Here is a 111,503-nt window from a genome sequence, read left to right on the forward strand (position 1 = left end):
TTGTTGCCCATATGGCCAGCAGCCGCAATGACGCGGTGATTGTCCAGACCATCATTGGCATGGCCCGCAACCTGCACCTGAATGTGATTGCCGAAGGCGTGGAAACCGAGGAGCAGCGCGTGCTGCTGGAGCAGTTTGGCTGCCCCGCCTACCAGGGTTACCTGGCGGGACGCCCCATGCCGTTGAATGATTTTGTAGAACTGGCCCGCAGAAAGGCCAGTGTCCCAGCCTGAGAACCCCCCGAGGAGACTAAACCATGAACCAGTTCAAAATATCGACCCGTTTGGCCATCCTGATCGGAGCCATGTCACTGCTTTTGGTTGTCATTGGCGGAATTGGCCTGCTGGGCATCAGCAAATCCAATGAAGCGATGCAGTCCGTCTACGAAGACCGTTTGGTGGTCGTCGCCAAAATCAGTGAAATCCAGCGCCTGCTGTTGCGAAACCGATTGAATATTGCAATTTCGATCATCACGCCCACACCAGAAACGATTACGCCGAGCATGGTCGAGATGGACGCCAATATCGCGACCATCACCAAGATATGGGACTCTTATATGGCAACCGGCCTGGATCCCGAAGAAGAAAAGCTGGCCAAGGATTTCCTGGAAAACCGGAAAAAATTTGTACAGCAGGGGCTTATTCCTGCCGGCGTTGCCTTGCGCGCAAACAACATCCCGGAGGCCAATCGGGTGGTCGTTGAGTCGATCAGGCCTTTGTATGTTCCGGTGAATAACGGAATTGAAGCCCTGATGAAGTACCAGCTCGACCACGGCAAGCTGGATTACGACGCATCCATGGCACGTTACGCCCTGATCCGCAATATTTCCATCGGATCGATCGTTGCGGGACTCATTTTTGCCATCTGGTTTGGTACTTCGCTGGTGCGGGGTATCACGCGCTCCATGAACCAGGCGGTGGATGCCTCCAATGCCGTCGCCGCCGGCGACCTGAGCCAGCCGATTCAGCTGGGGGGCAAGGACGAGGTGGGGCTGCTGCTCAACGCGCTGGCCGCCATGCAGACCAGCCTGATTAATGTGGTGTCCCATGTCCGTTCAGGGTCAGAAGGGGTTGCCACAGCCAGCTCGCAGATCGCGTCCGGCAACAACGATCTGGCCGCCCGCACCGAGAATCAGGCCAGCGCGCTGGAGGAAACGGCGGCTTCCATGGAGGAACTGAGTGCCACGGTCAAGCAAAACGCCGACAGCGCCCGCCAGGCCAACCAGCTGGCCATGAGTGCCAGCACCGTTGCGGTCAAAGGCGGTGAGGTGGTGGCCCAGGTGGTCGAGACCATGAAGGGCATCAACGATTCGTCCAAGAAGATTGCCGACATCATCAGCGTGATCGACGGCATTGCCTTCCAGACCAACATCCTGGCCCTGAACGCCGCGGTGGAGGCTGCGCGTGCCGGTGAGCAAGGCCGCGGCTTTGCCGTGGTGGCCAGTGAAGTGCGTTCCCTGGCAGGGCGTTCGGCCGAGGCGGCCAAGGAAATCAAGAACCTGATCGGGGCCAGCGTGGACCGCGTGGAGCACGGCACGGCGCTGGTGGACCAGGCGGGTACCACCATGTCGGAAGTGGTGAGTTCCATCCGGCGGGTGACCGATCTCATGGGCGAAATCAGCGCGGCCAGCAACGAGCAATCGGCTGGCGTATCCCAGGTGGGCGAAGCCATTGTGCAAATGGACCAGGTCACCCAGCAGAATGCCGCCTTGGTGGAAGAGATGGCGTCGGCCGCTTCCAGCCTCAATTCCCAGGCCCAGGACCTGGTGGCCACGGTGGCCGTGTTCAAGCTGCGTCCGGGCGATGCGCCCGTGAGCCCGCCGGCCGCAAGTGCCGCACCGGCGCGCACGCCCGCAGTCCAGCACGTGCCCGCCAAGCTGCCCCGGGTGCCGTCAGCCGCGAAGGCTCCCCAACCGCCCAAGCAACCCCGGGCGGTTGTGGCACAGGTTGCACATGGCAAGAGCGATGACGAGGAGTGGACCAGCTTTTGAGCGCGGGCAGTTCCTGACACCCTACCGCAGCCCAGCCGAGACAACAAAGCAGTTTGATCCGTTCGCCGTATTCCGTCCGAAGCGCCATGCCTAACCGTACACCCCATCACCACCCGTACCAAAGCGCCATTGGCTGGACTCTGCTGGTTCTTGCACTGCCCTTGCTGTGGTGGGTTTCACACCCTGCACGGCATGCGGCCGTCGATCCGGTCCTGTTCGTGTTTCTGCACAGCGTGTCGGAATTGTTCGCGGTGGTAGTGTCCTTGCTTGTTTTCGTTACCGGCTACCGCGCGATCCTGTCGGTTCGCAAGGCGGCGGTGGTGTTGCTGGGCATTGCGTTTCTGGGGGTGGGGCTGCTCGATTTCCTGCACGCCTTGAGTTATGTTGGCATGCCCGACGCCATCACGGGCAACTCGTCGCAGAAGTCCATTTTTTTCTGGCTCGCAGCGCGGCTGCTCGCTGCCGTCGCGTTGCTGATCTATGCCGGGCTGCCGGCCATTCCTGACGTCAGCAACCTGCGCAAGCGATTGGCGCTGGTGCTGATGCTGGGCCTGGTAGGGGTCGTGGCGTACGTGGGTCTGGTCTGGCCGGACCAGGTACCGGCCCTGTTTGTCGAGGGACAGGGGTTGACGCCCCTGAAGATTGCCATCGAATGGCTGATCATTGCGCTTAACGTGTTGGCACTGGCGGTCTATTGGCTCCGTCGCCGGGCGTTGGAGCGCGAATGCGTCATGGCACTGAGTTTCTGTGTGGCCCTGTCGGCCACATCGGAGCTGTTTTTCACCATGCTGGGGGTGGTCGACAAGGATGGCGCCAATGTGATTGGCCATTTCTACAAGATTGCGGCCTACCTGTATTTGTTTCACGCGACTTTCAACGAGGCGTTGCGCCGTCCGTTTGAGCGGCTCAACATCCAGCATCTGCGCGAAAAGCAGGTGCTGGATGCGGCTCCCGATGGGGTCTTGTGGGTGAACCAGGAGGGGCGAATCCTGATGGTGAATCCGGCCATGGAAGCCCTCTGTGGCTATCCGGCGCAGGAGTTGGTCGGGCAAAACGTGGACATTTTTTTGCCTTCCCATCTGCGCACCCAGCACGCCCAACACATCCGGAGCTACTTCAGTGCGCCCCAGACCCGTGCCATGGGGAACATGGACCTCAAGCTGCTGCGCCAGGATGGGCGCGCGGTGTCGGTGGATATTTCCCTCGGGCATTGGGAGGAGGACAACGAGCAGCATGCCATTGCGTATGTCCGCGATCTGACCGAACGCAAGGGGTTTGAAGAGTCGCTTCGCCACCGCGCCATGCATGACCAGCTCACCGGGCTGCCCAACCGCTGGCTGTTCCACGTCCAGTTGAACCAGGCGCTGGCCCAGGCCAAGCGCAACAAGCGCCCGGTAGCGGTGCTGTTTCTGGACCTGGACGATTTCAAGACCGTGAACGATGGTTTTGGTCACCTGGTGGGTGACGAACTGCTGGCCCAGGTGGGGCGGCGTTTGCGCGGAGCATTGCGCGAGCACGACATGCTGGCGCGTCTGGGCGGGGACGAATTTGCCGTCCTGCTCTCCGACATGGAGAACGCCGATGAAGCCATCGGTGTGGCCGAAAATCTGTTGGTGGCAATGGACACCCCCTACCGCCTGCTGGACCAGGAGGTGTACGCCGGTGGCAGCATCGGGCTGGCGTTTTATCCGGATGACACACAGGACGGAGAAAACCTGCTGCGTTACGCCGATATGGCGATGTACCAGGCCAAGCGCACCGGACGGGGCAGCTATGCCTGCTACTCGACGCAGCTTGACCAGAAGGCCCATGAAAACATGCAGCTGCATGTGCGCCTGAAGGAGTCCATCCACCGGGGGCAGTTGAAGCTCTTCTACCAACCCCAGGTGGACGTGGTCAGTGGCGACATCGTGGGGGTTGAGGCCCTGCTGCGCTGGCACGATGCGGTTTTGGGTGATGTGCCGCCGTCACGGTTCATCCCGATGGCGGAAGCCACCGGCTTGATCCTGCCGCTGTCGGATTGGGTGTTGGAGACCGCGTGTCAGCAGATTGCGGCATGGGAGCGCAACGGCACACCCCTGCGTGTCGCCGTCAATTTCTCGGCCCACCAGTTTCGCCAGGGTAATGTGGCGAACAAGGTGCGCGAAGCCTTGGTTCGCGCGGGCGCCCACGCGCAATGGCTGGAGGTGGAAATCACCGAATCAATTGCCATGGAGCAACCGGTGCTGGCACGCGAACAGCTTGATGCCCTGGTTGCGTTGGGGTGTTCAGTGGCGCTGGATGATTTCGGAACCGGTTATTCCTCGCTGGCCTACCTCAAGGCCTTGCCGGTATCCGTGCTCAAGATCGACCGGGGGTTCATCAAGGATATTCCCCATGGCCACAACGACGTGAAAATTTCCCGATCGATCATCGCCTTGGCGCACAGCCTGGATATGACGCTGGTGGCGGAAGGGGTTGAAACCCCCGAGCAGCTGGCGTTCTTGCGCGCCCATGGCTGCGAGGTCTACCAGGGCTGGTTTTTTGCCAAGGCCATGGGCGCGTCCGACGTGGACGAACTCCTGCAGGTTCCCCGATCTACGCTGTCTGTGTGACGTAGTGCAGCACCAGCTTGTCGTGCTGGGTGAGGTCTTTAAACGCCAGTCCTACGTAGAAAGACGGGTCGGTGCCGCCCTGGTTGTTGTGGCAGATGCGTCCGGCCAGGGTTAGCTGCACGGGCGCATTGTCCACTGTCACCGACATGCGCAGTGTGATCGTTTCGCCGATGGCGGCCAGCCCGGTAGGCGCCTTGATCATGCCCCCGGCGGTGCTCAGGTCCACCAGCGTGACGTCCAGGGGCTCGGTGGCCGGAGACGCCGCAGCGTTGCCGTTGACGTGTACGGTGGTGGGCCAGGATATCTTGGTGCGCATGGACCGGCGTACCAGTCGGGCATCCACCTGGGCTGGGTAGGCCAGTAGGGCATAGGCAAACGGTTTCTCGAACGTCTGCAACACCTTGCTCAGGAACGAAAATTCGTGCTGGCCGGTGAAGCCGCGCACGACGCAGACTTCGCCTTCGCCCAGTCCGGTTTGGGCTCCATCAGGTCCAGTTGGGCCAACCATCACGCCCTTGCCTTCGATGGCGCCAAAGAATTGGGCTTCCTTCTTGCTGGCACCCTCCACGAGGCGGCGGGTTTGCAGCGCCATGCCGGTGCGCAGTTTCAGGGCTTTCAGGGGGAGTTTCTCAACGACGGAATGGCTGTTTTCTTCGGGTTGCATGTTGTATTTTTATGGGGCTACGGAGGCCAATTTATCAGAACTGTAGGGCACGTTTGGTTGTTGAACGTTGCGCTGGATCAGGGGTGGGTTTGTCCTAATAAAAAACATTGTTTTCTAATAAAACAACGTTGTAATATAGGGCGACCGGCCCCGCAGCGGCGGGACCAAGGGGTATCTGTGGAATGAAAAACGTCTGACCATGCGAATGTTTGCGAAATTGTGTTGCGTGCTGCTGTGCAGCTTGGCGGTGAGCGCATGCCAGAAAGCGCCTTCACCCCCGGGGAGTGCGGACCTGCGTGTCGCCGAGCTGGCGGTGCCGGATGAGCCGCAGCTGGCGCAGAAGTACGCGCGGGCGTGCCAGACCTGCCACTCCAGCCGTGCCAGCACTGCACCGCTCACCGGGTTTGTACCGGATTGGCAGGTGCGCTTGCAGCAGGGCTTGCCTACCTTGGTGACCCATGCCCGGGAGGGATACAAGGCAATGCCACCACGCGGGTATTGCAATGATTGTTCCGACCAGGATTTGGAGGCTCTCATTGTTTTCATGTCGTCAACCCAACGCGCCAAGGAGTAGCTATGCGTGATCTATCTCGTCGCAAGGTCTTGCAAGCGGGCACCGTCGCGGTGGTGGCGCCGGTACTGGCCCCGCGGGCACACGCCGCCGTGTCGGTTGCAGCAGAGCCGTCCGGCACCCTCGGGGCCCGTACGGCCGGTGCGCCCACGGTGGCGTGGCAAAACTGGTCGGGCAGCAGCCAGGCGCAGGCGCAGGCGCTGCAGACACCAGCGGACACGGCGGGTGTGCAACAGCTGCTGCGTGCTACGCCCGGACCGGTGCGCTGTGTGGGCGCCGGGCATTCGTTTACTCCGCTGGTGCCCACGGAGGGCACCATTGTTTCGCTGGACCGCCTGGCGGGCCTGACGGGGCACGACAAGACCGCGATGACGGCGACCTTCTGGGCCGGCACCCGGCTGGCGCAACTCTCACGCGAGCTGGACAAGCTGGACCTGGGGCTGCGCAACCTGCCGGATATCGATGCCCAGTCTTTTGCGGGAGCTATCAGCACTGCGACCCACGGCACGGGCGCCGAGTTGCCCGCGTTGCACGCCGACGTGCAGGTGCTGCAGCTGGTAACGGCCAAGGGTGACGTGGTGGAGTGCAGCAAAACCCGCCAGCCCGATCTGTTTTCGGCGGCCAAAGTCTCCCTGGGGTGCCTGGGCGTCATCACCCAGGCCACCAGCACGGTGCTGCCCGCTTACCGCCTGCAGCGCCGGGTGTGGTTGAAGCCGGTGGAGGAATTGCTGGAAGCCGCCCCGGCACTGGCGCAGCAGCATCGCCATTTCGAGTTTTACTACCTGCCCTTTACCGGCTATGCGGCGGCCATCACCCACGACCTGTACACGGGAACCGAAGTGCTGCGCCCAGACGCCGCAGACGAGGACATGCTGCGCGATCTGCGCCGTCTGCGCGATTGGGTGGGGCGTTTTCCGGACTTGCGCCGCTGGGTCGCCCAAAAGCTCATCGATCCGGCGCAGACCGAACTGGCGCAGGACCGCTCGTGGAAGCTGCTGTCCACCCAACGGCCCACCAAGTTCAACGAGTCCGAGTGCCATGTCCCCCGTGAGTTGGGCATTGCCTGTGTGCGCGAAGTCATCCGGACACTGGAACGCCGCAACGATGTGTTCTTCCCCATGGAGTTCCGCTTCATCAAGGGCGACGACGCCTGGCTCAGCCCGTTTTACCAGCGCGACAGTTGTTCCATTGCCGTGCATGCCGCGGCCGGCGAGCCTTACGACTACCTGGTCCGTGACATTGCCCCGGTGTTTCGCAAGTTCAACGGGCGGCCGCACTGGGGCAAGTTGCATGGCCATACGGCGGCGGATTTGCCCGGTCTGTATCCGCGCTGGAAGGATTTCTTGGCCGTGCGGGCCCAACTGGATCCGACGGGGCGCTTTTTGAACCCCCACCTGCGCAGCCTGTTTGGCCTGCCAGCGACCCACTGAATATTTTCACCCGGACAGGAGGAGACTGGCATGGCACACATCACACGCAGAGCGCTTCTGGGCAGCGCCGGTTTGGGGCTGCTGGCCTGGGGCGCCCGCCCAGGCCCCACGGGGGCGCCGCATGACACCTACTTCAGCAACCTGTCCCAGGCGCTCAAGCGTGCGGGCATTGGAACGCCCACGCTGGTGATCGATCGCCAACGCCTGCATGCCAACGTGAACCAGATCCTGCGCAACATAGCAGGGCGCATGCAGTTGCGCGTGGTGGCCAAGTCGCTGCCCAGCATGGCCTTGCTTCATGACGTTCTGACGCTGACAAAGACCGATCGCCTGATGGTGTTCAGTCTGCCCCAGTTGCTGCAGCTGGCACCCGATAGGGCCGACACCCTGCTGGGCAAGCCCATGCCGGTGGCCGCGGCGGCGCAGTTCTACCGGCAGGTGCCGGGGAATCCGGCGGACCAGAAGGTGCAGTGGTTGGTGGACACGCCGCAGCGCCTGGCGCAGTACCGGGATCTGGCCCGGCAGCAGCAACTTTCCCTGGCGGTCAATTTCGAGATCGATGTCGGGTTGCACCGGGGGGGCATTGACAGCGCCCAGAGCCTGCAGGACATGCTCGCCATCCTGCAGTCCGAGCCTCGCTTGCGCTGGTCCGGCCTGATGGGGTACGACGCCCACGTTGCCAAGATCCCCGATGTGGCAGGCCTGCGCCAGAAGGCCATGGACCATGCACGACAGACTTACGCCGCCTATGCACAACAGGTGCAGGCGGCGCTTGGCAACGCGGTGGGGTCGGCCACCTTCAATGCCGGCGGGTCCCCGACCTACCGGCTGTACGACGGTTCGGGCGTCGAGAACGAATTGTCGGTGGGCTCGGCCATGGTCAAGGGGCTGGATTTTGACACCCCGCTGTTGGCTGATCTGCAGGCGGCCACCTTTATTGCCACGCCGGTCTTGAAGGTGCCCGGCCAGTTCCGCATGCCGTATGGTGTGGAGGTCCTGGGCGACGCGGCCCGCATATGGGACCGCAACCAGGAGCAAGCCTACTTCATCTACGGCGGAAACTGGCTGGCAGAGCCGGTGTCTCCCGCAGGCCTTGCCGGCAGCGGCTTGTATGGCACCTCTTCCAACCAGCAGGTACTGGTGGGGTCGGGCTTGCAGCAGTTGCAGGTGGACGACATGGTGTTTTTCCGTCCGCGTCAAAGTGAAGCGGTATTGCAGCAGTTTGGTGACATTGCGGTGTACGAAGATGGCAAAATAAGCCAATTCTGGAAACCCATGGCCGCGACGGCCTGATCTTCCGGATCACCACCACCCAGCATGTCCCGAACCCAGAGCAATATTCAACAACGCAAGGCGCGCGAGGCCGAAGCACGGCGTGAACATATTTTTGCGGTGGTGAAGGCGCTCATCAAGAAGGGCGGGGCGCGCGAGGTCACCATCCGCAAGGTGGCGCAGGAGGCGGGCTTCTCCACAACGGTGGTGTATTCCCTGTTTCACGACAAGGCTACGCTGATAACACGCGCCATGGACGCCGATTTGCTGGAACTGGTGGGCTCCATGAAAAAAGGCGCCGCCGGCGGCACCGGGCCGTTGCAGCGTCTGCGGCTGGCGGGATACGCCTACATGCGGTTCGGGATGGAGCGCCCGGACGAGTACGCCCTGGTATTCATGGAGCCGCGTCCCCATGCGCCCGTGGAAGCGGCCGAGGTTGAGCATGGCAATGTCGACCAGGATCCCTATGCTTTCGCCTTCAGTTTGTTGCAGGCCGTGGCGGTGGACGAGCTGGGGTATGCGCTGCAGGACGGGGCTCTGTCCGAGGCGGACGCCGCCACCGTGCACCTGATGACGCAGGTCTTCTGGCAGGGCCTGCACGGCATGGTGTCCCTGGGCATCGTGATGGGGGAGGACGATGTCTGGGCGCCATTCATTGCGCCGCAGACCAATGCCGAGGCCTTGCTGGACGTCCTGATCGCCGGCATCACCCAGCGGTTCCGCCGTCCAGGCGCCTGAGCAGACCTATTGCGGGAGCGCGCGGACCCATTTCACAATGGAGTCCACCATGGGGGCAACCGCCTGGGGGTCCTTGATGTCACCGGCCAGCACATGCTGCCCCTTGCTGTGGCTGTAGCGGACCACTTCGATGGCCTTGGCGGGTGAGCCCATGCGCGCGAAGGCTGCCTGGGTTTCTGCCGGGTCAACGGTCTCGTCTTGCGCGCTGTACAGCATCAGCACCGGGGTCTGGAAGCGCGACAGATCGCTCTCGCGCACGGATTTGACCAGGGCCATCATCGGAAACAGGGCCCGGGTCGGGTAGCGGGGCGTCCAGGCGTTGGCTTCGCGGGCATCCTCGGGTGTCCAGCCCCGGGTTTCCCCTTCAAGCGCCAATGCAATGCGTTGACCCCAGGGGCCGTTGATGATTTCCGAACGCTTGTCCTTGGGGCCAAAGTTGGGCGAGATGAAGGCATGCGCCGCTACCGTGTGGCCTTCGGGACTCAGCGCCAGCCAGGTGGCCAGGGTGGAACCCGTGGAACAGCTGATCAACAGCACCCGCTCGCCCAGCGTGTGACCAATTTGCACGGCTTCCACGGCATCGGCCATCCAGTCCTGCGCGCTGGCGTCACCCATGGCCGGTCCCGGCAGGCCATGGCCCGTCAGGCGGGTGTGGAATGCGTTGGCGCCCAGGGCCTTGGCAACCTGGTCGGCCACCGGGGCCGTCTCCAGCCGGCTTGCCGAGAAGCCGTGGAGATAGACCACGGCCCAGGGCGTGCGCTGATGGGCCGGTGTGGCCCACACAATGCCTTTGGCCGTGCCGGGCTTGATGTCGGCGTGGGTTGCCTCGCTGGCTTGCAGCCACCCGTCCAACGCGGTGATGTCGTGGGGCGGCAGAGGGCGCTGGGTGGGAACCTGGGGCCCTAGGGCATTGCGGGGGCCGGCCAGATAGATCGCTGCCACCAGTGCAACGATGGTCGCCAGAACCACCGCCACGCGCCGCCATGGCCGACGCGTCGGAGAGGAAGGATTTGTGCCGGAAAGAGGGTGTTCCATAAGGTCTTGGTCGGTTGAAATCTGGCTAAGATGGTACACGGGAGGTACGCCGCGCAGCGGCCCCATTCAAGGAGTTGGACATGGAACAGCGTAAGGCAGCGTGGATCGTGGTGGCCTGTGTGGGTTGGGGGCTGTCGGCCTGTGCCCGGATCAACGATGCCGGCATGGCCGTTTTTTCCAGCACGGTGCACGCGATCGCCATCGTCAACGGCCAGCTGTTGCAAGGGGATATGCAGCTGTATCCGGACCGTACCGGGGTCCTGACCCTGCGCTCCGGTGCCGACGTGAACAGCACCGCGGCCGAGCCGTCACCGGGTCTGGCTCCGGCTCCCCTGCCTGCCAAAGGTGTGGTGGCGAGTTGCATGGGGCGCATGCGCTACACCGCCACCACCACCGGCACCGTCGACCTGCGCTGCAACGACGGCGTCACGACCGATCTGCTGGTCACCCTGCTGGGCGAGACCCGTGGCTATGGCCAGGGTGCCACCGGCTCGGGCGACGCCAGCCTGGTGTTCGGCATGGCGCCGACCGAGGCACGGGCCCACCTGCTGTTGCCGCCCAATCGGCAACTGGTGGAGCGCGCCGAGACGCCCTACCTGGAACTGAAGTGATTCCCGGGCGCGCAGGCCACAGTGGCTGAGCCGGTGGATTGCGTTGTCGTCGGCGCCGGCGTGGTCGGTCTGGCGGTGGCGCGCGCGCTGGCGCTGGCCGGGCGCGAGGTGCTGGTACTGGAGGCCTGCGAGGCCATCGGCACGCAGACCAGTGCGCGCAACAGCGAAGTCATCCACGCCGGCATCTACTACGCCGCCGGCTCCCTCAAGGCCCGGCTGTGCGTGCGCGGCAAGGCCTTGCTGTACGACTACTGCGCGCAGCGGGGCGTGGCCCACCGGCGCTGCGGCAAATTCATTGTGGCGACCACGCCGGGCCAGGTGGCGCAGCTGCAGTCCATCCGCGAGCGGGCCGCGGCCAACGGGGTGACGGACCTGGTGCTGCTGGACGCCGCCCAGGCGCGGGCCCTGGAGCCCGCCCTGCAGTGCCTGACCGCGCTGCATTCGCCGTCCACCGGCATTGTCGACAGCCATGCGCTGATGCTGGCCCTGCAGGGTGACCTGGAGCGCGCCGGTGGCGTTGTGGCATTGAATGCGCCGTTGGACACCGCAGAATGTGCGCAGGATGCTATTGATTTAAGAGCGGCTGACGGCACCTGCCTGAGCGCCCGAACCGTGGTCAACGCGGCGGGGGTGGGGGCACCGGCGCTGGCGGCCCGCTTTGCCGGGCTGGATGCGCGCCATGTGCCGCAGGCGTATTTCGCCAAGGGCAACTACTTCACCCTGGCCGGGCGCGCGCCGTTTGCCCGGCTGATCTACCCCGTGCCCGAGGCGGCCGGGCTGGGCGTGCACCTGACGCTGGACCTGGGGGGCCAGGCCCGTTTTGGCCCGGATGTGCAGTGGGTGGACCGGCCGGACGACCTGCACGTGCAGCCTGAACGCGGGGACGCGTTCTATGCCGAGATCCGCAAATACTGGCCGGCCCTGCCCGACGGGGCGCTGCAGCCGGCCTACGCCGGCATGCGGCCCAAGATCAGCGGCCCTGACGAGCCGGCACGCGACTTCTGCATCCAGGGCCCGCAGGACCATGGCGTGCGGGGGCTGGTCAACCTGTTCGGCATCGAATCGCCGGGGCTCACCAGCGCGCTGGCCATCGGCGAGTGGGTGGTGAGTTTGCTATCAAAACAATAGCTGTCTGCGCGGTGCGTACGCCGATCAGCGGCCCTTTTTTGCCATATTCTTGATCGCCAGCGCTGCGTCTTTTACCAGTTGTGGCCCCTGGTAAATCAGGCCGGTGTAGATCTGCACCACGTCGGCGCCGGCCCGGATCTTGGAGACCGCGTCCTGCGCGCTCAGGATGCCGCCCACACCGATGATGGGAAACCGGGGGCCCAGGGCCGCGCGCAGTTGCGTGATCACCCTGTTGCTGGCCTCCAGTACCGGTGCACCGGACAGGCCGCCGGTCTCTTCGGCGTGCGCCATGCCTTTGACCGCCTCGCGGCTCAGGGTGGTGTTGGTGGCCACCACGCCGTCCATGCCGTGGCGCACCAGCGTGGCGGCAATCACCGCCACCTGGGCTTCATCCAGATCGGGGGCGATCTTCACGAAGATGGGAATGCGCTTGCCGTGCTGCTGTTGCAGGGCCTCGCGCCGCGTGGCGATGGCGCCCAGCAGCGCGTCCAGCGCCTCGTCGCTTTGCAGGGCGCGCAGGTTCTTGGTGTTGGGGCTGGAGATGTTGACCGTGACGTAGTCGGCGTGCGGGTAGACGCCGTCCAGGCACAGCAGGTAGTCATCGGTGGCGTTTTCGATGGGCGTGGCAGCGTTCTTGCCGATGTTCAGGCCCAGCAGCAGGGACGGGTTCTTCTGGCGGCGCAGGGCGGATTGCTGCACATTGGCCACAAAGGCGTCCAGCCCGTCGTTGTTGAAGCCCAGCCGGTTGATCAGCGCGCGGGCCTGGGGCAGGCGGAACATGCGCGGCTTGGGGTTGCCGGGCTGCGCCTTGGGCGTGACCGTGCCCACCTCCACAAAGCCAAAGCCCATGGCGCCCAGGCCGTCAATGCAGCGGGCGTTCTTGTCCAGCCCGGCGGCCATGCCCACCCGGTTGGGAAAATGCAGGCCGGCCAGTTCAATCGGGTCGTCCACCCGGTCGGCGCAATAGGCCAGCTTGAGCGGGTTGCCCTGGGTGGCTGCCAGGCCGGCCATGGTGAGGTCATGGGCCACTTCGGGGTCCAGACTGAACAAAAAGCGACGGGCCAGGCCATAGGGAACGAGAGACATTGGATAATTCCTGCAGTAATTCTTCAACTACCCGGATTGTCCCCGATGACCACCCCCTCCAGCACCCCAGCCCTTACCCAAGACGAACTCAAGACCCTGGTCGGCCAGGCGGCCCTGCAGTATGTGGTGCCGGGAGACATCGTGGGCGTGGGCACCGGCTCCACCGTCAACAAGTTCATCGACGCGCTGGCCACCATGAAGGTCCAGATCAAGGGCGCCGTCTCCAGTTCGGTCGCCAGCACCGAGCGCCTGCAGGCCCTGGGCATTCCGGTGTTCGACTCGAATGCGGTGCCCCGCCTGTCGGTCTACATCGACGGCGCCGACGAGATCGACGGCCACGGCAACATGGTCAAGGGCGGCGGTGCCGCGCTGACCCGCGAGAAGATCGTGGCGGCGCAGTCCGACAAGTTCGTCTGCATTGCCGACGAATCCAAGCTGGTGCAGACGCTGGGCAAGTTTCCCCTGCCGGTGGAAGTGATCCCCATGGCCACGCAGCGCGTCATCGCCCAGTTTGCGGCCAAGGGCGGCAGCGCCACAATTCGCCAGAAAGACGGCCAGCCCCTGGTGACCGACAACGGGCAGTACATCGTGGACGTCACCGGCCTGCAAATCACCGATCCGCTGGCGTTTGAAGCCGAGGTGAGCCAGTGGCCCGGCGTGGTGACGGTGGGCGTCTTTGCCTTTCAGCGCGCCCAGGTGTGCCTGCTGGGCACGGCCAGCGGTGTGAAGACGCTGACCTTCTGAATTTCCGCATCGGCGCACAAGGGCAGGGCATGGCCGTTCATCTCACCGAAGTCCTGACGCTGTCCAACGCGCAGACGGCCATCGAGGCGGCGGCCACGGTGGCGTTTGCACTCTCGGGTCTCATGGCTGCGGCCCGCAAGCGGCTGGATGCGGTGGGCGTGTGCGTGGTGGCGTGGCTGGCGGCCTTTGGGGGCGGCACGCTGCGCGACATTCTGCTGGACCGGCGCCCTTTCTTCTGGGTGCAGCATGCGGCGTGGTTGTGGGTGCTGCTGGCTCTGTGCCTGGCGGCCATGGCGTTCCTGCGCGCCCGGCATTTCGAACCCACGGAGCGCGCCATGCTGTGGCCCGATGCGCTGGGCCTGGGCCTGTTCACGGCCGGCGGCACGCAGATTGCGCTGGACGCCTCCCTGCCGGCCATCGCGGCCGTGCTCATGGGCATGGTGACGGCCGTGTTTGGCGGCGTGATGCGCGACATTGTCTGCAATGAGATTCCGCGTGCCTTTCGCGACCACCAGCCGTATGCCGTGTGTGCGTTTGCCGGTGGCTGGGTCATGGTGGTGGCGCAGGCTGGGGGCATGCCGCAGTGGGGCAGCCTGGTGCTGGCCGCTGCGGTGGCTACCGTGCTGCGGCTGCTGGCCGTGCAGTGGAACTGGCGGCTGCCGGAGTGGCAGTCCGGTGCGTCGGACCGCCATTAGCGCCTGGGGTCTTAGAACGTAATGCCGGCCGGGTTGCTCGGGTTGGGACCGGGCGCGGGCGCGGTTTCTGCCGGTGCCTGGGGTTTGGGTTCGGCTTTTTGGGCCACGGGTTTCTGCACGTTGACCAGCGGCGTGGGGGCCGCATTCTTGTACGTGGCCGGCAGGAGCGAGGTCTTGGGGTAGCCGGCGGCATCCAGGTACTGCGTCCACTCCCCGTCGGAGAAGCCCTTGATGCGCTGGCCGCCGATGCTCACGTAGGGCAGGGTGTTGTCGCCAACCAGGCGCTGCAGGTAGTCGCTGTCTTCGGGGGTGACCACGGTGCGCTCGCTGAACGGCACGCCACGCCCGGACAGCAGGGCGCGGCCGCTGTCGCAGGGCGCGCATTTGGGCGCGGTGTACAGGGTGACCGGGTACTTGGCCACGATCTGGCGCAGTTCGAAGGGCAGAGCCGCGTTGGCGGCGGCACCGCTGGCGCCCACGCCGGTGCCGGCAATCTTGCCCTGCTCGGCGCTCACGGGGGGCTTGTCGGAAAACGTGACCTTGCCGTCGGCGCCGACGATGCGGTAAATCATCTGGGCCTGTGCCCCGGCGGCGCAGGCCAGCGCGGCACTGGCCAGCAGCAAGGCGAAGGTGTGGTTTTTCATGGTCGTGTTTTCCATCGCGTGTCTCATGTGTTGCGGGTCAGTCCCATCGGTTACGCGGCCATGCTCTGGTGGCGCAGGAGCGCGTCCAGCGACGGTTCGCGGCCCCGAAAGGCCTTGAACGACTCCATGGCCGGGCGGCTGCCGCCGGCTTCCAGAATGGCCTGGCGGTATTTTCTACCGGTTTCCACGCTGGGGGTTCCATCGGGGGCGGCGGTTTCCTCAAAAGCCGCGTAGGCGTCGGCGCTGAGCACTTCGGCCCATTTGTAGCTGTAGTAGCCGGCCGCATACCCGCCGGCAAAAATATGGCTGAAGGTGTGGGCGGTGCGGCTCCACTCGGGAGGCTGCAGCACGGCCACTTCCTGGCGCACCTGCTGCAGCAGGGGCATGAAGTCCTGCTGCGGGTCGTGCGCCGTGTGCAGCAGCATGTCAAAGAGCGAGAACTCGATCTGGCGCAGCGTCTGCATGCCGCTCTGGAAATTCTTGGCCGCCAGCATCTTGTCGAACAGGGCGCGGGGTAGGGGTTCACCGGTTTCGGCATGGGCCGTCATGTGCTCCAGCACGCTCCACTCCCAGCAGAAGTTCTCCATGAACTGGCTGGGCAACTCCACGGCATCCCACTCCACGCCGCTGATGCCCGACACGTCGTGCTCGTTGACCTGCGTGAGCATGTGGTGCAGGCCGTGGCCGAACTCGTGGAACAGGGTGGTGACGTCGTCGTGCGAGAGCAGGGCGGGTTTCTTGACGCCGTTGACTTCCACGCCATCGGCGAAGTTGCACACCAGGTGGGCCACCGGGGTCTGCAGTTCGGCGGTGTCGGGGCGCAGCCAGCGTGCGCGCACGTCGTCCATCCAGGCGCCGCCGCGCTTGCCGGCGCGGGCGGTGGGGTCCAGGTAGAACTGGCCCACCAACTGCGTGCCCGCCGGGCCGGTGCGCTCGATGCGGTAGAAGGCCACGCCGGGGTTCCAGACTGGCGCCGTGTCGGGGCGGATGGCCACGTCAAACAGGGTCTCGGCAATCTTGAACAGGCCGGCCAGCACCTTGGGGGTCGTGAAGTACTGCTTGACCTCCTGCTCGCTGAAGGCGTAGCGCGCTTCCTTGAGTTTCTCGCTGACATACGGCCAGTCCCAGGGCTGCGGGTCGGCCAGGTTGAGCTGTTCGCGCGCGAAGGTGCGCAGGTCGGCCAGGTCTTTCTCGGCGAAGGGGCGGGCCTTGTGCGCCAGGTCGCGCAGGAAGGTGATGACCGCCTCGGGCGAGGAGGCCATCTTGGGCACCAGCGACAGCGCGCCGAAGTGGGGGTAGCCCAGCAGCCGCGCCTCTTCCTGGCGCAGCGCCAGGATGTCGCGGATGCCCTGCGAGTTGTCGAACTTCTGCGCCGCGGCATCGGCCTGGTCCGAAGCCCGGGTCACGTAGGCGCGGTAGAGCGTGGCGCGCAGCGCGCTGCTGTGCGCGAACTGCATCACCGGCAGGTAGCAGGGCATCTTGAGGCTGAGCTTGTAGCCGTCCTTGCCTTCGGCCTGGGCGGCGGCGCGGGTGGCCTGCAGCACATCGTCGGGCACGCCGGCCATCTCGGCGGCGGTGGCGTAGTAGCTGAAGGCGTCGGTCGCGTCCAGCGTGTTTTCGCTGAACTTCTGGCTCAGGTTGGCCTGCTGCTCCTGGATGGCGGCAAAGCGCTCGCGCTGGGCGCCCTGCAGTTCGGCGCCCCCCAGCACAAAGTTGCGCATGGCATTCTTGTGGGCCTGACGCTGCTCGGCGTTCAGGGTGGCGGGGTCAATGGCCTTGTACTTGGCGTACAGGCGCTCGTCGGCGCCCAGGCGGGTCCAGAACTCGGTGACCTTGGGCAGGGCCGCGTTGTAGGCGGCCCGCAGTTCGGGGGTGTCGGCCACGCTGTTGAGGTGGCTGACGGCGCCCCAGGCCCGGCCCAGCTTTTCGGTGGCGACGTCCAGCTCGCGCGCAATGGCATTCCATTGCGCCGGGAAGCCGGGCGCGGTGACCGTCTCCAGCGCTGCATCGGCCTGCGCCAGCAGGGCGTCCACGGCGGGCGCCACATGCTCCGGGCGAATCTGGTCAAACAGGGGCAGGGGGGCGGCGCTCAGCAGGGGGTTCATGGATGGTGCGGTAGAAAAAACGTGCGGGTGTGCTGGGCAGTAGGTGGGTGCAAGACTCAGCGTTTCAAGACGGCCGCCTCGCGCTCGGCGGCTTCCAGGGTGTTGACCAGCAGCATGGTGATGGTCATGGGGCCCACGCCGCCGGGCACCGGGGTGATGTAGCCGGCCACGGCCTTCACGCCGTCAAAGTCCACGTCGCCGCACAGCTTGCCCGCGTCATCCCGGTTCATGCCCACGTCGATAACCACGGCGCCGGGCTTGACCATGTCGGCGGTGAGCACGTTGCGCTTGCCCACGGCGGCCACCACGATGTCGGCCTGGCGCGTCATGGCACCCAGGTCGGCGGTGCCGCTGTGGGTGATGGTGACGGTGGCATTGGCCTGCAGCAGCATCATGGCCATGGGCTTGCCCACGATGTTGGAGCGGCCGATGACCACGGCGTGCTTGCCGCGCAGGTCTTTCATGCCGATGGATTCGAGCATCTTCATGCAGCCGTAGGGGGTGCAGGCCTTGAAGCCGGGCTCATTCACCATCAGCGCGCCGGCGCTGGCCACGTGGAAGCCGTCCACGTCCTTGGTCGGCGAGATGGCCTCGATGACCTTGTGGTCGTCGATGTGCTTGGGCAGCGGCAGCTGCACCAGGATGCCGTGGATGGCGGGGTCGTTGTTCAGCGCGTCCACGCGCGCCAGCAGTTCGGCCTCGGTCATGGAGGCGTCGTACTTCTCGAGCACCGAGTGCAGGCCGGCGTCCTGGCAGGCCTTGACCTTGTTACGCACGTAGACCTGGCTGGCCGGGTTGTCGCCCACCAGCACGACGGCCAGACCCGGCGTGATGCCGCCAGCCTTGAGGGCTGCGGTGCGCCGGGCGACGTCTTCGCGCAGTTGTTTGGAGAGGGCGTTGCCGTCGATGATCTGGGCGCTTGCGGGAGTGGTCATGGTCGAATTTTCCAATTAAAAACGCCCGCAGTCCTTGCGGGGCGGGCGTAGGGAGCTATGAAATGTGTAGCGTCAGGTTTTCGGGGCGTTTTGTCCCAGGGCAATTTTCAGCAGGTCAGCCACGGTGTTGGCGCTGAGTTTTTCCATGATGTTGGCACGGTGCGCCTCCACCGTCTTGATGCTGATGCCCAGATCGTCGGCGATCTGCTTGTTCAGGCGCCCGGCCACGATGCGCTCCAGCACCTGGCTTTCGCGCAGCGTGAGCTTGGACAGCAGCGCGTCGCGGCTGGCGGCGAGCTGGAAGTCGGCGAAGGAGTCCTTGGCGTGGTCGAGCATGCGCTCTACCAGGCTCACCAGCTGCTCTTCCTTGAAGGGCTTCTGGATGAAGTCCATGGCGCCTTTTTTCATGGTGTCCACGGCCATGGGCACGTCGCCGTGGCCGGTGATGAACACGATGGGCAGCGGCGACTTGGCTTCGATCAGCCGGCTTTGCAACTCCAGCCCGGTCATGCCGCCCATGCGGATGTCGACGATCAGGCAGGCCACCTCGCGGGCGTCGTAGCGGCTCAGGAAGGATTCGGCGGAGTCGAAGCAGCGCACCCGGTAGCCTTTGCCTTCGAGCAGCCATTGCAGCGAATCGCGCACGGCTTCATCGTCGTCCACAACGTAAACAGTACCTTTTTTGGGAATCAAGCTCATTCAGGCATCCAGGGTGTTATTGGCTGTTGTGCAGAGAGGGGGTGGAATCGGCGCCGGCTTCTGCGATGGGTATCCAGAACGAAAACCGGCATCCCGATATCTCCTCACCATTGTAGAGGTTCTCCGCTGTCATTCTTCCCATGTGGGACTCCACGATGGAGCGGCACAGCGAGAGGCCGATGCCCATGCCTTCGGCTTTGGTCGAGTAGAAGGCTTCGTACAGGCGGCTCATGACCTCGGGCGCCAGCCCCTTGCCGGTGTCCTGCACCGAGAACTCGACGACGCGCTTGTCCTCCAGGGTACGCGGGACCACCCGCAACTCGACAATGCGTTCGGCCGTAGGACGCAGGGCCATGTCGATGGACTCGGCGGCGTTGCGCAGCAGGTTGACCAGCACCTGTTCGATCAGGATCGGGTCCACCATCAGCAGGGGCAGCCGCTCTGCCACGTAGGGGTTCAGGCGCACGTTGAAGCGGCGCAGCTCGATTTCGGCCAGTTCCACCGCCTCGGTCACCATGAGGGTGATCTCCGACAGCGTGCGGTTGGGCTCGCTGCGCTTGACGAAGGAGCGGATGCGCTGGATGACCTGCCCGGCGCGCTGAGCCTGGCGGGCGGTCTTCTCCAGCGCGCCCAGCAGCTCGTCCTCGGTAATCTGGTGCTCCTTGATGCGCGACACCATGCCGTTGCAGTAGTTGTTGATGGCGGTTAGCGGCTGGTTGAGTTCGTGGGCCACGCTGGAGGCCATTTCTCCCATGGTGATCAGGCGGCTGGCGTTCTGTGCCCGCTCGGCCTGCGTGGCCGATTGCTCTTCGGCCAGGCGGCGGCTGGTGATGTCGGTGGCAATCACCATCTGCGCCAGGCGGCCGTCGACCCAGCTCAGGTAGCGGGTGCGCACCTCCAGCCATTTGTCCAGTTCGGCGACGAAAATCTCGGCGCTTTCGGATTCGCTGTCGTGCAGGGTGGTGGTGGGCAGGCCGGCGAAGGAGTCCACGCTGTCGAGCGATTCGTCGTTGGTGCGGCTGGGTGGCACGCCCGCTTCGGCCACCAGTTGCAGGTGGCCCCCGGTCTGCACGCCGAACCACTGCCGGTAGAGCTTGTTGGCGAACAGCAGCTCGTCGCTGCCCAGCGGGGCCACGGATATGGACGCGTCCAGCGCCTCCAGCACCGTGGTGAAGCGCTGGTGTGCGGCCGACAGCTGCTCGCGCACGCGGTTGGGCTCGGTGATGTCGGTCATCGACGTCATCCAGCCGGTCTGCTCGCCGTTGGCGTCGATCAGCGGCGACACGTAGAGCCGGGCGTCGAAGAGTTCGCCGTTGCGCCGCTTGATGCGCACCTGGTTGCCTCCAATGGGCGTTCGGCCGGTCAGCTCTTCCTCCAGCCGCGAGGCCAGGAACTCCCGCTCGCTGTCGGGCCAGTACGGAAACGGAGCCGTGCGGCCCACCAGGTCGGACTCGGTCCAACCCGTCATCTGGCAGAACGCCGCGTTGACGTAGGTGATGCGCCCTTGCATGTCCATGGCCCGCATGCCGGTGAGCATGGAGTTTTCCATGGCGCGGCGGAAATTGGTCTCCGACAGCAGCGCCTGCTGGGCCTGCACACGCCGGCGGGTGTGGCGCCAGTTGGCAATCAGCATCCAGGCGGTCAGGACGCTCAGGGCGCTGACCAGCCAGAACAGTCCGCTGCCGATCACGCCCAGCGAGGCGCGGTAGGCCTGCGCCCGGATGACCAGCCCGCTGCCCACCGGCGACACCGGCATGGCGTACTCGTTGGGCGGGCTGGCCCAGGGCAGGAAACGGCTGCTGATCTTGCGCACCGGCATGGCGGTTCCGGCCAGCACGCCGCCGCCGGCGTCCAGCAGGGTGATGGCGTAGCGGGCCGACACTTCGGCCGGCACGCCGTAGCGGTACAGGCCGTCGACGGAGTACTCCACCAGCAGCACCCCGGAGAAGCGTCCCCGGTCGTTCAGGGGCAGGTGCATTTGCAGCAGCGGCGCTGTGTCCGACGAACGCACGCGCTGTACGTACACCGGCTGGCCCGATTCGCGCGCCTGGAAGAAGCCGCTCAGGCTGTCGGTGCGCTGCACGCTGTCGTCGCTGCTCTGGTGCAACTGGCTCGCCGCCAGGGTTGCGGTGCCCAGGCTGGCGCGGGCGCGCCGGCGTTCGTCGATCCAGGCAATGCCCTGCAACTCGGGGTACTGGTTGAGCATGGCTTCGCTGCGTGTGCGGAACTCGGCCAGATCAATCTCGCGGTTGGAGATTTCGCGCGCCGTGCGCATCAGCTGCTCCTGGCGCTCCAGCAGGCGCAGGCGCAGGCGCTGTTGCGTGTATTCCACGTCCCGCTGCACCGCCTGCTGTTCGCGGTCGATTTCTTCCACGCGCAGGTAACCCAGCGCGGCGGCCACCGCGGCAAAAAACAACAGCACGGCTGCCAAGGGGGCCAGCATGGCCACCCTGTCCTGGCGGTGCGGGGTCAGGCGCCGCCACCACTGGCGGGCGCGCCCCATGGTGGGAAGGCCCAGTTGTCCGGGCAGGGAAGTCAGGTTCGGCAAAGGCATGGGGCCCAAGTGTAGGGGACGGTGTTTCCGGGGCTGGCAAAGGTGTTTGATGATTTCATAATATGAATCAGAAAAGCATTATTTGAAATTTCAAATAAATTATGCGAGACTAGAGCCACGGCACTAAATTACGTAAAACGCAACCAGGAGACACCGATGTCCGCAGTTCCCGAGAACGCACCGATGAACCCTTCCTTGGACTCTGACAGCCAGGAAACCCGTGAATGGATGGACGCCCTGTCCGCCGTCATCCAGGCCGAAGGCCCCCAGCGCGCCCACTACCTGCTGGAGCAGCTGCTGGAACATGCCCGCCAGAGCAGCATCGACATGCCGTTCTCGGCCAACACGGGCTATGTGAACACCATCGAGCCGGAGCAGGAAGCCCATTGCCCCGGCAACATCCAGATTGAAAAGCGCCTGCGCGCCTACATGCGCTGGAACGCCATGGCCATGGTTGTGCGCGCCAACCGCCTCAACCCCGCTGACGGCGGCGACCTGGGCGGCCACATCGGTTCCTTTGCCTCGGTGGCCAGCATGTTCGGTGCCGGCTTCAACCATTTCTGGCACGCCGAGAGCGAAGGCCACGGTGGTGACCTGCTCTACATCCAGGGCCACAGCGCCCCCGGCATCTATGCCCGCGCCTTCCTCGAAGGCCGCTTGAGCGAGGCGCAGCTCGACAGCTTCCGCCAGGAGGTGGACGGCAAGGGGCTCTCCAGCTACCCGCACCCCAAGCTGATGCCCGAGTTCTGGCAGTTCCCCACGGTGTCCATGGGCCTGGGCCCGCTGATGGCCATTTACCAGGCCCGTTTCCTGAAGTACCTGCACGCCCGCGGCATTGCCAACACCGAGAACCGCAAGGTCTGGGTGTTCTGCGGCGACGGCGAGATGGACGAGCCCGAATCCCTGGGCGCCATCGGCCTGGCCGCGCGCGAGAACCTCGACAACCTGATCTTCGTCGTCAACTGCAACCTGCAGCGCCTGGACGGCCCGGTGCGCGGCAACGGCAAGATCGTGCAGGAGCTCGAAGGCGAGTTCCGCGGCAGCGGCTGGAACGTCATCAAGCTGCTGTGGGGCAGTGGCTGGGACGCCCTGCTGGCGCGCGACAAGACCGGCAAGCTGCGTCAGCTCATGATGGAAACGCTGGACGGTGACTACCAGGCCTTCAAGGCCAACGATGGCGCTTTTGTGCGCAAGAACTTCTTCGGCCGCTACCCGGAGACACTGCAGCTGGTCGAGCACATGAGCGACGAGGAGGTGTTCGAACTGCGCCGCGGCGGCCACGAGCCCGCCAAGGTCTACGCCGCCTTCCACGCCGCCAACGCGCACAAGGGGCAGCCCACTGTGCTGCTGGTCAAGACCATCAAGGGCTACGGCATGGGCAAGGCCGGCGAGGGCAAGAACACCGTGCACCAGACCAAGAAGCTGTCGGATGAGGACATCAAGTACATCCGCGACCGCTTCAACATTCCCATTCCCGACAGCGAGCTGCCCAAGCTGCCGTACTACAAACCGGCCGACGACACGCCCGAGATGCGCTACCTGCACGAGCGCCGCCAGGCCCTGGGCGGCTACCTGCCGCACCGCCGCGCCAAGGCCGACGAGCACTTCACCGTGCCCGCGCTGGTGACCTTCAAGAGCATTCTGGAGCCCACGGCCGAAGGCCGCGAGATCAGCACCACGCAGGCCTACGTGCGCTTTGTCACGCAGCTGCTGCGCGACCAGGCCCTGGGCCCGCGCGTGGTGCCCATCCTGGTGGATGAGGCGCGCACCTTCGGCATGGAAGGGCTGTTCCGCCAGATCGGCATCTACAACCCCAAGGGCCAGCTCTACACCCCGGTCGACCGCGACCAGGTGATGTACTACAAGGAAGACAAGGCCGGCCAGATCCTGCAGGAAGGCATCAACGAAGCCGGCGGCATGGCCAGCTGGATGGCCGCTGCCACCAGCTACAGCACCAACAACCGCATCATGGTGCCGTTCTACGTGTACTACTCCATGTTCGGCTTCCAGCGCATCGGTGATCTGGCCTGGGCGGCCGGCGACATGCGTGCGCGCGGCTTCCTGCTGGGCGGCACCTCGGGGCGCACCACGCTCAACGGCGAGGGCCTGCAGCACGAAGACGGCCACAGCCACATCCTGGCCGGCACCATTCCCAACTGCGTGAGCTACGACCCGACCTTCGCGCACGAAGTCGCGGTCATCATGCAGCATGGTCTGAAGCGCATGGTGGAGAAGCAGGAAGACGTGTACTACTACATCACCCTGCTCAACGAGAACTACCCTATGCCCGGCCTTCAGCCCGGCACCGAGGCGCAGATCATCCAGGGTATGTACCTGTGCAAGGAAGGCCCCAAGCTGACGCCGCGCGTGCAGTTGCTGGGCTCGGGTTCCATCCTGCGCGAGTCGCTGGCGGCTCAGGAGCTGCTGGAGAAAGACTGGGGCGTGGCCGCCAACGTCTGGAGCTGCCCCAGCTTCAACGAACTGGCGCGCGAAGGCCAGGACTGCGAGCGCCACAACCTGCTGCACCCGGAACAGGCGCCGCGCCTGCCGTTCGTGACGCAGCAGCTGGACAAGCACACCGGCCCCGTGGTGGCTTCCACCGACTACATGAAGGCCTACGCCGAGCAGATCCGCCCCTTCCTTCCCAAGGGCCGCACCTACAAGGTGCTGGGCACTGACGGCTTTGGCCGCAGCGATTTCCGCTACAAGCTGCGCGAGCACTTCGAGATCAACCGCCATTTCATCGTGGTGGCGGCCCTCAAGGCCTTGAGCGAAGAGGGCACGGTGCCCGCCAGCAAGGTGGCCGAGGCCATTGCCAAGTACGGCATCAATGCCGACAAGGTCAACCCGCGCACCGCCTGAGACGGCTAGGAGAACACTATGGCATTGGTAGATATTCTGGTTCCGGATATTGGCGACTTTGACGAGGTCAGCGTCATCGAGCTGATGGTCAAACCCGGCGACACGGTGAAGGCCGAGCAGTCGCTCATTACCGTGGAGTCCGACAAGGCCTCCATGGAGATTCCCTCCAGCCACGCTGGCGTGGTCAAGGAGGTCAAGGTCCAGCTGGGCGACAAGGTCAAGCAGGGGTCGCTCGTGCTGACGCTGGAAAGCGCCAGCGCGGCAAGCCCAGCTCCGGTGGCAGCGGCCACTCCCGCTGTGGCGGCTGTTGCACCGGTTTCAGCGACAAATGTGGCTGCAACGCCCGCAATTCCTGCGCAGACAGCTCCTGTTTTGGTAGCGCCTGCCGCGCCGACACCCGCAGCCACGGCCGCGTTGCCGGCCCATGAACCCACGGCTTTGGCGCTCAACCTGCCGCATGCCTCGCCATCGGTGCGCAAGTTCGCCCGCGAGCTGGGTGTGCCGCTGAATGAAGTGAAGGGCAGCGGCCCCAAGGGGCGTGTGACCCTGATTGACGTGCAGGGCTTCACCCGTTCCGTCATGAGCGGTGCGGTGCAGACGCAGGCTGGCGCGGCGCAGGCCAAGGCCAGCGGCGGCGACGGTGCCGGCCTGGGCCTCATTGCCTGGCCCAAGGTGGACTTCGCCAAGTTCGGTCCCACCGAGCGCAAGGACATTGCGCGCATCAAGAAGATCAGCGCGGCCAACCTGCACCGCAACTGGGTGATGATTCCCCACGTCACCAACCACGACGACGCCGACATCACTGACCTGGAAGCCTTCCGCGTGGCCACGAACAAAGAGAACGAGAAGTCGGGCATCAAGGTCACCATGCTGGCCTTCCTGATCAAGGCCTGCGTGGCCGCGCTCAAGAAGTTCCCCGAGTTCAACAGTTCGCTCGACGGTGACCAGCTGGTGCTCAAGCAGTACTTCCACATCGGCTTTGCCGCCGACACGCCCAACGGCCTGATGGTGCCGGTTATCAAGGACGCCGACAAGAAAGGCATCTTCCAGATCAGCCAGGAAATGGCCGAACTGGCCAAGAAGGCCCGCGAAGGCAAGCTCAGCCCCGCCGAGATGACGGGCGCCAGCTTCACCATCTCCAGCCTGGGCGGCATTGGCGGGCGTTACTTCACGCCCATCATCAACGCGCCCGAAGTCGCCATTTTGGGCGTCTGCAAGAGCCAGATGGAACCGGTGTGGGACGGCAAGGCCTTCGTGCCGCGCCTGATGCTGCCGCTTTCCCTGAGCTGGGACCACCGCGTCATCGACGGCGCGGCGGCAGCCCGCTTCAACGTGTACCTGGGTCAGATCCTGGCGGACTTCCGTCGGGTGCTGCTGTGACGCGAAGGAACTGACACCATGGCAATCGTAGAAATCAAGGTTCCCGACATTGGCGACTTCGCCGAGGTCTCCGTCATCGAGCTGATGGTCGCCGTGGGTGACACCATCCGCGCCGAGCAAAGCCTGATCACCGTGGAGAGCGACAAGGCTTCCATGGAAATTCCCTCCAGCCACGCCGGTGTGGTCAAGGAACTCAAGGTCAAGCTGGGCGACAAGGTCAAGGAAGGATCGGTGGTACTGATGCTGGAGGTGGCCGGCGCCGCCGCCCCGGCGCCAGCCGCAAATTCAGCACAAAATGTGCCAGCGGCCCCCGTAAAACCTGCGCAGACAGCTCCTGAATCCATAGCAAGCAACGCGACCGTTGCGCCCGCCGGCGCCAGCTACGCCGGTGCGGTGGACCTGGACTGCGACCTGCTGGTGCTGGGCGCCGGCCCTGGCGGTTACAGCGCGGCCTTCCGCGCCGCCGACCTGGGGCTGAAGGTGGTGCTGGTGGAACGCTACGCGGCCCTGGGCGGCGTGTGCCTGAATGTGGGTTGCATTCCCAGCAAGGCACTGCTGCACGTGGCGGCGGTCATGGACGAAGTGGGCCACATGGCCGGCCTGGGTGTGGACTTCGGCAAGCCCGTGGTCAATATCGACAAGCTGCGCGGCCACAAGGAAAAAGTGGTGGGCAAGCTCACCGGCGGCCTGGCGGCCATGGCCAAGATGCGCAAGGTCACCGTGGTGCGCGGCTACGGCGCCTTCGTGGGTGCGAACCACGTGGAGGTGGAAGAAACCACCGGCACCTCGCAAGACAAGACCGGCGCCAAGAAAGTCATCGCCTTCAAAAAGGCCATCATCGCGGCGGGCAGCCAGGCCGTGCGCCTGCCCTTCATGCCCAATGACCCGCGCGTGGTCGACTCCACCGGCGCGCTGGCCCTGAAGGATGTGCCCAAGCGCATGCTCATCCTGGGCGGCGGCATTATCGGCCTGGAAATGGGTACGGTCTACAGCACGCTGGGCGCGCGCCTGGACGTGGTGGAGATGATGGACGGCCTGATGCAGGGCGCCGACCGCGACTTGGTCAAGGTGTGGCAGAAGATGAACGCCAAGCGTTTTGACAACATCATGCTCAAGACCAAGACGGTGGGCGCCAAGGCCACGCCCGAAGGCATTGAGGTGACCTTTGCGCCAGCCGAGGAGGGCGGCATTGCCCCCGCACCGCAGGTGTACGACCTGGTGCTGCAGGCCGTGGGCCGCACGCCCAATGGCAAGAAGATTGCCGCCGAGAAGGCCGGCGTGGCGGTGACGGAGCGCGGCTTCATCAACGTCGACATCCAGATGCGCACCAATGTGCCGCACATCTTCGCCATTGGCGACATCGTGGGCCAGCCCATGCTGGCGCACAAAGCGGTGCACGAAGCACATGTGGCGGCCGAGGTGATTGCCGGCGAACTGCAGGGCAACGCGGAGCTGGCCAGCACGGCCTTCAACGCCCGCGTCATCCCCAGCGTGGCCTACACCGACCCCGAAGTGGCCTGGGTGGGCCTGACCGAAGACCAGGCCAGGGCGCAGGGCATCCAGGTGAAGAAGGGCTTGTTCCCCTGGACGGCTTCCGGCCGCGCCATTGCCAACGGCCGCGACGAAGGCTTCACCAAGCTGCTGTTCGATGACAGCCCCGAGGCGCACGGTCACGGCCGCATCCTGGGCGGTGGCATCGTTGGCACCCATGCGGGCGACATGATCGGCGAGATTGCGCTGGCCATCGAGATGGGCGCGGACGCCGTGGACATTGGCAAGACCATCCACCCCCACCCCACGCTGGGCGAGAGCCTGGGCATGGCGGCGGAAGTGGCGCATGGCAGCTGCACGGACGTGCCGCCGGCACGCAAGTAACGGAAGTAAATAAGCCACTCGCCCGACGCTGCTACTGAATCAGTAGCTGGCCGCGCAGATTCCGTGAGGGCTGCGCGGCTTTTTTGCATCTGATTGAGCAGTGGCGGCATTGCGGTGTCGGTTCTTGTGTTGGCGTGATCGACAAAATATATGATACGTATATAATTTGTATACGTTTCGTATGGAGTCACCCAATGGGTATTGTCAAAATTTCAGACCAGATGCACGAGAACCTGCGCGTGGCAGGCAGTGCGCTCAGCCGGTCGATCAACGCGCAGGCCGAGCACTGGATGCGCGTTGGCATGCTCATTGAAATGCACCCGGAGCTCAACCACCGGGAAATCTGCCAACTGCTCATTCAGGCGGAACTCACCGGGGGGCTGGACATCGCCGGGGCGGTGGCAGGGCAGCTGGGCAAGGCTGGCGCGGCTGTGGCCGAGAAACACTGATGGGGCACGACGTTCCCATCAAGTCCGCCGAAGAGCTGGTTCTGTCGCGACGGGCCGCCCAGCTCGCCGCCGGGGTGTTGGCCATGATCGAGCCCCACGTGGTGCCCGGCGTGAGCACCGAGGCGCTGGACGCACTGTGCCACGACTACATCGTGAACGTGCAGGGCGCCATTCCTGCGAACGTGGGTTACCAGGGCTATCCCAAGACCATCCTCACCTCCGTCAACCAGGTGGTGTGCCACGGCATTCCCTCGGCGGACAAGATTCTGAAAAAGGGCGACATCGTCAACATCGATGTGGCCGTCATCAAGGACGGCTGGTTTGGCGACACCAGCCGCATGTTCTGCGTGGGGGAACCCAGCGTGCTGGCCCGCCGTCTGGTGGATGTGACCTACGAGGCCCTGTGCGCCGGCATCCGGCAGGTCAAGCCCGGCGCCACGCTGGGTGATGTGGGCCATGCCATTCAGTCGGTGGCCCACCGTGAGCGTTTCAGCGTGGTGCGCGAATACTGCGGCCACGGCATCGGCCAGATCTACCACGATGAACCGAACGTGCTGCACTATGGCCAGCGCGGCCGCGGCCTCACGCTGGAGCCGGGTATGGTCTTCACGATTGAACCCATGCTCAACGCCGGCAGCCGCGAAACCAAGCAGCTTGCCGACGGCTGGACTGTCGTCACCAAAGACCGATCCCTCTCGGCCCAATGGGAGCACATGGTGGCGGTCACACAGGATGGGTATGAGGTGCTGACCGCGTGGCCCGGTGGCACGGGGGCTTATCCGCCCATTTGAGACTTTGTTCGCGCAGCGGAAGTGCTATCAAAAGAGAAGCTGAAGGAAGAAACGGAAGACCCACTGGAACAGTAGATTAGCCCATCTGGGACTGTTGTGTGGTGGGATACTTGGACGCATGCGGTTGCGTTTCCTATCTCTAGATCAGCACTCCACGGCACTGTCGGCGGTCCCCCTCCTGGCGCAGATGCGCAAGGGGCGGACATTTCCGCTGCCGGCCATGTTGTTTGCCATGCTGCTGGTGGTGGTCTCGGGTGCGTCGGCGCAAACGGCGGCCATTGCGTTCACGCCCGATGAAGCGGCTTACATCCGGCAGTCGACGGGCATCAAGATGTGCGTGGACCCGGATTGGGTCCCGTTTGAGCGCATCACGCTCGATGGACGGCACGAGGGTATTGCCGCCGACCTGGTGCAGCTGGTGGCGCAACGGGTGGGCTTGCGCATCGATCTCTACCCGGTAAAAAACTGGGACGAAAGTCTGGCTGCCTCCAAGGCCGGGCGCTGTCAGATCATGAGTTTTCTGAACCAGACCCCCAAACGCGAGGAGTGGCTGCGCTTTACCGAACCCATTTTTTACGATCCCAACATCCTGGTGACGCGCGAAGAGCATCCCTATGTGGGTGACCTGCGGGGGCTGTCCAACGAAAGCGTGGCGCTGCCGCGCGGCACCATGGTGGAGGAACGCATCCGGCGCGAATTTCCCAACCTGAACGTGATCCTGACCGGTAGCGAGGATGAGTCGGTAGCGCTGGTGTCGGCGCGCAAGGCGGATTTGACGATCCGCTCGCTGATCGTGGCCGCCTATGCAATCAAGAAAGAAGGCTTGTTCAACCTGAAGATTGCGGGCCAGGTGCCCCAGTTCACCAACCAGCTGCGCATCGGCGTGCTGAAGGACGAGACGCTGCTGCGCGCCATTCTGGACAAGGGCGTGCGTACCATCACGCCGCAGGAGCGCGAAGCCATATCCAACCGCCATGTGGCGGTCAACGTGCAGCAGGGCATTGACTACCGCTTGCTCTGGCAAGTGGTGGCTGCGGCCGCAGTGCTGTTGCTGATGGCCTTCTACTGGAACCGCAAGCTCAGCCGCTTGAACCGGGAGCTGGCCCGCTTGTCGGTCACCGACCAGCTCACCGGGCTGTACAACCGGCTCAAGATCGATCAGACCCTGGATGCCGAAATCCAGCGTGCGCAGCGCACGGGCCAGCCCTTGAGCGTGATCATGCTGGATGTGGACCACTTCAAGCAGGTCAACGACGTGTTCGGCCACCAGGTTGGCGATCAGGTACTGGTTGCGCTGGCGGACCTGTTGCGCCTGAGAACCCGCGAAACCGACATGGCCGGGCGCTGGGGGGGTGAGGAATGCATCGTGATTTGCCCCAACACCACGCTGGAAGGGGCGCTGTCCCTGGCCGAGAGTGTGCGCGCCACTATCGACACCCATCCATTCGCGCACCTGCAGCACGTCAGCGCCACCATGGGCGTGTCGTGCTATGTGGCGGGCGACACGGGCAAGGATCTGGTTGCGCGTGCTGACGCTGCGCTCTACGCGGCCAAGAAGGCAGGCCGCAACCGGGTGCAGGCGCACAGCCCGGGCATGGCAGCGCAGGGCAGCGACACGGATGTGCCGTCTGCGCGCAACTAGGTACATTACGTGCACACAAACTGCACTTGAAGTGACCATGCTTGACGCTTTTTTTGATTTATCCGCTTTTCTGCAATTGCTGGTGCTCGGCGTGCTGTCGGCGCTGATGCTGGCCACCAGCTTTGTGTGGCTGGGCTGGCTGAACCGGCGCTTTGCCAGCGTGCCCAAGCTGCTGCCCGTGGGCCCCGCCTTCACACCGGTGGCTACCGTGTTTGCGTTGTTCCTGAGCTTTCTGGCGGTCGACATCTGGACGCAGCAGAGAATGGCGATTGATGCGGCATCCAAGGAGGTCACGGCAGTCATGCGGCTCAGTGAGTTGATGGCACCCGCAGCCTTGGATGTTCCGCGTGCCGCGCCATTGCTGGCGGCCTACCGCAATGCCGTGTCCACGGAAGAGTGGGGCGTGCATTTCAACCACCAGGCCAGTCCTGGCGCGGCGCTGGCGCTGCGTGAGCTGCGGCTGCAGGCCGTGCGCCTGAGCCGCGATGGCGTGCCCGCAGCGATGGTGGCGCAGTGGTTCAAGGCGGTGGATGACCTGGAGGACGCCCGGCTTCGGCGCCTGTTCATTGGCAGTGACCACACCGACGACAACCAGTGGTGGGTGGTGGTGGGGCTGGCGTTCTTTGCACACCTCATGATTGCCGCAGTGCATCTGGATCGCCCACCCGCCGGGCGCATGGTGCTGGTGGTGTTTTCCATCGCAACCACGCTGGCCTTGTGGCAGTTGGCGATGCACACCAACCCCTACAACGGTGGTTTCACCCGCGTCACCATGCCTGCCGGACTGGCCACGCAACCGGTGGCAAGTCCGTAACGGGCGAGGCAATTCTTTTCCTACGGCAAATGTTGCCTGAGTGTTCCGCCCGGTCGGGTATCACTTGTACGGGGCATGGATATATAGATTTGCCTAAATATATACTTGAAATGGCTTTTAGAATCCTGCCCGCGTCCCCCTAGCAGAGATTCTGAGGTGGGATGTTGCATTACATCAATAAGAAAGGCAGCCCACCCCATGGATAGTGCAGTATTGAGTTTGTTGGGGGCTTTTCTGCTCTCGATCATGGGACTGTTTGTCTTCATCTGGTCGATGCGCAAGGGCCTGCTGGTCGAAAACCCCCGGGCCGCGTCGGTCATTTTTGCGCCCGGTGAGCTGGGCAAGGTCGATGACCCGGTGCTGCACGACAACGCCAAGGCGCGTCTGCAGGGCGCTGCAGCAGGGCCGGGCGAACACGAGCATGTGGACGACCCCGATGAGCTGCGCAACCGCATCGAGGCCGACCACTCCAGTGCGTTTCCGGTGTTCATGTTCATTGCCTTTGCCTGCTTCTGGCTTTTGCTGGGTTCGGTGGCGGGGCTCACGGCGTCTCTCAAGCTGCACATGCCCGACTTGCTGGTGGGTGAGGCCTGGCAGACCTTCGGGCGCATCCGCACCATCCACCTCACGGCGGTGCTGTACGGCTGGATCACCAATGCTGCTTTGGGTGTCATCATCTGGCTGCTGCCGCGTCTGCTGCGCACGCACCTGGTGGGGGCCATGTGGGTGATGCTGGGCGGCGCGCTCATCAACACCGGCATTGCCAGTGCCATTGGCGCCATTGGCTCGGGTTGGACCGACGGCATGGAATACCTGGAAATTCCGTGGCAAATCGGTCTGTTCATCGTGGCCGGTTTCGTCTGCATCATCGGCCCGGTGCTCTACACGCTGGTGAACCGCAAGGTTGAGTCGCTGTACGTGAGTGTCTGGTACATGGTGGCGGCGCTGCTGTGGATTGCACTGCTGTTCATCGTGGCCAAGATGCCGGGTGTTCACACCGGCGTGCAGCAGGCCACCACCAACTGGTGGTACGGTCACAACGTGTTGGGCCTGTGGTTCACACCCATCAGCGTGGGGGCCATCTACTACTTTCTGCCCAAGATCATCGGGCGGCCTGTGCGCTCGTACAACCTCTCCATCCTCGGCTTCTGGACATTGGCCTTCTTCTATGGCCAGGTGGGTGGCCACCATCTCATCGGCGGGCCGATTCCCGGCTGGCTGACCACGCTGTCCATCGTGGAAAGCATGATGATGATCATTCCCGTGGCGGCTTTCACCATCAACATGGCCGGCACCATGTGGGGGCGCATGCACCTGGCGCGCTATTCACCCACGCTGCGTTTCATGATGTTTGGCGGTTTCATGTACATGCTGTCGTCGGTGCAGGGTTCGCTGGAGGCGCTGCGCAGCATCAACCAGGTAACGCACTTCACGCATTTCACGGTGGCGCACGCCCACCTGGGCGCCTATGCCTTTGTCACCATGGTGCTGTTTGGCGCCATTTATTTCATGATGCCGCGCGTGCTGCACTGGGAGTGGCCGTACCCGCGTCTCATCACCTTGCAGTTCTGGCTGGCGGTGATCGGCATCGGTATCTACTTCACCGGCCTGTCCATCGGTGGCTGGCTGCAGGGGCTTGCGATGCTGGATGTCACGCGGCCCTTCATGGATTCGGTGGCCGTGACGATTCCCTACCTGCAGTGGCGCAGTGTGGGTGGCTCGCTGATGGTGGCCAGCCATCTCATCTTTGTGGGGCATTTCCTGGCGATGGCGCTGCGCTTTGGCCCCACGCGCACGGGCGCAGCCCTGTTCACACGACCCGCCAAGGCAATGGAGTTCGCACATGGAGAATGAAGTCAAGCTTGCCGCCGGTGCCATGGTCGCACTGGCTGTGGCCACGGCTGCGCTGGTGGTCATGCCCTATATGCAGGTGCGTGACGTCACGCCGCCCGTGGGCCTCAAGCCCTACAGCAGCGCCGAACTGCGCGGGCGGCAGGTGTATATCGCCAACGGGTGTGTGTATTGCCATTCCCAGCAGCCACGCGACCGCAACTTCGGCCCTGACGCTGAGCGGGGTTGGGGTCGGGCTTCGGTGCCAGGCGACTATTTCTACGATAAGCCGCACCTGCTGGGCAGCATGCGCACGGGGCCCGACCTGTTCAATATCGGAGCACGCCAGCCCAGCAAGGATTGGCACCTGGGCCACATCTACCAGCCGCGCGCCTATGTGCCGGGTTCGATCATGCCGTCCTATCCCTATCTGTTCGAGACCAAGGCCGTCGCCGAGCCCGGCGATGAGGTCGTGAAGCTTCCGCCCGGTCAGGGACCGGCAGGGCAGGTGGTGGTGGCACGGCCCGAGGCGCTGGACCTGGTGAAGTACCTGCAAGGCCTGAACCACACCTATCCGGTGCTGCCGCCCGCCGTGCAGGCCACCCCGACAACCCAGGCTCCCGCAACGCCTGCTTCCTGAACCCCGCGAGGCTCTCATGACTTCAGAAACCGACACCTCCCACCAGGCGCAGGAGCGCGAAAACGCCGAGCCCGAGGAACGCATCCGCCCTGTGCCACTGGCCGCTGCCGCCATCACGCTGGCCATGGTGCTGTTTGGGGTGGTCTATATCTTCATATCCGAGCCTTTTGGCAATGTCGGTCTGGGTGACCGCCGCACCGTGGCTGACCTGTCGGGGCCGGTGCCTGCCGCTGCGGGAACTGCCGTCGATGGCAAGGCCGTGTTTGCCGCACAGTGCGCCGCCTGCCACCAGGCCACCGGCAAAGGACTGCCGGGCGTGTTCCCGCCGCTCGATGGCTCAGAGTGGGTGCAGGGGGATGCGCGCACTGTGGCCAACATTCTGCTGCACGGCATCAACGGCAAGATCAGCGTGGCGGGCGCCGAGTACAACGGTGCCATGCCGTCGTTCCAGCAGCTGGGCGATGCTGAACTGGCTGCGGTGGCCAGCCATGTGCGCAGCACCTGGTCCAACAAGGCGCCCGCCTTGTCGGCCACGCTGTTTGAGCAAGAGCGCAAGGCCAGCACGCGCACCACGCCCTTTGAAGGCGGTGCAGCGCTCCAGGCGCTGGCGGCAAAGCCCGACTGACATTGGTTCAGGAGCCGCCTGCCATGCTGCGCACCGCTTTGCTGGCGTTGGTGCTGGTGCTGGCCGGGTATGCCAGCGCCGCATGGTTGACACACGATTTTCAGGTCTGGACCGCAGAAGGTGCGCGCCGGATGGAGGTCGCGCAGCAACCGGTGTCCGTGCCGCTGGTCACGGTTGAAGGCCCGGGCATCGCCGCGCAGAGCCTGCCCACGCTGTTGGCGCGGGGCGGCGGCATCACCCTGGTCGACTTCGTCTACACCCGTTGTCAGACCGTGTGCCTGTCACTGGGCAACAGCTTTCAGCAGCTGCAAGCGGTTCTGCAGGCGGATCGTGCTGCGGGGGGCGGCTCAGGGGTGCGGCTGCTGTCCATCAGCTTCGACGGCGCACACGATCTGCCGGCAGTATTGCAGGCCTATGCGCGCACCTTGCAGGTTGATCCGACGCTATGGACCTGGGTGCGTGTGCCTGATATGGCGCAGCAGCAAGTGCTGCTGCAGCGCCTGGGCGTGGTGGTGATTTCCAATGGGCGTGGGGACTACGAACACAATGCCGCCTTTCTGGTGCTGGATGCGCAGGGCCGCTTGCTGCGCGTGTTCGATGTGGCCGAGCAGCAACTCGCTTTGGACTATGCACGCCATCTGGCCAACGGGGGGCGATTGTGAAGGGGCCGCATCTGCCGGCCACCGCGGTGATGGTCCGGCGCACACCCAAGCGCCCAGTGCTGCTGGCGCTGGCCCTTCTGGCTTTGCTGCTGGTGCCCGCGCTGCGCCAGTGGCTCACGGCCAGCATGTGGCGGCACATGGTGCTGCAGTATCCGCTGTGGATGTTGGTGGGTGCTTTGCTGGCAGCGGGCCTGTCGCCAGCAGCACGGGTCCGCGTGGCACGCTGGAATGCCTATGGCATCAGTGGGCTGGTGGGTGCTGGTGTGGTGCTGGCCGTGCTGATGGTGCCGCGCGTGCTCGACCTGGTGCTGCTGTCGTCGTCTCTCGAAGTGACCAAATGCACAGCACTGCTGCTGGCCGGTGCGGCGCTGTGGCTGTCCTGGTGCCCTGCAGGGCTGGTGGTGCAGGGATTTTTTTTGGGCAACATACTGCCCATGACCGCTGTGGTCGGGCAGCTGTACATCGACAGCCCGCTGCGCCTGTGCAACGCCTACCTGCCGGACGATCAGGCCCGGCTGGGCCAGTGGCTGGTAACCACGGCGGCATTGTTGGCCGTGGGCTGGTTGACGCGGGTGGCCTGGTGGGCCGTACGGCGTGACGCCGTAGTGGCCATGACGTGATTTAGAAAGGCGGCAAGGGTCACGTTCATGCTGCGCCCATCAGGACCCAGTGGTTGTCCAGCGCCATGGGCTGGGGCCAGGGCAATACCACCGGTGGCGCCGTCGGATGCCAGCGTACCAGTCCGGCCGCCGTGGCAACCAGCACACCGCCGCCCGGGTTGGGGCCGTTCCAGCTGGCCAGCGCGTAGGCCTCTTTCAGCTTGACGACGGGGGACAGCTCCGTGGGCCTGTCCTGCAGCCAGACCTGGGCCACGCCCGCCTTGTTGCTGGAGAGAAAAAAGCCGCCGTTGTAGGCAGCCGCGATGTCGCCAGCGTAGCCGTATCCATCGCCCTTGGGGGTGGGCACCTGGAGCTGGTCGCCATCGAGCACCGCCAGAACGGGCGCCTGGGCGCGTTGGGCAGGGTCGTCGTGCTCGGCCTGCATGGCCACGCCCAGATAGGTCTTGTCCTGCGTGAACGAGTGGCTCCAGGCCAGGTGGCGCAGGCTCAGGCGGCGGTCGTCGAGCTCCCATTGGCGCAGCAGGCGGCCGTTCTGGCCATCCAGCCGCACCAGCGAGGCGTCCATGCGGTGCAGGTCGTATTTCTGGTCCGCCAGGGTGCGTGGCACGCCGCCATTGGCCACCAGCAGGTGGCCGTCCTGGTCAAGCACCAGTTGGTGGGGCTCCACGCCGTGGCTATCCCACTCGTCGAGCTTGCGCAGGCTCTGGCGGTCGCGTACGCCAATGCGGCCGCGCCCGCTTTTGTAATCGGTTTCGGTGGTGTAGATCACTTGGCCATCGCGCAGGCCATCGGCATGGCCACTCAGGCGCACGCTGGAAGCGTCGTTCGCGAGCGTGGTGTGTTGCGTTACCCGCCCGCGGTTGTCGCAGCGCAGCAGCCAGGTGCCGGGGCGCACACCGGTCACCAGCAGACTGCCATCGGCTTCGGCCAGCAGCCCGTGAGGGCGGGTGGGCAGGGGCACGGCGTGGCGGATCTGCAGGGTTTTCTGTTCCCAGTTTGCCGCCAGCACGCCGGCAAAATGTGCATCGTCCGCGTTCGGTCCGCGCCAGCTCGCGCCGATCAGGACCGACGGTGCCGCCGTATCCGCCAAGGCTGCCGCCAGCCCAAACCTGGGCAGCATGCCCACCGCCCCCAGTGATGCCAGCCAGTGCCGGCGATTCATTCCTTGGCCCACTATCCGCTCCGTTTCCATTCAAGCGTTCACCCGTCCTGGGTGAATTCGCACTCAAATGATAACAGTTCTTATTTGCATTTGAAAAAAAGTGTACCGATCTGGCGGCCTTGGTGTGCGCAGCGCAGGCGACGCTGTCCGGTTTGCGGCGGACGAAAGACTGAATCTCAATAGCCAACGCAGCCCGCTCTATGGTTGAAGCTGTCCATCCAAGATGGATATCTCTTCAAACACATCTCCCTCTCGCAAAACCAGCAGGGCTGTCATACCCCGCTGCTGTGCCAGCTCCGTTGCCGCCGGCACGCCCATAACCAGCAAGGCGGTGGCCCAAGCGTCGGCGAGCATGCAAGTCGGCATCACCACCGTGACCGATGCGAGGCGGTTGTCCACGGGCCGTCCGCTGCGCAGATCCATGGTGTGGGCAAAGTGCTGGCCCGCCACTTCGACCCAATGGCGGTAGTCACCTGAGGTTGCGATGGCAGCATCGACCAGTTCCATCACCCCCATCACTTCACGCACATGGCGCACGGGTTTCTCGATAGCGACGGCCCAGGCCTGGCCATCGGGTTTGCTGCCCTTGGCGCGCATTTCTCCGTCGATGCCAACCAGGTAACGGGTAATGCCGAAGCGGTCGAGGCACCGGGCCAGCGCATCCACGCCATAGCCCTTGGCGATGCCCGACAGATCCAGTGCAACGGTTTCATTCTTGCGCACGCGTTGCTGGGTCAGGTCGACTTCCAGTACCTCGCTTGTGGCGCGGTGCGCACGCTGCCCCATGGCACTGATCTGCTGCGCATCGGGTTCATGTCTGGTCGGCCCAAAGCCCCAGGCGTTAACCAGCGTCCCCACGCCGATGTCAAATGCACCCCGGGATTCGATGCCAACGCGCACGGCAGCATCCAATACAGCCAATAGCTCTGCCGGTACGGTGTGCCACTGGTGTAATGGCGCCGCATTGAGGCGGTTCAGGTCAGAATCGGGTTTCCAGGTGGACATCTGCCGGTCCACCTGGTCGACGGCGGCCAACAGGGCCGCGCCGACGGCACCAAGGTCGGTGCTGGCCGGTGCAAAAAACACGGCGCTGTAACGGGTGCCCATGGTTTCGCCGTTCAAGGCGTGGCGCTGCAAGGCAGGTGCCATCACTTTCGCGCTAGGCGGCTCAGAAGACATCTTCACGGTAACGCCCTTGCGTTTTGAGAGTTGCCACGCTGAGGTTCAACGGTGCCAGCACATCATCAAGCGCCTGTGCAATGCTCTTGGCCATGGCCCGGTTGCCGCACACCAGAACCTGCCCCCCTTGCTCCAGCAATTGGCGCAATTGCGTGGCATCGGCCAGCACGCGGTCTTGCACATAGGCGCCATTCTGGACGCGTGAAAAAGCGGCGTGTAGGCCCGTCAGGCGACCATCGGCCAGATACGTATCAAGTTCCGGTTTGTACAAAAAATCGGATGCCGGGTCACGCCCACCCCAGTACAGGAACATCGGATGCTTGCCCGTGTTGTTGCGGATAAAGCCGGCCAATGGGCCTATTCCTGTGCCCGAACCGATCAGGATCACGGGCGCGTTGCCAGCAACGGGTCTAAAGTCTGGATGCAGTTGAATGAAGGCGTCCATGCGCCCGCCCGGCTGCAGTCCATGCAGAAACTCCGAGCACAGACCACCTTCCAACTTGCGTACGCAAATCTCCAGGAACCCATCGCTCGACTTGCTGGCCAACGAATAAAACCTGGGAATAGCGCTGCCGGGTGGCACAACCCCGAGCAAATCGCCCACTTCAAAATGTGGCAGTCCATGGCCTCCGAACAACCGCATCAACTGGCCTTTGAAGCCCTGTGGCGGAACGGCCGTAAACCGCAAGATGCTCGTAGGAGCCTGCACGGCCTCCCCATAATCGGCCCGCTCGATCAACGCAAAGGCGTCGGTTCGCGGACGCTTGGGCGTGTGCACCAAGTTCAATTCTTGGCCAATCAATTGCCCCACAGCATTGCCCCAACGCGTGAAGGCTTGCCCCGATTGTCGGTCGATGGTGTCGATGTCCAGCAATCGGTTCCACCCCTGCGCGAGCAGGGCCGCTTCTACATCGTAGGCAAACTTGCAAAACTGGGGAAACTGCCGGTCACCAAAACCCAGTACGGAAAACCCGGTTTTGGAAGGGGTTTTGCCCTTGCCCAACCGTGCCAGAAACTGGTTGGCTGAGCTGGGGGCATCGCCGTCGCCATAAGTTGCCGTGAGGACGAAAAGGCGCTCGGCTTTGGGGTATTCGGTGGCCAGCTGGTTCATCGCCGCTGTATGCACACGCAGGCCGGCTTTGCGCAGGGCCTCATGCAGCGTATTGGCAAAGCCCCAGGTGCTGTTGCTTTCGCTTCCGACCAAAATGACGGTGTCGGCCGAGTGCGCTGCGCTGTTGCCCACAATGCGCGGCATCGACTGTCGTCGCTGCCACCACGTCAAAGCCCCTGTGGCGCTCAGTAGGGGCACACTGAGCGCGCACACACCCAACAGCAGACCCAGCCACCACAGTCCTTCACCGGTGTGGAGCTTGTAGATCAGCTCATAGGTTTGGCGAAAACCGCCATAGGGCCGGTACGACAGCAGTACGCCGCTGCTGGGGTCCACATAGCCCTCGCCCAGGTCTCTGGACAGCGAATACACACCGGTGGGGTCGCCGGGGCTGGGGTAAACCAGTTCGCGCAGGTTGTTCAAGTCGGTCGCAACAAGTGCGGGTAAAGCCGTTATGGGTGCGGGCGGCCCGCCCACCACGTTAGTCGGAAAATCCGGCTCGTCCTGCATGCCATCGGGGACCAAGGTAAAGGTGGCCGCCGACATGTACATGCCTGTGAGGGCCGACAGCAGCAACCCCAGAACCACTACGCGCCCTACCTGGGTGTGCCAACGCTGAATCAGGTTGCCACGCAGTGGATCGGCAAGATGTCGCCACCCTCCCACGCGCTTCGCCAGTAGCACGGCACCGGACACCGACAGCACCAGCATGGTCAGCGCAACCAAACCCGAGACTACCCGCCCCGGGGTGTCGAGTAGCCAGGAGCGGTGCAAATCTTTCATCCAACGCGAGAACGGCGAAACGACGTGCGGTGCGATGCCCTGTCCCGTTTGCGGGTCGATGCGGTCCACCCCGGTTTGCCCATCCCGGTTGTAGTACACGATGACAGCACCGGACGGCGACCGTTGAATCTGCTCCACTCCCGGGTAATGCTGCGCTACCCGACCGGCCAGCGTCGCAACGCTAATCTGGCCGTCGGCTGGGATGGCGCTGCCCAGTCTTTCCAGCGCAGGATCGAGCGACAGGATGGCGCCGCTGATGGCCAGAACCACCGCCAGCAAGGCGACCAGCAACCCCAAAAAAGAATGCAGCCTACGCAAACCGATTACAGGTCGTAAGTGAAGGATTTGATATAGCCGCGTCCTGCTACCGGCTTGCTCTTGTCCTTGGTGGTCAATGGCACGCGCACCTCGGCAGGGTTGTCGCGCTGATCTTCAACAGCCGTGTCGATGCGGATTTCGTAGCCCGCGTCAATCAAGGCATCGGCCAGTTCCACCGTGACCTTCAAGCTGCGGCCATTGCCCACGCTGGCTCCGCTCACGCCATCAAATTCGCTGGATTTCATTCCGCTGCCGCGCGCCCAGTCACGCAAATGTTTGTAGTACTTGGTCTTTTTACCGGCCACCCAGAGTGTTTTTTTGTATTGCCCAGCGGCATCAGTGACATAGATGGCCAGATAGGCACCGTTGCCAGAGTAGCTTTGCAATTGGGTCGTCAAAGTCACGGGGCGGGCCTGCGCCAAGCCAGGCAGTGCCAAGATACCCGCCATGCAGAGTGCAGAAGTTAGCTTATTCATCGTTCAGTCCTCGGAAAATGCGTATGGAGGGTATTTTGGGCTCGCTACATGAAGGCCAGCTTAACGCGAAGATATCTATCTGGAGTCTTGACCACGCTCGCGGCGCCTTTCACCGCGCTCATCCTCTTTGGTTTCCATTTTGAGAGCCTTCAGGGAATCGGGCGCATATTTGGCTTTGAAGCGTTTTCCCTGCGCATCGACACCGCGCACCTCATAGCAACCGTCATCCACCTTGATGCGGTGCACCTGCAAACCCTGCTGCTCCAGCTGTTTGCGTAAAACTTCACGCGGCTGCCAACCGGTCAGGGGCACGTTGCACCCGGTATCCGCCCACACCGCACCACCGGCCAATAGGCCGGCAAGTACAACGCTGGTAATTGCAAGAGATTTCATGGCGGCTCTCCTGAGTCAGTCTCATGCGCGAAACATCAGTTGGTTGTGTTTTACGCGCACGATCACTGATCATCATAGCCCTAGCTGAACACACCGCCGTATTGTTTACGCAGGTCGCTCTTTTGCACCTTGCCGGTGCCGCCCACGGGCAACACGTCGAGGAACACCACATCGTCCGGAACCCACCACTTGGCCACGCGCTCGGCCAGGAAGGCGAGGATTTCTTCCTTGCTCAGCGTCTGGCCGGGCTTGCGCACGACGAAGAGCAGGGGCCGCTCGTCCCACTTGGGGTGCTTGATACCGATGACGGCGGCCATGGCCACTGCGGGGTGCGCCACCGCCGCGCTTTCCAGGTCGATGGAGCTGATCCATTCGCCGCCGGTCTTGATCACGTCCTTGGTGCGGTCACGGATCTGCATAACGCCTTCGGCGTCGATGGTGGCAATGTCGCCGGTGGGGAACCAGCCGTCCACCAGGGGCGAGCGCTCGCCCTTGTAGTACGAGGCCATGATCCAGTGGCCGCGCACCATGAGTTCGCCCTGGGAGGTGCCATCACGCGGCAGGGTGTTGCCCTGTTCGTCGATCACCTTGATTTCGACGCCAAAGGTGCTCTTGCCCTGCTTGGCTAGCAAGGCCTGCTTCTGTTCGGAGGTCCAGTTCTTGGCCTTGGGCATCAGGGTACCCATGGTGCCAACGGCTGTGGTTTCGGTCATGCCCCAGCCGTGGCGCACTTCCACGCCATAGGTGTCCATGAACTTGGCAATGAGGGCCTGCGGCATGGCCGAGCCGCCGACTGCCGTTCTGTGCATGGTGGAGAAACGCAAGCCATGCTGCTCCACGTGGCCCAACAATGCCTGCCAGATGGTGGGTACACCGGCGCTGACGGTCACGGTTTCGGATTCCATCAGCTCGTACAGCGACTGCCCGTCCAGGCGGGGGCCGGGCAGCACCAGCTTGGCGCCGGCAATGGGCGCCGCGTAGGGAATGCACCAGGCGTTGATGTGGAACATGGGAACCACGGGCAGGATGGTCTCCGCCGGCGAGAGCGAGAGGACCCCGGGCAGGCAGCCCGACATGGCATTGAGCACAATGGCCCGGTGCGAATACAGGGCGCCCTTGGGGTTGCCCGTGGTGCCCGAGGTGTAGCACAGGGCTGCGCCGGTGTGTTCATCGAATTCGGGCCACGCGAAAACGTCGCTGCAGGGGGCGATCAGTTCCTCGTAGGCCAGCACGTTGGCCACGCCTTCGATGGCGGGCGTGTTGGCCGCGTCGGCCAGGCACACCCAGGTCCGCACGTTCGGGCAATGCGCGGCAATGCCCTTAATCAGCGGCGCAAACGTGGCGTCGAACAGTACCACGCGGTCTTCGGCGTGGTTGATGATGTAGATGAGCTGCTGCGGGTGCAGGCGCGGGTTGCAGGTGTGCATGACCATGCCGCTGCCCGACACCGCGTAGTACGCCTCCAGGTGGCGGTGGTTGTTCCAAGCAATGGAGCCCACGGCATCGCCCCCCTGGAGGCCCAGGCCTGCCAGCGCATTGGCCAGTTTGCGTGCGCGGGCAGCGCACTCGGAATAGGTGTAGCGAAACAGCGGACCATGGGTCTCGCGGGATACGACTTCGGCGTCGCCATACTGCGCGGCGGCGTGTTCAATCACGCTGGAGAGCAGCAGGGGACGGTCCATCATCAGGCCAGGTTGCAACACGGGGTGTCTCCTCTTGTCAGGGTTCTAGGGGTGTGAAGTTCAGGCGCCCAGCATGCCGCGCAGGCGCTGGGCAATGATGGTTTCGGCTTCGCGCATGATGCGATCGATCAGTTCCTTGACGGTGGGCACGTCGTGGATGAGCCCGGCCACCATGCCGCAGGACCAGGCACCGGCGTCCATGGTGCCGTCCTTCATGATGCGCGGGTACACGCCGGCCACTTCCTCCATGATGTCTTCGAACTTGATGGCGGCGCCCAGGGTGCGCTCCTTTTCCAGCAGGCGGTCCACGGCGGCGTTGCGCAGCACGCGTTCGGTGTTGCGCAGGGGGCGCATCACCAGGCGGGTGTCGAGTTCGGACGCCGCCACGATGGCCTGCTTGACGTTGGCATGCACGGGGGCTTCTTGGGTGGCGATGAAGCGCGTGCCCATGTTGATGCCTTCGGCCCCCAGCGACAGGGCCGCCACCAGCGAACGCCCATCGGCCATGCCGCCGGAGGCGACGAACGGAATCTCCAGTTCGTCGGCGGCACGGGGCAGCAGGATGAAGTTGGGCACATCGTCCTCGCCCGGGTGGCCACCGCACTCGAAGCCGTCCACGCTCACCGCGTCGCAGCCGATGGACTGTGCCTTGAGCGCGTGGCGCACTGAGGTGCATTTGTGGATCACCTTGATGCCGGCTTCGTGCAGCGCGGGCAGGTACTTCTGCGGGTTGTTGCCGGCGGTCTCCACGGCTTTGACGCCACCGTCGATGATGGCCTGGATGTAGCCGGGGTAGTCGGGCGAGCTGACGGTGGGCAGGAAAGTGAGGTTCACGCCAAAGGGCTTGTCGGTCATCTCGCGGCAGCGGCGGATTTCGTTGGCCAAGTCCGCGGCCGAACGCTGGGTCAGGCCGGTGATCATGCCCAGACCGCCGGCGTTGGACACGGCTGCGGCCAGTTCGGCAAAGCCGACAAAATGCATGCCGCCCTGGATGATGGGGTGTTCGATGCCAAAAAGCTCAGTGATACGGGTTTTCATGGGGTGTGGCTCCTTTGGAGCAATTATGGGGATGGACCGGCCCTGAAAGGGGGGGATGCGTCACATGGGTGACCGCACCCGGTTTCGGCCAGGGCGCCGGTGGTGGCCTTACTAGAATCGCTAGCAACTTAACAGCGCCTTTCCCATGCAAGCTTTACTCCATGCCATCGCCACGATGGCCCTTCCCACTGATGCCCAGCGCGTATTCCATGGCCGAGGCGGCCTGTATCCGGGCTGCGAGCACTGGGCGCTGGATGCCTTTCCCCCCGTTTTTGTGCTCACCAGCTTTCAGCCTGCCACGGACGAGGAACTGGCGGCGGTTGGCGCCGCGTTGGCGCAGCGCTGGCAGGTGCTGGCCCCCGAACAGCCGTTGAACTGGGTGTACCAGTGCCGCGCCGAGGGCCACGCCGGAACCCGGCTGATGGCCGGCAGCGTGCCCGAGCCGCATGTGGTGACAGAGCAGGGCGCCCGTTTCCTGGTGCATGTGCTCAAAGGGCAGAACCATGGGCTGTTCCTGGACATGGCCGAAGGCCGGCGCTGGGTGCGTGCGCACGTGGCCGGCCGCGCGCGGTTTCGGGTGCTCAACCTGTTTGCCTACACTTGCGCTTTTTCGGTGGTTGCCCTGCAGGCCGGTGCCAGGCAGGTCGTCAATGTGGACATGAGCCACGGTGCCATCGCCATCGGGCAGCAGAACCACCGGCTCAACGGCCTTGTGGCCGGAGCGAGTTTTCTGCCCCACGACATTTTTTCCACCTGGGGCAAGATCACCCGCAGCGGCCCTTATGACCTGATCATTGTGGACCCGCCCAGCTACCAGAAAGGCAGCTTCGTCGCCACCAAGGACTACGCACGCTTGATGCGCCGACTGCCGGATTTGCTGATGCCTGGGGGCCATGCGTTGCTGTGCCTGAATGCGCCCGAGTTGGGCGCGGCCTTCCTGCAGGACCAGATGCGGGAACTGGCTCCCGAGTTGGAGTGGGTCGAGCGGGTGGCCAATCCGGCCGCCTTTGCCGATGTGTCGGCGGACCGTTCGCTCAAGGTGCTGGTTTACCGGGCACCTGACTGAGTCGGCTGCGGCGGTCTGGCCGGTGGGGTGGCGGTTACCGCAGGGGTGCGGGTGCGGCCAAAGCCTGTACGTCGGCAGGCAGCGCAGCGGCAGCTGGGGTTTCGGCCGCGGTGCCATTGGAGGTGGCTACCCGGCGGGCGCCGTCAAAACGCTTGGCCCAGTAGGCTATGCCCATGCTTTCCACACGCACCTCGGCGCCGGGCCTGGGCGAGTGGATGAATTTGCCGTCGCCGACGTAGATGCCCACGTGGCTGAAGGCGCGCCGCATGGTGTTGAAAAACACCAGGTCACCGGGCTGCAGGTCGGTGCGGTCAATTTTCTGGGTGGCGGCGGCTTGCTGTTCGGCCTTGCGTGGCAAGACCAGACCGGCGGTTTGTTCGTAAATGGCGCGGACAAAGCCGCTGCAGTCAAAACCGGTTTCCGCATTGGTGCCGCCGCGACGGTAGGGAACGCCCAGGAAAGCCATGGAGTGGAGCACCAACTCGGAGGCCTTGGCTTCGACCTGGTCGCGGACTTCGCCGATGCGTGCCAGCAGGCCGCGCTCGGCCAGGAAACGGTTCATGTCGTCGCCGGAGCCGGCCGGATTGGCGTGCGCCACATTGGCCAGCAGCAGGGTGACGATAAGGGAAACGATTCGCATGGCGGCCAGCTTAACCCGGGTTTGGGGCCGCTGTCAAGTCAAGGTGAAAAATGAAGAATCATTTGTAACACTTTGAATTCATGACATTTTTCGACATTTCGACTGTGTCAGAGGACGCCGCAGGCAGGCCTTTGGCAAGACCGCGGCGATTGGTTATGCTTGCCTTTCCTACTATCGAAAGTTATCCATGTTGCTAGAAGTCGAAGAGTCCCAGCTGGTGCTGGTGGATTACCAGGCCCGGTTGATGCCCGCCCTGTTTGAGGCCCCTGCCGTGCTGGCCAATGCCGTACGGCTGGCACAGCTGGCCGCCTTGTTGCGGGTGCCGACCTTCGTGACAGAGCAAAACCCTTCCAAGCTGGGAGCCAGCGTGCCCGAACTGCAAGCCGCCCTGCAGCAGGCCGGGGCCCGGGTGCTGTCCAAGATGCAGTTCAGCGCCGTGGAAGAAGGGCTGGGCGAATGGTTGCGTCCGCCGGCCAAGCCGGTGCAGGGCAATGCGCGCAGCCTGCCCAAGCATTTGCAGAAAGCCGCGGCGGGGCCCGAGCGCGGCACGGTGGTGCTCGCCGGCTGTGAGGCCCATGTCTGTCTGCTGCAGACGGCTCTGGACCTGCTGGAAGACGAGTTTGACGTGTGGGTGGTCACGGACGCCTGCAGTTCGCGTACCGAGCGCAACCGCGACGCCGCCTTCGACCGCCTGGCGGGGGCCGGTGCGGAGCTGGTAACGACCGAAATGGTGGCGTTCGAGTGGATTCGCAGTGCCGAGCACCCGGATTTCAAGGCGGCGCAGGCGCTCATCAAATAACCGCGCCAGGGGCCGGCACGCCGGTCGGAGCGAGACGCGGCAGGGGGCGGCGGCGCAAGTCAGCTATTTGCAAGCTGTCTATCCATAATTATGAATTCAGTTTCAACGACCCGCAGGAAGACACACCATGACCGCCTACGCAGATTTTTATCGCCGCTCCATTGACGACCGGGATGGTTTTTGGGCGCAGGAGGCGCAGCGTGTGGACTGGCAGACGCCGCCGCAGCAGGTCTGTGATTACAGCAACCCGCCGTTTGCGCGCTGGTTTGTCGGCGGCACGACCAACCTCTGCCACAACGCGGTCGACCGCCACCTCAAGACCCGCGCCAACCAGGCTGCGCTGATTGCGGTTTCCACCGAAACCAATACCGAGCAGGTCTACAGCTTTGCGCAGCTGCACGCCGAAGTGCAGCGCATGGCCGCCTGCCTGCTGGAGCTGGGCGTGAAAAAGGGCGACCGGGTCTTGATCTACATGCCCATGATTGCCGAGGCGGCCTTTGCCATGCTGGCCTGCGCGCGCATTGGCGCCATCCACTCGGTGGTGTTTGGCGGCTTTGCCTCGGGTTCGCTGGCTTCGCGCATCGAAGACGCGTCGCCCCGCCTGATTGTGAGCGCCGACGCCGGCTCCCGCAGCGGCAAGGTGGTGCCCTACAAGCCCTTGCTGGACGAAGCCATTGCACTGTCCAGCCACAAGCCCGACGGCGTGCTGCTGGTGGACCGCAAGCTCCACGCCATGAACCTGGTGGCTGGGCGCGACCACCTGTGGGGCGCCCTGCGGGACAAGCACCTCAACACCACCGTGCACTGCGAGTGGGTGGAGTCCACCCACCCCAGCTACACGCTGTACACCAGCGGCACCACCGGCAAGCCCAAGGGCGTGCAGCGCGACACCGGCGGCTACGCCGTGGCGCTGGCCGCCAGCATGGAGCACATCTACTGCGGCAAGCCAGGAGAAACCTTCTTCTCCACCAGCGATATCGGCTGGGTGGTGGGCCACAGCTACATCATCTACGGCCCTCTGATTGCCGGCATGGCGACCATCATGTACGAAGGCCTGCCCACCCGCCCGGACGGCGGCATCTGGTGGAGCCTGGTGGAGAAATACAAGGTCACCGTCATGTTCAGCGCCCCCACCGCCGTGCGCGTGCTGAAGAAACAAGACCCGGCGCTGCTCTCCAAGTACGATCTCTCCAGCCTGCGCGCACTGTTCCTGGCCGGTGAACCGCTGGACGAGCCCACGGCGCAGTGGATCAGCGACAGCCTGAAAAAGCCCATCATCGACAACTACTGGCAGACCGAAACCGGCTGGCCGATCCTGGGTCTGGCCAATGGCGTGGAAAAGGCGCCCAGCAAGTTCGGCAGCCCCGGCGTGGCCATGTACGGCTACAACGTGAAGCTGATCGACGAAAACACCGGCGAAGAGCTCACGGGTGCCAACCAGAAGGGCGTGGTCGCCATCGAGGGGCCCTTGCCCCCCGGCTGCATGCAGACCATCTGGCGCGACGACGAGCGTTTCGTCAAGACCTACTGGAACAGCATCCCCGGCAAGCTGGTGTACAGCACCTTTGACTGGGGCGTGCGTGACCAGGACGGCTACTTCTTCATCCTGGGCCGCACCGACGACGTGATCAACGTGGCCGGCCACCGCCTGGGCACCCGCGAGATTGAGGAGAGCATCTCCAGTCACCCCAATATTTCGGAAGTGGCGGTGGTGGGCGTGGCCGACGCGCTCAAGGGCCAGGTGGCCATGGCCTTTGCCGTGGCCAAGGACGCCAGCGTGCTGGTGGACGACGCTGCGCGCGCCAAGCTCGAGGCCGAGGTGATGAAGGTGGTGGACAACACCATTGGTGCCGTGGGCCGTCCGGCCCGGGTGCGCTTTGTGTCGGTCCTGCCCAAGACGCGCAGCGGCAAGCTGTTGCGCCGCGCCATCCAGGCGGTGTGCGAGGGACGCGATGCCGGCGATCTGACGACGATGGAAGACCCCGCCGCGCTGCAGCAGATCCGCGATCTGGTGGTTGGTTAAGCCCCCCGCGGCAGGCGCCGGGCCAAGGCCGGCACCAGCCGCAGGCGGACAAAGACCCAGGGCATCAGCAGTGACACGAAAGCGCCGCTGACCACGCCCTTGGCCAGTGCCCACAGCAGCGGTGGCAGCACTAGGTGCGCGCCGGTGAACTTGAGCAGCTTCTGCTCGCCCAGAAAGCACGCGGCCCCCAGCAGGCCCACCGCCACGCGGCGCCAAGCTGTGGCGGGCGGCGCGCTGTCGATGTGGCGCTGCTCCACCTGCAGGCTCCAGAGGGCCACGGCCAGCCAGCCGGCCAGGGTGGGGATGTACTCGGGGGCGTTGCCCGGCCAGCTGGCCAGCACCAGCGCGGTTGCCAGGGCGATCAGCGCCACGCTCCAGCCCAGCCGGGTCTGCCAGCGCCAGTGCCGGTGGCGCAACCGCTCAAACACCAGCAGGCTGGCGCCGCCCAGCGCTGCGCCCACCAGCACGTCCTCCAGGTCATGCACGCCCAGGTACAGGCGGCTGGCGATGACGCCCAGCACAATCACGCTGCCCAGCACCCAGGCCCAGGCGCGGCGCAGTTCCCAGGCCAGCCACATCCACATCACCACGGCCATCTGCGCGTGGCCGCTGGGCAGGCCGTAGCTGGCGCCGATCTGGTCGTCCAGCCGCAGGGCCAGCGGGGGGCGGGGGTCCTGGACCCAGTCTTTCACATAGGCGTTGAGCACGGCGTTGATGACCACCAGAACCAACAGCCGAAAGAAGACGGCCTTGCTCCACGTCCAGTAGCCAATGGCCATGAAGAACATGATGAAGGTGGAATAGCCCAGCCACGACAGGGCCAGGGCCAGCTGCGTCAGGGCCGGGGTGCGCAGGGGGAGCACCCACTGCAGGTCGTGCAGGAAATTCAAGCCGTTGCTCCGTTATTCATAGCTGTCTGCGCAGCGTTCATGCCGCCTGGCGGCCTATTTTGTTCTTTTTTTCGGGGTGACCGGCGTGACCGGTGTGTCGGCTGGGGGCTCTGTCAGGGTGTCGGCGTCCAGGATGATGTCGCGCTCGAACAGCGCCACCGCCGTGCGGGCCACCTGCAGGGTGTCGTAGTAGGCGTAGGCGCCCACGCCCACGGCGCCCAGCAGCGGCACGAAGCGCGCAGCGCCCTTGCGCAGCACGGCCTTGATCACCAGCCCGCCCACTTTTTGCGCCAGCGCCTGCAGAACGTTGAGCGAGGTCTGCCGGACCATGACCCGTTCGCCCACGCGCACCACCATGTCGCGAAACAGCTGGGCGGACACGTGGCGGAACAGGCAGTACAGCATCTGCTCGCGCCCCAGGGTCCGGCTCTGGCCGTAGACCCCGGCAATATCGGACACCATCTGCGCCTGCAGCTTCCACACCCCCAGCAACTCGGGCATCACCGTGAGCCAGCCCAGCAGGCCGGGTGGCAGGGCCATGGAGCCCGAGAGCAGGCTGGCCTTGCGGGCGGCCGCGCGAGCAATGCTGTGGGCGCGCGCCGCGGGGTTGGCCTGGGGCGGCTCCTGGCTGGGCGGCACATGCAACACCAGGTCCAGAATGGCACCGCCGGGTGCGGGGAGCGGGTGGCGGGGGGACATGGCCTAGGCGATATCCACCGTGTGGACCTGGTAGTGCCCGGCGTGGCGGTCGGCAAAGTAGCGCTCCAGCGTTTCCTTGACGGTGCGAAATGCAATCTCGTCCCAGGGAATTTCGTGCTCGTGGAACAGCCGGGCCTCAATGGTTTCGGTGCCGGGCTTGAACTGATCGCTCAGCAGCCGCGCCCGGTAAAACAGGTGGACCTGGCCCACCCGCGCCACATTGAGCAGCGAGAACAGCCCCTGCATCTCGAACTGGGCGCCGGCTTCCTCATCGGTCTCACGTGCCGCACCCTCGGCCGTCGTCTCGCCCAGCTCCAGAAAACCGGCCGGCAGCGTCCACTTGCCCCAGCGCGGCTCGATATTGCGCTTGCACAGCAGCACCTGGTCGCCCCAGTGCGGCACCGTGCCCACGACGTTGAGCGGGTTCTCGTAGTGGATGGTGGCGCAGGCCGGGCATACGGCCCGCTCCCGGGTGTCGCCGTCGTCCGGCAGGCGGTAGACCACGGGGGTTCCGCACTGCTTGCAGTGCTTGATGGGGGTATGGAACATGCTCATGTCCGGTTCAGGTTTGTCGTGGGGTCATAGGTTGGCAGCCATACAGCCTGCAACTGTACTGCACCGGATGCAGGGGCGCCTTGCGCGTAGCGGGTGGCGCCGCCGGTTGCCGCGGCCCATAATCGGGGCATAGCCACTCCGGCGCCACTGGATTCGCCAGTGGCCACGGCGTGGCACAGGACGCAAATGCCATGAACCTCCCACAGACCCCTGCCGTGCGCCGCATCCGCTTGCTTTCCTGCCTGCTGGCGGTGGCGTGCGTCAGTACCGCAGCCCTGGCTGGAAAGCCCGAATGGGCGGGCGACGGCAATGGCAACAAGAACAAGCACCGGGATGCCGACGCGGTGCAGTCCCGCGCCGAAGTCCGGTTTGCGGACCCCCAGCGCGCGGCGATTTCCGACTACTACGGGCGCCAGCGCGCCGCCGGTAAGTGCCCGCCCGGCCTGGCAAAGAAACACAACGGCTGCCTGCCTCCGGGTCAGGCCAAGAAGTGGCAGATGGGCCAGCCCCTGCCGCGTGATGTGGTGTTCTATCCGCTGCCGCGGGAGGTGCGCGTGCGGATCGGCGTCCCGCCGGCCGGGTACCGCTATGTCCGGGTGGCCAACGACGTGCTGCTGGTGACGGTGGGAACCCTGATGGTGGTGGACGCCATTGAAGACCTGATGACCCCCTGAGTCCTGTTGCCGGAGATGAACCGCAACGTCCTGTACGCCTTGCTGGCGGCCGCCCTGTTCGGTGCCAGCACGCCGTTTGCCAAGCTGCTGATCGGTGACCTTTCTCCCGTTCTGCTGGGCGGTCTGCTGTATCTGGGCAGCGGACTGGGGCTGGGCGTGGCACGGTTGGTGCGGGACCGAGACTGGACGTCCTCCGGTCTGGCACGCGGGGAGTGGCCCTGGCTGCTGGGGGCCATTTTTTTCGGTGGCGTCATGGGGCCGGTGGCTTTGCTGGTGGGGCTGGCGCACACCAGCGGTTCGACAGCATCACTGCTGCTCAACCTCGAGGCGGTTCTGACCGCACTCATCGCCTGGCTGGTCTTTCGCGAGAACGCGGACCGGCGCATTGTCCTGGGCATGGCGGCCATCGTGGCCGGGAGTGTGGTGCTGTCCTGGCCGCAAGGCCCCACCGGGGCGTCCGACTGGGCCGGGCCCCTGGCGGTTGCCGCGGCCTGCGTGTGCTGGGCCATTGACAACAACCTGACGCGCAAGGTTTCCGCATCGGATGCGCTGCTCATTGCCAGCAGCAAAGGCCTGATGGCCGGGGCCTTCAACACGGTGTTGGCGCTGGCGCTGGGGGCGGCGCTGCCCGGCACCTCCACCGTGCTGACCACCATGCTGGTGGGCCTGCTGGGCTATGGCGTGAGTCTGGTGCTGTTCGTGCTGGCGTTGCGGGGGCTGGGCACCGCGCGCACCGGAGCCTATTTTTCCACCGCGCCCTTTCTGGGTGCTGCCCTGGCCCTGCTGCTGTTGGGGGAGCATCCCACGCCCGCGTTCGGGTTGGCCGCTGCCCTGATGGGGCTGGGCGTCTACCTGCACCTGACCGAGCAGCACACGCATGTGCACACCCATGAACCCATGGCGCACAGCCACCGCCATGTGCACGACGCGCACCATCAGCATGCGCACGACTTTGCCTGGGAGGCGGGCAGGCCGCACACCCATTGGCACGAACACACGGCCATCACCCACAAGCATCCCCATTTTCCGGACATCCACCACCGCCATGCCCACGATGCCGGCATGGCGCGTGAGCCGTAACCGTTACCCATGACCGACAGCCAATATTTCACCAGGACCGTGACCGAGCTGGGCGAGGCGCGCCCCGTGCTCGCTTCCCGTGCCATCTTCAATGTCCAGGGCACCAAGATCATCGACAAGGGGGCCAGCATCAACCTGGGCCTTTACGAGCGCCTGATGCAGCACCAGCTGTCCGAACCCCTCGAAGATTCCGTGACCAGCGCCCCGGCCGTGACGGGGGCGGTGCTGCGCAGCGGAGCCGAGGAGATTCTGGACAGCTCCCCATTTTTTACGCGCATGGCTGGCGAGCCCAAGGCCCGCAGCACCTTGCTCGATGCGGTCGCCAAGGTGCCGCTACCCGACCCCATGGCGTTTCAGCTGACCCTGGCGCGCGAGGTGCGCCCCGCGCTCTACCAGCAAGCTCTGTGCGCTGCGCTGACAGCGGCCTGGCTGGCTCAGGTGCCCCTGGGTTCGCGGTTTGACCTCAGCATGGCGGCGGCGGCGGGGCTGCTGCACGACATCGGCATGCTGCACGTGGACCCGTCACTGCTGCAGCCCGGGGGGCATCTCAGCCGCGAGCAGCGGCGTCAGCTCTACTCCCATCCCCTGGTGTCGCAGGCACTGGTGGAACGCCACCACGAGTACCCCAAGGAGGTGGTGCGCGCGGTGCTGGAGCACCATGAATACCTTGACGGATCGGGCTATCCGCGCAACCTGGCCGGAGCCGCGCTCAGCGGGCTGGGGCGCATCCTGTCGCTGACTGAAGTGATCACCGCCATGTTCGCGCCAGGGCGGCGGGCCCCTGAACTGCGCCTGTCCGTGATCCTGCGCATGAACTGGCACCGCTACGACGAGACCCTGGTGCTCAAGGTCATGCAGCTGATCAAGCCGGAATGCGATGCCCAGGGCGGCGGCGTTGTGCTGCTGCCGGACCCGGTGGGGCGCCTGCGGGAAATCGACCGTCTCATCACGGGCTGGCCTGCCGACCTGCAGCACAGCGCCGGTCTGGGGGCCAACCGCCGTGAGGGGCTGGAGCGGCTGGCCGGGCAGGTGGCGCAACTGTGCCGCACGCTGGCGACCGTGGGCGTGACACCTGACCAGCTCGCGCATCTGGGCAGCGAGCCGCTGGACAGCCTGCTGCAGCAGGAACTCACGCTCATTGCGGCCGAAGCCGCGTGGCAGTTGCGCGCCCTGGCGCGGCAAGCGCGCCGGCGCTGGCGCCTGGTGCAGGACGAGCAGTACCCCGAGGCGCTGCTGCAGTGGCTGGAGCAGGTGGACGCGCTGGTGGCGGGGGGCGATCAGCCCGTGGACGAAGCCACGGCGGCGCCGTAAATCCCTATTCCACGCGCACCGACAGGGGCGGCAGGCCGTCCACGCCACCCACCAGGGTGTCGCCGCGCACCACGGCGCCCACGCCTTCGGGCGTGCCGGTGAAGATCAGGTCACCCGGCTGCAGCGTCCAGGCTGCCGACAGCTGCTCGATGGTTTCGGCAACGCTCCAGATCAGCTTGGCCAGGGTGCTGCGTTGGCGGTCCTGTCCGTTGACCTGCAGGTAAATGCCGGCGCGGGCGATGTCGGGCACCTGTGCGGCCGGGGTAATGGGGCCTATGGGGGCCGAGTGGTCGAAACCCTTGCCAATGCACCAGGGGCGGCCTTGCTTCTTCATGTCGTTTTGCAGGTCGCGGCGGGTCATGTCCAGGCCCACGGCGTAGCCGTAGATGTGGCGCAGGGCATCGGCGGCACGGATGTGGGAGCCGCCCACGCCGATGGCCACCACCAGCTCCACTTCATGGTGCAGGTTGGTCGTGAGCGTGGGGTAGGGCATGACGGCGGTGCTGCCGGCCGGGTCTACCAGCACGGCATCGGCCGGTTTCATGAAGAAAAACGGCGCTTCGCGGCCGCTGTGGCCCATTTCCCGGGCGTGCTCTTCGTAGTTGCGGCCCACGCAGTAGATGCGGTGCACCGGAAACAGCGCTGTCTGGCCGACCACGGGCACGCCCACGGGGGCGGGGGGCGTAAAGACGTAGGACATGCAGGGGGCTCCGGTCAGGCCGACTTGGCCAGCAGCTCAAAGTGCTCTACCACCGGGGGGGCGGCAAAGAACGGTCCCACAATGGCGCGCCACTGGGTGAAGGCCTCGGACTGGCGAAAGCCCACGGTGTGGTCTTCCAGCGTGTCCCAGAAGACCTGCAGCACGTAGCGCTCCGGGCTTTCGATGCCCTTGTTCACCTTGTAGCCCTGGAATCCCTTGGCCGCGCCGATGACGGTGCCCAGGCCGCGCTGGATGGCTTCTTCAAAGGCGGCGTTCTGGCCGGGTTGGATGCGGATGTCAGCGAGTTCGAGAATCATGGAAGGCTCCGGCAGAGGGTTGGTTTATGCGGCAAAGGCGCCCATATTAACGGGCTTGGTTTATCCTTGTCCGCATGAATTCTTCCACCCCCTTTGCGTCCGACTGGCTGGTGCCGCAGTGGCCCGCCCCGGCGGGCGTGCGGGCGGTGTGCACCACCCGGGCTGGCGGGGTTTCGGCCCCGCCCTATGACACGCTAAATCTGGGTACCCATGTCGGGGACGATGCCGCCTGCGTGGCCCGCAACCGGGCGCTGCTCCAGGTGGCCCTGGGGGCCCGGCCGGTGTTCCTGAACCAGGTGCACGGGGCGCATATGCAGGCGCTGGGGCCGCAGACGCCCGACGGGCTGGAGGCCGATGGCGCCTTCACCCGCGCGCACGGGCTGGCCTGCACCATGATGGTGGCCGACTGCCTGCCCATTTTGCTGTGCAACACCCGCGGCACCATGGTGGCGGCGGTGCATGCCGGCTGGCGCGGGCTGGCCGGTAGCGGCGGGGCGGGCGTGGTGGAGACGATTTACCAGCAATTCATGGCTCAAGGCGGCGCAGAACCTGCGCAGACAGCTATTGAATTGATAGCGTGGCTGGGCCCGTGCATCGGTCCGCAGGCGTTTGAAGTGGGCTCCGAGGTGCGCGACGCCTTCACCACGGCGGCCCCGCAGGCCGCAGCCTGTTTCAGGCCCCTGCCGGAGGGCAAATGGCTGGCGGACTTGCCGGCCCTGGCCCGCCAGCGCCTGCAGGCCGCGGGGGTTGCGCAGGTTTATGGCAACGACAGCAGCCCTGCCTGGTGCACCGTGGGCAACCCCTCACGGTTCTTTTCCTACCGGCGGGACCGTGTCAGCGGCCGCCAGGCTGCCTGCATCTGGCTGGAGTGAGGCCTGTCGTTCGGCGGCCTCCCGCGCCCGGATGGCGCGCTTGCGCGCCGGCGTGCCCATGAAATAGAGCAGCAGCCCGACCGGAAGCAGCCCGTACAGCAGGAAAGTGAAAACCGCGCCCAGCACGGTGCCGTTGCTGTTGGTGGCCTCGGCCACGCTCATCATGAGGGCCACATACAGCCAGCCGATGGGAATGAGGTACATAGGGTTTCCGATTGAGGTGTGTCAGGATATCGAAGGACTTATCCTGACATACTACGTTGCAAGATGTGTTCTATTAAAGGGTAACGTTGTGACGCAGAACGCTTCCGATTTCTGGACCCAGGCGGCCCATCAGTTCCAGCAATCCATGACGGACAGCTGGGCCCACGCCCTGCAGTCGTTTCAGGCCATAGACCTGGGGGGCGCGGGCTCCGCGGCGTCGGGTTGCAAACCTCCCGAGATCCGCTTTGCGCCGGACAAGCTGCAGGCTCTGCAGCAGCAGTACCTGCAGGACGCGTTCGGCCTGTTCAGCCAGGGGTTTGCCGCACCGGTGCCGGGTTCGGACCGGCGCTTTGCCGACGCGGCCTGGAACAGCAACCCCCTGGCAGCCTTTTCCGCGGCCGTGTACCTGCTCAACGCCCGCACCCTGATGGGGCTGGTCGACGCCGTGGAAACCGACCCCAAGACCCGCAACCGCATCCGTTTTGCCGTGGAGCAGTGGATGGCGGCTGCCGCCCCCAGCAACTTCCTGGCCTTCAACGCCGAGGCACAGAAGCTGGCCGTGGAGACCCAGGGCGAAAGCATTGCCAAGGGCCTGCACAACTTGGTGCACGACCTGCGCCAGGGCCATGTCTCCATGACCGACGAGAGCCTGTTCGAGGTAGGCCGCAACGTGGCCACCACCGAAGGGGCGGTGGTGTTTGAAAACCCGTACTTCCAGCTCATCGAATACAAGCCGCTTACTGCCAAGGTCTACGAGAAGCCCTTCCTGCTGGTGCCGCCGTGCATCAACAAGTTCTACATCCTGGACCTGCAGCCTGAGAACTCGCTGGTGCGCTACGCCGTGGAGCAGGGCCACCGCACCTTCGTGGTGAGCTGGCGCAACCCGGATGCCTCGCTGGCGCAGGCCACCTGGGACGACTACATTGAGCACGCGGTCATCAAGGCTATTTCCGTGGTGCGCGAGATCAGCGGCGCCCCGGCCATCAATGCCCTGGGCTTCTGCGTGGGCGGCACCATGCTGGGCACGGCACTGGCCGTGCTCGCGGCACGGGGCGAGCAGCCGGTGGCCAGCGCCACCCTGCTGACGTCGTTCCTGGACTTTTCCGACACCGGTGTCCTGGATGTCTTCATCGATGAAGCCTTCGTGCAGTACCGCGAGAAGGAAATGGGCCACGGAGGCCTCATGAAGGGCAAGGACCTGGCTTCCACCTTCAGCTTCCTGCGGCCCAACGACCTGGTGTGGAACTACGTGGTGGGCAACTACCTCAAGGGCGAAACACCCCCCCCGTTTGACCTGCTGTACTGGAACTCCGACAGCACCAACCTGCCCGGCCCCTGGTACGCCTGGTACCTGCGCAACACCTACCTGGAAAACAACCTGGTCAAGCCCGGCGCCGCCACCGTGTGCGGGCAGAAGATCGACCTGGGCCGGGTGGACATCCCCGTCTACATCTACGGCTCGCGGGAAGACCACATCGTGCCCATTGGCGGCGCCTACGCCTCCACCCAGGTACTGCCGGGCAAGAAACGCTTTGTCATGGGGGCCTCGGGCCACATTGCCGGGGTCATCAACCCGCCGGCCAAGAACAAGCGCAGCCACTGGATTCGCAGCGACGGCAAATTCCCCAAAACCCATGCCGCCTGGCTGGACGGGGCTGTGGAGCACCCCGGCAGCTGGTGGACGGATTGGGCACATTGGCTCAAGAGCCATGCCGGCAAGCAGGTCGCGGCACCCAAGACCTACGGTAAGGGAAAATACAAGGCTTTGCAGCCGGCACCTGGCAGCTATGTCAAGGTCCGCGCCTGAGCCCTTTTAGTTATCGCATCCCTGGAGAGAAGCATGGAAGACATCGTTATCGTTTCAGCCGCCCGTACCGCCGTGGGCAAGTTCGGTGGCACCCTGGCCAAGACCCCGGCCACTGACCTGGGCGCTGCCGTCATCAAGAGCCTGCTGGAACGCACCGGCCTGGCCCCCGAACAGGTGGGTGAAGTGATTCTGGGCCAGGTGCTGGCCGCGGGCGTGGGCCAGAACCCGGCCCGCCAGTCCCTGATCAAGAGCGGGCTGCCGCAGGAGACGCCGGCGCTGACCATCAACGCCGTGTGCGGCTCCGGTCTCAAATCCGTCATGCTGGCCGCGCAGGCGGTCGCCTACGGTGACAGCGAGATCGTGATTGCCGGCGGTCAGGAAAACATGAGCGCCAGCCCGCATGTGCTGCTGGGCTCGCGCGACGGCCAGCGCATGGGCGACTGGAAGATGGTTGACTCCATGATTGTCGATGGCCTGTGGGACGTCTACAACCAGTACCACATGGGCATCACTGCCGAGAACGTGGCCAAGAAGTACGGCATCACCCGCGAGATGCAGGATGCCCTGGCGCTGGCCAGCCAGCAGAAGGCGGCCGCCGCACAGGACGCCGGCAAGTTCAAGGACGAGATCGTGCCGTTCAGCATTGCGCAGAAGAAGGGCGACCCGCTGGTGTTTGCGGCCGACGAGTACCTCAACCGCAAGTCCACAGCCGAGGCGCTGGCAGGCCTGCGCCCGGCGTTTGACAAGGCCGGTGCGGTGACGGCGGGCAACGCCTCCGGCATCAATGACGGCGCGGCTGCCGTGATGGTGATGACGGCCAAGAAGGCTGCCGCCCTGGGCCTGACGCCCATGGGACGCATTGCCAGCTTTGCCACCAGCGGACTGGACCCGGCGCTGATGGGCATGGGCCCGGTGCCGGCGTCGCAAAAGGCGCTGGCCCGTGCCGGCTGGAAGGCCCAGGACCTGGACCTGCTGGAAATCAACGAGGCCTTTGCCGCCCAGGCCTGCGCCGTGAACAACGCGATGGGCTGGGACACCAGCAAGGTCAACGTCAATGGCGGCGCCATTGCCATTGGCCACCCGATTGGCGCGTCCGGTTGCCGCATTCTGGTCACCCTGCTGCACGAAATGCAGCGTCGCGATGCGAAGAAGGGGATTGCCAGCCTGTGCATCGGCGGTGGCATGGGCGTGGCCCTGACGATCGAGCGCTGAGCGCCAAACATGGAGGGGCGGGGCGGTGCCGCAGGGCGGTTCGCCCCGCGAGGTTTCAAGCAAGAAAACAACGAGGAGTCAAACATGAGTCAAAAAGTAGCCTACGTGACCGGTGGCATGGGTGGCATCGGTACCGCCATTTGCCAGCGCCTGTTCAAGGAGGGATTCAAGGTGGTGGCTGGCTGCGGCCCGACCCGTGACCACGGCAAATGGATCGCCGAGCAGGCGGCATTGGGATACACCTTCTACGCCTCGGTGGGCAATGTGGGCAACTGGGATTCCACCGTCGAGGCGTTCACCAAGACCAAGGCCGAGCACGGGACCATTGACGTGCTGGTGAACAACGCCGGCATTACCCGCGACCGCATGTTCCTGAAAATGTCCCGCGAAGACTGGGACGCCGTGATCGAGACCAACCTCAACAGCATGTTCAACGTCACCAAGCAGGTGGTGGCGGACATGGTGGAAAAAGGCTGGGGCCGCATCATCAACATTTCATCGGTCAACGGCGAAAAGGGCCAGGCCGGACAAACCAACTATTCGGCGGCCAAGGCTGGCATGCACGGCTTTACCATGGCGCTGGCGCAGGAGCTGGCCTCCAAGGGCGTGACGGTCAACACCGTCAGCCCCGGCTACATCGGCACGGACATGGTCAAGGCCATCCGGGAAGACGTGCTGGCCAAGATCGTGGCGACCGTGCCCGTCAAGCGCCTGGGCGAGCCCAGCGAGATTGCTTCCATCATTGCCTGGCTGGCATCCAACGAAGGGGGTTACTCCACCGGCGCGGATTTCTCGGTCAACGGCGGCTTGCACATGGGCTGACGGACCTGGCCGGTACTGCGTCCCATTGCCCCATGGCTGAAATCCTGACAGTCACCATCAACCCGGCGCTGGACGTGTCGGCCAGCACCGCGCAGGTGCGCCCGGCCCACAAGCTGCGCTGCCAGCAGGTGCAGCGGCACCCGGGGGGCGGTGGGGTGAATGTGGCACGCGTGCTGCATCGCCTGGGGGCCCGGGTGTCCGCGCTCTACACCCTGGGAGGCTCAACCGGCCAGATGCTGGCGACGCTGCTGGGCGAGGAGGGCGTGTCCGGTCTGCCGGTGCCCATTGCCGGGCACACCCGCGAGAGCTTCACGGTGGCGGAAAGCAGCAGTGCGCAGGAGTACCGGTTTGTGTTGCCAGGGCCTACCCTGTCGGCGCCCGAGTGGCAGGCCTGTCTGGACCGTGTGGCGGCCCTGCACCCTGTACCCGGCTTCGTGGTGGGTAGCGGCAGTCTGCCGCCTGGCGTGCCGGACGATTTTTATGCCCGCCTGGGCCAGTGGGCGCGGGCCGCGGGCGCACGGCTGGTGGTGGATACATCCGGTCCGGCGCTGGCCAAGGCGCTGGAGCAGGGGGTTTTCCTGGTCAAGCCCAGCCTGCGGGAAATCCGCGACCTCACCGGACGCACGCTGGGCACCATGGGTGAATTGCAGCATGCGGCGCAGGACTGGATACGGGCGGGCCGCGCCGAAGTGGTGGTGGTTTCGCTGGGCGAACAGGGGGCCCTGCTCGTCACGGCCGGCGAATGCGTGTTTGCGCCGCCCCTGCCCGTGACCGTGGTCAGTGCCGTGGGGGCTGGGGACAGCTTTGTTGCCGGCATGGTCTGGGCGCTGGCAGCCGGCCAGGATGTGGTGCAGGCGTTTCGCTACGGTGTGGCCTGCGCCAGCGCCGCGCTGATGAGTTCGGGAACCGGCCTGTGCGCTGCGGACGACGTGCACCGGCTTGTCGCGCAGGTTCAATGCCAGCAGATTGTGTCCGGGTATGCTATCTAGCGCGGAAACGGTGGGTTTGAATAACAAAGGCAACCGCAGAGTGGCCTGGTGTCTGGGTTCGTTGGTAAGCGGTATATGAAGAGTGAAGCGTTCGAGTTGATTGACGTGGCCCAGTTGCGGGTCGGCATGTTCGTGGACCTGGGCGTGGGGTGGATGGCGCATCCCTTTCCCACCGGCAGTTTCCGGATCACCTCGGAGCGCCAGCTCGCCATCATTGCCGGACTCGGCCTGGGGCAGGTGCGGCACTACATGGGGAAAAGCGACCCCGATTCGCTGATTCCCGTGGACACCAAGTCGCCCCAGGACGCCGCCGACGTGGAGGCCGCATTGGCCGCACGGCAGCGGGAACTCGATGCGCGTGAACAGCGTGCCCGGCTGCTGCGCGCCCAGCAGCGCAGCCTGGCCGTGTGCGAGCGCCGCTTTGGCGAGGCCATGCACCAGTACCGCAACACCCTCAAGCAGGTGCAGGCCTACCCCAAGATGGCGGCCAACCAGTGCCAGGCCATGGTGCGCGGTTTCGTTCAGGAAATGCTGGCCGACGGCGAATCCGCCATCCGGCTGCTGAGCGAGGCTGCGGGCGAAAAATCGTCCATGCACTCGGTCAACGTCACCGTCCTCTCGCTCCTGTTGGGGCGCGCCATGGGTATGCACCAGAGCGATCTGGTCGACCTGGGCATGGCGGCCTTCCTGCATGACATCGGCAAGGTGCATTTGCCCGAACACGTGCGCTGGCTGGGGGAAACGCCCGCCGCGGCGGACTACAGGCGCTACCAGGAGCATGTGGAGCAGGGCGTGCAGATGGGCGAAACCATGGACCTGGCCCGGGGTGCCCTGCTGGCCATGGCGCAGCACCACGAGCTGGTGGACGGCAGTGGCTTTCCCTGCCAGATTGAGGGCGCGGGCATGACTGCGGGCGCCCGTATCCTGGCGCTGGTGAACCGCTACGACAACCTGTGCAACCCCAGTCGTCCCAGCGTGGCCATGACGCCGCACGAGGCGCTGGCGCTCATCTTTGCGCAGCTCAAGTCCCGTTATGACGCAGCCACCCTGAGTGCGTTCATCCGCATGATGGGGGTCTATCCCCCCGGGTCGGTGGTGCAGCTGCTCGATGACCGGTATGCCCTGGTGGTATCGGTCAACTCGGCGCGGCCCCTCAAGCCCCGCGTCATCGTGCACGAGCCGGCCGTTCCCAGCCACGAGGCGCTGATCCTGGACATGGAGAGCACCCCCCATGTCAGCATCCGCCGCAGCGTCAAGCCGACGAGCCTGCCCAACGCGGCGCTGGAGTACCTTGCGCCACGCCAGCGCATTTCCTACTTCTTTGAACGCTCGGTGGACTCGCATATGCGAGAGACCCACGCATGACCGCCTTTGGGTGGACCAACCTGCTCGACGGCATGCTGGAGGCCGTCTGGGTGGTTGACCCCCAAAGCTTGCGTATCCTGGCGGTCAACCAGGTGGCCTCCACGCTGGTGGGAATGGCCAGCAGCGATCTGGTGGGCAAGCCCGCCATCGAGTTGACCGCTACGCCCGAGGATTTGTATTTCTGGGAAGACGTGGCGGCGGGGCTGACGGATTTCATCCAGTCCCATACCCTGCTGCGATGTGCCGACGGGGTTGCGGTGCCCGTGGAGCGCCGGGTGAGCCGGGTATGGCTGAACCCGCAGGAGCCGGTATTCCTGGTGGGCTTGCGCGATCTGCGGCCCCAGCAGCGCACCGAAAGCGAGCTGGAGCTGCGCCTGGCGGAGTTGCGGGCCACGCTGGAGTCCACGGGGGACGGCATTCTGGTGACCGACCTGACGGGTGCCGTGCGCAACTTCAACCGGCACTTCGCGCAGTTGTGGGACATTCCGCCGGCCGTTCTGGAGTCCGGTGACCACCGGGCGCTGCATGCGCACCTGGCAGCCTGCGTGCAGGATCCCGTGGCGTACCAGAAGCGCCTGCACCAGATCAACGGGGAACTGCTGCTGGAGGCCACCGATGTCCTGCAGTTGCGGTCTGGCCGCGTGCTGGAGCGCGTCACCCTGCCGCAGTATGGCCGGGGCCGCGCCCTGGGGCGGGTGTACTCCTTCCGCGACATCACCCGGCAGGTGGAAGACCAGACGCGTTTGCGATTGGCCGCCAAGGTGTTTGATTTCAGCCCGGACGCCGTGTTCATCACCAACGCGGCGTTCGAGATCGTGCAGGTCAATCCGCACTGTGAACGGTTGACGGGTTGCCCGCAGGCACAGCTGGTGGGCAGCTCGGCCCGCACGCTGTTCCATGACCCACAGCAACCCGACTTCTTCAACCAGGTGGAGCTGGGGCTGGCCATCAACGGTCTGTGGTCGGGCGAGGTCTGGCGCATGGTGAACGAGCGGCCCTGCGCCGTGGAGCTGTCCTGGGTGGCCCTGCGCGACGAGCTGGGCGACGTGCAGCACACGGTGGCGTTCTTCAAGGATCTCACCGAGCGCTTGGAGGCACAGAAACGCATCGAAACCCTGGCCTACACCGACGCACTCACGGGTCTGCCCAACCGGCTGATGCTGGGCCAGCAGATGGCCTGCGCCCTGCGCATGGCGTTGCGCAACGGTGGCACATTTGCCGTTCTCTTCATTGACCTGGACCGTTTCAAGCAGATCAATGATTCGCTGGGCCATGCCTTTGGCGACCGGGTGCTGGTGGAGGTGGCCGAACGCATCAAATCCAGCCTGCGGGAGGTGGACACGCTGTGCCGCCTGGGCGGTGACGAGTTTGTCGGCTACCTGCCGGATGCCGATGCGCTGGGCGCCGAGGTGGTGGCAAGGCGCATTCTGCAGGCGATGGCCCAGCCGTTCCAGATCGAGACCATGACCTTCTCGCTGGGGTGCAGCATCGGGGTGGCGATGGGCCCCGAAGACGGCAACACGCCCGACGACCTCATCCAGTGCGCCGACACCGCCATGTACCGCGTGAAGGATCGCGGCCGTGGCAATTTCCGGTTCTACCAGCCCCAGATGAACGTGGACCTGTTCTCGCGCATGAAGATGGACCATGCCATGCGCCTGGGCCTGGAGCAGGGGCTGTTCAGGCTGCACTACCAGCCCCAGGTGTCGCTGTCCGATGGGCGGCTGCAGGGTGCCGAGGCGCTGCTGCGCTGGAACGATGCCGAGCTGGGCCAGGTGCCGCCCGGTGTCTTCATTCCGTTGGCAGAGGAGTCGGGTTTCATCATTCCCATTGGCAACTGGGTCATGGGCGAGGCGGTGCGCCAGGCGGCCCGCTGGCAGCAGGCCGGGCAGCCGGTGGTGGTTTCGGTCAACGTGTCGGCCCTGCAGTTTCAGCAGACCGACTTTGTCGCCGGTGTGGACCTGGCCATTCGCAGCGCTGGCCTGAATCCGGCCCTGCTGGAACTCGAACTCACGGAGTCGATCCTGCTCAAGGACGCCAACGAGGCGCTGGCCCGCCTGCATGCCCTGGCGGCACTGGGGGTGAGTCTGGCCATTGACGACTTCGGCACGGGCTACTCCAGCCTGGCGTACCTCAAGCGCTTCCCGATTTCCAAGCTCAAGATCGACCGCACCTTCGTGATGGGTCTGCCGCAGGACGAGAGCGACCGCGCCATTGTGGAGGCCATTGTGGCCATGGCGCGCGCCCTCAAGCTCAAAGTGGTGGCCGAAGGGGTGGAAACCGCCGCGCAGCACGATTACCTGCAGGGTCTGTCCTGCGACTCGTACCAGGGCTTCCTGTGCGCACCGGGTCTGCCGGCGCCGGAGTTTGAGGCGCTGCTCTCCAGCGCCCTCGTGCCGGACAGCACGTACTAGCCGCGCAGGCCCTTCCACAGCATGTAGGCGGCCAGGCTGTACAGCAGCACGGCAAACACCCGCTTGAGCTGGGCCACCGGCAGGCGGTGCGCGGTGCGGGCGCCCAGCGGCGCCGTGAGCACGCTGCAACTGGCAATGACGACCAGGCCCGGCAGCCAGACATAGCCCAGCGCGCCGCTAGGCAGGCCTGCAACGGCCGTGCCGCTGACCACATAACCTACGGTGTTGGCCAGCGCAATCGGAAAACCCAGCGCCGCACTGGTCGCCACCGCGTTGACGATGGCAACGTTGTGCGCCACCATGAACGGCACGCTGATGAAGCCGCCGCCCGCGCCCACCAGGCCCGACAGGAAACCGATGAGGCTGCCCGTTGCCAGTTGCCCGGCCGTGCCCGGCATCTGCCGCCCGGGCCTGGGTTTGCGGTCCAGGAACATCTGGGTGGCGGAGAAACTGACAAAGAGGGCGAAGACGATGGCGAGCGTGGTGCCCTTGAGCAGCGCGAAAACACCCGCCCCGGCGATGGCGCCCCCCAGTACGATGCCCGGGGCAAGCCCCTTGACGATGTTCCAGCGCACGGCGCCGCGCTGGTGGTGGGCGCGCACGCTGGAAACCGAGGTGAACATGATGGTGGCCATGGAGGTTGCAATGGCCATCTTGACTGCCAGGTCGGCTGAGACGCCCTGCGCCGACAGAATGAGGGTCATGAATGGACCAATCAGCATGCCGCCGCCAACGCCCAGCAAGCCCGCCAGAAAACCGGTGACCAGGCCGAGTGCGGCCAATTCGACGATCAGGAGGGGGGTGGGCATGGGGAATAAGGTGTCTGCGAATGCCACCGGACCGGCATCCTGAACCGGGGGTTCAGGTGGGCGAGGTCAGCACCAGCTTTGGGTTCATCTGACGCGAGATGATCACGCTAGCAGGGCAATGTTCCAAGCCCGGGCTCAATGAGCATTGGTTCAAGGAAATATAAAGCCCGGCATGCACCGCAGACACTGCCGATTGTAGGCGCAACGGCCCGCGGCGTGTGGGTGCGCGGTGTGCGTTACAGCAGGCGGCCGTCTTCGCCCAGGGCCAGGTCCAGCCGCTCCATCAGGGAGAGCAGCTGTCCGTTGGCGTCGCCGGTCGGCACGCTGGCGGGGGCGGCCTCGGCGGCGGGTGCTGCCGGTGCGGGTGGCTGGTCGGCCACGTCGAAAGCCAGATTCAGCGCCGCCAGCACCGCGATGCGGTCGCGCGCGCGCACCTTGCCGGCGTCGCGAATCTTGCACATGGCGGTGTCCACGCGTTCCACGGCTTCGAGCAGGCGGGCTTCGCCGCCCTCGGGACAGCCCAGCAGGTAGCTCTGTCCCATGATTTGAACTTCAAGCTGTTTCATGGTGTGTCTTTGGGCGTTGCGGCCGCTTCGGGCAGTTTGTCCAGCAAGGCGTCGACCCGTGCACGGGCCGCGCCCAGGCGCGATTTGAGGGTGTCACGCTCCTGCGTCAGGGCTTCCACCTGGCGGGTGAGCAGGGCGTTGGTGCGCTGCAGTTCGTCGTAGCGCACCAGCAGGCGCTCAACGCGCTCGGCAATTTGGTCGATGTGGGTCGGATTCGCCATAGATTGCGCATTGTAGGGTTTGCGCAAGCCAGAGCGGCGTAAAATGCGCGGGTTGGTGCTCGCGGTGTGGTTCACACACCGCAGTTCAACGGGAAGCAGGAGGGAGACGCTGTCGCCAGCCAACCTAACCTGCGCTGCCCCCGCAACGGTAAGTGGACGAATCCCCGCGATTTCGCTCCCATCACAGCCACTGAGCGTTTTGAACACGCGCTTGGGAAGGCGATGGGAGTTGCTCCACCAGCCCGGATACCGGCCAACGAGGTGGAGGTGCGCTGTGCGCACCGCTGTAGTGCTCATGCCCAGGCGGGGAAGCCAGGGAGAGTTTCCAGTCGGGTTTTTTTCCATGAAATTGTGTCCAGTCCGCGTGCGTTCATACGCCGTTACCGTAGTTTTGTCTGCGTGGTTTTCCGCGCAGGCGCAAGTGGCATCTCCTGTGATGCTGAAAGAGGTGGTGGTTACCGCGACCCGGGTCGCGCAGCCGTTGAGTGACCTGGTGGCCGATGTCACCATCGTGGACCGTGATGCCATCGAGCGCAGTGGCGTGTCCGGCGTGGGGGATGTGCTGCGTCGCCTGCCGGGCGTCGAGATGGTCCGCAATGGCGGAATCGGTGGCACCACCAGCATCTACCTTCGCGGTGCCGAAACGCGGTTCACGGCGGTGTACGTCGATGGCGTGCGAGTGGATTCGCAATCGACGGGCGGAGCCAGCTGGGAAGGCCTGCCGCTGGCGCAGATCGACCGCATCGAAGTACTGCGCGGCCCCGCCGCAGCGGTGTATGGCTCGGACTCGCTGGGCGGGGTGATCCAGATCTTCACCCGCAAGGGCGAAGGCGCTTTCTCGCCCTTTGTGGCAGTGGGGGCCGGCACCTATGGCACGAGCTCCCTGAACATGGGGTTCAGTGGCGCCACCAGCGAGTGGGACTACGCACTGGGTGCTGCCGCCGAAAGCAGCCGTGGGTACAACTCGCGCTCGACGGCAACTGCCAACCCCGATGACGACGGCTACCGCAACCAGTCGGGCAACCTGCGGGTCGGGCTCAATGTAAGTCCCCAGCACCATCTGGAGGGTACGCTGCTGTACAGCGACCTGACGTCGCAGTACGACAGCTCGCCCACCAAGGACGACCTGAGTCTGCATCTGTTGCAAACCACGGGCTTGAACTGGAAAGGGCGCTGGAGCGATGCCTACAGCACCACCGTGAGCGTGACGGATACGCTGGACCGCTACCAGACAACGCCCAGCGTCTACCTGTCCACCACCCGGCTGCGGGGCTACCTGTTCCAGAACGAATACCGCCAGGGCAATCACCTGCTCACGGGCGCACTGGAGCGGCGCGAGGACAACCTGAACAATGCCAGCACGGCACCCCGGGATACCAGCCGCTCCCAGAATGCGCTGGCCCTGGGATATGGCTGGCGCGGCTCCCTGCACACGGTGCAACTCAATGTGCGGCAAGACCAGGACAGCGAGTTCGGCGCGCAAAACACCGGCAGTGCGGCCTGGGGGCTGGCCCTGACGCCCCAGTGGCGGGCCACGGCTTCGGTCGGAACGGCATTCCGCGCACCGACCCTGTTCCAGCGCTTCAGCACCTACGGCACGCCGGATCTGCAACCCGAGAGCAGCCGCAACGTGGAGCTTGGCGTGCGCTACGCCCAGGGAAACAGCCTGTTTTCCGTCACCACCTACCTCAACCGGGTGAGCAATCTGATCACCTACGTGTCGGGCAACGGCAGCTGTGCCAACGGCCAGGCTTCGGTGCCACTGCTGTCCCGGGGCTGCTATGCCAATACGGCCGAGGCCCAGTACCGGGGCGTGACCTTTGCGGCCGAGCACACGCTGGGGGCGTACCAGTGGCACGGCTCACTGGACCTGCAGGACCCCCGTGATAGCATCACCGGCAAGCTGCTGGCCCGCCGCGCCACCCACCATGCGGTGGTTGGCGTGGACACCCGCCTCGGCAACTGGACGGTCGGTGCGGATATGGAGTTGTCGGCTTTGCGCTATGACGACGCGGCCAACACCACGGTTTTGCCGGCCTATGCCATTCTCAACCTCTCGGCGCAGAAACGTCTGGCCCACGACTGGACCTTGCTGCTGCGCGTGGACAATGCCAACGATGCGGTGTACCAACTCGCCAACACCTATGTCACTCCGGGCCGCAGCCTGTATGTGAACCTGAAGTGGGCGCCCTGAGCCCCGCACCCGGATTGCCATGACCTCTACCGTTTCCTGCCCCGCCATCCTGATCGCTGCCCCGGCCTCCGGCCAAGGCAAGACCACCATCACCTCGGCGCTGGCGCGCCTGCACACGCGCCAGGGGCGCCGGGTGCGGGTGTTCAAGTGCGGGCCGGACTTTCTGGACCCCTACTGGCACACCCTGGCCAGCGGTGCGCCGGTGTACCAGATGGACCTGTGGATGACGGGTGAGGCTGATTGCCGTGCCCGCCTGCATGCGGCCGCGCAGGAGGCGGACCTCATCATCGTGGAAGGCGTCATGGGCCTGTTCGATGGCGAACCCAGTGCGGCGGACCTGGCGCAGCGCTTTGGCCTGCCGGTGCTGGCGGTGGTGGACGCCTCCAGCATGGCGGGCACCTTTGGCGCCCTGGCCTTTGGCCTGCAGCACTACAGCCCCAACATGCCCTGGGCCGGGGTGCTGGCCAACCGCGTGGCCAGTGCGCGCCATGCCGACATGCTGGCGCGCAGCGTGCGCGACCCGGCGCATTACATGGGTGCCGTGATGCGCAACGCGGCCATGACCCTGCCCGAGCGGCACCTGGGTCTGACCGTGGCCAGCGAGGTTTCGGATGCCATGGAACGGCTGGATGCGGCAGCCGACGCACTGGCCGCCACGCCGCTGGGGCAGATGACGCTGGACGATCTGCAGCGCTGGGCTGTGGACTTTGCGGCTCCTGTGGTGGGGTCGGAAGGCTCGGCGGCAGAGTGTTCTGCTCCGTGTCCCTCGCCCGCGTTGCGGGCTCCTCCTTTACCTGCGCAGAACACTCTGCCACCGAACCTTCCTGCATTGCACGGCAAAACCATTGCCGTGGCACGCGATGCCGCCTTCTGCTTCATCTACGCTGCCAACCTCGACACCCTGCGAGCGCTGGGTGCCGAGCTGGTGTTCTTCTCGCCCCTGGCGGATGCCGCATTGCCGCCGTGCGACGCGCTGTGGATTCCGGGGGGCTACCCCGAGCTGCATGCCCAGACCATCGCCGCCAACACCGCGCTGCGCGCCAGTCTGGCCGCGCACATCGCCGCCGGCAAGCCGGTGTGGGCCGAGTGCGGCGGCATGATGGCGCTGTTTGATACGCTGGTGACGGTGGACGGTGCGCGCCATGCGCAGTGGGGGCTGTTGCCCGGTGAGGTCACCATGCACAAGCGCCTGGCCGCGCTGGGACCGCAGCAGCTGCGCCTGTCCCGCGGCACGCTGCGCGGCCACACCTTCCACTATTCGACCACGGCCACCCCGTTGCAGGCCAGTGTGCGCACCGCCCGCCCGGACAGCGACCCGCTGCCCGACGACGGCGAGGCGGTCTGGCAGCAGGGCGCGGTGCGCGCCAGTTATTTCCACGCCTGGTTCCCATCGTGCCCCGAGGCCGTGGTGGAACTGTTTACGGCACCACAGGACGGCGTGGCATGAAGCAGAACCTGCTGGATTTCCCCCTCGGGCCGCAGCGCATGGTCTGCATGACCGAGGAAACCACCGAGTGGCTGTACTTGCTGGGGCAGGAGGCGCGCATCGTCGGCATCTCGGGTTACACCGTGCGGCCGCGCCGGGCGCGCGACGAGAAGCCGCGGGTGAGCGCCTTTACCAGCGCCAAGATCGACAAGATTCTGGAGCTGCAGCCCGACTGCGTGCTGGGCTTTTCCGACATGCAGGCCGACATCGCGGCGGACCTGGTGCGCCGCGGCGTGCAGGTCACCATCTTCAACCAGCGCAGTGTGGCCGAGATTTTTTCCATGCTCTACCAAGTGGCGGCCATGGTGGGGCAGGGGCCGCAGGGGCTGGAGCGCATCGCCGCCATGCAGGCTCAGCTGGGTGCCATCGAAGCAGCCGTGGCCCAGCGTGTGGCCGCCGGCGCTCGGCGCCCCAAGGTGTACTTCGAAGAATGGGACGTTCCCCCCATCAGTGCCATCCGCTGGGTGTCGGAATTGCTGGGTATTGCGGGTGGCGACGACTGTTTTCCCGAACTGGCGCAAGAGCGTGCGGGCAAGCAGCGCATCATTGCCGACAGCGGAGAAACAGTGCGCCGCAACCCCGACATCGTCATCGGTTCCTGGTGCGGCAAGAAGTTCCGCCCGGATGCCGTGGCCGCACGCGACGGCTGGCAGGCGGTGAATGCGGTGCGCCACGGCCAGCTGTTCGAAATCAAGTCCTGCGACATCCTGCAGCCCGGCCCGGCGGCGCTGACTGACGGTGTGGCGCAGCTGCATGCCATCGTCACCCGCTGGATGGATGCGGACCAGCAAGGAGCTTTCGCATGACGATCCGCACCGTCGCCCGCAGCGAACTGATCCTGGGTGGCCAGAAAAGCGGCAAATCACGCCGCGCCGAGCTGCTGGCCCGCCAGTGGCTGGACGCATCCAGCGAGCACCGCGCCGTGCTGATTGCCACCGCCCAGCCCTGGGACGACGAAATGCGCCAGCGCATCGCCCGCCACCAGGCCGACCGCGCCCAGCGCGTGCCCGGTATGCAGACGGTGGAAGAGCCGTTGGCGCTGGCCGAGGCCATTGCGCGCCACAGCAACGCCCAGACGCTGGTGGTGGTGGATTGCCTGACGCTGTGGCTCACCAATTGTCTGATGCCAGCAAATTGCGAACACAATCAGCCGCCAGCCTCCGTGGAACCTGCGCAGATAGCTACGCTTTTGATAGCAATCGCGCAGGCGCCCGGTCCGGTGGTGTTGGTGGGCAACGAGATTGGCCTGGGCGTCATCCCCCTGGGGCGCGAGGTGCGCGCCTTTGTCGATGCGCTGGGGCGGCTGAACCAGGACGTGGCCGGCGCCTGCCAGCGCGTGACGCTGATGGCCGCCGGATTGCCCTTGACCTTGAAAGAAGCAACGTGAACCACCCAACCTTCAGCGGACTCCTCCGCAGGCTTGTGCTTCTGCTGGTAGGCGCAGTGCCAGGGCATTTTGCTCCGTGTCCCCCGCCCGCGTTGCGGGCTCCTCCTTTACCTGCGCAAAACACCCTGGCACTCCGCCTGCTGGCGGCGTTGTTTGTTGCGTTCGCCTTCGCAGGCGCGGCACACGCCCTGCAAATCGTGGACGACCGGGGCGTGACCATCACGTTGCCGGCCCCGCCCCAGCGCATCGTCAGTCTGCTGCCCTCACTGGCCGAGACAGTGTGTGCGCTGGACCAGTGCCAGCGCCTGGTGGGCGTGGACCGCTATTCGGTCTACCCGGAAAGCCTGCGCAAGCTGCCCCAGGTGGGCGGTGGGCTGGACCCGAACATCGAGGCCATCGTGGCGCTGCGGCCCGATGTGGTGCTGATGTCCAAATCCTCGCGTGCCGGCGCCCGGCTGGAGGCGCTGGGCCTCAAGGTGGTGGCGCTGGAACCCAAGACCCATGCCGACGTGCGGCGCGTCACCCTGAAGATCGGGCAACTGCTGGAAGTGCCCGACGCCCAGCGCATCTGGCGCGCCATCGATGCCGGGGTGTCGGCCGCCGCCCAGTCGCTGCCGGCCTATGCGCGGGGTGTGCGGGTGTACTTCGAGGTGAACCAGGGGCCGTATGCCGCCAGTGAGTCCTCGTTCATTGGCGAGACGCTGACCCGCCTGGGCGTCAAGAATGTGGTGCCGGGCGCGCTCGGGCCGTTTCCCAAGCTGAACCCGGAATTCGTGGTGCGTGCCAATCCGGATCTGATCATGATCGGTCAGCGCAGCGTCGATGCCCTGCAGACCCGCCCGGGCTGGCAGAGCATCCGTGCGCTGCGGGAGCGGCGGGTGTGTGACTTTCCCGCCGACCAGGCTGACGTGCTGGTGCGCCCCGGACCGCGCATGGCCGAGGCCGCGCGCCTGATGGCCCGTTGCCTGGAGAGCAAGGCGCCAGGAGCCAAACCATGATGCAGCCGCGCGCCTGGTGGCTGCTGTGGGCCGGTGTGCTGGGTGCACTGGCGCTGACTGCGGTGGGCATCAGTGTGGGCAGTGCCGGTTTCGAGAACCTGCTGCAGCCGCTGCTGCATCCGGAGCTGGACCCCGGACGCGCCGCCATGGCGCAGCAGATCGTGTGGGAAATCCGCCTGCCGCGCACGCTTGGCGCCTGGGCTGCCGGCGCTCTGCTGGGGCTGGCCGGGGCCGTGGCGCAGGGCCTGTTTCGCAACCCGCTGGCCGATCCGTACCTGCTGGGCAGTGCCTCCGGTGCCTCGCTGGGCGTGGCGCTGGCGCTGGCCGCCCTGGGTGGGGGTGCTGGCATGCTGGGCGGCGCCAGCATGATGAACGGCAGCGTGCCGGTCAGCGTGTTTTCCAGCAGCGTGTGGGTGCGCCTGGGCCTGACCGGTGCGGCGTTCTGCGGCGCGGTGCTGGCGGTGCTGCTCACGCTGGTGCTCTCGCGCGGTGTGGGCCACACGCTGCGTCTGCTGCTGGCCGGTGTGGTGGTGGGTGTGGTGCTGGGAGCCATGACGCATCTGGTGCTGCTGTTCACGCCCGATTCGCTGCAGGCCATGCAGGCCTTCATGCTGGGCTCCACCGCCTTTGTGGGTTGGACCGCGGCGCTGCTGATGCTGGGTGTGTGGTGTGTGTGCGTGCTGGTGGCCTGGCTGCTGGCACGGGTGCTCGATGGCCTGAGCCTGGGCGACGCCACCGCCGTGAGTCTGGGCCTGCCGGTGGCGCCCATGCGCGCCGCGCTGGTGGCCGTGCTGGCGCTGGCCACGGGCAGCGCCGTGGCGCAGACCGGGCTGATTGCGTTTGTGGGCCTGGCTGCGCCGCATCTGGTGCGCTCGGTGGTCAAGACCACGCACGGCCACCTGATGTTGCTCTCCAGCCTGATGGGGGGCGTGCTGCTGATGGCCGCCGACACCCTGGCGCGCGGCCTGATTGCGCCGCAGGAACTGCCCGTGGGTGTGCTCACCGCGGTGTTGGGCGGCGGCTACCTGCTGTGGCTGATGCACCGTGGGCAGTCCCACGCAAGCGGGAGGGCGTGATGGTACAGACCCCGGTTACTCCTGAAAAGATAGCGCTGTCCGCAGATTCCGTGCGGGCCAGCCTCGGAAATGGCCCTGCAAAGACGGCCGTGCTGCACGGTGTGTCGCTGGACATTGCCGCAGGGCAGTGGACCAGCATCGTCGGGCCCAACGGCGCGGGCAAGTCCACGCTGCTCAAGGTGCTGGCCGGGGTGCTGCCCCACAGCGGCACGGTGCGCCTGTTCGGGCGCGACCTGCACAGCGTGCCCGGCCGCGAGCGCGCGCGCCAGCTCGCCTGGCTGGGGCAGAACGAAACCTCGGCCGATGACCTCACGGTGTGGGACGTGGCCATGCTGGGCCGCCTGCCGCACCAGCCTTGGCTCGCCACACCCAGCGCGGCCGACCGCGCGGCCGTGGAGCAGGCCCTGCGTGCTACCCAGGCCTGGGACTGGCGCTGCCGCGCGCTGGGGCAACTCAGCGGCGGCGAGCGCCAGCGCGTGCTGCTGGCCCGCGCCCTGGCGGTGCAGGCCCAGGTGCTGCTCATGGACGAGCCGCTGGCCAATCTGGACCCGCCGCACCAGGCCGACTGGCTGGCCGTGGTGCAGGCGCTGGTGGCGCAGGGCACCACCGTGGTGAGCGTGCTGCACGAGATCAGCATGGCCCTGCACGCCGACCAGATGGTGGTCATGGCTCAGGGCCGTGTCACCCACCATGGCGCCACGGCCGACACCCGCAGCCACCAGGCGCTGGTGGCGGTGTTTGACCAACGCATCAGCATCCATTCCATCGACGGCCAGTGGGTGGCCCTGCCACGCGTGGCCGCCCATTCGGCTTCTCCATCCTGACCGGGCATTCCCATGCAGATCGAAACACCCCCCAAAGAAAAACCCTACGAAAAAGCCGAGGGCGAGCGCCGCGGCATCGTCATCGTCAACACCGGCGACGGCAAGGGCAAAAGCACCGCCGCCTTCGGCTTGGCCCTGCGCGCGCATGGCCGCGGCAAGGCCGTCAAGATCTTTCAGTTCATGAAAGTGCCCAGTGCCCGCTTTGGCGAACACCGCATGTTCGAGCAGATCGGTATTCCCATCGAAGGGCTGGGCGACGGCTTCAGCTGGAAGAGCCAGGACCTGGAGCACAGCGCCCAGCTGGCGCGCGACGGCTGGGCCAAGGCCAAGGCCGCCATCCTCAGCGGCGACTACTTCATGGTCACGCTGGACGAAATCACCTACCCGCTGATCTATGGCTGGCTCCCTTTGGACGACGTGCTGGAAACCCTGAAGACCCGCCCCGGCCATGTGCACGTGGTGCTGACCGGGCGGCGCTGCCCGCCCGAGATCATTGCGCTGGCCGATACCGTGACCGAGATGACCATGGTCAAGCACGCGTTCAAGGCCGGCATACCCGCCCAGCGCGGCATTGAAGATTGAGGGAGCCCCGCCAAAGACGTAGCAAATCATGCCGTTTGTGCCCCGTTGGCGCCCAGGTGGCCCTGGCGGTTGGCGCAAAATCCCGTGCGCGCATGAGAATGCGCGGCTTAGCCGTAACCCACGGCGCCTTACTTGAACCGATACCCGGAGACCCAGAACATGTCCACAACCGTGAATGCTGCGCCCACTGAGCAGCCCCTGCATTTCCACGCGCCGCACAAATCTCCCGCTGCCCGCGCCACCGTGGCGCAGCGCGTCTGGAGCGTGGCCGAAATCGCCGCCTTGCTGGAATTGCCGTTCAACGACCTGATGTTCCAGGCCCAGACCGTGCACCGCGCCCACTTTGACGCCAACCTGGTCGAGCTGGCCACGCTGCTGTCCGTCAAGACCGGCGGATGCCCCGAAGACTGCGGCTACTGCCCGCAGTCGGTGCACTTTGACACCGGGGTCGAGGCCGGCAAGCTCATGGGCGTGGAGGCCGTGCGCGACGCCGCGCTGGCCGCCAAGGCTGCGGGTGCCACCCGTTTCTGCATGGGTGCCGCCTGGCGCGCGCCCAAGGACCGCGACGTGGAGGCCGTGGCCGAGCTGGTGAAAGCGGTGAAGGATACCGGCCTGGAAGCCTGCGCCACCCTGGGCATGCTCGACGAAGGCCACGCCGAAACCCTGCGCGATGCCGGGCTGGACTACTACAACCACAACCTCGACAGCGCGCCCGATTTCTATGGCGACGTCATCACCACCCGCGACTTCCAGGACCGCCTGGACACGCTGGTGCGCGTGCGCAATGCCGGCGTTTCGGTGTGCTGCGGCGGCATCGTGGGCATGGGCGAGTCGCGCCTGCAGCGCGCCGGCCTCATTGCCGAGTTGGCCAACCTGGCGCCGTACCCCGAGTCGGTGCCCATCAACCACCTGGTCAAGGTGGAGGGCACCCCGATGGCCAACCAGGCCGATCTGGACCCGCTGGAATTTGTGCGCACCATCGCCGTGGCCCGCATCACCATGCCCAAGGCGCGCGTGCGCCTGTCGGCCGGGCGCCAGAGCATGAGTGACGCCGTGCAGGCCCTGTGCTTTGTGGCCGGCGCCAATTCCATCTTCTACGGCGACAAGCTGCTGACCACGCCCAACCCCTGCGGCAACAGCGACATGGAGCTGCTGGACCGTCTGGGCCTCAAGACCGGCCAGCCCGTGCCGCGGGACTGAATGGCCTTGGAAGCCTTGGCCATGATTCTGCCGGCCGGAGGCGCCGCCTGATGCCGGGTGTGTTCGTTGCGGTGGGCGCGTTGCTGGTAGCCCTGGCGGTGGACCGCTGGTGGGGCGAGCCGCCGGTGCGCTGGCACCCGGTGGTGTGGATGGGCAACGCCCTGGAGCGCTGTGCGCCCTGGGTGCTGCCGTCCTCTGCGGCGCAGCCGGCAGACATGCGTGACTGGAAAGCCTTTGGCCGCGGCGCCGTGGCGTGGCTGGCGCTGGCCGTGCTGGTGGTGGCCGTGGCCGGGGTGGTGCAAGGCGCGCTGCTGCGGCTGCCCGACCTGCTGGCGGCCGTGCTGTTGGGTCTGGCGCTCAAGCCCCTGCTGGCCTGGCGCATGTTGCGCACCGAGGTGCTGGCGGTGGAGGCCGCCTTGCAGGATTCGCTGGAGCAGGGCCGCGAGCGCCTGGGCTGGCTGGTCAGCCGCGACGTGTCGCAGCTCACGGCAAGCCAGGTGCGCGAAAGCGCCATCGAATCCCTGGCCGAAAACCTCAACGACTCCGTGGTGGCGCCCCTGTTCTGGTTTGTGCTCCTGGGCCTGCCCGGCGCGGCGCTGTACCGCCTGGCCAACACGGCTGATGCCATGTGGGGCTACCGCGGTGTCTACCAGGGCCGCCGCTGGGAGTGGGCCGGCAAGTGGGCCGCGCGCGTGGACGACGGGCTGAGCTGGCTGCCTGCGCGCCTGACGGCGGCTGCCCTGGCGCTGGTGGGCGGAGGCGTGCCGCCCCGCGCCCTGGCGCGGGAAGCCGGCCACACCCCGTCACCCAACAGCGGCTGGCCCATGGCGGCCATGGCACTGGCCCTGGGGGTGTGCCTGCACAAACCCGGCGTCTATGCACTCAACCGGGCCGGGCGCGCGCCGCAAACGGCCGACACGGAGCGGGCCCTGCTTTTGGCAACAAATGGGCTTGTAGCGCTCGTATCCATTGCGTTGACAGCTATATTTTCAGTAGCACTCTTGCGTTATCTCGGGGGTAGCGCATGAACCGCAGCCTGCCATTGGCCACATCGGTGACGGCGCCCGCGGGGGGGCACGGCGGCCCTGACGCACTGGGCGTTCCGCAGCACGATTTTTCCACCAACAGCAACGCCTGCGGCCCGTGTCCGCAGGCGGTGGCGGCGTTGCAGGCCTGTGATCCCGGCCATTACCCCGACCCCACGTACACCGCCTTGCGCGCGCAGCTGGCGGACTTTCACGGTGTGGCAGCGTCGCGCCTGCTGCTGGCGGGCAGCGCCAGCGAGTTCATCTTCCGCGTCACCGCCTGGACGGCGCAGCAGGGCGGGCAGGCGGTGCAAGTGCCCGCGCATGCCTATGGCGACTACGCCCAGGCCGCGCGCGCCTGGGGCTTGTCGGTGGTCACGGCGGGCCCCGCGGGCCTGCAGTGGCTTGCCGATCCGTCCAGCCCGCTGGGCCAGACGTTGGACGCCGATAGCTTGCAACCGCCGGCCCCCGTGCGGGTGCTGGACTGCGCCTATGCGCCCCTGCGCCTGAGTGGCCATCCGGCGCTGGACGCCACCGCACGGGACGCCGTCTGGCAGATGTGGACGCCCAACAAGGCACTGGGCCTGACAGGGGTGCGCGCCGCCTATGTGATTGCCCCGCTGGGGGCGCAGGCGGCCGTGGCCGGACTCAACCGCCTGTGCGCCTCATGGCCGCTGGGTTCCCATGGCGTGGCACTGCTGCAGGCCTGGGTGCAGCCCGCGGTGCAGGACTGGCTGGCGCAGAGCCTGTGCACCTTGCAGACCTGGAAGACACGGCAGGTTGACCTGCTGGACAGTCTGGGCTGGGCCTGCCTGCCCAGCGAGAGCAACTTTTTCTGTGCCCGCCCGGCCCTGGCCCGTGGCGCGGACGACCTGGGCGCCTTGCTGACCCATCTGCGCGGCCAGGGCATCAAGTTGCGCGACGCCACCTCGTTCGGCCTGCCCGGCCTGGTGCGCGTGAGCGTGCAGTCGCCGGCGTCGCAAGACGCGCTGGCCGCGGGTGTGGCACAGTATTCCCTTCACTCTGCACGTCCGCAACTTACTGGAGAACGACCATGTATTTGATCGGTATGCGTTGGGCACGACGGCTGGTGCTGCTGGCAGCGCTGGGCGCGCTGGCCGGGGCCGCACTGGCACAGGACAAAGGCTGCGCGGTGCTGCTGCTGCACGGCAAGTGGGGCAACCCGCAGTTGCTGGGTTTCTTCGGGCGCCAGCTGGAGCCAACCTGCGCCACCCAGGCCATGGAGATGCCGTGGTCGCGGCGCCGTGGCTACGACCAACCGTATGCGGTGGCGCTGGGCGACATTGCGCAGCAGGTCAAGGTCTTTCGGGCCCAGGGCTACCGGCGCGTGCTGCTGGCGGGCCACAGCATGGGGGCCAATGCGGCGCTGGCCTACATGGCCGAGGTGGGTGATGTCGACGGCGTCATCGCCCTGGCGCCGGGGCACGCACCCGAGAGCAGTTACCGCCGGGGTATCGGCAAGGATGCCGTGGACCAGGCCCGCGAGCTGGTGGCTGCCGGCAAAGGCGACGAGATGCTGTCCATGGAAGACCTGAACATGGGGCAGCGGCGCAGCATGCGCATGAGCGCCCAGGTTTTGCTGAGCTACTTTGACCCCCAGGGTCTGGGCAACATGCCTGCCTCGGCCGCCCGTTTCAAGAAGCCGGTGCCCCTGCTGTGGGTGGCGGGCACACAAGACCCGCTCAATACCGGTGGCCCGGAACCCGTCTTCAGCCACGCCCCGGCCCATCCATCCAGTCAGTACCTGGTGGTGCAGGCCGACCACATGGGCACGCCCGACGTTGCCGCGCCCCAGGTGCTGGCCTGGATCAAGGCCTTGCCCTAGAAAACCGTTTCATGACACCTGCTTCTCCTTCCCGCCTGGCCTCCTGCGTGATGGTGCTGGGCACCACCAGCGGCGCGGGAAAAAGCTGGCTCACCACCGCCCTGTGCCGCTACTACGCGCGCCAGGGCCTCAAGGTGGCGCCGTTCAAGGCGCAGAACATGAGCAACAACGCCCGGGTGGTGGCCAGCGACAACGGGCAGGGTGAGATCGGCTCGGCCCAGTATTTCCAGGCGCTGGCCGCCCGCGCCACGCCCGATGTGCGCATGAACCCGCTGCTGCTCAAGCCCGAGCGCGACACCCACAGCCAGGTGGTGCTGATGGGGCAGGTGAACGAGGCCCTCTCGGCCATGCCATGGCGCGGCCGCAGTGCCAGCGTGTGGCCGCAGATTGCGGCCGCGCTGGACGCGCTGCGTGCCGAGAACGACGTGGTGGTGATCGAGGGTGCCGGCTCGCCGGCCGAGATCAACCTGCACGCCAGCGACATCGTCAACATGCGCGTGGCCCTGCACGGCAACGCGCAGTGCCTGCTGGTGACCGACATCGACCGCGGCGGCGCGTTTGCGCACCTGTACGGCACCTGGGCGCTGTTGCCGCCCGAGGAGCGTGCGCTGATCAAGGGCTTTGTGCTCAACAAATTCCGTGGCGACGCCGCGCTGCTGGCCCCGGCGCCGCAGATGCTGCAGGACTTGACCGGCGTGCCCACCGTGGCCACGCTGCCCATGTGGTGGCAGCATGGTTTGCCGGAAGAAGACGGTGTGTTTGACGACCGCTCGGTGAGCGCCGGCGCGGTGACGCGCACGGTGGCAGTCATTGCCTACCCGCGCATCAGCAACCTCGACGAGTTCCAGCCGCTGAAGAACGTTCCTGGTGTGCGCCTGCAGTGGGTGCGCAGCCCCAAGGAGTTGGCGGGCTTGAGTGCGGCCCTTGACTGGGTCATCCTGCCGGGTTCCAAGGCCACCAGTTCCGACTTGGCCTGGCTGCGCGCGCAAGGGCTGGATGCAGCCATTGCACGGCATGCGGCGCAGGGTGGGGCGGTGCTGGGCATCTGTGGCGGCCTGCAGATGCTGGGCGAGGCGCTGATCGACACCCATGGCATTGATGGCAATGCGCCGGGCTTGGGGCTGCTGCCCTTGGTAACCGTGTTTGATCCTCTGAAGACGGTGCGGCATACGCGCACGCGTTTTGTTCCGGAGTGGTGTGCGCACGCCGGTGGGGCTTGGGCCGAGGGCCTCATGGTGCCAAATGCGCACAAATCGGCCCCCGGCCCAAGCCCCACCGGCGCGGACCCGGCATTGCCCACGCCGTGGGCGGCGCTTGCCGGGGTGTCGGTTTCGGGCTACGAAATTCACCATGGGCAGACCGCGCAGCACCCGGCCATGGCCAAGGCGGGTGATGTGGCTCATGCGGTGCTGCCTGATGGGCTGGGCTGGTGCAATGGCGCGGGCAACGTGCTGGGGGTGTACCTGCATGGCCTGTTTGAAGACCCGGCAGTGCTGCAGGCCCTGTTTGGCGCTCACACGCCCACGCTGGATGCGGTGTTTGACGGGCTGGCGGACTACATCGAAAACCATTTCGAGGCTGGTGTGCTGGCCTCGCTCATTGCGCCTGCTCCTGGCGCCGGGGCACCGTAACCGGGGTGTTGGCGCGGGCTGCTATCATGCCCGCTTCAGGTGCCCGCTGCCACACGGTAACGGGAGAATCGGGAAGACGGTGTGAATCCGTCGCGTGCCCAACGCTGTAAGGATGATGACCCCCATGAAGTGCCACTGGCTGCCAAAGCCGGGAAGGCGTGGCGGGTCAGATGAATCCAAGCCAGAAGACCGGCCTGAAAGTTCCATGCGCGGCAAGGCCAGGCCGCGCTGTTTCTATTCACGCACAGGGGAATGCCATGAATACCATGCCGGCGCACGCCGCGCAGAACGTCCACGCCTTCACGCAGGAGGCCCGCGACGCCGTCTACCAAGCCATCTTTTCACGCCGCGATGTGCGCGGGCAGTTTTTGCCCACGCCCGTGCCCGATGCGGTGCTCAGCCGCATCCTCACCGCCGCGCACCATGCGCCCTCGGTGGGTTTCATGCAGCCCTGGAACTTCCTGGTGGTGCGCTCGGCCGAGACCAAGCGCCGTGTGCACGATGCCTTTGCCAAGGCGCACGCCGAAGCGGCCGACATGTTCGCGGACGAGAAACGCGCCGTGTACCAGAAGCTCAAGCTCGAGGGCATCGTGGAGTCGCCTGTCGGCATCTGCATCACCTGCGACCGCGAGCGCACCGGCCCGGTGGTGGTGGGGCGCACCCACATGAAGACCATGGACCTGTACAGCAGCGTGTGTGCCGTGCAGAACCTGTGGCTGGCCGCGCGCGCCGAAGGGCTGGGCGTGGGCTGGGTCAGCATCTTCCACCAGGCGGACCTGCAGGAGGCACTGGGTATTCCCAAGGGCATCACCCCCATTGCCTACCTGTGCGTGGGCTATGTGAGCCACTTCCACGCCAAACCCGAGCTGGAGACGGCCGGCTGGCTGCCGCGTCTGCCCATGCAGGAGCTGGTGTACTTTGACCAGTGGGGCCAGCGCGACGATGCGCAGCCGCTCGTGGCCCATTTGCAGCGCGACCAGGCGGCCGCAGAGAGCATTCGCCAGACCGCGGCCTGCGCCTGAACCCCATTTTTGCCAGGGCCTTTGCCGGCGCATGGCTTCCTTTTTTTCCTGTTTTCTTTTTATTCCGAAAGTCTTTCATGAACACTTCCATTGCCCAATTGGCCGACATCGCCACCCCCGCATTGACCCAAGCCCTGCAACACAAGCTGGACAACAAGACCAAGCCCCTGGGCTCCCTGGGCCGTCTGGAAGGTCTGGCACTCAAGCTGGGCCAGGTGCTGGGCACCGAAAACCCGACGCTGGAGCAGCCGCAGATGGTGGTGTTTGCCGCCGACCACGGCCTGACCGCGCGCGGTGTGTCGGCCTTCCCCAGCGAAGTGACCTGGCAGATGGTGGAGAACTTCCTGGCCGGCGGTGCGGCCGTGAGCGTGCTGGCGCGCCAGTACGGCCTGGCCCTGACGGTGGTGGACTGCGGCGTCAAGCATGACTTCCTGGCGGGCCTGCCCGCCGGCGCCACCCGGCCCGGCCTGCAGGTGCGCAAGGCGGCGCTGGGCACGGCGGATTCTTCCGTGCAGGCGGCCATGACGCCGGCGCAGTGCCGGCAGGCCATTGCCAACGGCCAGGAGCTGGTCAAGAGTCTGCCGGGCAATGCGCTGCTGCTGGGCGAAATGGGCATTGGCAACACGTCGGCGGCGTCGCTGCTGCTGGCCCGCCTGACCGGTCTGGACATTGCCCAGTGCACCGGCGCGGGCACCGGGCTGGACGCGCCGGCCGTGCTGCGCAAGACCGAGGTGCTGCGCGAAGTGCTGGCCCGCCACGCTGGCGTGACGGCGCCGCTGGACGTGTTGGCTGCCATGGGTGGGCTGGAAATTGCCACCATGGTCGGTGCCGTGCTGCAGGCCGCCCAGGAGCGCCGCGTGGTGGTGGTGGACGGCTTCATCACCACCAGCGCCGTGCTGGTGGCCCACGCCCTGGCGCCGCAGGTGCTGCAGCGCTGCGTGTTTTCGCACCGCTCGGGCGAGCGCGGCCACGAGTTCATGCTGCAGTACCTGGGCGTGCAGGCGCTGCTGGACCTGGGCCTGCGCCTGGGCGAAGGCTCCGGCGCTGCGCTGGCCTGGCCGCTGTTGCAATCCGCCTGCGCCATCCTGCGCGAGATGGCCAGCTTTGAATCCGCCGGGGTGTCCGAAAAGGCGGATGCGCCTGCGGTGACGGCCTGAGCCACAGGAGACGCGAGCCCATGAACGCCGTGCGTCATTACCTGCTGGCCCTGCAGTTTTTCAGCCGCATTCCGGTCACCGGGCGGCTGGCGGACTGGGTGGGCTTCAGCCCGGCCCTGCTGCGCGCCAGCGCCGGGCACTTTCCCGGCGTGGGCGTGCTGGTGGGCGGGCTGGTGGCGGGGCTCACGGCCCTGCTGCTGGTGCTGCTGCCACCCAGCCCGTTTGCGCCGCTGGTGGCAGCGGCACTGGGCACGGTTCTGAGCGTGATGGTGACGGGTGCCTTCCACGAAGACGGCCTGGCCGACGTGGCCGATGGCCTGGGCGGCAGCCAGGACCGGGACCGCGCCCTGGTCATCATGAAAGACTCCCGGGTGGGCGCCTTTGGCGTGCTGGCCGTGGTGCTGGCGCTGCTGTCCAAGGTGGCGCTGCTGGCGTTGGTGGGCTCGGTCAGCCCGCATGCCATGGTGGTGGGCATCTTTGTGGCGCACGTGGTGTCGCGCACCTGGCCGCTGCTGCACATCCGCCTCATGCCGCACGTGGGGGATGCGGCGGGTTCCAAGTCCAAGCCGCTGGCCGACCAGATCAGCCGTGCCAGCCTGCTGACGGCCGGGGGCTGGTGCCTTGCGGCGCTGGCACCCGTGGTGCTGGCGCACCGGGGCGCCATTCTGGTGGCGCCGCTGCTGGCGTCGGCGCTGGCGTTTTTGTACATGTGGCGCCTGCTGTGGCGCCGCCTGGGCGGCTTCACCGGCGACGGCCTGGGCGCCACCCAGCAGTTGTGCGAGCTGGCGTTTTACCTCGGACTGGCTCTGGCGCTATGAAGCTCTGGCTGGTGCGCCACGCGCAACCGCTGGTGGAGCCGGGCGTGTGCTACGGCGCGCTGGATGTGCCGGCCGACACCCAGGCCACGCAGGACGCGGCCCGCGCGCTGGCGCAGGGTTTGCCGCAGGGGTTCGCTCTGCGGCACTCGCCGCTACAAAGATGTGAGCAACTCACGCATGTTCTGTGCGGGTTGCGGCCCGATTTGATTTCAGAAACCGACGCGCGCCTGCGGGAAATGGACTTTGGCCAATGGGAGGGCCGGCGCTGGGACGCCATCGCCCGCGCCGAGCTCGACGGCTGGGCGGCGGCCTTTCCCACCTGGCGCTGTGGCGGCGCCGAGAACGTGCAGGGCTTCATGGTCCGCGTGGCCACGGTGTGGGATGAAACACAGGCGCTGCAGCGCCCCACGGTGTGGATCACCCACGCCGGCGTCATCCGCGCCGCCACCCTTCTGGCGCAGGGCCGGCGCACCCTGGAGCGTGCCGACGAGTGGCCCAAGGACGCGCCCGCCTGGGGCCAGTGGTGCACCCTGGAGATGTAAGCTAGTCGGCAACCGCCAGCGCGTGCTCCAGGGCCTGCTGCAGCGCCAGCGCCAGCCGCTGGGCGTCGCACGGGCTCGCGGCCAGAGTCTCGGAGGCCACGGTGCGGCGTTGCAGCACCGGCGCGTCCTGCGGGCGGTCCAGGGCCTCGCACAGCAGAGGCCAGGGCGGGGTGCTCACCAGGGTGCCGGCCACCAGCAGGATGCCGTTGCGCTGGCGCCGCTGGGCCAGGCCCACCAGCTTGCGGCCCTGGGCGTCCACCAGTTCCCAGGGCGCCAGGCTGCCGTAGCAGGCCCAGTCCACCACCGGTCCCAGGCGTGCATTGGCTGCCGCCACGCTGGTTGGGGGTAGGGCCTGCGCCGCCACACCCAGGTCCGCCAGAACCTCCGTGTGCAACAGGCCCAGCTGGCGGTAGCTGTCCGGCAGGTTGCCACGCACCCAGGTGTGCCCGGGTGGCAGCACCACCGACACGCTGACCAGCCACGGCCCGGTCAACACCGCGCCGCCGCCCGAGGGGCGGTCCAGCACAGCCAGTCCGGCTGGCAGGCGGGCCTGTATTGCGCCGCGCAGGCTGCGCTGCGAGCAGCCCAGCACCACCGTGGGCGTCGGGTAGGTCCAGACGTGGAAGCACGGCACCGCCACGGGGGCGGCGAGCTGCTGGCCGTTCCAGGCCTGTTCCTGGGCGGCGGTGTCTACGGTGTTTCCTTCAGCGTGGCCAGGGCCTGGCCACGGGCAAAGGTGTCGCCGGCGGCCACCAGAATCTGTTCGATGTGGCCGTTCGCCGGCGCCAGCAATTCCAGGTTGGTCTTGATGAGCACCACATTGGCCAGCGGCTGCCCCTGCTGCACGGCATCGCCCGGCTGGACCAGCCAGTTGTCCACCAGTGCTTCGGTTTGCGCATCCACGCCTTCCCAGGCGTCCGCTGCCAGCATGATGTCCGTCATGCGGCCACCATCTGTTTGGCCGACGACTTCATGAGCCCCTGCACAGCTTCCACAATACTGCCGACCTGCGGTATGACGAACTGCTCCAGCGTGCGGCTGTAGGGGATGGGCACATTGGGCACGGCCAGCCGCCGCACCGGCGCCTTGAGCTGCACGGTGTCGAGGTTCTCGGCCACGATGGCTGCGATTTCGCCCGTCAGGCCAAAGCCCAGGTAGTCTTCGTCGGCCACCAGCAGGCGGCCGGTCTTGGCCACCGACGTGAGCACCGTCACACGGTCCAGCGGCACCAGGGTGCGCAGGTCGATCACTTCGGCGTTGATGCCGTGGCGCGCCAGCTCGTCGGCCGCCAGCAGCGATTTGTGCACCATCTGGCTGAGGGTGACGATGGTGGCGTCGCTGCCTTCGCGCACCACCTTGGCCTGGCCGAAGGGAAGGGTGTAGGGCGCCTGTGGCACCTCGTTGGTGCTGCCCTCGAAGTAGGCCATCCACGGCAGGCCCATGATGCCCTTGTGGTACATGAACACGACCGGGTTGTCGTCGCGGATGGCCTGGATCATCAGGCCCTTGGCATCAAAGGCGTTGGAGGGTACCACCACCTTGAGGCCAGGCATGTGGGCAAAGGTGGCGTACAGGCACTGCGAGTGCTGCGCCGCATCGCCGTAGCCGCCGCCGATGGCCGTGGTCAGCACCACGGGCAGCTTGATGTGGCCGCCAGCCATGTAGGTGTTCTTGGCCAGGTGGTTGTAGATCTGGTCCATGCAGACGCCGAAGAAGTCGACGAACATCAGCTCGACAATGGGCCGCATGCCGGCGGCCGCTGCGCCGGTGGCGGTGCCGATGAAGGCCGTTTCGGAAATGGGCGTGTCCATGATGCGCTCGGGCCCGAACTTGTCCAGCAGGCCGCCGGTGGCGCCGAAGATGCCGCCGTACTGGCCGATGTCCTCGCCCATGACGAAGACCGTGCTGTCGCGTTCCATCTCCTGGGCCACGCCTTCGGCGATGGCCTGGGCCATGGTGAGTTTGCGGGGGGTGTTCATGTCGGGTTCCTCCTGTCGCAGCGTCTCAAACGAAAACGTCCTGCAGGGCATCCTGCGGCGCCGGGTCGTGGCTCTTGCGGGCAAAGGCAAAGGCATCGGCCACGCGCTCCCGGGCGCGCGCCACGATGGCCGACTCCTCGGCGTCGCTCATCAGGCCCTGGCCCTTGAGTTCGCCCGCCAGCTTGGGGATGGGGTCGTTCTTGCGCAGGTTGGCCACCTCGTCCTTGGGGCGGTAGGTTTCCGGGTCGCCCTGGAAGTGACCCAGGTAGCGGTCGGTCTTGACCTCGATGAGGCTGGGCCCCTCGCCGCGGCGCGCACGCGCAATGGCGGGGGTGGCTGCGTTGTACACCTCCCGCGCGTCGTTGTGGGCGACCTTGATGCCCGGCATGCCGTAGGCCGCGGCGCGGTCGGCAACCCACTCGATGGAGGTGGCGCTGGTCTTGGGAACCGAGATGGCCCATTTGTTGTCCTCGCAGACGAAGATCACCGGCAGCTTCCACAGCGCGGCCAGGTTCAGCGATTCGTGGAACGCGCCCTGGTTGGCGGCCCCTTCGCCGAAGAAGGCCACGGCCACCCAGTCCTTGCCCAGCTTCTTGGCTGCCAGGCCCGCGCCGCAGGCCGGCGGCAGACTGGCGCCGATGATGCCGCTGCAGCTGAACTTGTGCGCCGGGTCGAACAGGTGCATGTGCCCGCCCTTGCCCTTGCCCAGCCCGGACGCCTTGCCGAACATTTCGGCCGTCATCCGGTTCAGCGACACCCCCTTGGTGATGGCGAAGTGGTGCGGCCGGTGGGTGCCCACCACCGTGTCCTCCTGCTTCAGGTGCGCGCAGATGCCCACGGCCACCGGCTCCTGTCCCGCTGACAGGTGCATCTCGCCGGGTACGGGCCCCGAGCCGATGTCGAAAGCCAGGCCTTTCTGGATGTGGGGGGGGAGCTTGCCTTCCAGGTAGACCGTGGCCATGGTCTCCTCGTAATGGCGGATTTCCACCATCTTCTCGTACATCCAGAGCAGGGTTGCCTTGTCAGCTTGCATGTCCGTCTCCTTGCAGAAGTCGATCCATTGGCGCAGCGCCGGGAGTGCCAAGACCCGGCAGCACTGAATCCATGTGCGAGACGAACTATCGGTGTTTTTGGCAATAAGTCAAATGAAGATGGGGAAAGCCCGTGGGGGCCGGGCTACGGGTGCTGTCACTTGTTTTTGTTGTACACGTCCACGCACACGGCAGCCAGCAGAACCAAGCCCTTGATGACTTGCTGGTAGTCGATTCCAATGCCCATGATGGACATGCCGTTATTCATTACCCCCATGATGAAGGCGCCAATCACGGCCCCCAGAACACGCCCGACGCCACCGGAGGCCGATGCGCCGCCAATGAAGCAGGCGGCAATCACATCCAGTTCAAACCCCAGGCCGGCTTTGGGCGTGGCGGTGTTCAGGCGGGCAGCAAAAACCAGCCCGGCCAGTGCGGCCAGAAAGCCCATATTGATAAAGGTGTAGAACGTCAGGCGCTCGGTCTTGATACCCGACAGCCGGGCCGCCTTCTCATTGCCGCCCAGCGCGTACACGCGGCGCCCAATGGTGGTTTTGGTGGTGACAAAGTCGTAGACCACCATCAACACCAGCATCACAATCAGCACATTCGGCAGGCCCTTGTAAGAGGACAGCAGGTAGCTGAAGGCCGCAATCATGGCTGCGAACACGAGGTTCTTGCTGATGAAGATGCCGTAGGGCTCGTTGTCCATGCCGTGCCTGGCGCGTTCTGCGCGGGCGCGCACCTTGGCGTAGAGCAGGCCAGCGGCCATGAGCAGGCCGACGACCAGTGAGGTAACGCGCAGGGTCTCGCCCTCAAACGGGTCGGGAATGAAACCTGTGCTCAACAATTGGAACGCATCAGGAAAAGGCCCGACCGACTGGCCTTGCAGCACGGCCAGTGCCAAGCCCTTGAAAATCAGCATGCCTGCCAGGGTGACAATGAACGAGGGAATCTTGTAAAAAGCCACCCAGTAACCCTGGGCCGCACCGATGATGCCACCGAGCAGCAGGCAGATGATGCTGGCGGGAACAAAGTGCACGTGGTAGTCCACCATCAGCACGGCTGCAACCGCACCGATGAAGCCGCAGACAGAACCCACCGACAGGTCGATATGCCCCGACACGATGACCAGCAACATGCCCAGCGCCATGATGATGATGTAGCTGTTTTGCAGTATCAGATTGGTCAGGTTCAGTGGCTGGAACAGCGTGCCGTGCGTCATGACCTGGAAGAACACCATGATCACCACCAGCGAGATCAGCATGCCGTATTCGCGCAAATTGCTCTTCAGGAATGCGAGGCCGCGGTTGTGCGGTTTGCTGGTGTTCGCGTATGTAGAGGGGTTGTCCATGTCAGTTGGCTCCGGAGGTCACGATTGATCGCATAATTTTTTCCTGGCTGGCTTCAGCGGCCGTGAACTCGGCCACAAAGCGTCCTTCGTTCAACACACATATCCGGTCACACATGCCCAGCAATTCCGGCATTTCAGACGAAATCATCAGCACGCATTTGCCCTCGGCCGCGAGCTGGGCCATGATGGTGTAGATCTCGTACTTGGCACCTACGTCAATGCCGCGCGTGGGCTCGTCCAGGATCAATACGTCGGGGTTGGAAAAAAGCCATTTGCTCAGCACCACTTTTTGCTGGTTGCCTCCCGACAGATTGACCACCTTGGCGTACACATCGGGGCTGCGGATATTGAGCTTGCGTCGGTAGTCTTCTGCTACCCGGAACTCTTGCCCTTCGTCGATGACGGTCTGGCGGGAGACGCCCGTCAGGTTGGCCAGTGTGGTATTCCAGGCGATGGTCTCTTCCAGCACCAGGCCGTAACCCTTGCGGTCTTCGGTCACGTAGGCAATGCCATGGTCAATGGCCTTTTGCACCGTGCTGGTGTCTACCTCCTTGCCATGGACCAGTACCTGGCCGCTGATGCCCTGACCGTAAGTTCTGCCAAAAATGCTCATGGCCAGCTCGGTGCGACCTGCGCCCATGAGGCCGGCAATGCCGACTATCTCGCCGCGTTTGACGTGCAGACCCACGTCTTTGATGACGATCCGATCGGCATGCTCGGCGTGGTGGACCCGCCAATTGCGGATTTCGAACACCGTCTCGCCAATCTGCGGTGTGCGCCGTGGGTAGCGGTCCGCCATTTCACGGCCTACCATGTGACGGATCACCCGGTCTTCACCGATGGGCTCAGCCCGGCAGTCCAGTGACGCAACCGTGGAACCGTCGCGCAGGATGGTGATGGCGTCGGCCACCTTGGATATTTCGTTGAGCTTGTGCGATATCAGGATGCAGGCAATACCCTGCTGCTTGAGCGCCAGCAACAGCGCCAGCAGGGCGTCGCTGTCGGTTTCATTGAGACTGGCGGTGGGCTCGTCCAGAATCAGCAGCTTGACTTCCTTGGACAGCGCCTTGGCAATCTCCACCAACTGCTGCTTGCCCACACCGAGGTTGGTAATCAGGGTTCCAGGTGCTTCCTTCAAACCCACCTTGGCCAGCAAGGTCTGGGTTTTCAGAAACGTGGTGTTCCAGTCGATGACGCCATGGTGGGCCTGTTCATTACCCAGAAAAATATTCTCGGCAATCGACAACAAAGGCACCAGCGCCAGTTCCTGGTGGATGATGATGATGCCCTGATGCTCGCTGTCGGCAATGCCCCGAAAGCGGCACTCCTGGCCCAGAAAACGGATTTCGCCTTCGTATTCGCCATACGGGTACACCCCGCTGAGTACCTTCATCAACGTCGATTTGCCCGCGCCGTTTTCGCCAACAATGGCGTGAATCTGTCCTGCGTGCACGGTGAGGTTGACATTGCTCAGGGCTTTTACGCCATGGAATGATTTTTTCATTCCGCGCATTTCAAGAATCGGGTCTGCAAGGATGGGGTCTGTCATATCGCCTCAATCATGAAAAAGGCCCTGTGCATTTGCGGCACAGGGCCTATCGTCTCAGATCACGCCATTACTTGAGTTGCTCTTCCTTGATGTACCCGCTGTCAACGAGGATGTGCTTGTAATTGGATAAATCCACACTGACAGGCTTGAGCAGATAGGACGGTACTACCTTGACTTTGTTGTTGTAGGTCTTGGTGTCGTTGATTTCCACTTTCTTGCCGCTCAACATGGCGTCCACCATGCCAGCCGTGACCTTGGCCAGTTCGCGGGTGTCCTTGAATACGGTGGACCCCTGCTCCTTGCGGATCATGGACTTGACGGATGGCACCTCGGCATCCTGGCCGGTTACATGGGGGAATGGCAGTGCCGCAGTGCCGTAGCCCACGCCCTTGAGGGACGACAGGATGCCGATGCTTAGCCCGTCATAGGGCGACAGCACGGCGTCCACGCGGGCTTTGCCGTAGTACGCGCTCAGCAGGTTGTCCATTCGGGCCTGGGCCACCGCCCCGTCCCAGCGTAGCGTCGAGACCTTGTTCATGCCCAGCTGATTGCTGCGCACCACCAATTTGCCCTTGTCGATGTAGGGTTGCAGTATCGACATGGCGCCGTCGTAAAAGAAGAAGGCGTTGTTGTCGTCTGCCGAACCGCCGAACAGTTCAATGTTGAATGGGCCTTTTCCTTCTTTCAGGCCCAGTGCTTTTTCAATGGCCTGGGCTTGCAGCACGCCGACCTGGAAGTTGTCAAAGGTGGCGTAGTAATCCACATTCTTGCTGCCCACGATCAGGCGGTCATAGGCTACGACCTTGATGCCCTTGTCGGCCGCCTTTTGCAAGGCGTTGGACAGCGTGGTGCCGTCAATCGCCGCGATGACCAGCACTTTGACCCCCTTGGTGATCATGTTTTCGATCTGGGCGAGCTGGTTGGGAATGTCGTCATCGGCGTATTGCAGATCGGCCTTGTAGCCCCGATCCGCCAGGGCCTTGACCATGCTGTTGCCATCGGCAATCCAGCGGGACGAGGTCTTGGTGGGCATGGCCACGCCGATCAGGCCCTTGTCCTGTGCCTGGGCGTGCGGGGCAAGCAGTGCGAAACCGAGTGCCAGGCCAGTGGCCACCGCCTTGAGAGTTGTTCTGCGTGTCTTCACTGTTTGTCTCCTGTTGGGTATTTGATTGTTCTCATTTGTCTTCGTCCGATGGCCAAAGATGTCGCATGATACGGATTGGACTGATAATCTTCTAATAGATATTTGGCCGCATTTGATGTCAAAAAACGGATAGTGGTAAACCCTTGATTTTGTGATTAAACGAAAGCAAAGCAGATGACAAACTACAACCACTGGTTTATCCGGGCGCGCTTGAAAACGCGCCAGTTGCTACTACTGGTTGCGCTGGCCGAAGAGGGCAATATCCATCGCGCGGCGCAGGTGCTCAATATGACGCAGCCAGCGGCTTCCAAGTTGCTGAAAGACCTGGAGGATGTGCTGGAAGTCTCGCTGTTTGACCGTTTGCCGCGCGGCATGCGACCCACCTGGTACGGAGAAACCATGATCCGCCATGCGCGTGTAGCGCTGGCGTCGCTGAACCAGGCGCACGACGAACTGCAGGCGGCCAAGTCGGGACAGCTGGGTCAGGTGAGCGTGGGCGCCATCACATCACCGGGTTTGGTGCTGCTTCCCGATGCGGTGGCGCGGGTGAAAGCGGAGCACCCCAACTTGCATGTGTCTTTGCAGATCGAAACCAGTGACGTGTTGATGGAGCGTCTGAACCAGAACAAGCTCGACATTCTGGTTGCCCGGCTCTTTGCCCAGCATGACAAGACCGATCTGCGCTATGAGGTGATCACGGACGAGCCCGTGTGTGCGGTGACCCGCCCCGGCCATCCCTTGTTGCGCAAAAACCGTTTGGGTTTGCGCGATGTCGTTGACTCGGGTTGGATCGTGCCACCGATTGGCAGTGTCCTGCGTCACCGCTTTGACCTGATGTTCCAAGAGGTCGGTGTTCAGGCTCCAGTGAACGTGATTGAGACTGGAGCGTTGCTGTTTACGACCAAGATGCTGCAGCAAAGCGACATGATCAGCGTGCTTGCTACAGATGTTGCGCGGTACTACGCCCAGCACGGCATCATGGCTATCCTGCCCATGGCGCTGCCGTGCCAGATGGATTCATTTGGTGTCATTACCCGGCGTGACCGTTTGTTGTCACCTGCCGCCAATGTGATGTTGCGGGCGATCAAGGCATCTGCCTTCACCGTTTATGGCAAGCGGGTGGGCACAGCCGACTGACGGCGACGGTCCCTGAAGTTGTTGGGTGTTGTCAGCGCCGCCGTGATTCAAATATCCGCTGCAGCAGACAAAACAGAAACAGCAATGCGCCAATCACAATGCGCATCCACCAGGAGCTGAGTGATCCGTCAAACATGATTAGTGTCTGAATAATGCCCAGTGTGAGCACGCCAAACAGGCTGCCCACCACAAAGCCCGCGCCACCACTGAGCAGGGTGCCGCCAATCACGACCGCAGCGATCGCATCCAGCTCCAGCCCCACGGCGTGCAAACCGTAGCCGGAAAGCGTGTAGAAGGTGAATACAATGCCGCCCAAGGCGGAGCAAAACCCGCTCAAGGTATAGATCAGCACCATCGTGCGCGCTACCGGCAAGCCCATGAGCAGGGCTGAATGCTCGCTCCCACCCAGTGCGTACACAGTGCGGCCAAATTCGGTGTAGTGGGCCATGAAAATGGCCACCAGCACGACACCCACGGCCAGAATGGCGCTCAGTGACAGCGCAGCTGAATCGCCCCACAGGGGAATACGCATTTGCGCCAGATCGGTGTAACTCGCGTTGGTGATGCTGATGGAGTCGATGCTGATCAGGTAACACAGTCCGCGGGCCAGAAACATGCCCGCTAGCGTCACGATGAACGGCTGCAGGCGAAAGCGTTGAATCAGCCAGCCCATCAATGCGCCAAACAGGGTTCCCATGGCCAGTACCAAGGGAATGGCCCACAGCAGACTCCAGTGGTGGCGCTCCACCAGCGTCGCGCAGACCATGGTGCTCAGTGCCACCACGGAACCTACCGAGAGGTCAATGCCACCGGCCAGAATGACAAAGGTCATGCCCACGGCCACGACGATCAGAAACGCGTTGTCGATCAGCAGATTCAAAAACACCTGAGCAGAAAAAAACCCGGTATACACGAAGGAACCGAAGCTGGCCATCAGGGCGAACAGTGCAACGGTGGCCGCCAGTGGCAGGTATTGGGCGTCCAACTGCCAGCGCGGTGCAGATCGGGTTGCTGGCATAGCCATGGCCGCATCCTTGCTCATGCCATACCGCCTTGTTGTGCGGGGCGCACCGTCCAGCCACGCACCGCTTGGCGAAACTCTGCGGACTGCATGAGCATGACCACAAAAACTACGGCCGCCTTGACCACCAGGTTGATTTCTGGCGGAACGCCAATGGAGTAGATGGTGGAGGTGAGCGCCTGGATGATGAGCGCGCCCAGCATGCTGCCGGCCAGACTGAAGCGTCCACCAGTGAGCAAGGTGCCGCCTAGTGTGACGGCCAGAATGGCATCCAGCTCCATGAGTGAACCGGCATTGTTGCCGTCGGCGCTCTTGACGTTGGAGCTCACGATCAATCCGGCGGCGCCCGCAGTCAAGCCGCAAAACGCATAGACGCAGATGGTGATAAGCCGTTCGCGCACGCCCGCCAGCCGGGCCGCAGCCGGGTTGATGCCGATGGCCTGAATGAAGAGGCCCAATGCGGTGCGCTTTACTGCCAGTTGCATGATCAGGAACACCGCCAGGGCGATGAAGAGTGCAAAAGGCAGCCCAGCCAGGTAGCCGTTGCCAATGTAGAAAAAGGGTTCGTAGTAGACCGTCACGATTTGTCCGTTGGTCACCAGCTGGGCAATGCCACGGCCGGCAACCATCAGGATAAGTGTGGCAATAATGGGCTGCAGGCCCAGACGGGCCACCAGAAGGCCGTTCCACAAACCACAAACCAGTGCCACTGCCAGGGCGCATCCAATGGCTACAGGCATAGGGAAACGGCTGACATGACTGGCCACGCCGTTGTGGATGACCAATGTGCCACCAACCATGAGCGCGGCAACCGAGGCACTGATGGCTACGATGGCGCCCACGGATATATCAATGCCCCGAGTGGCAATGACCAGCGTCATTCCCAATGCAACCAGCATCAGGGCGGCTGAACGGTTCAGGATATCGATCAGACTGCCGTAGAGGTGACCGTCACGCCATTGCAGCGTCCAGAAGCCTGGGTTCAGACTGGCGTTCACCAGCAGAATCAACAACAGCGTCACCAATGGCCAGAACAGGGGATGATGGGCCAGGCGCTTCATGCATGCCCCGCAATCATGGCGTACACCGCGTGGTCGGTGCTTCCGGCAGGCAACTCGCCAATTTTTGCGCGGTCACGCATCACCACAATACGGTCTGACAGACGCACCACTTCGTTCATTTCCGACGAGATGAACAGTACGGCCATGCCTTCGCGGGCCAGCAAAAGTATTTCGTTCATGATTTCCTGTTTGGCGGCAATGTCGATTCCGCGCGTTGGCTCGTCCAGAATCAGCAAGCGCGGTTGAGTCGCCAACCAGCGGGCCAGGATGACTTTTTGCTGATTGCCACCGGAGAGCTGACTGATGGGTGTTTCGATGTCAGCAGTCTTGATGCCCAGCGCCTTGACGTAACGCAGCGCCATCTCGGACTGGCGTGCCGGTGACATGCAGGGCCATAGGCCCCGGCGCGCCTGCAATGCCAGTGCAATGTTTTCGCGCACCGACAACTCGGAGATGATGCCATCGGCCTTGCGATCCTCCGGGCACAGTGCCAAACCGTGTGCAATGGCCTGTGTGGGCGACTCCAGTTGCACGACAACCCCTTGGATGCTCATGGAGCCTGTCTCGTGGCGATCCAGGCCAAACAACAGGCGCGCCAGTTCGGTTCGCCCAGACCCCAGCAACCCACCCAAGCCCACCACTTCACCATGGCGCAGTGTCAGGTCCAGGGGTTTGAGGTGACCCTGGCGTGCCAAGCCTTGTACTTCCAGCAAAACAGGTGCGTGCGCCAGCGCAGCGCCCTGTCGCGTGTGCTGTTCGGCACTGACGGGCACGAGTTCGCGTCCCACCATGGCAGCAATCAAGGCAGAGTGCCCCAGCTCGGACGTGCGGTATTCACCAACCAGTTCACCGTTGCGCAGTACCGTGATGCGTTCGCACACAGCGTAGACCTGGTCCAGCATGTGGGTCACAAACAGGATGGCCATCCCCTCGTCGCGCAACTGGCGCAGAACGCCAAACAGGCGCTCCACTTCTTCGTCGTCCAGACTGGAGGTGGGCTCATCCAAAATGAGAACCTGTGCTGAAATGCTGAGCGCCCGCGCGATAGCCACCATTTGCTGCACGGCCACCGAGTAGCTCGACAGCATCTGTGTCACGTCAATTTGCAGATTCAGTCGTTGCAGCCAATGGTGTGCCTGGGCGTTCATGGCCACCCAGTCGATAGCCCAGCCATACCTTGCGCCCTTGCGGGGGTAGCGCCCGGCGAAGATGTTTTCGGCCACCGTCAAGTTGGGGCAGAGGTTGACTTCCTGGTACACCGTGCTGATGCCCAGCTGCTGGGATTCCAGGGTCGAGGCGGCAGATATGGGCTGGCCGCCCAACAGCATCTCGCCCTGGTCTGCCCGGTGCACTCCGGTGAGCACCTTGATCAATGTGGATTTCCCGGCGCCGTTTTGCCCCATCAGGGCATGCACCTCACCAGCGAACAAACGCAGGCTCACGTTCTTGAGCGCCTGCACGCCAGCGAACTGCTTGGTCACGCCCCGCAGATGCAGGGCGGGCTGGGAATCGCAATGGAGGGAATCAGATTGCACGGTGAGGCTGCCGGGAATAAAAGGCGGGCCCGCAGGCCCGCGCATCGCTTTCAGTCGGTACGAACATCAGTACTTGCGCGAGGGGAACTCCCGGGCAGCCACTTCCATGGGGAAGATGCCCTCTTGCGTGACGATGCGCCGAGGCAAGGTCTTTCCGGCTTTGAGGTCCTTGACAGCGGCCATCAACTGGGGCCCCAGCAGAGGGCTGCACTCAACCGTAACGTCCATCTTGCCGGCCATCATGGCTTCAAAGGCGCCTTTGACGGCATCCACTGAAATGATGGTGATGTCCTTGGAGGGTTTCAGCCCCGCTTCTTCGATGGCCTGAATGGCACCGATGGCCATGTCGTCGTTGTGTGCGTACAGCACATTGATTTTCTTCCCCTCTGCCTTCAGGAAGGCCTCCATGACTTCCTTGCCTTTGGCGCGCGTGAAGTCACCAGTTTGTGAGCGGATGATCTTGATGCGCGGCTCCGATTTGATGATTTCCTCAAACCCTTTCTTGCGATCAATTGCGGGGCCGGAACCGACGGTTCCCTGCAGTTCAACGACGTTGACATCGCCGCTGGTGTTTTTAACTTTTTCGAGCAACCAGCGGCCAGCCTTCCGGCCTTCTTCGGTGAAGTCAGAACCCATGAACGTCACATACAGCGAGGTATCTTTGGAGTCCACTGAACGGTCAGTCAGGATGACGGGAATCTTTGCGGCCTTGATTTCCTTCAACACGGTGTCCCAACCGGACTCGACCACCGGGGCAAATGCAATGACATCCACCTTTTGTGCGATGAACGAGCGCAATGCCTTGATTTGGTTTTCCTGTTTTTGCTGCGCATCGGAGAACTTCAGATCAATGCCTTCCTTGGCTGCCGTGTCCTTGATGGAGTTGGTGTTGGCAGTGCGCCACTCGCTCTCGGCGCCAATCTGGCTGAAGCCCAGGACGATCTTTTTTTGGGCCAATGCGGCGTGGGGCAAGGCAAGTAGCAAAGGCGTCGCAACGAGTGTGGCAATCAGCGTGCGTTTATTGATCTTCATGTTGTCTCCTTAATTGAAACGGGGCTGGCATTTGGCATCGTGACCGCCCGTATTCGATTCGACGCCGGATCTGGTTCCCATGGAACGAAAGATGGCGGATCATAAGCAGCGCTGACATGTTCAACCAATTGATTTTTAATGATTAGTGATACCAATATATAAATTGGTAAAAACCCTAAAACAGTGGCGAAATAGGCGTGGCCTAGTTCCAGCCGGCATCCACTTTGAACTCTTGAGCCGTACACATGGCACCGTCGTCGGATGCCAGAAACAGCACCATGCGCGCAATGTCCGAGGGTTGCAGCTTGTCGGGCAGGCACTGATTGCGTTTGATCTCCGCTTCGCCCTCCGCGTCAAGCCACAGTTTGATCTGGCGCTCGGTCATCACCCAGCCGGGTGAGACCGTGTTCACGCGGATACGGTGCGCACCAAGGCTGCTTGCCAGTCCGCGGGTCAGGCCATTGACGGACGACTTGGCGATGGCGTAGCAGGGGTAGCCACCGCTCTTGCTTTGCCAGCCGGTTGAGCCCAGGTTGATGATGGAGCCGCCACCCAGGCGCTTCATTGCAGGCACGATGGATTGAATGGCAAAGAAGGCCGGGCGCTGATTAACGGCCATGCGCTCATCCCAGTATTCCGGCGTGACGGATTCCAGGCTGTGACGATCGTCCCTCGCCACGTTGTTGACCAGCACCGAAAAGTCGCCCAGCTCGGTGATGGCCTGCTCCATGGTGTGTTGCAGAGCGGCAATATCGCGCACGTCGCACACGCGCCACCACGGTGGCGGGTGTCCCGCGTCGGTGATTCGCTGTGTCAGGGCACGGCTCTCCGCTTCTGCCATGTCGACAAAGGCAAGCTGCGCGCCTTGTTCCGCAAATGCCTCCACCATGGCGGCACCAATGCCCGTTCCACCGCCTGTGATGAAGACCCTTTTGCCCCGCAGACTGGGAAATAGCGCCAGAGCAGGAGACTGGTTCTGGAAAGTGGATAGGGCTGTCATATGAGTGTCCTTTATGTATTGCAATTTGAATATGTCACGTATAAATTTTATGATTTTTCTTTATCAATGTGCCTTGATAGGATGCCCTTTGTCAAGCCCCAAACGGCCGCCAAAAACCCACAGAGCAATTCAGAGGATGACGAAGAATGGATTCCATCAAACACCCTTTTCGCCGCAGTCAGGGCTGGTTCGGCAAGACCGACCGCGATGGCTTCATGCACCGCAGCTGGATCAAAAATCAAGGGTATCCGCACGATGAACTCGATGGTCGACCCGTCATTGGCATCTGCAACACCTGGAGCGAATTGACGCCTTGCAATGGGCACTTTCGTGAGTTGGCCGAGTTTGTCAAGCGTGGTGTCTACGAGGCCGGCGGTTTTCCGCTGGAGTTCCCGGTCATGTCGCTGGGTGAAACGCAGCTGCGACCCACCGCCATGCTGTTTCGCAACCTGGCCAGCATGGACGTGGAAGAGTCCATTCGCGGTAATCCGATTGACGGCGTGGTGCTGCTCATGGGCTGCGACAAGACCACCCCGGCACTGATGATGGGTGCCGCCAGTTGCGATCTGCCCACCATTGGCTTGTCGGGCGGTCCCATGCTCAATGGCAAGTTCCGGGGCAAGGATATCGGTTCGGGAACCGGTGTGTGGCAGATGTCAGAGATGGTGCGCGCTGGTGAGATGACCATGAACGAATTCACCGAGGCTGAATCCTGCATGCACCGCTCCAAGGGAAGTTGCATGACCATGGGTACAGCCAGCACCATGGCCAGCATGGTGGAGGCGCTGGGCATGTCGTTGCCCGAAAATGCCGCCATTCCCGCCGCCGATACCCGGCGTAACCGCCTGGCACAAATGACGGGGCGGCGCATTGTCGAGATGGTCAAGGAGGACATGCGCATGTCGCAGATTCTGACCCGTCAGGCGTTTGAGAACGCCATCCGCGCCAACGCAGCCATTGGCGGCTCCACCAATGCAGTCATTCATCTAATTGCGATTGCCGGACGCATGGGCGTGAGGTTGAATTTGGACGACTGGGACCGCCTGGGTGCCGAAGTGCCGTGTCTGTTGAATCTGCAGCCGTCGGGGCAGTACCTGATGGAAGATTTTTACTATGCAGGTGGCCTGCCTGCTGTGCTGCGGGAAATTGAACCCTTGTTGCACCTGAATAGCATCACGGCCAACGGCAAAACCCTGGGTGCCAACATCGCACAGGCACCTTGCTACAACCGCGATGTCATCAAGACGCCAGATGCGCCGTTCATGAAAGAAGCGGGTATCGCCGTGCTGCGCGGGAACCTGGCGCCAGATGGTGCCGTCATCAAACCCTCGGCGGCATCAAAGCACCTGCTGCAGCACCGCGGGCGGGCCGTGGTGTTTGAAGATATTGAAGATTTTCACGCCCGTATTGACACTGATGCGCTCGACATTGACGAGCACTGCGTGATGGTGCTCAAAAACTGTGGTCCGCGCGGCTACCCCGGTATGGCTGAGGTTGGCAACATGCCACTGCCGCCCAAGGTGCTGAGAAAAGGCATTACCGACATGGTGCGTATCAGTGACGGCCGCATGAGCGGAACCGCCTACGGTACCGTGGTGTTGCATACCAGCCCTGAGGCCGCCGCCGGTGGCCCATTGGCCCTGGTACAAAACGGCGACATGATCGAATTGGACGTGGCGGGACGCCGTTTGCATCTGGAGGTGTCGGAGGCGGAGCTGGCCATCCGGCGCAAGAGCTGGAAGCCGCCAGTGCATCCCAACCGGGGTTACCAGAAACTGTATGTGGAGCACGTACAGCAAGCGCACCTGGGTGCTGATCTGGACTTTCTGGTGGGCGGAAGTGGTGCAGACGTGCCACGCGAATCGCATTGAACGCCGTACCTCGCATACGCACAGCCCCCCACTGTGTATGGGCGGCAGCGGCCGGTTTGGGCGAGGGCACGCTCTGGTCGGTGCGGCACCAGGCCCTGTTCTGGGTGGACATTGTGGGCTGCCAGCTGCATCGCTACCATCCGGCCACGCAGGCGCGGGACAGCTGGACGTTTTCGGAAGAAATATCTGCCGTGGCAGAGCGTGCAAATGCTCCAGAGTTGCTGGTGACCCTGCGCCGTGGTTTCGCGTTTTTCAATCTGGAAACCGCAACCCTGCAACCTCTGCACCAGCCTGAATCCGAGCGCGTACATAACCGCTTCAACGACGGCAAGTGCGATGCCCAAGGCCGTTTTTGGGGCGGCACCATGGACGTCGACGGCAAGGCTCCCACAGGGGCCTTGTATCGCTACGCGCCGGACGGTCAGTGTGCGCGCATGGCAGATGGCTACGCGGTAACCAATGGTCCGACCTGGTCGCTGGATGGGCGCACGCTGTATTTCAATGACACCGTTCAGGGCCAGGTGCACGCGTTTGATTTTGACCCCATGAGTGGTGCCATTGGTAACCGGCGCGTCTGGCTGACATTTGCCAAGGGTGACGGATTTCCGGATGGCATGACAACCGATGCAGCAGGGCGCTTGTGGATTGCACATTGGGGCGCGTCCTGCGTAAGTTGCCACGACGGCGTAACGGCTGCGGAACTGGCACGGGTCACGCTGCCTACCCGTCACATTACAAACTGTACCTTCGGTGGACCGGCGCTTTCCACACTGTTCATCAGCAGCGCCTGCACGGGGCTTACCGCGGCGCAATTGGCCGCCGAACCATTGGCCGGTGGCCTGTTTGTCGTGGAGGTAGACGGGCAGGGCTTGCCGCCGTCTTGTTTTGCAGGATGAACCCATGACGCAACCCATTCAACATCCGGTGGTTTGGCTTGAGTACGCCGAACAACGCCTGGGCCTGGTACCCAGCCTGGGCGGTGGCGTTGCTGCCTGGCAATGGAATGGCGAGGGGACGTCCGTCGGTACCCACTTTGACGTGTGGCGTCCCTGGGATGGGCTTAACCCCGACCGTTATTCGCTGGCCTCATTCGCCATGTTGCCCTGGTCCAACCGCATCAGCGGCGGTGGCTTCGAGCACGGCGGCGTTGTGCATCCCATGGCACCGAACCGTGTGGGCGAGCCCTATCCGATTCACGGTGACGGTTGGCTGCAACCCTGGACTTTGTCCCAGCCCGACCAGGACACGATGGTGATGACGCTGGTGTCCAGCTACTTTTCAGGCAACCCGTATGCGTACGAGGCCACGCAGACCTTTCGTCTGGTGCCGGGGGGGCTGGACCAGACGGTTAGCGTGACCCACCGGGGCGCGGTTTGCTTGCCCTACGGTCTGGGCCTGCACCCCTGGTTTCAACGGAGTCCTCAGACCCGGCTACAGACCAATGTGCAAGGGGTCTGGCTCAGCGGTGCGGACCCCTTGCCCACAGTGCACACCCAGAAATTTCCCGCAACGTGGGATCCACGCTCGGGCATGGACGTCAACGGCACCCTGGTCGACAACGCCTACACCGGCTGGTGCGGTGAGGCACGCATCACCTGGCCCGAGCACCGGCTGCAACTGCACATGCGTGTTCCAGAAGTGCAGAACCGCGCCGCCCGTGACCCAGGCTACTGCCTGCTGTACCGCCCGCCCGAAGGCCCGGCGTTTTGTTTTGAACCGGTTACCCACCCTATCGATGCGTTCCACCAGCCGGGGCGTCCGGGTCTGCAAGTGCTCGCCGCGGGTGAGTGCCTGCGCCTGCACGTTGAGTGGCGCGTCAAACCTTTGACCTAACTTTCACATTTCTTCAAACCCATGCATACAACACCCCAACACGACAACCTGATTGGCGGCCAATGGCTGGCCGGTGGCAGTTACACGCCCAACACCAATCCTTCCAATCTGGCCGACGTGTTGGGCGAATACGCCCAGGCCAGTGCCGCCGATCTGGATGCCGCCGTGCAGGCAGCGCGCGCAGCATTCCCGGTGTGGTCCATGTCCGGCATTCAGGCGCGGGCGGACGCCCTGGACGCAATTGGCGCTGAGATCCTGGCACGCCGCGATGAGCTGGGTGCCTTGCTGGCTCGCGAAGAGGGCAAGACCCGGGTCGAAGGCGTTGGCGAGGTGTCCCGCGCCGGCAACATCTTCAAGTTCTTTGCTGGCGAGTGCCTGCGGCTGGCCGGTGAGGTCGTGCCCTCGGTGCGCCCCGGCATTGGCGTGGAGATCACGCGTGAGCCGGTGGGCGTGGTGGGCATCATCACACCCTGGAATTTCCCCATGGCCATTCCGGCCTGGAAAATTGCGCCTGCGTTGGCCTATGGCAACTGTGTGGTTTTCAAGCCGGCAGACCTGGTGCCCGGCTGTGCCTGGGCACTGGCGGAGATCATCAGCCGAAGTGGCATTCCAGCGGGAGTGTTCAACCTCGTCATGGGGCGCGGCAGTGTCATTGGCGACCCGCTGGTCAACCACCCGGGGGTGGATGCCATCAGCTTCACCGGTTCGCAGGGCGTAGGCGCCCGCATTGTGCAGCAGTGTGCGCTGAGTCTGAAAAAAGTGCAGCTCGAAATGGGCGGAAAAAACCCGCAGGTCATATTGGATGACGCCAACCTGGCCCAGGCGGTGGAACTTAGCGTGCAAAGCGCGTTCTATTCCACCGGCCAGCGCTGCACGGCGTCCAGCCGTTTGATCGTGACGGAAGGTATCTACCCCCAGTTTGTAGCGGCCATCACGGCCCGCATGGCGACGCTCAAGGTAGGCGACGCCCTGGAGGCGGGTACCGATATCGGTCCCGTGTCGTCACTCGCCCAGCTGGAGCAAGACATGCGGTATGTGGAGTTGGGGCAAGCGCAGGGGGGGCAGTTGGTGGCCGGTGGTGATCGGCTGCAACGTGCCACGGAAGGCTTCTATATGGCACCCGCCTTGCTGACCGACACCACCGCAGACATGCGCATCAACCGCGAGGAAGTATTTGGCCCGGTGGCCAGCATCATTCGCGTGAAGGGGTACGACGAAGCGCTCTTTGAAGCCAATAACACGCCCTTTGGCTTGTCGGCAGGCATTGCCACCACCAGCCTGAAATACGCCACCCATTTCAAACGCCACAGCCAGTCTGGCATGGTGATGGTGAATCTGCCAACGGCGGGTGTGGACTACCACGTGCCGTTTGGCGGACGCAAGGGCTCCAGCTACGGGCCGCGTGAGCAGGGGCGCTATGCGCAGGAATTTTTCACCACCGTCAAGACGGCCTATATCGGCATTTGAGGAGAACACCCCATGCAAGCAAACATTGAGCCCCGTTTCAAAGGTGTGTTTCCGGTTGTTCCCACCCCGTTCACGCAATCGGGGGAGCTGGACTTGCCCAGCCAGAAACGCTGTGTGGATTTCATGATCGATGCCGGCTCCAACGGCCTGTGCATTCTGGCCAATTTCTCTGAGCAGTTTGTGCTGTCTGATAGCGAACGCGAGACTCTGACCCGATCCATCCTGGAGCACGTAGCCGGTCGCGTTCCGGTGATCGTGACCACCTCCCATTTCAGCACCAGCATCTGTGCCCAGCGCAGTCGCCAGGCACAAGACATGGGCGCTGCCATGGTCATGGTCATGCCGCCGTACCACGGTGCCACGTTCCGGGTGCCGGAAGAACAGATATACGGCTTCTATGCCGGCGTGTCCCAGGCGATTGACATTCCCATCATGATTCAGGACGCACCGGCCAGCGGAACCCCGTTGTCGGCCACCTTTCTGGCGCGGATGGCCCGCGAGATTGCCCAGGTGTCCTACTTCAAGATCGAGACGGCGGGCGCCGCCGCCAAGCTGCGCGAACTCATTCATTTGGGGGGCGATGCAGTGGAAGGTCCGTGGGATGGAGAAGAGGCCATTACCCTTATGCCCGACCTGGACGCTGGCGCCAGCGGCGCAATGACCGGCGGCGCCTACCCCGACGGCATCCGGACGATCGTCGATGCCTATGCCGCTGGCCGGCGCGAAGAGGCCGCCAGCGCTTACCAGCGATGGCTGCCCTTGATCAACTACGAAAACCGCCAGTGCGGTCTGCTGGCGGCCAAGGCCCTCATGCAGGAAGGCGGAGTGATTGCCTGCGAAGCGCCACGCCATCCGTTGCCCGCCATGCACGCCGCCACACGCGCCGGGTTGCTGGAAACCGCTCGGCGGCTCAATCCCCTGGTGCTGCGATGGGGCCGGTAAACAGCGCCGTATTGGTTGGCATTGATTGGGGCACCACCCACCGTCGCGCCTACGTGCTCGACGCCCAGGGCCACTGCATTCGCACGCATGCGGACACGCAAGGTGCACTGGCCTCTAAGGGCCGGTTTGCGCTGGCATTGCGTGATCTTTTACTGGAATTGCAGGTCGATCCGGGGCTGGTGGTGATGTCTGGCATGGTGGGTAGCGCCCTGGGCTGGCAAGAGGCCCCCTACGTAAGTGGCGCTGTTGCGTTGCAGGCATTGCCACAACATTGGGTTGAAGTCCAGGAAGCTCCCGCCGGCACGCGCTGCGTCATTGTTCCGGGTTATTGCGTGCGCAATTCCCTGGGGCAACCGGACGTGATGCGCGGGGAAGAAACCCAACTACTGGGCGCGGTGAAAATGGGTCACGCCAGCGGCTGGTTTGTCTTGCCGGGTACGCACAGCAAGTGGGTCGAGCTACGGGCCGGCCGTGTGGTGCAACTGCGCACCTACATGACAGGTGAGTTGTTTGGCTTGCTGACCCAACACGGAACCCTGGCTGCGGCTGCAGGCTCCGCCGGTCAGGTGTGGGATGCCGCAGCATTTCGCCTCGGCGTGCAAGCGGCAAGCCAGGGCTCCTTGAGCCACCAGCTGTTTGGCTGCCGCGCCCGCGTGGTGTGCGCTGACATGCCCGCGTCCAGCGCACATGCCTATCTCAGTGGTTTGCTCATTGGCAGCGAACTGCATGACGTGCTGCAAACCACGGCGCAGGGGGAGCGCATGGCTGGCTTTCAGTTGCTCGGGACTCCTGAGCTGGCTGCCCATTACCAGAGTGCGGCCTTTCAGTTGGCGTTGCAGGCAGAGGTTCTGGATGCACAGGCCGCCTTCGTGGCTGCCTTGGTCCATATTCAAACGATCGTGAGGCATGTATGACAGTGGCACTGCAGCTACGCGCCCACTTGCGGGTCATGCCCCTGGTGGCCATCTTGCGAGGACTGGACCCGGAGCAGGCATTGGCCGTGGGGCAGGCATTGGTGGACAGCGGGTTTCGGGCCCTGGAGGTGCCGTTGAATCGTCCGGATGCGTTGCAATGCATTGACATTCTGGCCCGGCACCTGCCACCCGGCGTGCTGGTGGGCGGCGGTACGGTGCTGACCGTTGACGATGTGCAGGCCGTGCATGCTGCGGGCGGTCGGCTGGTGGTTTCGCCGCATTGCGACGCCCGGGTGATTGCCCGTTCCGTGGCACTGGACATGCTGAGTGCGCCCGGCGTTGCCACGCCCACCGAAGCATTCACCGCGTTGCAGGCTGGCGCGCATGCCCTCAAGCTCTTTCCTTCGGATATGGTGGGGCATGCGGGTCTGAAGGCCCTCAAATCGGTCTTGCCCGCGGACACCGACATTTGGCCTGTGGGCGGCATTACGCCCGAGAGCATGGCCGGGTGGCTGGCTGCAGGTGCTACCGGGTTTGGTATTGGCAGCCAGTTGTACGCGCCCGGCATGTCCGTGGAGGCGGTTCGCCGCAAGGCGCAGCACTATGTGCAGGCTTTTTCTTAATGTTTTTGGCCTGCAGCACAGGTACTGCTTGCGTGGGTAGCTATGTTTTTGATAGCGAGACAATATTTGCTGAAGGGCGGCGCTAGCGCGTGCAGACCTGCTCCACCCGCTGGCTGTCGAGCAGGTGGATGGATTTGGTGTCGTCGTACACCATTTCGACCGGCGGAACAAAGCCCAGCATATGGATGGCGTTGGCAGGGCCGCTCCACTGGATTTCCCCGTTGATCAACTCACCGTGCAGCGTGATGGCGCCCGCGTGCAGCTGCACGGCGTCCTTGCCGTGGCGAAAGGTCATGGTGAACGGTTGGGCAAAGCCTTGGCAGGTGTACTGGTCCAGGGCCGTCGGCCGCGGCATGAGCCCGTGGTTGGCCACGGCGGACACCGTGATGTAGGTCACCATGCTGAGCGCGGCAGTGCCGATGATCGTGATGGCAATGGCGGGCACCACGGCGCCGCTTTTCACGAAGGCCTTGAAGTTGAAGCGCTTGCTGCTGGGGGCTGCGGGGTGGGGATGGTTCATGGTGTGCTGGGTCATTTTTTCTCACGTAGTTGCCAGGCCGCGACAATGGCCAAGGCACAAATGCCGGCCAGCATCAGAAAGGATTCGTTGAATGCTAACAGCCTCTGGGGGCTGGTGCTGGGGTGCGCCAGCGACTGGCCATGGACGGCCAGCCGCCATTCCAGCACGATGGCGCACAGGCTCACGCCGCTGGCGCCGCCCACCATGCGGATGAAGCTGATGACGCTGGAGCCTTGCGCCAGCATGTGCTTGGGCAGGCCGCGCATGGAGCCCAGGTTGAGGGACGGCAGGATGAAGCCCAGCCCGATGCGCCCCACAATGGCCCACGCCACGATGACCCAGATGGAGGTATGCAGGCCCACCGTCACCATCAAGGCAAATCCCAGGGCCAGCAGCAGCAGGCCAATGCTCACCAGCACGCGGGCCGGCTGGTGGTCCGCCAGCCGGCCGACCATGGCAATGGTGAAGCCCAGCACCAGGCCGGCGGGCATCAGCAGGGTGCCCACGTAGGCCGGCGACAGCCCCAGCCCCATCTGCAGGTACACCGGCAGCAGGTAGGTGGAGCCGAACAGTGCCGTGCCGTAGATGAACGCCACGATGCTGCCCATGGCGAACTGGCGGTGGTTGAACAGCGCCAGGTTCATCAGCGGAGCCTGCTGGTGCGGCCCGCGGTGGATGTGGCTCAGGCGGTGCTGCCATTTCACGAAGGCCACCAGCGCCAGCACGGCCGCCGCCAACAGCGCCGCGGCCTGGGTGGGGGCGCCGCCTTGCAGCGTGACCATGCCGTTGAGCAGGCACAGCGTGGCGAGGGTGGCCAGCAGCAGGCCCCGCCAGTCGAGCGTGACCGGGTCGCTGTGGTGGGCCTCGTCGCCCAGGTTGGCCACCGGAATGAAGCGCCGTGCCATGAGCAGCGAAGCCAGGCAAAACGGCACCACCATGAAGAAGGTGGAGCGCCAGCCAAACCAGTCCACTAGCAGCCCGCCGATGCTGGGCCCCAGGGCCGGCGCCAGCACCACGCCCATGCCGAAGATGCCGCTGGCGCGCCCCTGCTCGTTGGAGGCAAACACCCGCAGGATGATGATGGCCGGAATGGGCTGCACCACACCCGAAGCCAGGCCTTCGGCCACCCGCGCGGCCAGCACCAGATCGAACTGGTTGCTCAGGCCGCCGCAGATGCCACCGGCCAGCAGCAGCCAGATGGCGCCGGCATAGGTCCTGCGGTAGCCAAAGCGCGCCAGCAGCCAGGGAGTGGTCAGCATGGAAACGGTCATTGCCACCATGAAGCCCGACGACACCCACTGCATGTGGTGCTGCCCCAGGGCAAAGTAGCGGCTCATGTCGGGCACGGCCACATTGATGATGGTCGACGACATGATGGACGCCATGGTGCCGATCATCACGGACAGCAGCAACAGCCAGCGGTAGCGCGGTCCGTGGCGGGCCTGCAGGGCGGCAACGGTCTGGGTGTGGGGCATGTCAGGGGCGCTGCAGCTTCTGGCGCACCAGCTGGATGTTGGCGCGCAGGGCGTACAGCTCGTCGGTGTGCGACAGCGGCACACGGATCCGGGCGGTGCGGTTGTCCATCTGGTTGAGTTCGTCGAGCAGCGGGGCCGTGTCGGGCAGGTCTTCTGCGCGCTGTTCGATGTCGCGCAGATGGGCATACCAGCGGAAGATGCGCGAGCGCACGCGGAACTCATAGAGGGGCGGAATCACGCGCGACAGCGGCAGCAGCACCGCCAGAATGATGCCCATGACCAGCCACATGCGCTCCACCAGGTTGGCCACCCAGAATGGCAGGTAGCGCTGCAGCAGCGGGGTGCCGGCCTGGATGGCGCGCTCGGCCTCCTTGGCCACGGGTAGCTCGTTGTTCCTGATGTTGGGGTACTCGCGTGCGTGCTTGAACCAGCCGGCGCCGCCGTGGATCTCGTTGCCCGCCTGGGAAAACAGCTGCAGCAGCGCCGGGTGCGTGCTGGCACGCGTGAGCAGCGTGGTGGTGGGGGCCACCAGGTGCACGTTCTGCGCGGGAATGTTGGCGGCCAGATCGACCACGCCGCGCGGCAGCACGGCGGGGCTCAGGAAGGCAAAGCGCCGCGAGTAGGCTTCGCTCTGCGCAAAGTCCATCAGCTTCACGCCCGGCGTCTGCAGCAGCATTTGCACCAGCAGCGATTCGGGGGCCGAGGCGAACACAATGGCGTCGAGCTTGCCGTTGAGAAAGGCCACCGTGGCCGGTGTCTGCTCCAGCTGCGACAGCTTCAGCGACTGGGGGGCGATGCGGTTGCTCTCCAGCAGCTTGGCCATCAGGTTGGGCACGCCGCTGCCGGGTGTTCCCACGTTGACCCGCAGGCCCTTGAGCTGGGTCAGGAACGCGAGGGTGGAGTGGGGTGCGGCGGCCTCGCGGTAGAACAGCCAGACCGGCTCCAGGAACAGGCTGCCCAGCGACTCCAGGGGCACGTCGCCTTCGGCGCCGGCCTCGTTGCTGCCGCCCTGCACAAAACCCAGGTCGGCCTTGCCGTCGCGCAGCAGCTGCAGATTGGCCGCCGACCCCTCCGAGGGCAGCAGCACCACCTCGATGCCCTCCTTGGCCAGCAGGCGGGCGTACCGTTTGCCAAACTCCTCGTAGGCGCTTTGCGCCGGGCCGGTGGCCAGCGTGACGCGCTTGGGCGGGTTGGGGTCCAGCCAAACATAGGCCAGCACCAGCAGCGCAACGGTCAGTGCAATGAACGGGCCTGCCGAGATGGCTAGGTCGCGCAGGGAGAGCAGGGTGTAACGTATGGTCTTTGGCACCCCGGAACCTTAGCACGGGACGGGCGGCAAACGTAAGGGAGCGTACGATGGACACACCCGACACAGGCTTTTGGCAGGGCGCCCGCTACCGCAGCGGCCAGGCGGCAGGGCACTACGAAAGCTGGTTCCTGCGCGCCAACCACCCGCAGCGCAACGAGGCGTTCTGGATCCGTTACACCATCTTTTCGCCGCAAGGCCGCCCGGACGACGCCATGGGCGAGCTGTGGGTGATTCACTTCAACGGCGAGACGCACCAGATCCGTGCCGCCAAGCAGGAGGTGCCCATCCGCGAATGCCGCTTCGCCGCGCACGGGCTGGACGTGCAGATTGGCTCCGCCACCCAGCAAAGCGGCCGTCTGGCGGGCGCGACGACCCAGCCGCACGCCATGGCGTGGGACTTGCAGTATCGCGGCGGCGGTGCGCCCATGCTGTTTCTGCCGCCCGGGCTGTATGGCGCGCCTTTTCCCAAGGCCAAGGCCGTGGCGCAGCGCCCGCATGTGGTGTTCAGTGGCAGCATCACGGTGGATGGAACGGTGATGGAGGTGGACGACTGGGTAGGCAGTGAGAACCACAACTGGGGCAGCCAGCACACCGACACCTACGCCTGGGGGCAGGTGGTGGGCTTCGACAACGCGCCGGACGCCTTTATAGAGTGCATCACCGCCCGGCTGCGGTTCGGCCCCCTGTGGTCGCCGCCGCTCACCATGGTGGTGGCCCGGGTGGACGGGCAGGACTATCACCTCAATACCCTGTGGCAGGCGTTTCGGGCCCGGGGGCGTTGGCGGTTCTTTGACTGGCAATTCGACAGTGCCGACCCGCGCAGCGGCGTGCGCATGACCGGCCACCTGCATGCGCCCCGGGAGGCCTTCGTGGGTTTGACTTACTACAACCCGCCCGGGGGCAGCCACACCTGCCTCAACAGCAAGATGGCGGCCTGCGAAGTCACCCTGGAACGCCCGAACCGGCCGCCCCTGACCCTGCAGACCCGGCACCGCGCCGCGTTTGAAATCTTGACGGATGACCCGCGGCACGGCGTGCCGCTGGCGGTTTGACGCGCGCGCCGGTCAGCCCGGTGTAGGCGTCTTGGGGGTGTAGTCGCAGTACTGCGACACCGCGCACTGCCAGCACTGCGGCTTGCGTGCCTGGCACACGTAGCGGCCGTGCAGGATCAGCCAGTGGTGGGCGTGCAGCAGGTACTCGGCCGGTATGCGCTTGAGCAACTGCACCTCCACCTCATGGGGCGTCTTGCCTGGCCCCAGGCCGGTGCGGTTGGCCACGCGAAAGATGTGCGTGTCCACGGCCATGGTGGGTTCGCCAAAGGCCACGTTGAGCACCACGTTGGCGGTCTTGCGCCCCACACCGGGTAGGGCTTCGAGTTCGGCGCGTGTGCGCGGCACCTGCCCGCCGTGGCGTTCCACCAGGATGCGGCAGGTCTCCAGCAGATGCCGGGCCTTGCTGTGGTACAGGCCAATGGTCTTGATGTAGCTCTCCAGTCCTTCCAGACCCAGGTCCAGCATGGCCTGCGGCGTGTGGGCCACGGGAAACAGCTTGCGCGTGGCCTTGTTCACACCCACGTCGGTGGCCTGTGCGCTGAGCAGCACGGCGGTGAGCAGTTCGAACACGCTGGTGTATTCCAGCTCGGTTTCCGGCTCGGGGTTGGCTGCCTGTAGCGTGGCGAAGAAAGGGGCTATGTGGTCTTTTTTCATCAGAAGGGCATTGTCCCATTCAGGCGCTAACATCGTGCCATCTACCGCCAAAAACCAGATTGCAGACCCGTCACCATGTCACTTCCCTTTGCAGACCGCCTGAACAACGTAGAAACCTCCGCCATCCGCGAGCTCTTCAAGCTGCTGGGCAAGCCCGGCATCATCAGCTTTGCCGGCGGCTTCCCCGACAGCGCCATGTTTGACGTGGACGGCATCCGCGAAGCCGCCAACGCCGCACTGGCGCAGGAGCCCGGCGCCGCGCTGCAATACGGTGCCACCGAGGGTTACCAGCCGCTGCGCGAACAGCTGTCGGCCTTCATGGCCAGCAAGGGGACCAAGGATGTGGCGCCCGAGCAGCTGATCGTCACCACCGGCAGCCAGCAGGCGCTGGACCTGCTGGGCAAGACCATGGTCAGCCCCGGCGACAAGGTCATTGTCGAAGGCCCCACCTTTCTGGCCACCATCCAGTGCTTTCGCCTGTACGGCGCCGAGGTCATCAGCGCACCCATCGACGCCCACGGCGTGCAGACCGACAAGCTCGAGGCCCTGATCGCCGAGCACCGCCCGAAGTTCGTCTACCTGATCCCCACCTTTGGCAACCCCAGCGGTGCCATGCTCAGCGCCGAGCGACGCAAGCGGGTGCTGGAGCTGGCCGTGCAGTACCAGACCCTGGTGGTGGAAGACGACCCCTATGGCGACCTGTACTTCGGCGAAGCACCACCGCCCAGCTTGCTGGCCATGAGCCCCAGCGTGCCGGGCAGCCGTGCGCTGCTGGCGCATTGCGGCTCCCTGAGCAAGGTGCTCAGTCCCGGCCTGCGTGTGGGCTGGCTGATTGCTCCGCCCGAGTTGCTGGCCAAGGCCACCATGTGCAAGCAGTTCAGTGACGCCCATACCAGCACCTTTGCCCAGGCCACCGCGGCGCAGTACCTCAAGGCCGGTCGCATGCCCGCCACCTTGGCCCATGTGCGCACGGTGTACGCCGAGCGCGCGCAGGCCCTGTGCAACGCCCTGCGCAAGGAGCTGGGCGGCGCCATCGACTTTGTGCAGCCGCAGGGCGGCCTGTTTGTCTGGGCGCGCCTGACGGGGGCCGGCGGCAAGGTGCGCGACGGCGGCGAATTGGCCAAACGCGCCATTGAAAAAGGCGTGGCCTTTGTGCCGGGTGCGCCGTTCTACGCCAGCAACCCGGACCACGCCACCTTGCGCCTGAGCTTTGCAACGGCGGACGTGGCAAAGATCGAGGAAGGCATCGCACGCCTGGCGCAGGCACTCTAGCCTGCGATGCCCGCCCGCAAGGGCGGCGTCTACTTCGCCGAAGACTTCATCAGGGTGTCCTTCAGCGCCTTCATGTTG

105 protein-coding genes and 2 riboswitches (2 of these 107 running past the window's edge) are annotated in these 111,503 nt (G+C 64.7%); of the genes, 63 read left to right on the top strand and 42 right to left on the bottom strand.

The window, feature by feature from the left end:
- The 3 genes from AC1Q5W_RS00530 to AC1Q5W_RS00540 form a co-directional block, all read left to right on the top strand.
- Window positions 1–233 carry the final stretch of a putative bifunctional diguanylate cyclase/phosphodiesterase gene (locus tag AC1Q5W_RS00530; protein WP_492645772.1) on the top strand. The gene continues 1,966 nt to the left of window position 1, outside the view, so only the last 233 of its 2,199 coding nucleotides appear in the window; its start codon lies off the left edge, out of view; the stop codon is at window positions 231–233.
- Window positions 234–256: 23 nt separating this feature from the next.
- A complete protein-coding gene (locus AC1Q5W_RS00535) occupies window positions 257–1,990 on the top strand; it encodes a methyl-accepting chemotaxis protein (RefSeq protein ID WP_492645773.1) in 1,734 nt (577 codons plus the stop codon).
- Window positions 1,991–2,076: 86 nt separating this feature from the next.
- Window positions 2,077–4,584, top strand: coding sequence for a bifunctional diguanylate cyclase/phosphodiesterase (locus AC1Q5W_RS00540; RefSeq protein ID WP_492645774.1), 2,508 nt, complete (start codon window positions 2,077–2,079; stop codon window positions 4,582–4,584).
- Here AC1Q5W_RS00540 and AC1Q5W_RS00545 read toward each other — a convergent pair.
- Window positions 4,568–5,248: a PilZ domain-containing protein gene (locus AC1Q5W_RS00545; protein WP_492645775.1), complete on the bottom strand. Its 681-nt coding sequence runs from the start codon at window positions 5,246–5,248 to the stop codon at window positions 4,568–4,570. The two genes, AC1Q5W_RS00540 and AC1Q5W_RS00545, sit on opposite strands and share 17 nt — an antisense overlap.
- Window positions 5,249–5,453: 205 nt before the next feature.
- On the opposite strand from AC1Q5W_RS00545, the gene AC1Q5W_RS00550 reads away from it, so the two are divergent.
- Genes AC1Q5W_RS00550 through AC1Q5W_RS00565 form a run of 4 tightly spaced genes read left to right on the top strand, consistent with a single transcriptional unit; the run spans window position 5,454 to window position 9,259 of the window.
- The gene (locus AC1Q5W_RS00550; RefSeq protein ID WP_492645776.1) at window positions 5,454–5,822 is read left to right on the top strand and encodes a c-type cytochrome; all 369 of its coding nucleotides are present in this window, start codon (window positions 5,454–5,456) and stop codon (window positions 5,820–5,822) included.
- 2 nt (window positions 5,823–5,824) lie between these two features.
- Window positions 5,825–7,249, top strand: coding sequence for a D-arabinono-1,4-lactone oxidase (locus AC1Q5W_RS00555; RefSeq protein ID WP_492645777.1), 1,425 nt, complete (start codon window positions 5,825–5,827; stop codon window positions 7,247–7,249).
- 30 nt (window positions 7,250–7,279) lie between these two features.
- Complete coding sequence (locus tag AC1Q5W_RS00560; RefSeq protein WP_492645778.1) at window positions 7,280–8,542, top strand: alanine racemase; 1,263 nt, start codon at window positions 7,280–7,282, stop codon at window positions 8,540–8,542.
- 24 nt (window positions 8,543–8,566) lie between these two features.
- Window positions 8,567–9,259 carry a TetR/AcrR family transcriptional regulator gene (locus tag AC1Q5W_RS00565; RefSeq protein WP_492645779.1) on the top strand — a complete coding sequence of 231 codons (693 nt, stop codon included), beginning with the start codon at window positions 8,567–8,569 and terminating at the stop codon, window positions 9,257–9,259.
- A gap of 6 nt (window positions 9,260–9,265) precedes the next feature.
- Here the strand turns inward: AC1Q5W_RS00565 and AC1Q5W_RS00570 are convergent, their stop codons facing one another.
- Window positions 9,266–10,234, bottom strand: a complete 969-nt coding sequence (locus tag AC1Q5W_RS00570) for an alpha/beta hydrolase (protein ID WP_492703995.1) — start codon at window positions 10,232–10,234, stop codon at window positions 9,266–9,268.
- 140 nt (window positions 10,235–10,374) lie between these two features.
- Here AC1Q5W_RS00570 and AC1Q5W_RS00575 point away from each other — a divergent pair, with 140 nt between their 5' ends.
- Window positions 10,375–10,905: a hypothetical protein gene (locus AC1Q5W_RS00575; protein WP_492645781.1), complete on the top strand. Its 531-nt coding sequence runs from the start codon at window positions 10,375–10,377 to the stop codon at window positions 10,903–10,905.
- Between the two features lie 21 nt (window positions 10,906–10,926).
- Complete coding sequence (locus tag AC1Q5W_RS00580) at window positions 10,927–12,033, top strand: NAD(P)/FAD-dependent oxidoreductase (RefSeq protein ID WP_492645782.1); 1,107 nt, start codon at window positions 10,927–10,929, stop codon at window positions 12,031–12,033.
- Between the two features lie 24 nt (window positions 12,034–12,057).
- On the opposite strand, the gene AC1Q5W_RS00585 is transcribed toward AC1Q5W_RS00580, so the two are convergent.
- Window positions 12,058–13,119: a quinone-dependent dihydroorotate dehydrogenase gene (locus AC1Q5W_RS00585; RefSeq protein WP_492645783.1), complete on the bottom strand. Its 1,062-nt coding sequence runs from the start codon at window positions 13,117–13,119 to the stop codon at window positions 12,058–12,060.
- Window positions 13,120–13,164: 45 nt separating this feature from the next.
- Between AC1Q5W_RS00585 and rpiA the strand changes: the two genes are divergently transcribed.
- Both rpiA and AC1Q5W_RS00595 read left to right on the top strand, forming a co-directional pair.
- Window positions 13,165–13,863 (top strand): ribose-5-phosphate isomerase RpiA, encoded by a 699-nt coding sequence (gene rpiA, locus AC1Q5W_RS00590; RefSeq protein WP_492645784.1) that lies wholly within the window; start codon window positions 13,165–13,167, stop codon window positions 13,861–13,863.
- A gap of 29 nt (window positions 13,864–13,892) precedes the next feature.
- The gene (locus AC1Q5W_RS00595) at window positions 13,893–14,558 is read left to right on the top strand and encodes a trimeric intracellular cation channel family protein (RefSeq protein ID WP_492645785.1); all 666 of its coding nucleotides are present in this window, start codon (window positions 13,893–13,895) and stop codon (window positions 14,556–14,558) included.
- A gap of 11 nt (window positions 14,559–14,569) precedes the next feature.
- On the opposite strand, the gene AC1Q5W_RS00600 is transcribed toward AC1Q5W_RS00595, so the two are convergent.
- The 5 genes from AC1Q5W_RS00600 to AC1Q5W_RS00620 all read right to left on the bottom strand — a co-directional run bounded on the left by AC1Q5W_RS00600 (window position 14,570) and on the right by AC1Q5W_RS00620 (window position 21,444).
- On the bottom strand, window positions 14,570–15,202 hold the full coding sequence (locus AC1Q5W_RS00600) for a glutaredoxin family protein (protein WP_492645786.1): 633 nt from the start codon (window positions 15,200–15,202) through the stop codon (window positions 14,570–14,572).
- 50 nt (window positions 15,203–15,252) lie between these two features.
- Window positions 15,253–17,307, bottom strand: coding sequence for a M3 family metallopeptidase (locus AC1Q5W_RS00605; protein ID WP_492645787.1), 2,055 nt, complete (start codon window positions 17,305–17,307; stop codon window positions 15,253–15,255).
- A gap of 56 nt (window positions 17,308–17,363) precedes the next feature.
- Window positions 17,364–18,242 (bottom strand): bifunctional methylenetetrahydrofolate dehydrogenase/methenyltetrahydrofolate cyclohydrolase FolD, encoded by an 879-nt coding sequence (folD, locus tag AC1Q5W_RS00610; RefSeq protein ID WP_492645788.1) that lies wholly within the window; start codon window positions 18,240–18,242, stop codon window positions 17,364–17,366.
- Window positions 18,243–18,314: 72 nt separating this feature from the next.
- Complete coding sequence (locus AC1Q5W_RS00615; protein ID WP_492645789.1) at window positions 18,315–18,941, bottom strand: response regulator transcription factor; 627 nt, start codon at window positions 18,939–18,941, stop codon at window positions 18,315–18,317.
- A gap of 16 nt (window positions 18,942–18,957) precedes the next feature.
- Entirely contained in the window at window positions 18,958–21,444 is a 2,487-nt protein-coding gene (locus tag AC1Q5W_RS00620; protein ID WP_492646183.1) for a PAS domain-containing sensor histidine kinase, read from the bottom strand.
- A gap of 207 nt (window positions 21,445–21,651) precedes the next feature.
- Between AC1Q5W_RS00620 and aceE the strand changes: the two genes are divergently transcribed.
- The 12 genes from aceE (at window position 21,652) to AC1Q5W_RS00680 (ending at window position 35,685) form a co-directional block, all read left to right on the top strand.
- Window positions 21,652–24,357: a pyruvate dehydrogenase (acetyl-transferring), homodimeric type gene (gene aceE, locus AC1Q5W_RS00625; protein WP_492645790.1), complete on the top strand. Its 2,706-nt coding sequence runs from the start codon at window positions 21,652–21,654 to the stop codon at window positions 24,355–24,357.
- 18 nt (window positions 24,358–24,375) lie between these two features.
- Window positions 24,376–25,737 (top strand): dihydrolipoyllysine-residue acetyltransferase, encoded by a 1,362-nt coding sequence (gene aceF / locus AC1Q5W_RS00630; RefSeq protein WP_492645791.1) that lies wholly within the window; start codon window positions 24,376–24,378, stop codon window positions 25,735–25,737.
- An 18-nt stretch (window positions 25,738–25,755) separates the two neighbouring features.
- The gene (gene lpdA / locus AC1Q5W_RS00635) at window positions 25,756–27,612 is read left to right on the top strand and encodes a dihydrolipoyl dehydrogenase (protein ID WP_492645792.1); all 1,857 of its coding nucleotides are present in this window, start codon (window positions 25,756–25,758) and stop codon (window positions 27,610–27,612) included.
- Between the two features lie 194 nt (window positions 27,613–27,806).
- Window positions 27,807–28,061 (top strand): ParD-like family protein, encoded by a 255-nt coding sequence (locus AC1Q5W_RS00640; RefSeq protein ID WP_492645793.1) that lies wholly within the window; start codon window positions 27,807–27,809, stop codon window positions 28,059–28,061.
- On the top strand, window positions 28,061–28,852 hold the full coding sequence (map, locus tag AC1Q5W_RS00645) for a type I methionyl aminopeptidase (protein ID WP_492645794.1): 792 nt from the start codon (window positions 28,061–28,063) through the stop codon (window positions 28,850–28,852). Before AC1Q5W_RS00640 ends, map begins: the two co-directional genes overlap by 1 nt.
- A gap of 118 nt (window positions 28,853–28,970) precedes the next feature.
- Window positions 28,971–30,494 (top strand): diguanylate cyclase, encoded by a 1,524-nt coding sequence (locus AC1Q5W_RS00650; RefSeq protein WP_492645795.1) that lies wholly within the window; start codon window positions 28,971–28,973, stop codon window positions 30,492–30,494.
- Window positions 30,495–30,531: 37 nt separating this feature from the next.
- A complete protein-coding gene (locus AC1Q5W_RS00655; RefSeq protein WP_492645796.1) occupies window positions 30,532–31,308 on the top strand; it encodes a bestrophin-like domain in 777 nt (258 codons plus the stop codon).
- Window positions 31,309–31,506: 198 nt separating this feature from the next.
- A complete protein-coding gene (locus tag AC1Q5W_RS00660; RefSeq protein ID WP_492645797.1) occupies window positions 31,507–33,162 on the top strand; it encodes a cbb3-type cytochrome c oxidase subunit I in 1,656 nt (551 codons plus the stop codon).
- Entirely contained in the window at window positions 33,152–33,778 is a 627-nt protein-coding gene (locus tag AC1Q5W_RS00665) for a cbb3-type cytochrome c oxidase subunit II (protein WP_492645798.1), read from the top strand. Before AC1Q5W_RS00660 ends, AC1Q5W_RS00665 begins: the two co-directional genes overlap by 11 nt.
- Before the next feature lie 16 nt (window positions 33,779–33,794).
- A complete protein-coding gene (locus AC1Q5W_RS00670; RefSeq protein WP_492645799.1) occupies window positions 33,795–34,403 on the top strand; it encodes a c-type cytochrome in 609 nt (202 codons plus the stop codon).
- 23 nt (window positions 34,404–34,426) lie between these two features.
- The gene (locus AC1Q5W_RS00675) at window positions 34,427–35,065 is read left to right on the top strand and encodes an SCO family protein (RefSeq protein ID WP_492645800.1); all 639 of its coding nucleotides are present in this window, start codon (window positions 34,427–34,429) and stop codon (window positions 35,063–35,065) included.
- On the top strand, window positions 35,062–35,685 hold the full coding sequence (locus AC1Q5W_RS00680) for a hypothetical protein (RefSeq protein WP_492645801.1): 624 nt from the start codon (window positions 35,062–35,064) through the stop codon (window positions 35,683–35,685). The genes AC1Q5W_RS00675 and AC1Q5W_RS00680 overlap by 4 nt, the downstream gene beginning before the upstream one ends.
- Before the next feature lie 25 nt (window positions 35,686–35,710).
- Here AC1Q5W_RS00680 and AC1Q5W_RS00685 read toward each other — a convergent pair whose 3' ends face one another.
- The 7 genes from AC1Q5W_RS00685 to AC1Q5W_RS00715 all read right to left on the bottom strand — a co-directional run bounded on the left by AC1Q5W_RS00685 (window position 35,711) and on the right by AC1Q5W_RS00715 (window position 43,827).
- Complete coding sequence (locus AC1Q5W_RS00685) at window positions 35,711–36,847, bottom strand: DUF1513 domain-containing protein (RefSeq protein ID WP_492645802.1); 1,137 nt, start codon at window positions 36,845–36,847, stop codon at window positions 35,711–35,713.
- 198 nt (window positions 36,848–37,045) lie between these two features.
- On the bottom strand, window positions 37,046–37,996 hold the full coding sequence (locus tag AC1Q5W_RS00690; protein ID WP_492645803.1) for an FAD:protein FMN transferase: 951 nt from the start codon (window positions 37,994–37,996) through the stop codon (window positions 37,046–37,048).
- Between the two features lie 19 nt (window positions 37,997–38,015).
- Window positions 38,016–40,238, bottom strand: a complete 2,223-nt coding sequence (locus AC1Q5W_RS00695) for a PepSY domain-containing protein (protein WP_492645804.1) — start codon at window positions 40,236–40,238, stop codon at window positions 38,016–38,018.
- Between the two features lie 5 nt (window positions 40,239–40,243).
- Complete coding sequence (locus AC1Q5W_RS00700) at window positions 40,244–40,714, bottom strand: DUF2271 domain-containing protein (protein WP_492645805.1); 471 nt, start codon at window positions 40,712–40,714, stop codon at window positions 40,244–40,246.
- A gap of 75 nt (window positions 40,715–40,789) precedes the next feature.
- On the bottom strand, window positions 40,790–41,107 hold the full coding sequence (locus AC1Q5W_RS00705) for a PepSY domain-containing protein (RefSeq protein ID WP_492645806.1): 318 nt from the start codon (window positions 41,105–41,107) through the stop codon (window positions 40,790–40,792).
- Window positions 41,108–41,187: 80 nt separating this feature from the next.
- Window positions 41,188–42,792, bottom strand: a complete 1,605-nt coding sequence (locus tag AC1Q5W_RS00710; RefSeq protein WP_492646184.1) for a long-chain-fatty-acid--CoA ligase — start codon at window positions 42,790–42,792, stop codon at window positions 41,188–41,190.
- A 57-nt stretch (window positions 42,793–42,849) separates the two neighbouring features.
- Entirely contained in the window at window positions 42,850–43,827 is a 978-nt protein-coding gene (locus AC1Q5W_RS00715; protein ID WP_492645807.1) for an NAD(P)H-dependent flavin oxidoreductase, read from the bottom strand.
- A gap of 145 nt (window positions 43,828–43,972) precedes the next feature.
- On the opposite strand from AC1Q5W_RS00715, the gene AC1Q5W_RS00720 reads away from it, so the two are divergent.
- A complete protein-coding gene (locus AC1Q5W_RS00720) occupies window positions 43,973–44,893 on the top strand; it encodes a class I SAM-dependent methyltransferase (RefSeq protein ID WP_492645808.1) in 921 nt (306 codons plus the stop codon).
- 34 nt (window positions 44,894–44,927) lie between these two features.
- Here AC1Q5W_RS00720 and AC1Q5W_RS00725 read toward each other — a convergent pair whose 3' ends face one another.
- Window positions 44,928–45,533, bottom strand: a complete 606-nt coding sequence (locus tag AC1Q5W_RS00725) for a C40 family peptidase (protein WP_492645809.1) — start codon at window positions 45,531–45,533, stop codon at window positions 44,928–44,930.
- Window positions 45,534–45,720: 187 nt separating this feature from the next.
- On the opposite strand from AC1Q5W_RS00725, the gene AC1Q5W_RS00730 reads away from it, so the two are divergent.
- Both AC1Q5W_RS00730 and AC1Q5W_RS00735 read left to right on the top strand, forming a co-directional pair.
- Window positions 45,721–46,332, top strand: coding sequence for an isochorismatase family protein (locus AC1Q5W_RS00730; RefSeq protein WP_492645810.1), 612 nt, complete (start codon window positions 45,721–45,723; stop codon window positions 46,330–46,332).
- 127 nt (window positions 46,333–46,459) lie between these two features.
- Window positions 46,460–48,355, top strand: a complete 1,896-nt coding sequence (locus AC1Q5W_RS00735) for a propionate--CoA ligase (protein ID WP_492645811.1) — start codon at window positions 46,460–46,462, stop codon at window positions 48,353–48,355.
- Here the strand turns inward: AC1Q5W_RS00735 and AC1Q5W_RS00740 are convergent.
- Genes AC1Q5W_RS00740 through AC1Q5W_RS00750 form a run of 3 tightly spaced genes read right to left on the bottom strand, consistent with a single transcriptional unit; the run spans window position 48,352 to window position 50,493 of the window.
- The gene (locus AC1Q5W_RS00740) at window positions 48,352–49,245 is read right to left on the bottom strand and encodes a phosphatase PAP2 family protein (RefSeq protein ID WP_492645812.1); all 894 of its coding nucleotides are present in this window, start codon (window positions 49,243–49,245) and stop codon (window positions 48,352–48,354) included. The two genes, AC1Q5W_RS00735 and AC1Q5W_RS00740, sit on opposite strands and share 4 nt — an antisense overlap.
- Before the next feature lie 54 nt (window positions 49,246–49,299).
- On the bottom strand, window positions 49,300–49,944 hold the full coding sequence (locus AC1Q5W_RS00745) for a hypothetical protein (RefSeq protein ID WP_492645813.1): 645 nt from the start codon (window positions 49,942–49,944) through the stop codon (window positions 49,300–49,302).
- A gap of 3 nt (window positions 49,945–49,947) precedes the next feature.
- Window positions 49,948–50,493 carry an NUDIX hydrolase gene (locus AC1Q5W_RS00750; protein ID WP_492645814.1) on the bottom strand — a complete coding sequence of 182 codons (546 nt, stop codon included), beginning with the start codon at window positions 50,491–50,493 and terminating at the stop codon, window positions 49,948–49,950.
- Window positions 50,494–50,690: 197 nt separating this feature from the next.
- Here AC1Q5W_RS00750 and AC1Q5W_RS00755 point away from each other — a divergent pair, with 197 nt between their 5' ends.
- The 3 genes from AC1Q5W_RS00755 to AC1Q5W_RS00765 are packed head-to-tail and all read left to right on the top strand — an operon-like array spanning window position 50,691 to window position 53,564.
- Window positions 50,691–51,173: a hypothetical protein gene (locus tag AC1Q5W_RS00755; protein WP_492645815.1), complete on the top strand. Its 483-nt coding sequence runs from the start codon at window positions 50,691–50,693 to the stop codon at window positions 51,171–51,173.
- 15 nt (window positions 51,174–51,188) lie between these two features.
- Window positions 51,189–52,253, top strand: coding sequence for a DMT family transporter (locus AC1Q5W_RS00760; RefSeq protein ID WP_492645816.1), 1,065 nt, complete (start codon window positions 51,189–51,191; stop codon window positions 52,251–52,253).
- A 9-nt stretch (window positions 52,254–52,262) separates the two neighbouring features.
- Complete coding sequence (locus AC1Q5W_RS00765) at window positions 52,263–53,564, top strand: HD-GYP domain-containing protein (protein ID WP_492645817.1); 1,302 nt, start codon at window positions 52,263–52,265, stop codon at window positions 53,562–53,564.
- A gap of 4 nt (window positions 53,565–53,568) precedes the next feature.
- Here the strand turns inward: AC1Q5W_RS00765 and AC1Q5W_RS00770 are convergent, their stop codons facing one another.
- Both AC1Q5W_RS00770 and AC1Q5W_RS00775 read right to left on the bottom strand, forming a co-directional pair.
- The gene (locus AC1Q5W_RS00770; RefSeq protein ID WP_492645818.1) at window positions 53,569–54,264 is read right to left on the bottom strand and encodes a fumarylacetoacetate hydrolase family protein; all 696 of its coding nucleotides are present in this window, start codon (window positions 54,262–54,264) and stop codon (window positions 53,569–53,571) included.
- A 14-nt stretch (window positions 54,265–54,278) separates the two neighbouring features.
- Window positions 54,279–54,581, bottom strand: coding sequence for an antibiotic biosynthesis monooxygenase family protein (locus tag AC1Q5W_RS00775; protein WP_492645819.1), 303 nt, complete (start codon window positions 54,579–54,581; stop codon window positions 54,279–54,281).
- 74 nt (window positions 54,582–54,655) lie between these two features.
- Between AC1Q5W_RS00775 and pgeF the strand changes: the two genes are divergently transcribed.
- Window positions 54,656–55,453, top strand: a complete 798-nt coding sequence (gene pgeF, locus AC1Q5W_RS00780) for a peptidoglycan editing factor PgeF (RefSeq protein ID WP_492645820.1) — start codon at window positions 54,656–54,658, stop codon at window positions 55,451–55,453.
- Here the strand turns inward: pgeF and AC1Q5W_RS00785 are convergent.
- Window positions 55,385–55,657, bottom strand: a complete 273-nt coding sequence (locus AC1Q5W_RS00785) for a hypothetical protein (protein WP_492645821.1) — start codon at window positions 55,655–55,657, stop codon at window positions 55,385–55,387. The two genes, pgeF and AC1Q5W_RS00785, sit on opposite strands and share 69 nt — an antisense overlap.
- 145 nt (window positions 55,658–55,802) lie before the next feature.
- Between AC1Q5W_RS00785 and phaC the strand changes: the two genes are divergently transcribed.
- From phaC to AC1Q5W_RS00815, 6 genes are all read left to right on the top strand, one after another.
- Window positions 55,803–57,464: a class I poly(R)-hydroxyalkanoic acid synthase gene (phaC, locus tag AC1Q5W_RS00790; protein ID WP_492646185.1), complete on the top strand. Its 1,662-nt coding sequence runs from the start codon at window positions 55,803–55,805 to the stop codon at window positions 57,462–57,464.
- Window positions 57,465–57,497: 33 nt separating this feature from the next.
- Window positions 57,498–58,676 (top strand): acetyl-CoA C-acetyltransferase, encoded by a 1,179-nt coding sequence (locus AC1Q5W_RS00795; RefSeq protein WP_492645822.1) that lies wholly within the window; start codon window positions 57,498–57,500, stop codon window positions 58,674–58,676.
- 84 nt (window positions 58,677–58,760) lie between these two features.
- Window positions 58,761–59,498 carry an acetoacetyl-CoA reductase gene (gene phbB, locus AC1Q5W_RS00800; RefSeq protein WP_492645823.1) on the top strand — a complete coding sequence of 246 codons (738 nt, stop codon included), beginning with the start codon at window positions 58,761–58,763 and terminating at the stop codon, window positions 59,496–59,498.
- A 32-nt stretch (window positions 59,499–59,530) separates the two neighbouring features.
- The gene (locus tag AC1Q5W_RS00805) at window positions 59,531–60,487 is read left to right on the top strand and encodes a 1-phosphofructokinase family hexose kinase (RefSeq protein ID WP_492645824.1); all 957 of its coding nucleotides are present in this window, start codon (window positions 59,531–59,533) and stop codon (window positions 60,485–60,487) included.
- Between the two features lie 75 nt (window positions 60,488–60,562).
- The gene (locus AC1Q5W_RS00810; protein WP_492645825.1) at window positions 60,563–61,852 is read left to right on the top strand and encodes a cyclic di-GMP phosphodiesterase; all 1,290 of its coding nucleotides are present in this window, start codon (window positions 60,563–60,565) and stop codon (window positions 61,850–61,852) included.
- Window positions 61,849–64,266, top strand: a complete 2,418-nt coding sequence (locus AC1Q5W_RS00815; protein ID WP_492645826.1) for a putative bifunctional diguanylate cyclase/phosphodiesterase — start codon at window positions 61,849–61,851, stop codon at window positions 64,264–64,266. Before AC1Q5W_RS00810 ends, AC1Q5W_RS00815 begins: the two co-directional genes overlap by 4 nt.
- Here AC1Q5W_RS00815 and AC1Q5W_RS00820 read toward each other — a convergent pair.
- From AC1Q5W_RS00820 to AC1Q5W_RS00830, 3 genes are all read right to left on the bottom strand, one after another.
- Window positions 64,263–65,075, bottom strand: coding sequence for a sulfite exporter TauE/SafE family protein (locus AC1Q5W_RS00820; protein WP_492645827.1), 813 nt, complete (start codon window positions 65,073–65,075; stop codon window positions 64,263–64,265). The genes AC1Q5W_RS00815 and AC1Q5W_RS00820 overlap by 4 nt on opposite strands.
- 236 nt (window positions 65,076–65,311) lie before the next feature.
- A complete protein-coding gene (locus tag AC1Q5W_RS00825) occupies window positions 65,312–65,641 on the bottom strand; it encodes a cell division protein ZapA (RefSeq protein ID WP_492645828.1) in 330 nt (109 codons plus the stop codon).
- Window positions 65,638–65,862: a cell division protein ZapB gene (locus AC1Q5W_RS00830; RefSeq protein ID WP_492645829.1), complete on the bottom strand. Its 225-nt coding sequence runs from the start codon at window positions 65,860–65,862 to the stop codon at window positions 65,638–65,640. Before AC1Q5W_RS00830 ends, AC1Q5W_RS00825 begins: the two co-directional genes overlap by 4 nt.
- A gap of 37 nt (window positions 65,863–65,899) precedes the next feature.
- Window positions 65,900–66,134, top strand: a riboswitch (cobalamin riboswitch).
- A 71-nt stretch (window positions 66,135–66,205) separates the two neighbouring features.
- On the opposite strand from AC1Q5W_RS00830, the gene AC1Q5W_RS00835 reads away from it, so the two are divergent.
- The 17 genes from AC1Q5W_RS00835 (at window position 66,206) to AC1Q5W_RS00915 (ending at window position 83,650) form a co-directional block, all read left to right on the top strand.
- Window positions 66,206–68,056: a TonB-dependent receptor domain-containing protein gene (locus tag AC1Q5W_RS00835; RefSeq protein WP_492703998.1), complete on the top strand. Its 1,851-nt coding sequence runs from the start codon at window positions 66,206–66,208 to the stop codon at window positions 68,054–68,056.
- Window positions 68,057–68,075: 19 nt separating this feature from the next.
- Entirely contained in the window at window positions 68,076–69,503 is a 1,428-nt protein-coding gene (locus tag AC1Q5W_RS00840; RefSeq protein WP_492645830.1) for a cobyrinic acid a,c-diamide synthase CobB, read from the top strand.
- Complete coding sequence (locus AC1Q5W_RS00845; RefSeq protein ID WP_492645831.1) at window positions 69,500–70,348, top strand: ABC transporter substrate-binding protein; 849 nt, start codon at window positions 69,500–69,502, stop codon at window positions 70,346–70,348. The genes AC1Q5W_RS00840 and AC1Q5W_RS00845 overlap by 4 nt, the downstream gene beginning before the upstream one ends.
- Window positions 70,345–70,929, top strand: coding sequence for a bifunctional adenosylcobinamide kinase/adenosylcobinamide-phosphate guanylyltransferase (gene cobU / locus AC1Q5W_RS00850; protein ID WP_492645832.1), 585 nt, complete (start codon window positions 70,345–70,347; stop codon window positions 70,927–70,929). The genes AC1Q5W_RS00845 and cobU overlap by 4 nt, the downstream gene beginning before the upstream one ends.
- A 137-nt stretch (window positions 70,930–71,066) precedes the next feature.
- Entirely contained in the window at window positions 71,067–71,927 is an 861-nt protein-coding gene (locus AC1Q5W_RS00855; RefSeq protein ID WP_492704026.1) for an ABC transporter substrate-binding protein, read from the top strand.
- The gene (locus AC1Q5W_RS00860) at window positions 71,924–73,003 is read left to right on the top strand and encodes a FecCD family ABC transporter permease (RefSeq protein WP_492645833.1); all 1,080 of its coding nucleotides are present in this window, start codon (window positions 71,924–71,926) and stop codon (window positions 73,001–73,003) included. Before AC1Q5W_RS00855 ends, AC1Q5W_RS00860 begins: the two co-directional genes overlap by 4 nt.
- Window positions 73,003–73,827, top strand: coding sequence for an ABC transporter ATP-binding protein (locus tag AC1Q5W_RS00865; RefSeq protein ID WP_492645834.1), 825 nt, complete (start codon window positions 73,003–73,005; stop codon window positions 73,825–73,827). The genes AC1Q5W_RS00860 and AC1Q5W_RS00865 overlap by 1 nt, the downstream gene beginning before the upstream one ends.
- 12 nt (window positions 73,828–73,839) lie before the next feature.
- A complete protein-coding gene (gene cobO / locus AC1Q5W_RS00870) occupies window positions 73,840–74,409 on the top strand; it encodes a cob(I)yrinic acid a,c-diamide adenosyltransferase (RefSeq protein ID WP_492645835.1) in 570 nt (189 codons plus the stop codon).
- A 159-nt stretch (window positions 74,410–74,568) separates the two neighbouring features.
- The gene (bioB, locus tag AC1Q5W_RS00875) at window positions 74,569–75,609 is read left to right on the top strand and encodes a biotin synthase BioB (protein ID WP_492645836.1); all 1,041 of its coding nucleotides are present in this window, start codon (window positions 74,569–74,571) and stop codon (window positions 75,607–75,609) included.
- Between the two features lie 50 nt (window positions 75,610–75,659).
- Entirely contained in the window at window positions 75,660–76,637 is a 978-nt protein-coding gene (gene cbiB, locus AC1Q5W_RS00880) for an adenosylcobinamide-phosphate synthase CbiB (protein WP_492645837.1), read from the top strand.
- The gene (locus AC1Q5W_RS00885; protein ID WP_492645838.1) at window positions 76,634–77,698 is read left to right on the top strand and encodes an aminotransferase class I/II-fold pyridoxal phosphate-dependent enzyme; all 1,065 of its coding nucleotides are present in this window, start codon (window positions 76,634–76,636) and stop codon (window positions 77,696–77,698) included. The genes cbiB and AC1Q5W_RS00885 overlap by 4 nt, the downstream gene beginning before the upstream one ends.
- Window positions 77,689–78,480: an alpha/beta fold hydrolase gene (locus tag AC1Q5W_RS00890; protein ID WP_492645839.1), complete on the top strand. Its 792-nt coding sequence runs from the start codon at window positions 77,689–77,691 to the stop codon at window positions 78,478–78,480. Before AC1Q5W_RS00885 ends, AC1Q5W_RS00890 begins: the two co-directional genes overlap by 10 nt.
- A gap of 50 nt (window positions 78,481–78,530) precedes the next feature.
- A complete protein-coding gene (locus AC1Q5W_RS00895; RefSeq protein ID WP_492646188.1) occupies window positions 78,531–80,111 on the top strand; it encodes a cobyric acid synthase in 1,581 nt (526 codons plus the stop codon).
- Window positions 80,112–80,131: 20 nt separating this feature from the next.
- Window positions 80,132–80,323, top strand: a riboswitch (cobalamin riboswitch).
- A 45-nt stretch (window positions 80,324–80,368) separates the two neighbouring features.
- Window positions 80,369–81,133 (top strand): 5,6-dimethylbenzimidazole synthase, encoded by a 765-nt coding sequence (gene bluB, locus AC1Q5W_RS00900; RefSeq protein ID WP_492645840.1) that lies wholly within the window; start codon window positions 80,369–80,371, stop codon window positions 81,131–81,133.
- Window positions 81,134–81,210: 77 nt separating this feature from the next.
- On the top strand, window positions 81,211–82,290 hold the full coding sequence (gene cobT / locus AC1Q5W_RS00905; RefSeq protein ID WP_492645841.1) for a nicotinate-nucleotide--dimethylbenzimidazole phosphoribosyltransferase: 1,080 nt from the start codon (window positions 81,211–81,213) through the stop codon (window positions 82,288–82,290).
- A 20-nt stretch (window positions 82,291–82,310) separates the two neighbouring features.
- Window positions 82,311–83,108: an adenosylcobinamide-GDP ribazoletransferase gene (locus AC1Q5W_RS00910; RefSeq protein WP_492645842.1), complete on the top strand. Its 798-nt coding sequence runs from the start codon at window positions 82,311–82,313 to the stop codon at window positions 83,106–83,108.
- Window positions 83,105–83,650, top strand: coding sequence for a histidine phosphatase family protein (locus AC1Q5W_RS00915; RefSeq protein WP_492645843.1), 546 nt, complete (start codon window positions 83,105–83,107; stop codon window positions 83,648–83,650). The genes AC1Q5W_RS00910 and AC1Q5W_RS00915 overlap by 4 nt, the downstream gene beginning before the upstream one ends.
- Window position 83,651: 1 nt before the next feature.
- On the opposite strand, the gene AC1Q5W_RS00920 is transcribed toward AC1Q5W_RS00915, so the two are convergent.
- The 7 genes from AC1Q5W_RS00920 to chvE all read right to left on the bottom strand — a co-directional run bounded on the left by AC1Q5W_RS00920 (window position 83,652) and on the right by chvE (window position 90,707).
- The gene (locus AC1Q5W_RS00920; RefSeq protein ID WP_492645844.1) at window positions 83,652–84,290 is read right to left on the bottom strand and encodes a lipoyl protein ligase domain-containing protein; all 639 of its coding nucleotides are present in this window, start codon (window positions 84,288–84,290) and stop codon (window positions 83,652–83,654) included.
- Between the two features lie 50 nt (window positions 84,291–84,340).
- The gene (locus AC1Q5W_RS00925; protein ID WP_492645845.1) at window positions 84,341–84,592 is read right to left on the bottom strand and encodes a lipoyl domain-containing protein; all 252 of its coding nucleotides are present in this window, start codon (window positions 84,590–84,592) and stop codon (window positions 84,341–84,343) included.
- A complete protein-coding gene (locus AC1Q5W_RS00930) occupies window positions 84,589–85,629 on the bottom strand; it encodes an alpha-ketoacid dehydrogenase subunit beta (protein ID WP_492645846.1) in 1,041 nt (346 codons plus the stop codon). Before AC1Q5W_RS00930 ends, AC1Q5W_RS00925 begins: the two co-directional genes overlap by 4 nt.
- A 25-nt stretch (window positions 85,630–85,654) precedes the next feature.
- Window positions 85,655–86,662: a thiamine pyrophosphate-dependent dehydrogenase E1 component subunit alpha gene (locus AC1Q5W_RS00935; RefSeq protein WP_492645847.1), complete on the bottom strand. Its 1,008-nt coding sequence runs from the start codon at window positions 86,660–86,662 to the stop codon at window positions 85,655–85,657.
- Window positions 86,663–86,817: 155 nt separating this feature from the next.
- Window positions 86,818–88,014, bottom strand: a complete 1,197-nt coding sequence (mmsB, locus tag AC1Q5W_RS00940) for a multiple monosaccharide ABC transporter permease (RefSeq protein WP_492645848.1) — start codon at window positions 88,012–88,014, stop codon at window positions 86,818–86,820.
- Window position 88,015: 1 nt separating this feature from the next.
- On the bottom strand, window positions 88,016–89,563 hold the full coding sequence (gene mmsA / locus AC1Q5W_RS00945; protein WP_492645849.1) for a multiple monosaccharide ABC transporter ATP-binding protein: 1,548 nt from the start codon (window positions 89,561–89,563) through the stop codon (window positions 88,016–88,018).
- Window positions 89,564–89,630: 67 nt separating this feature from the next.
- Window positions 89,631–90,707 carry a multiple monosaccharide ABC transporter substrate-binding protein gene (gene chvE, locus AC1Q5W_RS00950; protein WP_492645850.1) on the bottom strand — a complete coding sequence of 359 codons (1,077 nt, stop codon included), beginning with the start codon at window positions 90,705–90,707 and terminating at the stop codon, window positions 89,631–89,633.
- Window positions 90,708–90,881: 174 nt separating this feature from the next.
- On the opposite strand from chvE, the gene AC1Q5W_RS00955 reads away from it, so the two are divergent.
- Entirely contained in the window at window positions 90,882–91,844 is a 963-nt protein-coding gene (locus AC1Q5W_RS00955; protein ID WP_492645851.1) for a LysR family transcriptional regulator, read from the top strand.
- Window positions 91,845–91,875: 31 nt separating this feature from the next.
- Here AC1Q5W_RS00955 and yjfF read toward each other — a convergent pair whose 3' ends face one another.
- The 5 genes from yjfF to AC1Q5W_RS00980 all read right to left on the bottom strand — a co-directional run bounded on the left by yjfF (window position 91,876) and on the right by AC1Q5W_RS00980 (window position 97,493).
- A complete protein-coding gene (gene yjfF, locus AC1Q5W_RS00960; protein WP_492645852.1) occupies window positions 91,876–92,868 on the bottom strand; it encodes a galactofuranose ABC transporter, permease protein YjfF in 993 nt (330 codons plus the stop codon).
- A gap of 14 nt (window positions 92,869–92,882) precedes the next feature.
- Window positions 92,883–93,926: an ABC transporter permease gene (locus tag AC1Q5W_RS00965; RefSeq protein ID WP_492645853.1), complete on the bottom strand. Its 1,044-nt coding sequence runs from the start codon at window positions 93,924–93,926 to the stop codon at window positions 92,883–92,885.
- The gene (locus AC1Q5W_RS00970) at window positions 93,923–95,506 is read right to left on the bottom strand and encodes a sugar ABC transporter ATP-binding protein (RefSeq protein WP_492645854.1); all 1,584 of its coding nucleotides are present in this window, start codon (window positions 95,504–95,506) and stop codon (window positions 93,923–93,925) included. Before AC1Q5W_RS00970 ends, AC1Q5W_RS00965 begins: the two co-directional genes overlap by 4 nt.
- 21 nt (window positions 95,507–95,527) lie before the next feature.
- The gene (locus AC1Q5W_RS00975) at window positions 95,528–96,493 is read right to left on the bottom strand and encodes an ABC transporter substrate-binding protein (protein WP_492645855.1); all 966 of its coding nucleotides are present in this window, start codon (window positions 96,491–96,493) and stop codon (window positions 95,528–95,530) included.
- Window positions 96,494–96,695: 202 nt separating this feature from the next.
- Complete coding sequence (locus tag AC1Q5W_RS00980; RefSeq protein WP_492645856.1) at window positions 96,696–97,493, bottom strand: SDR family NAD(P)-dependent oxidoreductase; 798 nt, start codon at window positions 97,491–97,493, stop codon at window positions 96,696–96,698.
- 146 nt (window positions 97,494–97,639) lie between these two features.
- Between AC1Q5W_RS00980 and AC1Q5W_RS00985 the strand changes: the two genes are divergently transcribed.
- Genes AC1Q5W_RS00985 through AC1Q5W_RS01015 form a run of 7 tightly spaced genes read left to right on the top strand, consistent with a single transcriptional unit; the run spans window position 97,640 to window position 105,143 of the window.
- On the top strand, window positions 97,640–99,364 hold the full coding sequence (locus AC1Q5W_RS00985) for an IlvD/Edd family dehydratase (RefSeq protein WP_492645857.1): 1,725 nt from the start codon (window positions 97,640–97,642) through the stop codon (window positions 99,362–99,364).
- Window positions 99,365–99,420: 56 nt separating this feature from the next.
- Entirely contained in the window at window positions 99,421–100,260 is an 840-nt protein-coding gene (locus tag AC1Q5W_RS00990) for an SMP-30/gluconolactonase/LRE family protein (RefSeq protein WP_492704028.1), read from the top strand.
- Window positions 100,261–100,264: 4 nt separating this feature from the next.
- Window positions 100,265–101,197, top strand: a complete 933-nt coding sequence (locus AC1Q5W_RS00995) for an aldose 1-epimerase (RefSeq protein WP_492645859.1) — start codon at window positions 100,265–100,267, stop codon at window positions 101,195–101,197.
- Between the two features lie 21 nt (window positions 101,198–101,218).
- Window positions 101,219–102,664, top strand: coding sequence for an aldehyde dehydrogenase family protein (locus tag AC1Q5W_RS01000; protein WP_492645860.1), 1,446 nt, complete (start codon window positions 101,219–101,221; stop codon window positions 102,662–102,664).
- A gap of 12 nt (window positions 102,665–102,676) precedes the next feature.
- Complete coding sequence (locus tag AC1Q5W_RS01005) at window positions 102,677–103,606, top strand: dihydrodipicolinate synthase family protein (protein ID WP_492645861.1); 930 nt, start codon at window positions 102,677–102,679, stop codon at window positions 103,604–103,606.
- Window positions 103,594–104,520, top strand: a complete 927-nt coding sequence (locus AC1Q5W_RS01010; protein WP_492704001.1) for a 2-dehydro-3-deoxygalactonokinase — start codon at window positions 103,594–103,596, stop codon at window positions 104,518–104,520. The genes AC1Q5W_RS01005 and AC1Q5W_RS01010 overlap by 13 nt, the downstream gene beginning before the upstream one ends.
- On the top strand, window positions 104,517–105,143 hold the full coding sequence (locus AC1Q5W_RS01015; protein ID WP_492645863.1) for a 2-dehydro-3-deoxy-6-phosphogalactonate aldolase: 627 nt from the start codon (window positions 104,517–104,519) through the stop codon (window positions 105,141–105,143). Before AC1Q5W_RS01010 ends, AC1Q5W_RS01015 begins: the two co-directional genes overlap by 4 nt.
- 82 nt (window positions 105,144–105,225) lie before the next feature.
- Here the strand turns inward: AC1Q5W_RS01015 and AC1Q5W_RS01020 are convergent, their stop codons facing one another.
- From AC1Q5W_RS01020 to AC1Q5W_RS01030, 3 genes are read right to left on the bottom strand one after another with little or no spacing between them, the layout of a single operon-like run.
- A complete protein-coding gene (locus AC1Q5W_RS01020; protein WP_492645864.1) occupies window positions 105,226–105,678 on the bottom strand; it encodes a hypothetical protein in 453 nt (150 codons plus the stop codon).
- Window positions 105,675–107,138, bottom strand: a complete 1,464-nt coding sequence (locus tag AC1Q5W_RS01025; RefSeq protein WP_492645865.1) for a DHA2 family efflux MFS transporter permease subunit — start codon at window positions 107,136–107,138, stop codon at window positions 105,675–105,677. Before AC1Q5W_RS01025 ends, AC1Q5W_RS01020 begins: the two co-directional genes overlap by 4 nt.
- Window position 107,139: 1 nt before the next feature.
- Window positions 107,140–108,447, bottom strand: a complete 1,308-nt coding sequence (locus tag AC1Q5W_RS01030) for a TAXI family TRAP transporter solute-binding subunit (protein WP_492645866.1) — start codon at window positions 108,445–108,447, stop codon at window positions 107,140–107,142.
- 47 nt (window positions 108,448–108,494) lie between these two features.
- Between AC1Q5W_RS01030 and AC1Q5W_RS01035 the strand changes: the two genes are divergently transcribed.
- Complete coding sequence (locus tag AC1Q5W_RS01035; RefSeq protein ID WP_492645867.1) at window positions 108,495–109,499, top strand: hypothetical protein; 1,005 nt, start codon at window positions 108,495–108,497, stop codon at window positions 109,497–109,499.
- Window positions 109,500–109,511: 12 nt separating this feature from the next.
- On the opposite strand, the gene nth is transcribed toward AC1Q5W_RS01035, so the two are convergent.
- Window positions 109,512–110,153 (bottom strand): endonuclease III, encoded by a 642-nt coding sequence (gene nth, locus AC1Q5W_RS01040; protein ID WP_492645868.1) that lies wholly within the window; start codon window positions 110,151–110,153, stop codon window positions 109,512–109,514.
- Window positions 110,154–110,228: 75 nt separating this feature from the next.
- Between nth and AC1Q5W_RS01045 the strand changes: the two genes are divergently transcribed.
- Window positions 110,229–111,425: an aminotransferase-like domain-containing protein gene (locus AC1Q5W_RS01045; RefSeq protein WP_492645869.1), complete on the top strand. Its 1,197-nt coding sequence runs from the start codon at window positions 110,229–110,231 to the stop codon at window positions 111,423–111,425.
- 29 nt (window positions 111,426–111,454) lie between these two features.
- Here the strand turns inward: AC1Q5W_RS01045 and AC1Q5W_RS01050 are convergent, their stop codons facing one another.
- Window positions 111,455–111,503, bottom strand: the end of a protein-coding gene (locus AC1Q5W_RS01050) for a c-type cytochrome (RefSeq protein ID WP_492645870.1). Its footprint extends 992 nt past the window's final position; 49 of the gene's 1,041 nt are visible here — the last part of the coding sequence; its start codon lies off the right edge, out of view; it ends in the stop codon at window positions 111,455–111,457.

The sequence above is a fragment of the Rhodoferax sp. MLSD5-FHT05B10 genome, assembly GCF_058793415.1.

Coding starts and splice junctions, on each gene's coding strand:
- AC1Q5W_RS00535 (WP_492645773.1), top strand. CDS start 257: ATGAACCAGTTCAAAATATCGACCCGTTTGGCCATCCTGATCGGAGCC.
- AC1Q5W_RS00540 (WP_492645774.1), top strand. CDS start 2,077: ATGCCTAACCGTACACCCCATCACCACCCGTACCAAAGCGCCATTGGC.
- AC1Q5W_RS00545 (WP_492645775.1), bottom strand. CDS start 5,248: ATGCAACCCGAAGAAAACAGCCATTCCGTCGTTGAGAAACTCCCCCTG.
- AC1Q5W_RS00550 (WP_492645776.1), top strand. CDS start 5,454: ATGTTTGCGAAATTGTGTTGCGTGCTGCTGTGCAGCTTGGCGGTGAGC.
- AC1Q5W_RS00555 (WP_492645777.1), top strand. CDS start 5,825: ATGCGTGATCTATCTCGTCGCAAGGTCTTGCAAGCGGGCACCGTCGCG.
- AC1Q5W_RS00560 (WP_492645778.1), top strand. CDS start 7,280: ATGGCACACATCACACGCAGAGCGCTTCTGGGCAGCGCCGGTTTGGGG.
- AC1Q5W_RS00565 (WP_492645779.1), top strand. CDS start 8,567: ATGTCCCGAACCCAGAGCAATATTCAACAACGCAAGGCGCGCGAGGCC.
- AC1Q5W_RS00575 (WP_492645781.1), top strand. CDS start 10,375: ATGGAACAGCGTAAGGCAGCGTGGATCGTGGTGGCCTGTGTGGGTTGG.
- AC1Q5W_RS00585 (WP_492645783.1), bottom strand. CDS start 13,119: ATGTCTCTCGTTCCCTATGGCCTGGCCCGTCGCTTTTTGTTCAGTCTG.
- rpiA (WP_492645784.1), top strand. CDS start 13,165: ATGACCACCCCCTCCAGCACCCCAGCCCTTACCCAAGACGAACTCAAG.
- AC1Q5W_RS00595 (WP_492645785.1), top strand. CDS start 13,893: ATGGCCGTTCATCTCACCGAAGTCCTGACGCTGTCCAACGCGCAGACG.
- AC1Q5W_RS00600 (WP_492645786.1), bottom strand. CDS start 15,202: ATGAAAAACCACACCTTCGCCTTGCTGCTGGCCAGTGCCGCGCTGGCC.
- AC1Q5W_RS00605 (WP_492645787.1), bottom strand. CDS start 17,307: ATGAACCCCCTGCTGAGCGCCGCCCCCCTGCCCCTGTTTGACCAGATT.
- folD (WP_492645788.1), bottom strand. CDS start 18,242: ATGACCACTCCCGCAAGCGCCCAGATCATCGACGGCAACGCCCTCTCC.
- AC1Q5W_RS00615 (WP_492645789.1), bottom strand. CDS start 18,941: ATGAGCTTGATTCCCAAAAAAGGTACTGTTTACGTTGTGGACGACGAT.
- AC1Q5W_RS00620 (WP_492646183.1), bottom strand. CDS start 21,444: ATGGGGCGCGCCCGCCAGTGGTGGCGGCGCCTGACCCCGCACCGCCAG.
- aceE (WP_492645790.1), top strand. CDS start 21,652: ATGTCCGCAGTTCCCGAGAACGCACCGATGAACCCTTCCTTGGACTCT.
- aceF (WP_492645791.1), top strand. CDS start 24,376: ATGGCATTGGTAGATATTCTGGTTCCGGATATTGGCGACTTTGACGAG.
- lpdA (WP_492645792.1), top strand. CDS start 25,756: ATGGCAATCGTAGAAATCAAGGTTCCCGACATTGGCGACTTCGCCGAG.
- AC1Q5W_RS00640 (WP_492645793.1), top strand. CDS start 27,807: ATGGGTATTGTCAAAATTTCAGACCAGATGCACGAGAACCTGCGCGTG.
- map (WP_492645794.1), top strand. CDS start 28,061: ATGGGGCACGACGTTCCCATCAAGTCCGCCGAAGAGCTGGTTCTGTCG.
- AC1Q5W_RS00650 (WP_492645795.1), top strand. CDS start 28,971: ATGCGGTTGCGTTTCCTATCTCTAGATCAGCACTCCACGGCACTGTCG.
- AC1Q5W_RS00655 (WP_492645796.1), top strand. CDS start 30,532: ATGCTTGACGCTTTTTTTGATTTATCCGCTTTTCTGCAATTGCTGGTG.
- AC1Q5W_RS00660 (WP_492645797.1), top strand. CDS start 31,507: ATGGATAGTGCAGTATTGAGTTTGTTGGGGGCTTTTCTGCTCTCGATC.
- AC1Q5W_RS00665 (WP_492645798.1), top strand. CDS start 33,152: ATGGAGAATGAAGTCAAGCTTGCCGCCGGTGCCATGGTCGCACTGGCT.
- AC1Q5W_RS00670 (WP_492645799.1), top strand. CDS start 33,795: ATGACTTCAGAAACCGACACCTCCCACCAGGCGCAGGAGCGCGAAAAC.
- AC1Q5W_RS00675 (WP_492645800.1), top strand. CDS start 34,427: ATGCTGCGCACCGCTTTGCTGGCGTTGGTGCTGGTGCTGGCCGGGTAT.
- AC1Q5W_RS00685 (WP_492645802.1), bottom strand. CDS start 36,847: ATGAATCGCCGGCACTGGCTGGCATCACTGGGGGCGGTGGGCATGCTG.
- AC1Q5W_RS00690 (WP_492645803.1), bottom strand. CDS start 37,996: ATGGCACCTGCCTTGCAGCGCCACGCCTTGAACGGCGAAACCATGGGC.
- AC1Q5W_RS00700 (WP_492645805.1), bottom strand. CDS start 40,714: ATGAATAAGCTAACTTCTGCACTCTGCATGGCGGGTATCTTGGCACTG.
- AC1Q5W_RS00705 (WP_492645806.1), bottom strand. CDS start 41,107: ATGAAATCTCTTGCAATTACCAGCGTTGTACTTGCCGGCCTATTGGCC.
- AC1Q5W_RS00710 (WP_492646184.1), bottom strand. CDS start 42,792: ATGATGGACCGTCCCCTGCTGCTCTCCAGCGTGATTGAACACGCCGCC.
- AC1Q5W_RS00715 (WP_492645807.1), bottom strand. CDS start 43,827: ATGAAAACCCGTATCACTGAGCTTTTTGGCATCGAACACCCCATCATC.
- AC1Q5W_RS00720 (WP_492645808.1), top strand. CDS start 43,973: ATGCAAGCTTTACTCCATGCCATCGCCACGATGGCCCTTCCCACTGAT.
- AC1Q5W_RS00725 (WP_492645809.1), bottom strand. CDS start 45,533: ATGCGAATCGTTTCCCTTATCGTCACCCTGCTGCTGGCCAATGTGGCG.
- AC1Q5W_RS00730 (WP_492645810.1), top strand. CDS start 45,721: ATGTTGCTAGAAGTCGAAGAGTCCCAGCTGGTGCTGGTGGATTACCAG.
- AC1Q5W_RS00735 (WP_492645811.1), top strand. CDS start 46,460: ATGACCGCCTACGCAGATTTTTATCGCCGCTCCATTGACGACCGGGAT.
- AC1Q5W_RS00745 (WP_492645813.1), bottom strand. CDS start 49,944: ATGTCCCCCCGCCACCCGCTCCCCGCACCCGGCGGTGCCATTCTGGAC.
- AC1Q5W_RS00750 (WP_492645814.1), bottom strand. CDS start 50,493: ATGTTCCATACCCCCATCAAGCACTGCAAGCAGTGCGGAACCCCCGTG.
- AC1Q5W_RS00755 (WP_492645815.1), top strand. CDS start 50,691: ATGAACCTCCCACAGACCCCTGCCGTGCGCCGCATCCGCTTGCTTTCC.
- AC1Q5W_RS00760 (WP_492645816.1), top strand. CDS start 51,189: ATGAACCGCAACGTCCTGTACGCCTTGCTGGCGGCCGCCCTGTTCGGT.
- AC1Q5W_RS00765 (WP_492645817.1), top strand. CDS start 52,263: ATGACCGACAGCCAATATTTCACCAGGACCGTGACCGAGCTGGGCGAG.
- AC1Q5W_RS00770 (WP_492645818.1), bottom strand. CDS start 54,264: ATGTCCTACGTCTTTACGCCCCCCGCCCCCGTGGGCGTGCCCGTGGTC.
- AC1Q5W_RS00775 (WP_492645819.1), bottom strand. CDS start 54,581: ATGATTCTCGAACTCGCTGACATCCGCATCCAACCCGGCCAGAACGCC.
- pgeF (WP_492645820.1), top strand. CDS start 54,656: ATGAATTCTTCCACCCCCTTTGCGTCCGACTGGCTGGTGCCGCAGTGG.
- AC1Q5W_RS00785 (WP_492645821.1), bottom strand. CDS start 55,657: ATGTACCTCATTCCCATCGGCTGGCTGTATGTGGCCCTCATGATGAGC.
- phaC (WP_492646185.1), top strand. CDS start 55,803: ATGACGGACAGCTGGGCCCACGCCCTGCAGTCGTTTCAGGCCATAGAC.
- AC1Q5W_RS00795 (WP_492645822.1), top strand. CDS start 57,498: ATGGAAGACATCGTTATCGTTTCAGCCGCCCGTACCGCCGTGGGCAAG.
- phbB (WP_492645823.1), top strand. CDS start 58,761: ATGAGTCAAAAAGTAGCCTACGTGACCGGTGGCATGGGTGGCATCGGT.
- AC1Q5W_RS00805 (WP_492645824.1), top strand. CDS start 59,531: ATGGCTGAAATCCTGACAGTCACCATCAACCCGGCGCTGGACGTGTCG.
- AC1Q5W_RS00810 (WP_492645825.1), top strand. CDS start 60,563: ATGAAGAGTGAAGCGTTCGAGTTGATTGACGTGGCCCAGTTGCGGGTC.
- AC1Q5W_RS00815 (WP_492645826.1), top strand. CDS start 61,849: ATGACCGCCTTTGGGTGGACCAACCTGCTCGACGGCATGCTGGAGGCC.
- AC1Q5W_RS00820 (WP_492645827.1), bottom strand. CDS start 65,075: ATGCCCACCCCCCTCCTGATCGTCGAATTGGCCGCACTCGGCCTGGTC.
- AC1Q5W_RS00825 (WP_492645828.1), bottom strand. CDS start 65,641: ATGAAACAGCTTGAAGTTCAAATCATGGGACAGAGCTACCTGCTGGGC.
- AC1Q5W_RS00830 (WP_492645829.1), bottom strand. CDS start 65,862: ATGGCGAATCCGACCCACATCGACCAAATTGCCGAGCGCGTTGAGCGC.
- AC1Q5W_RS00835 (WP_492703998.1), top strand. CDS start 66,206: ATGAAATTGTGTCCAGTCCGCGTGCGTTCATACGCCGTTACCGTAGTT.
- AC1Q5W_RS00840 (WP_492645830.1), top strand. CDS start 68,076: ATGACCTCTACCGTTTCCTGCCCCGCCATCCTGATCGCTGCCCCGGCC.
- AC1Q5W_RS00845 (WP_492645831.1), top strand. CDS start 69,500: ATGAAGCAGAACCTGCTGGATTTCCCCCTCGGGCCGCAGCGCATGGTC.
- cobU (WP_492645832.1), top strand. CDS start 70,345: ATGACGATCCGCACCGTCGCCCGCAGCGAACTGATCCTGGGTGGCCAG.
- AC1Q5W_RS00860 (WP_492645833.1), top strand. CDS start 71,924: ATGATGCAGCCGCGCGCCTGGTGGCTGCTGTGGGCCGGTGTGCTGGGT.
- AC1Q5W_RS00865 (WP_492645834.1), top strand. CDS start 73,003: ATGGTACAGACCCCGGTTACTCCTGAAAAGATAGCGCTGTCCGCAGAT.
- cobO (WP_492645835.1), top strand. CDS start 73,840: ATGCAGATCGAAACACCCCCCAAAGAAAAACCCTACGAAAAAGCCGAG.
- bioB (WP_492645836.1), top strand. CDS start 74,569: ATGTCCACAACCGTGAATGCTGCGCCCACTGAGCAGCCCCTGCATTTC.
- cbiB (WP_492645837.1), top strand. CDS start 75,660: ATGCCGGGTGTGTTCGTTGCGGTGGGCGCGTTGCTGGTAGCCCTGGCG.
- AC1Q5W_RS00885 (WP_492645838.1), top strand. CDS start 76,634: ATGAACCGCAGCCTGCCATTGGCCACATCGGTGACGGCGCCCGCGGGG.
- AC1Q5W_RS00890 (WP_492645839.1), top strand. CDS start 77,689: ATGTATTTGATCGGTATGCGTTGGGCACGACGGCTGGTGCTGCTGGCA.
- AC1Q5W_RS00895 (WP_492646188.1), top strand. CDS start 78,531: ATGGTGCTGGGCACCACCAGCGGCGCGGGAAAAAGCTGGCTCACCACC.
- bluB (WP_492645840.1), top strand. CDS start 80,369: ATGAATACCATGCCGGCGCACGCCGCGCAGAACGTCCACGCCTTCACG.
- cobT (WP_492645841.1), top strand. CDS start 81,211: ATGAACACTTCCATTGCCCAATTGGCCGACATCGCCACCCCCGCATTG.
- AC1Q5W_RS00910 (WP_492645842.1), top strand. CDS start 82,311: ATGAACGCCGTGCGTCATTACCTGCTGGCCCTGCAGTTTTTCAGCCGC.
- AC1Q5W_RS00915 (WP_492645843.1), top strand. CDS start 83,105: ATGAAGCTCTGGCTGGTGCGCCACGCGCAACCGCTGGTGGAGCCGGGC.
- AC1Q5W_RS00925 (WP_492645845.1), bottom strand. CDS start 84,592: ATGACGGACATCATGCTGGCAGCGGACGCCTGGGAAGGCGTGGATGCG.
- AC1Q5W_RS00930 (WP_492645846.1), bottom strand. CDS start 85,629: ATGAACACCCCCCGCAAACTCACCATGGCCCAGGCCATCGCCGAAGGC.
- AC1Q5W_RS00935 (WP_492645847.1), bottom strand. CDS start 86,662: ATGCAAGCTGACAAGGCAACCCTGCTCTGGATGTACGAGAAGATGGTG.
- mmsB (WP_492645848.1), bottom strand. CDS start 88,014: ATGGACAACCCCTCTACATACGCGAACACCAGCAAACCGCACAACCGC.
- mmsA (WP_492645849.1), bottom strand. CDS start 89,563: ATGACAGACCCCATCCTTGCAGACCCGATTCTTGAAATGCGCGGAATG.
- AC1Q5W_RS00955 (WP_492645851.1), top strand. CDS start 90,882: ATGACAAACTACAACCACTGGTTTATCCGGGCGCGCTTGAAAACGCGC.
- yjfF (WP_492645852.1), bottom strand. CDS start 92,868: ATGGCTATGCCAGCAACCCGATCTGCACCGCGCTGGCAGTTGGACGCC.
- AC1Q5W_RS00965 (WP_492645853.1), bottom strand. CDS start 93,926: ATGAAGCGCCTGGCCCATCATCCCCTGTTCTGGCCATTGGTGACGCTG.
- AC1Q5W_RS00970 (WP_492645854.1), bottom strand. CDS start 95,506: ATGCGCGGGCCTGCGGGCCCGCCTTTTATTCCCGGCAGCCTCACCGTG.
- AC1Q5W_RS00975 (WP_492645855.1), bottom strand. CDS start 96,493: ATGAAGATCAATAAACGCACGCTGATTGCCACACTCGTTGCGACGCCT.
- AC1Q5W_RS00980 (WP_492645856.1), bottom strand. CDS start 97,493: ATGACAGCCCTATCCACTTTCCAGAACCAGTCTCCTGCTCTGGCGCTA.
- AC1Q5W_RS00985 (WP_492645857.1), top strand. CDS start 97,640: ATGGATTCCATCAAACACCCTTTTCGCCGCAGTCAGGGCTGGTTCGGC.
- AC1Q5W_RS00995 (WP_492645859.1), top strand. CDS start 100,265: ATGACGCAACCCATTCAACATCCGGTGGTTTGGCTTGAGTACGCCGAA.
- AC1Q5W_RS01000 (WP_492645860.1), top strand. CDS start 101,219: ATGCATACAACACCCCAACACGACAACCTGATTGGCGGCCAATGGCTG.
- AC1Q5W_RS01005 (WP_492645861.1), top strand. CDS start 102,677: ATGCAAGCAAACATTGAGCCCCGTTTCAAAGGTGTGTTTCCGGTTGTT.
- AC1Q5W_RS01010 (WP_492704001.1), top strand. CDS start 103,594: ATGGGGCCGGTAAACAGCGCCGTATTGGTTGGCATTGATTGGGGCACC.
- AC1Q5W_RS01015 (WP_492645863.1), top strand. CDS start 104,517: ATGACAGTGGCACTGCAGCTACGCGCCCACTTGCGGGTCATGCCCCTG.
- AC1Q5W_RS01020 (WP_492645864.1), bottom strand. CDS start 105,678: ATGACCCAGCACACCATGAACCATCCCCACCCCGCAGCCCCCAGCAGC.
- AC1Q5W_RS01025 (WP_492645865.1), bottom strand. CDS start 107,138: ATGCCCCACACCCAGACCGTTGCCGCCCTGCAGGCCCGCCACGGACCG.
- AC1Q5W_RS01035 (WP_492645867.1), top strand. CDS start 108,495: ATGGACACACCCGACACAGGCTTTTGGCAGGGCGCCCGCTACCGCAGC.
- nth (WP_492645868.1), bottom strand. CDS start 110,153: ATGAAAAAAGACCACATAGCCCCTTTCTTCGCCACGCTACAGGCAGCC.
- AC1Q5W_RS01045 (WP_492645869.1), top strand. CDS start 110,229: ATGTCACTTCCCTTTGCAGACCGCCTGAACAACGTAGAAACCTCCGCC.